Annotated in this window: 107 protein-coding genes and 1 tRNA gene (1 of these 108 cut by a window edge); 41 read left to right on the top strand and 67 right to left on the bottom strand. The window is 70.1% G+C overall.

Annotated elements, in window-relative coordinates:
• Both M1105_RS10255 and metA read left to right on the top strand, forming a co-directional pair.
• Positions 1-862 carry the 3' portion of an ATPase gene (locus M1105_RS10255; RefSeq protein WP_249580273.1) on the top strand. Its footprint begins 2 nt before the window's first position, so 862 of the gene's 864 nt are visible here — the last part of the coding sequence; the start codon is cut by the window's left edge — 1 of its three bases falls inside, at position 1; its stop codon occupies positions 860-862.
• Between the two features lie 93 nt (positions 863-955).
• Positions 956-1885, top strand: coding sequence for a homoserine O-acetyltransferase MetA (metA, locus tag M1105_RS10250; RefSeq protein WP_249580272.1), 930 nt, complete (start codon positions 956-958; stop codon positions 1883-1885).
• Positions 1886-2044: 159 nt separating this feature from the next.
• On the opposite strand, the gene M1105_RS10245 is transcribed toward metA, so the two are convergent.
• Together M1105_RS10245 and M1105_RS10240 are read right to left on the bottom strand one after the other, a co-directional pair.
• Entirely contained in the window at positions 2045-3103 is a 1059-nt protein-coding gene (locus M1105_RS10245; protein WP_249580271.1) for an adenylate/guanylate cyclase domain-containing protein, read from the bottom strand.
• Positions 3100-3468: a truncated hemoglobin gene (locus M1105_RS10240; RefSeq protein ID WP_249580270.1), complete on the bottom strand. Its 369-nt coding sequence runs from the start codon at positions 3466-3468 to the stop codon at positions 3100-3102. The genes M1105_RS10245 and M1105_RS10240 overlap by 4 nt, the downstream gene beginning before the upstream one ends.
• Before the next feature lie 148 nt (positions 3469-3616).
• On the opposite strand from M1105_RS10240, the gene M1105_RS10235 reads away from it, so the two are divergent.
• From M1105_RS10235 to M1105_RS10220, 4 genes are all read left to right on the top strand, one after another.
• Positions 3617-4576, top strand: coding sequence for an alpha/beta fold hydrolase (locus tag M1105_RS10235; RefSeq protein WP_249580269.1), 960 nt, complete (start codon positions 3617-3619; stop codon positions 4574-4576).
• Between the two features lie 71 nt (positions 4577-4647).
• On the top strand, positions 4648-5541 hold the full coding sequence (gene ppk2 / locus M1105_RS10230) for a polyphosphate kinase 2 (RefSeq protein ID WP_249580268.1): 894 nt from the start codon (positions 4648-4650) through the stop codon (positions 5539-5541).
• A 71-nt stretch (positions 5542-5612) separates the two neighbouring features.
• A complete protein-coding gene (locus M1105_RS10225; RefSeq protein WP_249580267.1) occupies positions 5613-6062 on the top strand; it encodes an RDD family protein in 450 nt (149 codons plus the stop codon).
• A 150-nt stretch (positions 6063-6212) separates the two neighbouring features.
• Positions 6213-7013, top strand: a complete 801-nt coding sequence (locus M1105_RS10220; protein ID WP_249580266.1) for an arginyltransferase — start codon at positions 6213-6215, stop codon at positions 7011-7013.
• A gap of 61 nt (positions 7014-7074) precedes the next feature.
• Here the strand turns inward: M1105_RS10220 and M1105_RS10215 are convergent, their stop codons facing one another.
• Positions 7075-7680: a PDC sensor domain-containing protein gene (locus M1105_RS10215; protein WP_249580265.1), complete on the bottom strand. Its 606-nt coding sequence runs from the start codon at positions 7678-7680 to the stop codon at positions 7075-7077.
• A 365-nt stretch (positions 7681-8045) separates the two neighbouring features.
• Here M1105_RS10215 and M1105_RS10210 point away from each other — a divergent pair, with 365 nt between their 5' ends.
• Positions 8046-9200: a GGDEF domain-containing protein gene (locus tag M1105_RS10210; protein ID WP_249580264.1), complete on the top strand. Its 1155-nt coding sequence runs from the start codon at positions 8046-8048 to the stop codon at positions 9198-9200.
• 25 nt (positions 9201-9225) lie between these two features.
• Here M1105_RS10210 and M1105_RS10205 read toward each other — a convergent pair whose 3' ends face one another.
• Positions 9226-10020 (bottom strand): DUF6314 family protein, encoded by a 795-nt coding sequence (locus M1105_RS10205; RefSeq protein WP_249580263.1) that lies wholly within the window; start codon positions 10018-10020, stop codon positions 9226-9228.
• Positions 10021-10077: 57 nt separating this feature from the next.
• On the opposite strand from M1105_RS10205, the gene purB reads away from it, so the two are divergent.
• Positions 10078-11382 carry an adenylosuccinate lyase gene (gene purB / locus M1105_RS10200; protein ID WP_249580262.1) on the top strand — a complete coding sequence of 435 codons (1305 nt, stop codon included), beginning with the start codon at positions 10078-10080 and terminating at the stop codon, positions 11380-11382.
• A 75-nt stretch (positions 11383-11457) separates the two neighbouring features.
• Positions 11458-12006 carry a glutathione peroxidase gene (locus M1105_RS10195; protein ID WP_249580261.1) on the top strand — a complete coding sequence of 183 codons (549 nt, stop codon included), beginning with the start codon at positions 11458-11460 and terminating at the stop codon, positions 12004-12006.
• Between the two features lie 6 nt (positions 12007-12012).
• Here the strand turns inward: M1105_RS10195 and M1105_RS10190 are convergent, their stop codons facing one another.
• The 4 genes from M1105_RS10190 to M1105_RS10175 form a co-directional block, all read right to left on the bottom strand.
• Positions 12013-13524: a cryptochrome/photolyase family protein gene (locus tag M1105_RS10190; RefSeq protein WP_249580260.1), complete on the bottom strand. Its 1512-nt coding sequence runs from the start codon at positions 13522-13524 to the stop codon at positions 12013-12015.
• A complete protein-coding gene (locus M1105_RS10185) occupies positions 13521-13670 on the bottom strand; it encodes a DUF2256 domain-containing protein (RefSeq protein ID WP_249580259.1) in 150 nt (49 codons plus the stop codon). The genes M1105_RS10190 and M1105_RS10185 overlap by 4 nt, the downstream gene beginning before the upstream one ends.
• 22 nt (positions 13671-13692) lie before the next feature.
• The gene (locus M1105_RS10180; RefSeq protein ID WP_249580258.1) at positions 13693-15201 is read right to left on the bottom strand and encodes a cryptochrome/deoxyribodipyrimidine photo-lyase family protein; all 1509 of its coding nucleotides are present in this window, start codon (positions 15199-15201) and stop codon (positions 13693-13695) included.
• An 80-nt stretch (positions 15202-15281) separates the two neighbouring features.
• Positions 15282-15611, bottom strand: a complete 330-nt coding sequence (locus M1105_RS10175) for a DUF1476 domain-containing protein (protein WP_249580257.1) — start codon at positions 15609-15611, stop codon at positions 15282-15284.
• Positions 15612-15805: 194 nt separating this feature from the next.
• Between M1105_RS10175 and purC the strand changes: the two genes are divergently transcribed.
• The 9 genes from purC (at position 15806) to M1105_RS10130 (ending at position 22579) form a co-directional block, all read left to right on the top strand.
• Complete coding sequence (purC, locus tag M1105_RS10170; RefSeq protein WP_249580256.1) at positions 15806-16567, top strand: phosphoribosylaminoimidazolesuccinocarboxamide synthase; 762 nt, start codon at positions 15806-15808, stop codon at positions 16565-16567.
• Positions 16567-17088 carry a DUF3592 domain-containing protein gene (locus M1105_RS10165; protein WP_249580255.1) on the top strand — a complete coding sequence of 174 codons (522 nt, stop codon included), beginning with the start codon at positions 16567-16569 and terminating at the stop codon, positions 17086-17088. Before purC ends, M1105_RS10165 begins: the two co-directional genes overlap by 1 nt.
• A complete protein-coding gene (locus M1105_RS10160; protein ID WP_249580254.1) occupies positions 17085-17492 on the top strand; it encodes a DUF3592 domain-containing protein in 408 nt (135 codons plus the stop codon). Before M1105_RS10165 ends, M1105_RS10160 begins: the two co-directional genes overlap by 4 nt.
• Positions 17493-17574: 82 nt before the next feature.
• Entirely contained in the window at positions 17575-18258 is a 684-nt protein-coding gene (locus tag M1105_RS10155; protein WP_249580253.1) for a ceramidase domain-containing protein, read from the top strand.
• Between the two features lie 88 nt (positions 18259-18346).
• Entirely contained in the window at positions 18347-18589 is a 243-nt protein-coding gene (purS, locus tag M1105_RS10150) for a phosphoribosylformylglycinamidine synthase subunit PurS (RefSeq protein WP_249580252.1), read from the top strand.
• A 131-nt stretch (positions 18590-18720) separates the two neighbouring features.
• The gene (gene purQ, locus M1105_RS10145; RefSeq protein WP_249580251.1) at positions 18721-19422 is read left to right on the top strand and encodes a phosphoribosylformylglycinamidine synthase subunit PurQ; all 702 of its coding nucleotides are present in this window, start codon (positions 18721-18723) and stop codon (positions 19420-19422) included.
• Positions 19422-19826 (top strand): hypothetical protein, encoded by a 405-nt coding sequence (locus M1105_RS10140; RefSeq protein ID WP_249580250.1) that lies wholly within the window; start codon positions 19422-19424, stop codon positions 19824-19826. The genes purQ and M1105_RS10140 overlap by 1 nt, the downstream gene beginning before the upstream one ends.
• 38 nt (positions 19827-19864) lie before the next feature.
• Entirely contained in the window at positions 19865-22048 is a 2184-nt protein-coding gene (purL, locus tag M1105_RS10135) for a phosphoribosylformylglycinamidine synthase subunit PurL (protein ID WP_249580249.1), read from the top strand.
• A 69-nt stretch (positions 22049-22117) separates the two neighbouring features.
• Positions 22118-22579 (top strand): cupin domain-containing protein, encoded by a 462-nt coding sequence (locus M1105_RS10130; RefSeq protein ID WP_249580248.1) that lies wholly within the window; start codon positions 22118-22120, stop codon positions 22577-22579.
• 3 nt (positions 22580-22582) lie between these two features.
• On the opposite strand, the gene M1105_RS10125 is transcribed toward M1105_RS10130, so the two are convergent.
• The 7 genes from M1105_RS10125 to M1105_RS10095 form a co-directional block, all read right to left on the bottom strand.
• Complete coding sequence (locus M1105_RS10125; protein WP_249580247.1) at positions 22583-23146, bottom strand: RSP_2648 family PIN domain-containing protein; 564 nt, start codon at positions 23144-23146, stop codon at positions 22583-22585.
• The gene (locus M1105_RS10120) at positions 23139-24332 is read right to left on the bottom strand and encodes an RSP_2647 family RNA methyltransferase (RefSeq protein WP_249580246.1); all 1194 of its coding nucleotides are present in this window, start codon (positions 24330-24332) and stop codon (positions 23139-23141) included. Before M1105_RS10120 ends, M1105_RS10125 begins: the two co-directional genes overlap by 8 nt.
• A 463-nt stretch (positions 24333-24795) precedes the next feature.
• Positions 24796-24981 (bottom strand): RSP_7527 family protein, encoded by a 186-nt coding sequence (locus tag M1105_RS10115; protein WP_249580245.1) that lies wholly within the window; start codon positions 24979-24981, stop codon positions 24796-24798.
• 203 nt (positions 24982-25184) lie between these two features.
• Positions 25185-25772, bottom strand: coding sequence for a sarcosine oxidase subunit gamma (locus M1105_RS10110; RefSeq protein ID WP_249580244.1), 588 nt, complete (start codon positions 25770-25772; stop codon positions 25185-25187).
• The gene (locus tag M1105_RS10105; protein ID WP_249580243.1) at positions 25765-28809 is read right to left on the bottom strand and encodes a sarcosine oxidase subunit alpha family protein; all 3045 of its coding nucleotides are present in this window, start codon (positions 28807-28809) and stop codon (positions 25765-25767) included. Before M1105_RS10105 ends, M1105_RS10110 begins: the two co-directional genes overlap by 8 nt.
• 3 nt (positions 28810-28812) lie before the next feature.
• Positions 28813-29130 carry a sarcosine oxidase subunit delta gene (locus M1105_RS10100; RefSeq protein WP_249580242.1) on the bottom strand — a complete coding sequence of 106 codons (318 nt, stop codon included), beginning with the start codon at positions 29128-29130 and terminating at the stop codon, positions 28813-28815.
• A gap of 155 nt (positions 29131-29285) precedes the next feature.
• Positions 29286-29705: a hypothetical protein gene (locus M1105_RS10095; protein ID WP_249580241.1), complete on the bottom strand. Its 420-nt coding sequence runs from the start codon at positions 29703-29705 to the stop codon at positions 29286-29288.
• Positions 29706-29969: 264 nt separating this feature from the next.
• On the opposite strand from M1105_RS10095, the gene M1105_RS10090 reads away from it, so the two are divergent.
• Positions 29970-30197, top strand: coding sequence for a hypothetical protein (locus M1105_RS10090; protein WP_249580240.1), 228 nt, complete (start codon positions 29970-29972; stop codon positions 30195-30197).
• 75 nt (positions 30198-30272) lie between these two features.
• Here M1105_RS10090 and M1105_RS10085 read toward each other — a convergent pair whose 3' ends face one another.
• Positions 30273-30455 carry a hypothetical protein gene (locus M1105_RS10085; protein WP_249580239.1) on the bottom strand — a complete coding sequence of 61 codons (183 nt, stop codon included), beginning with the start codon at positions 30453-30455 and terminating at the stop codon, positions 30273-30275.
• Positions 30456-30564: 109 nt separating this feature from the next.
• A complete protein-coding gene (locus M1105_RS10080) occupies positions 30565-31818 on the bottom strand; it encodes a sarcosine oxidase subunit beta family protein (protein ID WP_249580238.1) in 1254 nt (417 codons plus the stop codon).
• Between the two features lie 207 nt (positions 31819-32025).
• Here M1105_RS10080 and ccmI point away from each other — a divergent pair, with 207 nt between their 5' ends.
• From ccmI to M1105_RS10060, 4 genes are all read left to right on the top strand, one after another.
• On the top strand, positions 32026-33249 hold the full coding sequence (gene ccmI, locus M1105_RS10075) for a c-type cytochrome biogenesis protein CcmI (protein ID WP_249580237.1): 1224 nt from the start codon (positions 32026-32028) through the stop codon (positions 33247-33249).
• A 74-nt stretch (positions 33250-33323) separates the two neighbouring features.
• On the top strand, positions 33324-33749 hold the full coding sequence (gene ruvX, locus M1105_RS10070; protein ID WP_249580483.1) for a Holliday junction resolvase RuvX: 426 nt from the start codon (positions 33324-33326) through the stop codon (positions 33747-33749).
• Positions 33746-33979, top strand: coding sequence for a DUF1289 domain-containing protein (locus tag M1105_RS10065; RefSeq protein WP_249580236.1), 234 nt, complete (start codon positions 33746-33748; stop codon positions 33977-33979). The genes ruvX and M1105_RS10065 overlap by 4 nt, the downstream gene beginning before the upstream one ends.
• A gap of 164 nt (positions 33980-34143) precedes the next feature.
• Positions 34144-34881 carry a retropepsin-like aspartic protease family protein gene (locus M1105_RS10060; protein ID WP_249580235.1) on the top strand — a complete coding sequence of 246 codons (738 nt, stop codon included), beginning with the start codon at positions 34144-34146 and terminating at the stop codon, positions 34879-34881.
• Between the two features lie 15 nt (positions 34882-34896).
• On the opposite strand, the gene M1105_RS10055 is transcribed toward M1105_RS10060, so the two are convergent.
• From M1105_RS10055 to M1105_RS10045, 3 genes are all read right to left on the bottom strand, one after another.
• Positions 34897-35706 carry a hypothetical protein gene (locus M1105_RS10055; protein WP_249580234.1) on the bottom strand — a complete coding sequence of 270 codons (810 nt, stop codon included), beginning with the start codon at positions 35704-35706 and terminating at the stop codon, positions 34897-34899.
• Entirely contained in the window at positions 35703-36716 is a 1014-nt protein-coding gene (gene dusA, locus M1105_RS10050; RefSeq protein WP_249580233.1) for a tRNA dihydrouridine(20/20a) synthase DusA, read from the bottom strand. The genes M1105_RS10055 and dusA overlap by 4 nt, the downstream gene beginning before the upstream one ends.
• A 129-nt stretch (positions 36717-36845) precedes the next feature.
• On the bottom strand, positions 36846-37655 hold the full coding sequence (locus M1105_RS10045; protein ID WP_249580232.1) for a M15 family metallopeptidase: 810 nt from the start codon (positions 37653-37655) through the stop codon (positions 36846-36848).
• 222 nt (positions 37656-37877) lie between these two features.
• On the opposite strand from M1105_RS10045, the gene M1105_RS10040 reads away from it, so the two are divergent.
• The 5 genes from M1105_RS10040 to M1105_RS10020 all read left to right on the top strand — a co-directional run bounded on the left by M1105_RS10040 (position 37878) and on the right by M1105_RS10020 (position 50559).
• Positions 37878-38588 (top strand): OmpA family protein, encoded by a 711-nt coding sequence (locus M1105_RS10040; RefSeq protein WP_249580231.1) that lies wholly within the window; start codon positions 37878-37880, stop codon positions 38586-38588.
• A gap of 69 nt (positions 38589-38657) precedes the next feature.
• Positions 38658-40400, top strand: coding sequence for a ShlB/FhaC/HecB family hemolysin secretion/activation protein (locus M1105_RS10035; protein ID WP_249580230.1), 1743 nt, complete (start codon positions 38658-38660; stop codon positions 40398-40400).
• 23 nt (positions 40401-40423) lie between these two features.
• On the top strand, positions 40424-45742 hold the full coding sequence (locus tag M1105_RS10030) for a filamentous hemagglutinin N-terminal domain-containing protein (protein ID WP_249580229.1): 5319 nt from the start codon (positions 40424-40426) through the stop codon (positions 45740-45742).
• Positions 45739-48267, top strand: coding sequence for a CHAT domain-containing protein (locus tag M1105_RS10025; RefSeq protein WP_249580228.1), 2529 nt, complete (start codon positions 45739-45741; stop codon positions 48265-48267). Before M1105_RS10030 ends, M1105_RS10025 begins: the two co-directional genes overlap by 4 nt.
• A gap of 96 nt (positions 48268-48363) precedes the next feature.
• Positions 48364-50559, top strand: a complete 2196-nt coding sequence (locus M1105_RS10020) for a serine/threonine-protein kinase (protein WP_249580227.1) — start codon at positions 48364-48366, stop codon at positions 50557-50559.
• A gap of 21 nt (positions 50560-50580) precedes the next feature.
• Here M1105_RS10020 and M1105_RS10015 read toward each other — a convergent pair whose 3' ends face one another.
• The 24 genes from M1105_RS10015 to tssA form a co-directional block, all read right to left on the bottom strand.
• Complete coding sequence (locus M1105_RS10015) at positions 50581-51609, bottom strand: hypothetical protein (RefSeq protein ID WP_249580226.1); 1029 nt, start codon at positions 51607-51609, stop codon at positions 50581-50583.
• A gap of 26 nt (positions 51610-51635) precedes the next feature.
• Positions 51636-52367 (bottom strand): PP2C family protein-serine/threonine phosphatase, encoded by a 732-nt coding sequence (locus M1105_RS10010; protein ID WP_249580225.1) that lies wholly within the window; start codon positions 52365-52367, stop codon positions 51636-51638.
• Positions 52364-53062 carry a type VI secretion system-associated protein TagF gene (gene tagF, locus M1105_RS10005; RefSeq protein WP_249580224.1) on the bottom strand — a complete coding sequence of 233 codons (699 nt, stop codon included), beginning with the start codon at positions 53060-53062 and terminating at the stop codon, positions 52364-52366. Before tagF ends, M1105_RS10010 begins: the two co-directional genes overlap by 4 nt.
• A gap of 18 nt (positions 53063-53080) precedes the next feature.
• A complete protein-coding gene (gene tssM / locus M1105_RS10000) occupies positions 53081-56680 on the bottom strand; it encodes a type VI secretion system membrane subunit TssM (RefSeq protein ID WP_249580223.1) in 3600 nt (1199 codons plus the stop codon).
• Positions 56681-56684: 4 nt separating this feature from the next.
• Positions 56685-58034: a type IVB secretion system protein IcmH/DotU gene (gene icmH, locus M1105_RS09995; protein ID WP_249580222.1), complete on the bottom strand. Its 1350-nt coding sequence runs from the start codon at positions 58032-58034 to the stop codon at positions 56685-56687.
• Positions 58035-58053: 19 nt separating this feature from the next.
• A complete protein-coding gene (gene tssK / locus M1105_RS09990; protein WP_249580221.1) occupies positions 58054-59394 on the bottom strand; it encodes a type VI secretion system baseplate subunit TssK in 1341 nt (446 codons plus the stop codon).
• 34 nt (positions 59395-59428) lie between these two features.
• A complete protein-coding gene (gene tssJ / locus M1105_RS09985; protein WP_249580220.1) occupies positions 59429-59869 on the bottom strand; it encodes a type VI secretion system lipoprotein TssJ in 441 nt (146 codons plus the stop codon).
• A 14-nt stretch (positions 59870-59883) separates the two neighbouring features.
• Positions 59884-61455 carry a type VI secretion system-associated FHA domain protein TagH gene (gene tagH, locus M1105_RS09980; protein ID WP_249580219.1) on the bottom strand — a complete coding sequence of 524 codons (1572 nt, stop codon included), beginning with the start codon at positions 61453-61455 and terminating at the stop codon, positions 59884-59886.
• Positions 61456-61465: 10 nt separating this feature from the next.
• The gene (locus M1105_RS09975) at positions 61466-61765 is read right to left on the bottom strand and encodes a PAAR domain-containing protein (protein WP_249580218.1); all 300 of its coding nucleotides are present in this window, start codon (positions 61763-61765) and stop codon (positions 61466-61468) included.
• A 49-nt stretch (positions 61766-61814) separates the two neighbouring features.
• Positions 61815-62444, bottom strand: coding sequence for a DUF6931 family protein (locus M1105_RS09970; RefSeq protein ID WP_249580217.1), 630 nt, complete (start codon positions 62442-62444; stop codon positions 61815-61817).
• Positions 62445-62457: 13 nt separating this feature from the next.
• Entirely contained in the window at positions 62458-64605 is a 2148-nt protein-coding gene (locus M1105_RS09965) for a type VI secretion system Vgr family protein (RefSeq protein ID WP_249580216.1), read from the bottom strand.
• Positions 64606-64654: 49 nt separating this feature from the next.
• Entirely contained in the window at positions 64655-64960 is a 306-nt protein-coding gene (locus M1105_RS09960) for a hypothetical protein (protein ID WP_249580215.1), read from the bottom strand.
• Positions 64960-66855 (bottom strand): type VI secretion system contractile sheath domain-containing protein, encoded by a 1896-nt coding sequence (locus M1105_RS09955; protein ID WP_249580214.1) that lies wholly within the window; start codon positions 66853-66855, stop codon positions 64960-64962. The genes M1105_RS09960 and M1105_RS09955 overlap by 1 nt, the downstream gene beginning before the upstream one ends.
• Before the next feature lie 54 nt (positions 66856-66909).
• Positions 66910-67755, bottom strand: coding sequence for an ion transporter (locus M1105_RS09950; protein WP_249580213.1), 846 nt, complete (start codon positions 67753-67755; stop codon positions 66910-66912).
• A gap of 60 nt (positions 67756-67815) precedes the next feature.
• Positions 67816-68763: a hypothetical protein gene (locus M1105_RS09945; protein ID WP_249580212.1), complete on the bottom strand. Its 948-nt coding sequence runs from the start codon at positions 68761-68763 to the stop codon at positions 67816-67818.
• Positions 68764-68827: 64 nt separating this feature from the next.
• Complete coding sequence (gene tssH, locus M1105_RS09940; protein ID WP_249580211.1) at positions 68828-71545, bottom strand: type VI secretion system ATPase TssH; 2718 nt, start codon at positions 71543-71545, stop codon at positions 68828-68830.
• A gap of 53 nt (positions 71546-71598) precedes the next feature.
• On the bottom strand, positions 71599-72621 hold the full coding sequence (tssG, locus tag M1105_RS09935) for a type VI secretion system baseplate subunit TssG (RefSeq protein WP_249580210.1): 1023 nt from the start codon (positions 72619-72621) through the stop codon (positions 71599-71601).
• Positions 72585-74465, bottom strand: a complete 1881-nt coding sequence (tssF, locus tag M1105_RS09930; protein WP_249580209.1) for a type VI secretion system baseplate subunit TssF — start codon at positions 74463-74465, stop codon at positions 72585-72587. Before tssF ends, tssG begins: the two co-directional genes overlap by 37 nt.
• A 9-nt stretch (positions 74466-74474) precedes the next feature.
• Positions 74475-74972 (bottom strand): type VI secretion system baseplate subunit TssE, encoded by a 498-nt coding sequence (gene tssE, locus M1105_RS09925; protein ID WP_249580208.1) that lies wholly within the window; start codon positions 74970-74972, stop codon positions 74475-74477.
• Positions 74965-75801: a type VI secretion system accessory protein TagJ gene (locus tag M1105_RS09920; protein ID WP_249580207.1), complete on the bottom strand. Its 837-nt coding sequence runs from the start codon at positions 75799-75801 to the stop codon at positions 74965-74967. The genes tssE and M1105_RS09920 overlap by 8 nt, the downstream gene beginning before the upstream one ends.
• 92 nt (positions 75802-75893) lie before the next feature.
• Positions 75894-76427 carry an Hcp family type VI secretion system effector gene (locus M1105_RS09915; RefSeq protein ID WP_249580206.1) on the bottom strand — a complete coding sequence of 178 codons (534 nt, stop codon included), beginning with the start codon at positions 76425-76427 and terminating at the stop codon, positions 75894-75896.
• Positions 76428-76508: 81 nt separating this feature from the next.
• A complete protein-coding gene (gene tssC / locus M1105_RS09910; RefSeq protein WP_249580205.1) occupies positions 76509-78005 on the bottom strand; it encodes a type VI secretion system contractile sheath large subunit in 1497 nt (498 codons plus the stop codon).
• A 3-nt stretch (positions 78006-78008) separates the two neighbouring features.
• Positions 78009-78521: a type VI secretion system contractile sheath small subunit gene (gene tssB, locus M1105_RS09905; protein WP_249580204.1), complete on the bottom strand. Its 513-nt coding sequence runs from the start codon at positions 78519-78521 to the stop codon at positions 78009-78011.
• An 85-nt stretch (positions 78522-78606) separates the two neighbouring features.
• Positions 78607-79662: a type VI secretion system protein TssA gene (gene tssA, locus M1105_RS09900; protein ID WP_249580203.1), complete on the bottom strand. Its 1056-nt coding sequence runs from the start codon at positions 79660-79662 to the stop codon at positions 78607-78609.
• 452 nt (positions 79663-80114) lie between these two features.
• Here tssA and uraH point away from each other — a divergent pair, with 452 nt between their 5' ends.
• The 6 genes from uraH (at position 80115) to M1105_RS09870 (ending at position 87501) form a co-directional block, all read left to right on the top strand.
• Positions 80115-80447: a hydroxyisourate hydrolase gene (gene uraH / locus M1105_RS09895; RefSeq protein WP_249580202.1), complete on the top strand. Its 333-nt coding sequence runs from the start codon at positions 80115-80117 to the stop codon at positions 80445-80447.
• 4 nt (positions 80448-80451) lie between these two features.
• Positions 80452-81897 (top strand): xanthine dehydrogenase small subunit, encoded by a 1446-nt coding sequence (gene xdhA / locus M1105_RS09890; RefSeq protein ID WP_249580201.1) that lies wholly within the window; start codon positions 80452-80454, stop codon positions 81895-81897.
• Complete coding sequence (gene xdhB / locus M1105_RS09885) at positions 81897-84260, top strand: xanthine dehydrogenase molybdopterin binding subunit (protein ID WP_249580200.1); 2364 nt, start codon at positions 81897-81899, stop codon at positions 84258-84260. The genes xdhA and xdhB overlap by 1 nt, the downstream gene beginning before the upstream one ends.
• Positions 84253-85122, top strand: coding sequence for a xanthine dehydrogenase accessory protein XdhC (xdhC, locus tag M1105_RS09880; protein ID WP_249580199.1), 870 nt, complete (start codon positions 84253-84255; stop codon positions 85120-85122). Before xdhB ends, xdhC begins: the two co-directional genes overlap by 8 nt.
• On the top strand, positions 85119-86423 hold the full coding sequence (gene guaD / locus M1105_RS09875) for a guanine deaminase (protein ID WP_249580198.1): 1305 nt from the start codon (positions 85119-85121) through the stop codon (positions 86421-86423). Before xdhC ends, guaD begins: the two co-directional genes overlap by 4 nt.
• 91 nt (positions 86424-86514) lie before the next feature.
• A complete protein-coding gene (locus tag M1105_RS09870) occupies positions 86515-87501 on the top strand; it encodes a 2OG-Fe(II) oxygenase family protein (protein WP_249580197.1) in 987 nt (328 codons plus the stop codon).
• A 7-nt stretch (positions 87502-87508) separates the two neighbouring features.
• On the opposite strand, the gene M1105_RS09865 is transcribed toward M1105_RS09870, so the two are convergent.
• From M1105_RS09865 to M1105_RS09855, 3 genes are all read right to left on the bottom strand, one after another.
• The gene (locus tag M1105_RS09865) at positions 87509-87967 is read right to left on the bottom strand and encodes a cytochrome c-type biogenesis protein (protein WP_249580196.1); all 459 of its coding nucleotides are present in this window, start codon (positions 87965-87967) and stop codon (positions 87509-87511) included.
• Between the two features lie 5 nt (positions 87968-87972).
• Positions 87973-90021 carry a heme lyase CcmF/NrfE family subunit gene (locus M1105_RS09860; RefSeq protein ID WP_249580195.1) on the bottom strand — a complete coding sequence of 683 codons (2049 nt, stop codon included), beginning with the start codon at positions 90019-90021 and terminating at the stop codon, positions 87973-87975.
• 88 nt (positions 90022-90109) lie between these two features.
• On the bottom strand, positions 90110-90550 hold the full coding sequence (locus M1105_RS09855) for a MarR family winged helix-turn-helix transcriptional regulator (protein ID WP_249580194.1): 441 nt from the start codon (positions 90548-90550) through the stop codon (positions 90110-90112).
• 108 nt (positions 90551-90658) lie between these two features.
• Between M1105_RS09855 and M1105_RS09850 the strand changes: the two genes are divergently transcribed.
• Both M1105_RS09850 and M1105_RS09845 read left to right on the top strand, forming a co-directional pair.
• Complete coding sequence (locus tag M1105_RS09850; protein WP_249580193.1) at positions 90659-91735, top strand: WD40/YVTN/BNR-like repeat-containing protein; 1077 nt, start codon at positions 90659-90661, stop codon at positions 91733-91735.
• Between the two features lie 38 nt (positions 91736-91773).
• Positions 91774-92034, top strand: coding sequence for a MoaD/ThiS family protein (locus M1105_RS09845; RefSeq protein WP_249580192.1), 261 nt, complete (start codon positions 91774-91776; stop codon positions 92032-92034).
• Between the two features lie 200 nt (positions 92035-92234).
• On the opposite strand, the gene M1105_RS09840 is transcribed toward M1105_RS09845, so the two are convergent.
• The 5 genes from M1105_RS09840 to M1105_RS09820 form a co-directional block, all read right to left on the bottom strand.
• Positions 92235-93110 carry a PhzF family phenazine biosynthesis protein gene (locus M1105_RS09840; RefSeq protein WP_249580191.1) on the bottom strand — a complete coding sequence of 292 codons (876 nt, stop codon included), beginning with the start codon at positions 93108-93110 and terminating at the stop codon, positions 92235-92237.
• A 110-nt stretch (positions 93111-93220) separates the two neighbouring features.
• Positions 93221-93691: a cytochrome c maturation protein CcmE gene (gene ccmE, locus M1105_RS09835; RefSeq protein ID WP_249580190.1), complete on the bottom strand. Its 471-nt coding sequence runs from the start codon at positions 93689-93691 to the stop codon at positions 93221-93223.
• Between the two features lie 3 nt (positions 93692-93694).
• Positions 93695-94531, bottom strand: a complete 837-nt coding sequence (locus M1105_RS09830) for a YihY/virulence factor BrkB family protein (RefSeq protein WP_249580189.1) — start codon at positions 94529-94531, stop codon at positions 93695-93697.
• Between the two features lie 200 nt (positions 94532-94731).
• Positions 94732-95556, bottom strand: a complete 825-nt coding sequence (locus M1105_RS09825) for a glutamate racemase (RefSeq protein ID WP_249580188.1) — start codon at positions 95554-95556, stop codon at positions 94732-94734.
• A 4-nt stretch (positions 95557-95560) separates the two neighbouring features.
• Positions 95561-96421: a lysophospholipid acyltransferase family protein gene (locus M1105_RS09820; protein ID WP_249580187.1), complete on the bottom strand. Its 861-nt coding sequence runs from the start codon at positions 96419-96421 to the stop codon at positions 95561-95563.
• A 169-nt stretch (positions 96422-96590) separates the two neighbouring features.
• On the opposite strand from M1105_RS09820, the gene M1105_RS09815 reads away from it, so the two are divergent.
• The gene (locus M1105_RS09815) at positions 96591-97088 is read left to right on the top strand and encodes a TspO/MBR family protein (RefSeq protein ID WP_249580186.1); all 498 of its coding nucleotides are present in this window, start codon (positions 96591-96593) and stop codon (positions 97086-97088) included.
• A 62-nt stretch (positions 97089-97150) separates the two neighbouring features.
• On the opposite strand, the gene rpsI is transcribed toward M1105_RS09815, so the two are convergent.
• The 3 genes from rpsI to M1105_RS09800 all read right to left on the bottom strand — a co-directional run bounded on the left by rpsI (position 97151) and on the right by M1105_RS09800 (position 98740).
• Entirely contained in the window at positions 97151-97639 is a 489-nt protein-coding gene (rpsI, locus tag M1105_RS09810; protein ID WP_249580185.1) for a 30S ribosomal protein S9, read from the bottom strand.
• 2 nt (positions 97640-97641) lie between these two features.
• The gene (gene rplM / locus M1105_RS09805; RefSeq protein ID WP_249580184.1) at positions 97642-98106 is read right to left on the bottom strand and encodes a 50S ribosomal protein L13; all 465 of its coding nucleotides are present in this window, start codon (positions 98104-98106) and stop codon (positions 97642-97644) included.
• Between the two features lie 199 nt (positions 98107-98305).
• Entirely contained in the window at positions 98306-98740 is a 435-nt protein-coding gene (locus tag M1105_RS09800; RefSeq protein ID WP_249580183.1) for a PaaI family thioesterase, read from the bottom strand.
• A gap of 80 nt (positions 98741-98820) precedes the next feature.
• Here M1105_RS09800 and M1105_RS09795 point away from each other — a divergent pair, with 80 nt between their 5' ends.
• Positions 98821-99609, top strand: coding sequence for an enoyl-CoA hydratase (locus M1105_RS09795; protein ID WP_249580182.1), 789 nt, complete (start codon positions 98821-98823; stop codon positions 99607-99609).
• Positions 99610-99613: 4 nt separating this feature from the next.
• On the opposite strand, the gene M1105_RS09790 is transcribed toward M1105_RS09795, so the two are convergent.
• From M1105_RS09790 to M1105_RS09780, 3 genes are read right to left on the bottom strand one after another with little or no spacing between them, the layout of a single operon-like run.
• Positions 99614-100735: a COX15/CtaA family protein gene (locus tag M1105_RS09790; protein WP_249580181.1), complete on the bottom strand. Its 1122-nt coding sequence runs from the start codon at positions 100733-100735 to the stop codon at positions 99614-99616.
• A 35-nt stretch (positions 100736-100770) separates the two neighbouring features.
• On the bottom strand, positions 100771-101595 hold the full coding sequence (locus M1105_RS09785; protein ID WP_249580180.1) for an RNA methyltransferase: 825 nt from the start codon (positions 101593-101595) through the stop codon (positions 100771-100773).
• Between the two features lie 10 nt (positions 101596-101605).
• Positions 101606-102502 (bottom strand): class I SAM-dependent methyltransferase, encoded by an 897-nt coding sequence (locus tag M1105_RS09780; protein ID WP_249580179.1) that lies wholly within the window; start codon positions 102500-102502, stop codon positions 101606-101608.
• Between the two features lie 117 nt (positions 102503-102619).
• Between M1105_RS09780 and M1105_RS09775 the strand changes: the two genes are divergently transcribed.
• A complete protein-coding gene (locus M1105_RS09775; protein WP_249580178.1) occupies positions 102620-103834 on the top strand; it encodes an NADP-dependent isocitrate dehydrogenase in 1215 nt (404 codons plus the stop codon).
• 121 nt (positions 103835-103955) lie between these two features.
• Here the strand turns inward: M1105_RS09775 and M1105_RS09770 are convergent, their stop codons facing one another.
• Both M1105_RS09770 and M1105_RS09765 read right to left on the bottom strand, forming a co-directional pair.
• On the bottom strand, positions 103956-104753 hold the full coding sequence (locus M1105_RS09770; protein WP_249580177.1) for a class II glutamine amidotransferase: 798 nt from the start codon (positions 104751-104753) through the stop codon (positions 103956-103958).
• A 68-nt stretch (positions 104754-104821) separates the two neighbouring features.
• Positions 104822-105046 (bottom strand): DUF6356 family protein, encoded by a 225-nt coding sequence (locus M1105_RS09765; RefSeq protein ID WP_249580176.1) that lies wholly within the window; start codon positions 105044-105046, stop codon positions 104822-104824.
• 120 nt (positions 105047-105166) lie between these two features.
• Between M1105_RS09765 and M1105_RS09760 the strand changes: the two genes are divergently transcribed.
• Positions 105167-105628, top strand: a complete 462-nt coding sequence (locus M1105_RS09760; RefSeq protein ID WP_249580175.1) for an Lrp/AsnC family transcriptional regulator — start codon at positions 105167-105169, stop codon at positions 105626-105628.
• A gap of 25 nt (positions 105629-105653) precedes the next feature.
• Here the strand turns inward: M1105_RS09760 and M1105_RS09755 are convergent, their stop codons facing one another.
• Positions 105654-106538, bottom strand: coding sequence for a sulfurtransferase (locus tag M1105_RS09755; RefSeq protein ID WP_249580174.1), 885 nt, complete (start codon positions 106536-106538; stop codon positions 105654-105656).
• A gap of 225 nt (positions 106539-106763) precedes the next feature.
• Here M1105_RS09755 and M1105_RS09750 point away from each other — a divergent pair, with 225 nt between their 5' ends.
• Positions 106764-108806 carry an ASKHA domain-containing protein gene (locus tag M1105_RS09750; RefSeq protein ID WP_249580173.1) on the top strand — a complete coding sequence of 681 codons (2043 nt, stop codon included), beginning with the start codon at positions 106764-106766 and terminating at the stop codon, positions 108804-108806.
• Between the two features lie 167 nt (positions 108807-108973).
• Here the strand turns inward: M1105_RS09750 and M1105_RS09745 are convergent, their stop codons facing one another.
• The 6 genes from M1105_RS09745 to M1105_RS09720 all read right to left on the bottom strand — a co-directional run.
• Positions 108974-109669, bottom strand: a complete 696-nt coding sequence (locus M1105_RS09745) for an ATP12 family chaperone protein (RefSeq protein ID WP_249580172.1) — start codon at positions 109667-109669, stop codon at positions 108974-108976.
• Complete coding sequence (locus M1105_RS09740) at positions 109666-110352, bottom strand: HAD-IA family hydrolase (protein ID WP_249580171.1); 687 nt, start codon at positions 110350-110352, stop codon at positions 109666-109668. The genes M1105_RS09745 and M1105_RS09740 overlap by 4 nt, the downstream gene beginning before the upstream one ends.
• Positions 110353-110679: 327 nt before the next feature.
• Positions 110680-110753: transfer RNA gene (locus M1105_RS09735), tRNA-Gly, on the bottom strand.
• 132 nt (positions 110754-110885) lie between these two features.
• Positions 110886-111071 (bottom strand): hypothetical protein, encoded by a 186-nt coding sequence (locus M1105_RS09730; protein WP_249580170.1) that lies wholly within the window; start codon positions 111069-111071, stop codon positions 110886-110888.
• A gap of 232 nt (positions 111072-111303) precedes the next feature.
• Positions 111304-112422 (bottom strand): tyrosine-type recombinase/integrase, encoded by a 1119-nt coding sequence (locus tag M1105_RS09725; protein WP_249580169.1) that lies wholly within the window; start codon positions 112420-112422, stop codon positions 111304-111306.
• 279 nt (positions 112423-112701) lie between these two features.
• A partial coding sequence (locus M1105_RS09720) for an integrase core domain-containing protein (protein WP_249580482.1) occupies positions 112702-112873 on the bottom strand: 172 nt, incomplete at its 5' end.

The following is a 112873-nucleotide window of genomic DNA, read 5'->3' as shown; positions in this document are numbered from 1 at the left end:
GATCTACCAAACGGCCGAGGAATACCTGAGCGCGCCGCAGAAGGCGGTGGCGCTGTTCGGCATGTCGGGCCTCGGCAAGACCCGCATCGCGGCGATGCTGCGGGCCGAGGCCGACTGGTTCCACTACTCGATCGATTTCCGCATCGGCACGCGCTACATGGGCGAGCACATCGTCGACAACTTCAAGCGCGAGGCGATGCGCAACCCATTCCTGCGCCAGCTCCTGCGCTCGGATTCGATCTATATCGCCTCGAACATCTCGTTCGAGAACCTCGCGCCGCTCTCGACCTATCTCGGCAAGCCGGGCGACCCTGACAAGGGCGGCATCCCCTTCGAGGAATATGTCCGCCGCCAGCGCCAGCACCGCGACGCCGAGATCGCGGCCCTGATGGACACGGCCCGCTTCATCGAGAAGGCGCGCGACATCTATGGCTATGCCCATTTCATGTGCGATACGGGCGGCTCGATCTGCGAGGTGGTGGACCCGGACGACCCCGCCGACCCGGTGCTGCGCGCGCTGTCGGATGCCGTCCTGATGGTGCAGATCCGCGGCACCGAGGCGCTGGAGGACGAGCTGGTGCGCCGCTTCGAGAAGGCGCCGAAGCCGATGTACTACCCCGAGGACTTCCTGCGCGCGGCCTGGGCGCGATATCTCGCCGAGCAGGGCGTCGAGGAATGCGCGGTCGACCCAGACCACTTCATCGCCTGGGGCTTCCGCAGGCTGCTGGCGCACCGCATCCCGCGCTATGCCGCGATCGCGCGCAACTGGGGCATCACCGTCGAGGCGGCCGAGATCGCGGGTGTCGCGACCCCCGCGGATTTCGACCGGCTGATCGCCGCGGCGCTGGACCGGCGGGGCTGAGCCGCCCGCCGCCCGCGCCCGCATGGTTGCGCGCGGCCCTCGCTTGCCCCTATGTATCGCCTCCCGACGCCTCATCGAGACGGACCTGCGCCGATGCCCATCAAGATCCCCGCCGAGCTGCCCGCCCACGACGTGCTGCGTGCCGAGGGCGTGATGGTGATGTCCGAGGAGACGGCGGCGCGGCAGGACATCCGCCCGCTGCAGATCGCACTCCTGAACCTGATGCCTAACAAGGCGCGGACCGAGACGCAGTTCGCGCGCCTGATCGGGGCCACGCCCCTGCAGATCGAGCTGACGCTGGTGCGGATGTCCGAGCACCGCTCGAAGAACACCGCACCCGAGCACATGGAGGCGTTCTACCAGCCCTTCCCCGAGGTCGAGGCGCGCAAGTTCGACGGACTGATCGTCACCGGCGCGCCGATCGAGCTTCTGGACTTCGAGAGGGTGACCTACTGGGCCGAGCTCACGCGCATCTTCGACTGGACCCAGACCAACGTGCACTCAACCTTCGCGATCTGCTGGGGGGCGCAGGCGATGCTGCACCACTTCCACGGGGTCCGGAAGCACGCGCTGGCGAAGAAGGCCTTCGGCTGCTTCCGCCATCGCAACCGGGCGCCGGCCTCGCCCTATCTGCGCGGCTTCTCGGACGACTTCATCATCCCGGTGAGCCGCTGGACCGAGATCCGCGAGGCGGAACTGCCCGGCGACGCGGGGCTTTCGGTGCTGATGAGCGCGCCCGAGACCGGGCCCTGCCTGATCGAGGACCCGGCGCACCGCGCGCTCTACATGTTCAACCACATCGAGTACGACACGACCTCGCTCAAGGAGGAGTACGACCGCGACGTGGCCAAGGGCGAGCCGATCGAGGTGCCGGTGAACTACTACCCCGGCAACGACCCGAGCCGCCCGCCCGAGAACCGCTGGCGCAGCCACGCGCACCTGCTGTTCGGGAACTGGATCAACGAGGTCTATCAGACCACGCCCTACGACCTCGGCGCGATCGGGACGGACGAGGCGGGTTGATCGGGGTTCGTGCCGATCCGAAGATCGGTGATGGCGCCCTCTCGGCGTGGCGGCTCCCGGCTGTCCCGCCCCCGCCTTCGACAGCATGGACGAGGCCCCGGCTCGAAGGCCGGGGCAGCGGGTGCCACCGGGGAGGGTTCCGCTCGGAACAGGCGGCTCTCAGGCCGGGACGCCGCGCCGCGCGGTCTCGTTGCCGGGTGCCACGCGCATCAGGCGCATCTCGCCGATGCCGCGGATCTCGTGCAGGCCCAGATCGGTGAGGTGGAAGTCGTCGATCAGCGCCGCCTTCATCTCGTCGGGCGCCACGATCGCCATGGGGTTCGCGAAGGCCTGCAGGCGGGCGGCCATGTTCACCGCCGGGCCGAACACGTCGTAGACGTATTTCTGGATGCCGACGACCGAGCCCACCGCCGCCCCGGTGCCGAGGCCGATGCGCGCCTGCCACTTGTGCGGGTGGCTCTGGTTGCGGCGCTCGAGGTAGCGGATGAAGCGGATCGCGCATTGCGTGACGGCGCGGGCGTGGTCGGGCGTGGGCTCGGGCATCCCTGCAACCGCCATGTAGGCGTCGCCGATGGTCTTGATGCGCTCGCAGCCATACTGCTCCGAGATCCGGTCGAAGGCGGTGAACACGTCGTTGAGCTCGTGCAGCGTCACGGTGGGATCGGTCTGCGCCGCGAAGGCAGTGAAGCCGACGAAGTCGAGCATCAGCACCGAGACCGAGGGATAGAGCTGGGGCGTGACCACGCCAAAGCTCTTGAACTCCTCGTAGACCGAGCGGGGCATGATGTTCAGAAGCAGCCGCTCGACGCGCTCCTTCTCGCGCTCCAACTCGCGGGTGTTGCGCTCGACCATGCTGGAATAGCTGTCGATCATCGACTCGAGCTCGCGGATGCGGGTGACGTTCTGGCACTCGATCACGAGGAGCCGCTCGCCATCGGCCTCGGCGGGCGAGACGGCGAGCGCGATGGAGAGGCTGCGGCGGCGCGGCTTGATCGAAATCTCGGCGTCATAGCGCCCGGCCGTGGCGATGGCCTCGCGCAGCACCTCCGCGTCGAGGCCCGGCAGCGCGTCGGCGACCGTGGCGTCCGGGGCAGGCTCGCCGAACCACTCGGCGAAGGCGCCATTGTGGAAGATGACCGCGAGATCGCGCTCGCGCAGAATGGCGACGCCCACGCCGATCGCGCGCAGCAAGCGCTCGTTGATGGCCGCGATCGTCATCCCCTGCCCTTGCCGATGATGGGGGCGCGGCGGGCCTCGATCTCGGCGATCACCATCTGGATGTCGGGCGGCGCGAAGCCGTGCTCGGCCAGCGCCTCGGCGAGCAGCGCGGCCATCTCGTCGTAGTCGGCGTGGCTGAGTTCCAGCGGCGCGTGCACCTGCCGCAGGCGCTCGTCCGAATAGCTGGCGGGGCCCCCGAGGATCGCCGAGATGAACTTGGTCTGGTGGTCGATCAGCCGCTTCATGTCGACCGCCTCGAAATAGTCGCCGATCTGGTCGGACTCGAGCGCCTTGTCGTAGAAGGTCATCACCACCCGGCTGACGGTGCGGAAGCCGCCGTATTTCTCGTAGAGCGTTTTCGACATGCCGCTCCCCTGCGACCTCGCCAGCCCGGCGATTGCCCTTACGAGAATAATCGACCCATGGCGCGAAAGCCAAGCGCGTTCCCGGCGCGGGCCTTGCGCGGCGGGCGCGACGCCCTAGGTCGAGGGCGGGCAGTCAGGGAGACCGGGCTTGAGACGACGCGATTTCCTGGCCGGCGCAGGCGCGGCGTCGCTGGCCGCGGGCTGCGCCGCCCCCTTCCCGACCGAGGACGCCGAGCGCGATTTTCCGCCGATCGGGATGTTCGTCGAGGTCGAGGGGCTGCGCATCCATGCCTGGGAGGCCGGGCCGCCGGGCGGCGTGCCCGCGGTGCTGGTGCATGGCGCGAGCGGCAACCTGCGGGACTGGACCTTCTCGATCGCGCCGCACATCGCCGCAGGGCGGCGCGTGATCGCCTTCGACCGCCCCGGCTTCGGGCATTCCGACAGGCCCGAAGGCGCGGACGCCGCCGACCCGGCGGTGCAGGCCGCGATCCTGCGCGCGGCGGCGGCGAAGTTGGGGGCCGGGCGCCCGGTGGTGGTCGGCCACAGCTGGGGCGCGGCGCTCGCGCTCGCCTGGGCGCTGGACGCGCCGGACCGGACGGCGGGTGTCGTCTCGGTCTCGGGCGTCACGATGCCCTATTCGGGGATGGCGCGGGTGTTCGAGGCGCTGGGGATTTCGGGCGCGATCACCTGGGCCTACACCGAGTACATGAAGTCGGTGGCCGAGGATGACGGCATCGACCGCTTCATCGACCGCGTCTTCCGCCCGCAGCAGCCACCCGAGGGCTACGCGGCCTATGTCGGTGGGCCGCTCGCACTGCGCGAGGCGACGCTCGCGGCGAATTCGGACGACATCTCGGGCCTGAACGCTGCGCTGCGCCGGATGGCGCCGCGCTATCCCGGCCTGCGCCTGCCGGTCGAGATCATTCATGGCGCCGAGGACTTCATCGACCCCGAGCGCCACGCGCGCGGATTGGCCGAGGTGCTGCCCGAGGTCCGGCTGACGATCCTCGAGGGCGTGGGCCACATGGCCCACCACGCCGCGCCCGGAACCCTCGCCACGGCCATCGCGCGCGCGGCGGGCGAGGCCGAGGGCAAGACCGCCGCCTGAGCCGTCTCGACGCCCGCGCCGGGCCGCCCTAGTCTGGCCGGCGGACCGACCGGTGCGGAGGAGGCGAGCGGATGAGCGGGGGCGTGTTCGGCAAGCCGTTCGACGGCGCCATTTCGGCCTATTACGCCAAGGGCTTCCCGAAGGCGCTGCGGCAGCGCATCGAGGACGCGAAGAAGGGCGAGATCCTGGCCGAGACCTACCCGCACGAGCGCCGGCTCGACCACGAGACCTACGACGCCGAGACGGCCGCGCTGCAGATCGAGCTGGTGAAGCTCCAGGCATGGGCCAAGGCCACGGGCACGCGCGTCGCTCTGGTCTTCGAGGGGCGCGATGCGGCCGGCAAGGGGGGCTCGATCAAGCGCTTCACCGAGAACCTCAACCCGCGCGGCGCGCGCGTGGTGGCGCTTGCCAAGCCCTCCGACGTCGAGCGCGGCCAGTGGTATTTCCAGCGCTACATCCAGCACCTGCCCGGCCCCGGCGAGATCGTGTTCTTCGACCGGAGCTGGTACAACCGCGCGGTGGTCGAGCGGGTGTTCGGCTTCTCGACCGATGCCGAGCGCGAGCTGTTCTTCGAGCAGGTCAACGAGTTCGAGCACATGCTGGTCAAGGACGGCGTACGGCTCTTCAAGATCTGGCTGACGGTGAGCCGCGCCGAGCAGATGCGCCGAATGCTGGCGCGCGAGGCCGACCCGCTGAAGCAGTGGAAACTGTCGTCGATCGACGTCGATGGACTACGCCGCTGGGACGACTATTCGGTCGCGATCGCGGACATGTTCCGCAGGACCCACAGCGCGCACGCGCCCTGGCGGGTGGTGCGCGCCGACGACAAGCGGCGCGCGCGCATCGCGACCCAGCGCATCGTGCTGAGCGCGATCGACTACGCGCATCGCGACCGCAAGGTGGCCTGCCCGCCCGATTCGCTGATCGTCGACGGCCCGCAGATCATGCCGGCCGGCGAGACCTGACCGCCGCAGCTTGACGCCGGCGGCGGGCGGCGCCACATCAGGCGCCCGGCCGCCAGACGCGAGGTGCCCCGATGGGCCTGCCCGACCCCGACCGCGACCCGCAGTTCTACGACGGCGTGCCTCTGCGCCGGCTGGTCGCCTTCGTGATCGACGCGCTGGTGACGCTGCTCCTGATGGCGACGGTCGGGCTGGTCGGCCTGCTGATGGGGTTCGTGACGATGGGGCTCGGCTGGCTCCTGATCGTGCCGGCCTTCGCGCTGGTGGGCTTCATCTACCGCTTCACCATGCTGCGCGAGCGCTCGGCCACGCTGGGGATGCTGGCGGCGGGGATCGAGTTGCGCGGCCCCGACGGCGAGCGGCTGGACGGGCCGCTCGCGGCGGTGCACACGCTCGCCTATTTCGCAACGCTCTACATCCCGCTCGCGATGCTCATCGGCGTCGCGCTCATGGCGTTCAACCCGCGCCGCCAGCTGCTGCACGACCTGCCGTTGGGCACCGCGATGATCAACCGGCCGGAGTGAGGGGCGCGCGCCCGCCCGGTTGCGCGGCCTTAACGAAACTGCGAGGCTTTTCCTCGAGAGTGGGCAACTCCGCCAGTGACTCGCCATTTTTCGGTGATAACCTGACAGGCGGAGGAGAGGCTCGGACCAGGGAATCCGGATCACGCAGCGATGTCGCACCACGAAAGCGCGCTCAAGGCACAGTTCTACCTGACCGCCCCGCAGCCCTGCGCGTATCTAAGCGGACGCGAGGAGCGCAAGGTCTTTACCACGCTGCAGGGTGCCAACGCGGTCGCGGTCAACAACGCGCTGTCGCTGAGGGGATTTCGACGCTCGCAGTCGGTGATCTACCGCCCCGCCTGCGTCGGCTGCTCGGCCTGCATGTCGATCCGCATTCCGGTCGATGCGTTCCGCCCCTCGCGCGCGCAGCGCCGGACGATGGAGCGCAACGCCGATCTCGAGCGGCGGACCTGCGAGGCCTGGGCGACCGAGACGCAGTTCCGCCTGTTCCGCCGCTACCTCGACAGCCGCCACGCCGATGGCGGCATGGCCGACATGGACGCCTTCGACTACGCCTCGATGGTCGACGAGACCCCGGTGAACTCGACTGTGGTCGAATACAGCCTCGCCGACCCCGAGAACGGCGCCCCGCGGCTGGTGGCGGCCTGCCTGTCGGACGTGCTCGCCGACGGGCTGTCGATGGTCTACTCGTTCTTCGATCCCGACGAGAGCGGCCGCAGCCCCGGCAGCCACATGATCCTCGACCATATCCGGCTCGCGGGCGAGATGGGGCTGCCCTTCGTCTATCTCGGCTACTGGGTCGCCCAGAGCCCGAAGATGCATTACAAGATCGGCTATCGGCCCTTCGAACTTTGCGACGGGACCAACTGGCGGCGCTTCGCGGATGTCGAGGAATTCCGCAGGTGGCGCGCCACGCGCTTTACCGCCCCGCGCGACCCTCTGGTCGAATGAGCGCCGCGCGGCTGGCGCGGCGGATCCTTTTGCCGGATGCCGCGATGCCGGGCGGGCCGCATCACTGACTGGGACGCTGCGCCTTGAGCATTTCGAGGTCGATGCCGAAGGTGACCGCGCCGATCGGCTCGCCGTTCTCGGGATCGGTGACGGTCATGCTGACCTGCGTCTGGTATTTCTGGGTGCTGGCGTCGAGCTCGATCTCGCTGACATGGACCGCGCCGGGGCCCTTGAGGAAGGTTTCCTGATACTTGGCCTCATCGCCCTGGTAGAAGTCCGAGGTCGGGTCGCTGATCGCGACGTTGAGGCCGTATCGGTCCATGAGGATGATCTCGGTGATCACGCCCTTCGCCAGTTCCCGCCGGTCGCGCACGATGACCGAGGCCTGCCGGTCGAGCAGGTCGAAGATCATCGGCCCGCCGCCTGATTCATTGACCTCGGCGATCCATGTCTCGTCGAGGAACTTGATCTTGCCGGGGCGGATGCCCTTGTAGGTCTCGTTCTGCTCGCGGATCGCATAGATGATGACGGGATCGCTGATCCAGCTCTGCAGGTCGCCCTCGGCGACGCGTTTGACGTCCTCGGCGAAGTCGGGAACGCTCTGCGCAGCGGCACCCGAGGCCCCGTGAAGAAGCAGCGCGAGCGCGGCGGCGGTCGAGATTTTCATGATCGGCTCCAGCCAGAAGCTTGCGGGACGGCCCGGCGCCGCACCCGTCGGGGTCGGCTTCGGCGGCGGCGAGATGGCTGCTGCCCGCCCGGCGCGTCCGGGCGTGGCCGCCGCTTGTCCGCGTGCGACGAAGGGCTTTTCCGCTCCCGCTGACATCGGCACTTCCCCAGCATTTCCCTCGGAGCGGATCCTACGCATGTTGGGAATATCTGTCGACAGTTTGGTCTGTTTCGGGCAACGCGAGGGCGTGATCGGGGCAACCGCCGGCAAGGCCCGCGGGCCTCGGGCGGCAGGCGTCCAGCCTGGTCATCCTTCGTAAAGGAATCCCCGCTAGCGTCGCACGGCACTCAGTTCGGGATTTCCGCATGACGAACGCCTTACAGCTCTCGCGCCGGATGGTCCGCGGCTTCGCCGCGGCGCTCGCGCTGCTCGGCGGGCTGCAGGTGGCGGGCTACGGGCTCGGCGCGGCGCTGCTGGCCGAGGAACGCGCCCGAATCGAGGAACGCCACGCGCGGGAGGCCGAGCGTGCCCTCGTCGCGCGGGTGGCACTTGCCGGGATCGAGGTCGCGCGTGGGGGCGACGCGGCCGCGCGGGAGGCGTTGCGCGAAGCGGCCGAGGCACTGTCCGCGGCAGCGGCGCTCGAGGGGGCGGGGGCGCCGGGGCTCGCCGAACTTGCGCGGATGGCGCGCGCGCTCGCCACGGGGGACGCGATGCCAGCCGATCGGCTGCGCGCCGATGCCCTCGCGTTGGGCCGGGAGCTCGATGCCGCCGCGGCGCGCGCCGAAGGGGCGGCACGGGACGCGGCGCGGGCCGCCTCGGCGGTACGCCTCACAGGGCTTCTCTGCGGGATCGGGGGGCTCGTCGTCGTGGCGCTCGCGATCATGCGTCCGATGCTGGGCGAGGTCACGCGGGTGACGCGCACGCTCGAGCAGACGCAGGAGAAGCTCGCGCATTCGGCCCTGCACGACCATCTCACCGAATTGCCCAACCGACGCTATGTCGAGGAACATCTGCGCCGCTCGCTGGCTGCCGCCGGGCGCACTGGCCAGATGGTGGCCGTGCTCCAGATCGACCTCGACGGATTCAAGCAGATCAACGACCGCTTCGGGCATGCCGTCGGCGACGCCGCGCTCGCCTCGGTCGCGCGGCGCATGCAGAAGGCGATCCGGCGGTCGGATTTCCTCGGCCGCACGGGCGGGGACGAATTCGTCGTGATCGCCGCAGAGGGGCGCAACCCGCGGGGACTCGAGCATCTCGCCGAGCGCCTGATCCAGACGGTGGGCGAGCCGATCGAGATCGACGCGCAGCGCTGCGCGATCGGCGCCTCGGTGGGGATCGCGCTGACCCCGCCGCTCGACGCGGATTCCGAGCGGCTGCTGAGCCATGCCGACGCCGCGCTCTATGCCGCCAAGGCCCAGGGGCGAGGCCTGTTCCGGTTCCACCCAGACGCGCAGGTCTATCTGGACGTGCACTACCCGGTTAGGCTCGCCTCGGCGGTCACGGGCCGTCGCGCGGGCTGAGGCGGACCGGCGCACCGCGTGCCGCTCAGCCCCCGGTGATGCGGCAATAGCGCGTGGTCATGGTGTAATCCTTGCGCGGCCCCGAGACCCGCCAGAGGCTGGTCCAGACATCTGGCATGAAGCTGTAGTCGACCTCGTAGCGGTCCTCGCCGCACAGATGCAGGGCCTGAGCTTCCGCCGGATGGAAGCTGTGGAACGGCCGCCCGTCGTCATGGGCGACGTGGATCGCGCCCCGCGGCCCGAACCTCCAGAAGGTCACCCGCCCGGCGGCAAAGTCCCTGCCGCCGAAGCGCAGCACGCCGCTCTCTCGGCAGGCCAGATCACCGGGTCCTCCCGGCGCGCATGCGGCCTGCGGTCCGGCACCCGTGCCGGGCTCGGCCGCACCCCGCGGGTCGCGAGGCGCGGTGCCCGAGGGCGCCGCGGGGGCAAGCTCTGCCGAAGCGGCGGCGTCGCGGGCGGCAGGCCCTGCGCCGCCCCCGAACAGCGCGTCGTCGCGCGACGCAGCGACGCCCGCGTCATGCCCGGAGTCATGGCCGACCGCCGCGGCAGGATCTTGGGCGGCCGCGCCCTGCCCCGAGGGCGCGTCGCGCTGCCCCTGCCCCTGCGGCGCCGCGGCCTGCTCCGATGCGGGGGACGCGTCCGCTTTCACCAGCCGCGCGGCTCCGGAGGGCGCATCGGAAGCCGGCAGCGCCGCGACTTCGAACACGGCCTCGCCCCAGAATTCACCGAAGACGCCGGCGGCGCGGTCGTCGATCAGACGGACCATCTGCCAGCGTCCCAGAAAATACGCGGCCGTCGCCAGTTCGGTTGCCACCGTCATGCCCGTCTGCTACCCCACGCCGCGCATTCCCCGCAACGCCGCCGAGGACCGCCGCCGATGATCCCGCGCTATTCCCGCCCCGAGATGGCCTCCATCTGGGAGCCCGCGACCCGCTTCCGCATCTGGTTCGAGATCGAGGCCCATGCCTGTGACGCGCAGGCCGCCCTTGGCGTCATCCCGAAATCGGCGGCCGAGGCGGTCTGGAAGGCGAGGGACGTGGAATTCGACGTGGCGCGCATCGACGAGATCGAGCGCGAGGTCAAGCATGATGTGATCGCGTTCCTCACGCATCTGGCGGAATTCGTGGGCCCCGAGGCCCGCTTCGTCCATCAGGGCATGACCTCGTCGGACGTGCTCGACACCTGCTTCAACGTTCAGCTCGTGCGCGCGGCCGACATCCTGATCGCCGACCTCGACGCGCTGCTCGCGGCCCTCAGGCGCCGGGCCTTCGAGCACAGGGACACGGTCTGCATCGGCCGCAGCCATGGCATCCATGCCGAACCGGTGACCTTCGGGCTGAAGATGGCGCAGGCTTACGCCGAGATGGCGCGCAACCGCTCGCGGCTGGTGGCGGCGCGGGCCGAGGTCGCGACCTGCGCGATCTCGGGCGCGGTGGGGACGTTTGCCAACATCGACCCGGCGGTCGAGGAGCATGTCGCCAAGGCCATGGGGCTGACCCCCGAGCCGGTCTCGACGCAGGTCATCCCGCGCGACCGGCATGCGATGTTCTTCGCGACGCTGGGCGTCATCGCCTCGTCGATCGAGCGCATCGCCATCGAGATCCGCCACCTCCAGCGTACCGAAGTGCTGGAGGCCGAGGAGTATTTCAGCCCCGGCCAGAAGGGCTCGTCGGCAATGCCGCACAAGCGCAACCCGGTGTTGACCGAGAATCTGACGGGCCTAGCCCGCATGGTGCGCGCCTATGCGCTGCCCGCGATGGAGAACGTGGCGCTGTGGCACGAGCGCGACATCTCGCATTCCTCGGTCGAGCGGATGATCGGGCCGGATGCGACGGTCACGCTCGACTTCGCGCTGGCGCGGCTCACAGGCGTCATCGACAAGCTGCTGGTCTACCCGCAGAACATGGAGCGAAATCTGAACCAGTTCCGCGGGCTGGTGCATTCGCAACGGGTGCTGCTGGCGCTGACGCAGAAGGGCGTGAGCCGCGAGGATGCCTATCGGCTGGTGCAGCGCAACGCCATGAAGGTCTGGGAGCACGGCGCCGACTTCATGGCCGAACTCAAGGCGGATCCCGAGGTGCGCGCCGCGCTGAGCGAGGCCGAGATCGAGGAGAAGTTCGACCTCGGCTACCACACCAAGCATGTCGACACGATCTTCGCGCGCGTCTTCGGCGCGGGCTGAGCCACGGGCGGCGGCCTTGCAGAGGGGCCCGGGCGCGATATCTCAAGGCGGGATCACGGCCGCCGGAGGATCAACATGCTTACCCGCCGCACCCTCATCGCCGCGCTCGCGCTGAGCCCGGTGACGCTGCACGCAGGCGAGATGCGCGCGCATGACTTCAGCTTCCCCGGCATCGAGGGCGGCGAGATCCGCCTCGCCGACTTCGCCGGGCGCCCGGTCCTGGTGGTCAACACCGCCTCGCGCTGCGGCTTCACCTACCAGTATGACGGGCTGCAGGCGCTCTACGACCGCTATCGCGACCGGGGCCTCGTGGTGCTGGGCGTGCCCTCGGACGATTTCGGCGGGCAGGAACTGGCGACCGAGGCCGAGGTCAAGGAATTCTGCGAGGTCAATTTCGGGCTCGACTTCCCGATGACCGCGATCACCACGGTCAAGGGCACGGGGGCGCATCCCTTCTACGCATGGGCGCGCGCCACTCTGGGGGCCGAAAAGGCGCCGGGCTGGAACTTTCACAAGTATCTCGTCGCTCCCGACGGGTCGCTCGTCGATGCCTTTCCGACCCGCGTCGAGCCGGGCGATCCGCGCCTGACCGCGGCCATAGAGGCGCTGCTGCCACAGGGCTGAGCCGCGTCAGCCGAGCCGCGCGCGCAGGCTATCGGCCGCCGCGCGGATCGCGGCGAGTTCGGCACCGTTCTTGCGCCCAAGATTCGCCATCTGCATCGTCATCCGCCGGTTGCGGCGGAATCGGCCCTCGTGGCGCGCGAGGAAGTCCCAGTAGAGCGTGGTGAAGGGGCAGGCGCGCGGGCCAGTGGCGTCGCGCGGATCGTAGCGGCAGCCCCGGCAGCAGTCGGACATCCGCGAGATGTAGGCGCCCGAGGCGGCATAGGGCTTGGTCCCAACGATGCCGCCATCGCCATGCTGGCTCATGCCCAGCACGTTGGGCAGGCTGACCCAGTCGACCGCGTCGAGATAGAGCGCCATGTGCCAGTCATGCACCCGCAAGGGATGCGCGCCCCACAGCATTGCGAAGAGCCCCATCACCATCAGCCGCTGGATGTGGTGGGCGTACCCTTCCTCCAGCACAGCGCCCAGCCCATCGGCGAGGCAGGCCATGTCGGTCCGGGCCGTCCAGAAGAAGCCGGGAAGATCCGCCTCGGCCCCAAGCGCGTTGAGCCGGGCATAGGCGGGCATCCGCGTCCAGTAGATGCCACGCACGAATTCCCGCCAGCCGAGGATCTGGCGCACGAAGCCCTCGACCGCGTTGAGCGGCGCGCGCCCGTCGGCCCAGGCCTCGATGGCGGCGGCACAGACCTCGCGCGAGTCGAGGAGCTTGAGGTTGAGCGCGACCGACAGGCGCGAATGCCACAGCGTTCGCTGCCCCGTGGCGATCGCGTCCTGATGATCGCCAAAGCCCGGCAGGCGGTGGTCGATGAAGTCGCGAAGATGCGCGAGCGCGTCGGCGCGCGTCACCGGCTCGGCAAAACCCGCGGTCGAGCCGGGGGCGCCGGGGAACTCACGCTCGATCATGCGCATCACCTCGCGGGTGATCGCGTCGGGCTCGGCCGTGGGCCGCGGGGGCACGAGGCCCGGCCCCTCGCGGCCGAAGGGCTTGCGGTTCTCGGCATCGAGGTTCCAGCGCCCGCCCGCCGGTGCGTCGCCCTCCATCAGCCAGCCGGTGCGCCGGCGCATGGCGCGGTAGAAATCCTCCATGACGAAGCGCCGTCGGCCGGCGGCGAGCTGCTCGAACTCGGCCGGCGTGCTGAGGAAATGGCGGTCGTCATGGACGACGAGACCGGGAAAGCGCGCTCTCAGCCCCGCCAGCACGCGCCAGTCGCCGGGCTGGGTGACATGGAGGGATTCGGTTGCGTGACGCGCCGCCCCCTCGGCCAGCGTCGCCGCGGGCGCCTCGCCGTCGAGGGCATGGTAATGGACCGTCAGGCCGCGCCCGCGCAGTTCGGCCGCGAAGTGGCGCATGGCCGCGAAGAACAGCACCAGCCGTTTCTTGTGCTGCGGAAGGTAGGACGCCTCCTCGCGTGCCTCCGTCATCACGATGGCATCGCGCGCGGGATCGAGCCCGTCGAGCACGGCCGCCCGGTGGTCGAGCTGGTCGCCGAGGATCAGGATCAGGCGGCGATATGTCACCGGCGCGCCCTCCGCCCCCGGCAGCGGTCCGAGCAGTGGCGCACCTGCTCCCAGACCTTCGCCCATTTGCGCCGCCGGGCGAAGGGCCGCCCGCAGGTCGCGCAGGTCTTCACGGGCAGGTCGGCCTTGCGGCGCATCCGGGGCATGGCGGTCTCGCTGCGGCGGGGCTCAGAAATCGAAGCTCGTCTGCGGTCCCGGCTTGCGCGCGCGGTCGGGGCGCGGGCGGGCGGGGCGCCGCGAGGCGTGGCGAGCCAGCACGGCGCGCTTCGCCTCGGCAAAGCCCTCGGCGCGGCGGCGGGCGTAGACCCGCTCACGCGCCGCGCGGGCGGCAGCCACGTGATCGACGATGGGCGCCGGGTAGTCGTGCCCAATGCGGCAGCCGAGTTCCTCCTGCCGGGTGGGGCTCATCTTCCACGGCTCGTGGATCAGCGCGGCGGGGAGGTGCGCGAGTTCCGGCAGCCACCGGCGCAGGAACAACCCCTCGGGGTCCTGGTCGAACGACTGCTTGACCGGGTTGTAGACGCGGAGTGTGTTGATGCCGGTGGTGCCCGACTGCATCTGGCACTGGCTCCAATGGATGCCGGGCTCGAAATCGGTGAAGAGCCGCGCGAGCCCCGGTCCGAAGCGCCGCCAGTCGAGCCACAGGTGATAGGCGGCGACCGAGACCACCATGGCGCGCATCCGGAAGTTCAGCCACCCCGTAGCGGCCAGCGCGCGCATCGAGGCATCGACCATCGGCAGCCCGGTGCGCCCGTCGAGCCAGGCCCGAAGGCGCGCCTCGTCGTGATCGGGCTCGCGCAGGCCCTCGTAGAGCGGGTGCATGCAGCGGGTCTCGATGGCGGGCTCGTCCTCGAGCTTCTGCATGAAATGGCAGCGCCAGTGCAGCCGCGCGGTGAAACTGTCGATCGACGCGCGCAGCGCCGGGTCGGCGCCGGGCCGGGCCGCGCGCGCCGCCTGCCACGCCGCGCGCGACGAGATCGTGCCCCAGGCCAGATGCGGGCTGAGCCGCGAGCAGGCGTCGTAGGCGGTGACGGGCGAGGACATCTCGCGCCGATACTGCCGCCCGCGCCCGGCAAGGAAGCTTTCCAGCAACGCGCGGGCGTCCGACGGGCTCGCGGGCGTGGGGGCGCAGGGGTCGGGCGCGAGGCTAAGATCTGCCTCGGACGGCAGGCGGCCGGGGTCGATGCCATGCGGCGGCAGGGCGCGGGGCGCGGGGCCGAGAGGCTGGGCCATCGTGGCATCCCAGCGCGCGGCCCAGCCGTCGCGGCTGCGCAGCCGGCGGATCACGCCGCCCGACGGCAGCTCGCGCCAGCGGATGCCATGCGCGCGGGCCCAGCCCGCGACCCGACGGTCGCGGGCGTAGGTGAAGGCGTCGCCGGTTTCCTGATGCGACCAGAGCGTGAAGGGGCCAAGCTGGTCCCGCAGCGCCTCGAGCACCTCGACGGCATCGCCGCATCGGATCACGAGCGGCGCGCCGGTCGCGGCAAGCTCGGCCGCCAGCGCCTCGAGCGCTCCCGCGACGAAGCGCCACTGCCGAGCCGAAGCAACGGGCTCGCGCCACAATCCGGGCTCGACGATGTAGAGCGGGATCACAGGGCCCTCGCGCGCCGCATCGTTCAGCGGCGCGTGGTCGTCCACCCGCAGGTCGCGCTTGAACCAGACGATGCCTGTCGCCATGCGCCCTCCCTCCGGCCCCGCGAGATGGGACGGGAGGGCGTGGCGTCAAGCCGGCCCCGGACCGGGGCCGGGGTGCAACGTCAGTCGCCCGCCTCGGACATCACCTGCGATTTGGCCTCGGCGCGCAGGTCGGACATGCGCTTGCGAAGCTCGGCCTCGGTGATCGCGATGCCCTTGGCGTCGAAATCCGCCTTGACCTTGCGGTAGACGTCCTCGTCGCCCGCTTCCTTGAGATCCGCGATCACCACGGCCTTGGCATATGCGGCCGCCTCGTCGCCCGAGAGGCCCATCTTCTCGGCCGCCCACAGGCCTAGCAGCCGGTTGCGCCTGGCCTCGGCCTTGAACTGCATCTCGGCGTCGTGGGCATACTTGTTCTCGAACGCGCTCTCGCGCTCATCGAAGGTGGTCATGGATCAGCTCTTCCTTCCCTGCGCCACGGATTCGGGCATCGCGAACTCAATGTCGATATAGGGAATCCCCTGCCCCCGAGGCAATGCGGCACTGGCACCCTTGTGGAAGGCGCCCCGCGCGCATATAGAAACGCGGCGCGCGCCGGAGGGAGCCTCCGGGGCGCGATCCGTCTTTGCGAGATTTGGAGAGACTCATGGCGCGGCGCAGGATGGTCTACGAAGGCAAGGCCAAGATCCTCTACGAGGGGCCCGAGCCGGGAACGCTCATCCAGTACTTCAAGGACGACGCCACCGCGTTCAACGCGCAGAAGCATGACGTGATCGACGGCAAGGGGGTGCTGAACAACCGCATCTCCGAGCACATCATGACGGCGCTCACCTCGATCGGCGTGCCGAACCATTTCATCCGCCGCATCAACATGCGCGAGCAACTGATCCGCGCCTGCGAGATCGTGCCGCTGGAGGTGGTGGTCAGGAACGTCGCCGCCGGCTCGCTGTCGAAGCGCCTCGGGATCGAGGAGGGCACGCCCCTGCCCCGCCCGATCATCGAGTTCTACTACAAGGACGACGCGCTGGGCGACCCGATGGTGACCGAGGAGCACATCATCGCCTTCAACTGGGCCAGCCAGCAGGACATCGACGACATCATCTCGCTGGCGCTGAGGGTCAACGACTTCCTCTCGGGCCTGTTCACCGGCGTCGGCATCCGGCTGGTGGACTTCAAGATCGAGTGCGGGCGGATCTGGGACGGCGATTTCCAGCGGATCATCGTCGCCGACGAGATCAGCCCGGACAGCTGCCGGCTGTGGGACATCAAGACCGGCCAGAAGCTCGACAAGGACGTGTTCCGCCGGGACCTGGGCTCGCTCGCGGACGCCTACACCGAAGTGGCGCGGCGGCTCGGCATCCTGCCGGAAGGCGGGAACGGCAAGAAGGGCCCCAAGCTCGTCCACTGATGGCAACACAGCCGACACCGCCGCCCTACCAGCCCGAGTTTCCCCTGTGGATGCGGGCGGTGGCGCTGCTCGTGCCGGTCGGCTTCCTAGCCCTCGGCCTCGCGCTCGCGATCGAGACATGGGGCTTTCTTGCCGACAGCAGCCGGACGATCGGCGAGATCGTCTCGATCCGGCTGGAGGAGAGCACCCGGCGCAACCGCGACGGCTTCAGCGAGACCGTGATCACCGAATGGCCGACCGTGCGCTATGCCGGGCCGGATGGAGCATGGCGCGATAGCGAGGTCACCATCGCCCTGGGCTTCGGCGAGCGCGCCATGGGCGAGCGAGTCTGGGTGCGCTATGACAATGAGGCGGCTGACCGGGTGCGGCTCGACCGCGGCTTCTGGGACCACTGGCTGGGACCAATGGCGTTCACCGCCGTGGGCGGGCTCTTCACCTTCGGGCTGATTTGGCTGTTCCGCCATCTCGAGCGGGTGGGGCGCGCGCGCTATCGTCTCGAACACGGCACCGACCCCGAATGAGCGGGCTGATCGCGCGCTTCGGCGAGGGGCCGGTGGCGGCCGCGCTTCTGGCGCTGGCGCTGGTGGCGGCGCTGCAGCCGGTTCTCGCCTGGTTCGCCCGCGCGCGCTGGCCGAAGGTCGGGGCGCGGGTGACCGACATCCCCACGCGGCGCTCGCTCGCCTCGGGCAAGTGGTCGGTCGAGGTCGTCTTCACCGCGCCCGACGGCCGCGAGGTGACGACCCGTGTTCCGGTCAACATCGCCCGCCGCCCCCTCAAGCGCGGCGACCGGATCGAGATCATGCACCACCCGCGCACGCACACGCGCACGGCGCTCACGCGGCTCGAGGGAGCGAGCGCGGGGTTCGGCCTAGCCGGGCTCTGCCTGATCGGCGCGCTGGCGCTGCTGCACGGCGGCGCGGGCTGAGGCGGCGGGCGCAAGCGCGCCTTGGCATCGGCGCGCAAGGCCCCATATCGGCGACAGGGAACGGGCGGCTCGGGACGGACGGATGCACCCTCTTCTGCGGCGGATCGACGGCTACTGCGAGCGGGTCGGCGATGCCTTCTGGGCAGAGCCGCTGAACGCGCTGACCAACATCGCCTTCATCCTGGCCGGGATTGCCGCCATCGCGATGGCGCGGCGGATGGACCGGCTCGACGGGCCGGTGATGTTCCTGACGGCCAATGCTATCATCGTCGGCATCGGCTCGTTCCTGTTCCACACCTTCGCCACCGTCTGGGCGGCGATGGCGGATACCGGGCCGATCCTGATCTTCATCCTCGCCTATTTCACCATCGCGATGCGCGCTTACGTGGGCCTCGGCTGGGGGCGGTCGGCGCTGGTGATGCTGGGCTTCCTGGTCGCGATGTTCGCGGTTTCGGCGGTCCTGCGCGAGGTGCTGATGCCGGTGATCGGCCGCAGCGTGAGCTACCTGCCCGCGCTGATGGCGCTGGGCGGCATCGGGCTTTGGCTGCATCTTCGCGGCCATGCGGCGGGCTCGGGGCTGATGCTGGGGGCGGGCGTGTTCGCGGTCTCGCTCACCTTCCGGACGCTGGACGGTCCGGTCTGTGGGGCCTGGCCGGTGGGCACGCATTTCGTTTGGCACCTCATGAACGGGCTGTTGCTGTGGCTGCTGATCGCCACACTGATCCGGTACGGGCGCGAGCCGCTGAGGCGCCTGCAGCCGGCCTGAGTGTCGCGGGCGCGAAGGCGGCCTTGCCCCGCTTTGCCCGCGCTTGTATGGAGGGGCCCAACAGCCCGACCCGCGAGAGGTGCGCCCGATGAAAGCCCGCGTCTTCGTCACGCTCAAGACCGGCGTCCTCGACCCGCAGGGCGAGGCGATCCGCCACGCGCTGGGCACGCTGGGCTTCGAGGGCGTCGAGAGCGTCCGCCAGGGCAAGGTCATCGAGATCGAGTTGAGCGGCACCGACCGCGCGGCGGCCGAGGCCGAGCTGGCGCGGATGGCCGAGAAGCTGCTGGCGAACACGGTGATCGAGAACTACCGCGTCGAGCTGGTGGGATGACGTGAGGGGCGAGGCCGCAAAGCGCCATGCCCGCGCGCGGAACTGGCTGATCGCCAAGATCGCCGCCGCCTTCCTGATCCCGCCGCTCGCCGCCGCAGTCTACGTCATCTTCGCGATGTGAGGGGGTTGCCATGAAGTCCGCCGTCATCGTCTTCCCCGGCTCGAACTGCGACCGCGACATGGCCGTCGCGCTCGGCGCCGCCGCGGGCCGCCCCGCGCAGATGGTCTGGCACAAGGACGCGGCCCTGCCCCCCGGGCTCGACGTGGTGGCGCTGCCGGGTGGGTTTTCCTTCGGCGACTACCTGCGCTGCGGGGCGATTGCCGCGCGCTCGCCGATCATGCGGGCGGTGGTGGACTTCGCCCATCGCGGCGGCATCGTGCTGGGGGTCTGCAACGGCTTTCAGATCCTGATCGAGGCAGGGCTGCTGCCCGGTGCCTTGATGCGCAACCAGACGCTGAAATTCGTCTGCCGCGACGTGATGCTGTCGGTCGAGACACTCGACAGTCCCTTCACCTCGGCCTACGGCAACCAGCGGCTTATCCGCGTGCCGGTCGCGCATCACGACGGCGCCTATGTCGCCGACGCGGCATTGGTGGCGCGGCTCGAGGCCGAGGATCGCATCGCCTTCCGCTATGCCGACGCCGCAGGGCGCGCGACGCTCGAGGCCAATCCCAACGGTGCGGTCGGCAACATCGCGGGGGTGCTGTCGGAAAACCGCCGGGTGCTGGGCATGATGCCGCATCCCGAACGGCTGGCCGACCCGCGCCTTGGTGGTACCGACGGTGCGCCCCTGTTCCGCAGCCTCGTCGAGGCGGTCTCGGTGGCTGCCTGATGCGCCGCACGGCCCCTGCCCTCATGCTGGCGCTCGCGGCCTGCGCGCCCAGCAGGCCTCCCGAGGCGTATGGCTATCGCCAGCCCGATGCGCCGGCCGAGCCGTTCCGCGCCGTGGTGCTCGAGGCAGATTATGCCGCCGTCCGCACGGGCCTCGAACAGGTCGGCGCGGTCTGCTGGCTCGACGCCGAGCTTCAGGCCGCGAACATGCTGGTGGACCGCCAGACCGGCGATGTCAGCTTCTTCACCGACGCCGGCAAGCTGATGACCGCCGACATCGTGCCAGTGCGCGCCAATGTCACCGAGGTGCGCCTGATCGGCGCCGCCGTCGAGGCGCCCGGCCGTTACGAGCGCATGAAGTCGAGCCTCACGCGCTCGGTCGCCGCCGGCGCCGCCGCCTGCTGAACCCATCCGAAGTCCCCCGAGATCCGCCAAGGCCCGCCATGACAGAGCCCGAAGTCAACCAGTCGCTCGCTGCCGATCACGGGCTGAAGCCGGACGAATACCAGCGCATCCTCGACCTCCTGGGCCGGACGCCGAGCTTCACCGAGCTCGGCATCTTCTCGGCCATGTGGAACGAGCACTGCTCGTACAAGTCCTCGAAGAAATGGCTGCGCACCCTGCCGACCAAGGGGCCGCAGGTGATCTGCGGGCCGGGCGAGAACGCGGGCGTCGTCGACATCGGCGACGGGCAGGCGGTGGTCTTCAAGATGGAGAGCCACAACCACCCCAGCTACATCGAGCCGCACCAGGGTGCGGCCACCGGCGTGGGCGGCATCCTGCGCGACGTCTTCACCATGGGCGCCCGCCCCATCGCCGCGATGAACGCGCTCAGCTTCGGCGAGATCGAGCACCCCAGGACCCGCCGCCTTGTGGCCGGCGTGGTCGAGGGGATCGGCGCCTACGGCAACTGCTTCGGCGTGCCCACCGTGGGCGGCGAGGTGCGCTTCCATCCGGCCTACAACGGCAACTGCCTCGTCAACGCCTTCGCCGCGGGGCTGGCGAACGCGGACAAGATCTTCTACTCGGCGGCCTCGGGCGTCGGCATGCCGGTCGTCTATCTCGGCGCCAAGACCGGGCGCGACGGGGTGGGCGGGGCCACCATGGCGAGCGCGGAGTTCGGCGAGGACGCCGAGGAGAAGCGCCCCACCGTGCAGGTGGGCGACCCCTTCACCGAGAAGCGGCTCCTGGAGGCCTGCCTCGAGCTGATGGCCTCGGGCGCGGTCATCTCGATCCAGGACATGGGTGCGGCGGGGCTCACCTGCTCGGCGGTCGAGATGGGCGACAAGGGCGACCTCGGCATCGAGCTCGACCTCGACGCCGTGCCCTGCCGCGAGCAGGCGATGACCGCTTACGAGATGATGCTGTCCGAGAGCCAGGAGCGGATGCTCATGGTGCTCCGGCCCGAGAAGGAGGCCGAGGCGAGGGCGATCTTCGAGAAGTGGGACCTCGACTTCGCCATCGTCGGCCACACGATCCCCGAGGATCGCTTCCTCGTCCGCCACGGCGGGGCGGTGAAGGCCGACCTGCCGCTCAAGGCGCTGTCCGGCTCGGCCCCGGAATACGACCGCCCCTGGGTCGAGAGCCCCCCTGCCCCGGCGCTCGCCCCCGTGCCCGACATGGACCCGGCCGAGGCGCTGGAGCGGCTCGTCGGCTCGCCCAATCTCTGCTCGCGCGCCTGGGTCTGGCAGCAATACGACCATATGGTGCTGGCCGACACGGTGGTGCGCCCGGGCTCGGACGCCGCAGTGGTGCGGGTGCACGGCATGGCCAAGGCGCTCGCTTTCACCTCGGACGTGACGCCGCGCTACTGCAAGGCCAACCCCTTCGAGGGCGGCAAGCAGGCGGTGGCGGAAGCCTTCCGCAACCTCAGCGCCACCGGGGCACGGCCCTTGGCGGTGACCGACAACCTCAATTTCGGCAACCCCGAGAAGCCCGCGATCATGGGCCAGTTCGTGGGCTGCATCAAAGGCATCGGGGCGGCCTGCGAGGCGCTCGACATGCCGGTCGTCTCGGGGAATGTCAGCCTCTACAACGAGACCAACGGCGAGGCGATCCTGCCCACCCCCTCGATCGGCGCGGTCGGCCTGCTGGCTTCGCTCGATGAGATCATCCCGATGGCGCCCGGCGAGGGCGAGGCGCTGGTGCTGATCGGGCATTCGGAGGGCCATCTGGGCCAGTCGGCGCTGATCTGGGAGCTTTGGCGCCGGTCTGACGGCGACGCGCCGCATGTCGACCTGCGGGCCGAACGCAAGGCGGGCGAGCTGGTGCGCGCGCTGAAGGCCGAGGGGCTGATCACCGCGGCCCATGACCTTTCCGACGGCGGCCTCGCCGTCGCGGCGGCCGAAATGGCGCTGGCCGCGGGCACCGGCGTCGCCGTCGAGGCGGCCGAGGGCTTCGCGCCGCTCGCCTGGTTCTTTGGCGAAGATCAGGGGCGCTACCTGCTCGCGGCGCCCGAGGCGGCGGTCGAGCGCATCCTGGCCGATGCGATCGCCGCGGGCGTGTCCGCGCGGCGCGTCGGGCGCACGGGGGGTGACATGGTCCGGCTCGGCGCCTCGGCGGTCGCGCTCGCGCGCCTGCGCGAGGTGCACGAGACCGGCTTTGCACGGCTGATGGGAGAGGCCTGAGCCGCCTCGCGCGACACATGCGGGTGTTATAGACTGCCCTCCGCGCATCCCGCGCAGATGGAGGCCCGCATGGCGCTGCCCTTCCACCGACCGCATGCGGCCGTCGCGCCGATGGACCTGTTCGGCGCGCGCATCGCGATCCTGCTGCCGGCCGAGGCCGCGGGCGGCGCGCTCTCGATGTTCGAGGACAGCGGGATGCCGGGCTACGGCCCGCCGCTGCATGTCCATCACGACGCGGACGAGATCTTTCATGTGCTGGCGGGACGGTATCGCTTCTTCTGCGGCGGGCGCACGCTCGACGCCGGGGTGGGCGACACGGTGCTGGTGCCGCGTGGCGCGCGCCACACCTTCCTCAACACCGGCGACGGGCGGGGGCGGCTTCTGGTCACGATGCGCCCCGGCGGGTTCGAGCGGTTCTTCACCGAGGTGTTCGAGGCGGGGCTCGACGCCGCCGAGGACATGGGCCGCATCACCGCGATCGGCGAGCGCCACCAGATCGAGTTCCTCGGACCCAACCCGCTGGCGGGCTGAGCCTCAGGCGATCGATTCCCACGCCTTGCCGAGCCGCGAGAGCCCGGCGCGCTTTAGCGCATTGCGCTCGGCCCGCGGGCCGGTGGCGGCGAGCGGGCCGAAGGCGCGACGGATCACGGGCGCCATGCGCCCCGGCTCGCGCGACAGCAGCTCCCAGAAGAAGCCGTCCGGGTGGCGCGCCTCGATGCCGAGTGGCGCGAGCCGGCGGCCCGGGAAGTCCCGCAGGTTCAGCGTGAGGATCAGCCGCGCCCCCGCGGCGGCGGCACCGGCAACGACATGGGCATCGGCCCGGTCGGGCAGGTCGATGGCGGCCTCGACCGCGGGATCGGGAGCGACCTCGGCGTGAGGAAAGGCCGCGCGCATGGCTGCGGACTCGGCCTCGACCGCGGCCTCGGCGGCAAGCCCCCCGTCGCGCGCGGCGGCAAGGCGCCACTCGCCCAGCACGCGCGCGCTCCAGGCCGGATCGTAGAGCCCGGCGCGCGCGGCCCCGAGCGCGATGGCGCGCAGGAGCTGCGGGTAAAGCACGCAGGCATCGAGAAAGACCGGCGCGGGGCGGGCCTCAGTCAAGCCGGTAGACCATGGCCTTGAGATACGAGGTTTCGGGCAGCGCGACATGGCTGGGGTGGTCGGGCCCCGCGCGCCCGGAATTGACCAGTTGCGCGGTGCGGCCCGCGCGGCCGATGCCCTTCGCGTTGGCTCGGTGGAAGCTCTCGGGATCGGCCGCGTGGCTGCACGAGCAGAGCACCAGCCACCCACCCGGCGCGACCAACCCGGCGCCAAGGCGCGCGAGCCGCTCGTAGGCCCGCAGACCCTGCGGCAGCGCGTCCTTTGACGGCGCGAAGGCGGGCGGGTCGCAGACCACGAGGTCGAAGCGCGAGCCCTCCCCCGCCAAGGCCTCCATCGCCGCGAAAGCGTCTGCGCGGCGGGTGGCGAAACGCTCCGCCACGCCGGTCAGCCGCGCGCCGCCCTCGGCCAGCTCCAGCGCCGGGGCGGAGCTGTCGATGCCGAGCGCGCTCTCCGCCCCCGCCGCCAGCGCCGCCAGCGCGAAGCCGCCGACATGGGTGAAAACATCGAGCACCCGCCCGCCCCGCGCCAGACCCGCGGCGAAGGCATGGTTCGGGCGTTGGTCGTAGAAAAGCCCCGTCTTCTGCCCGCCGGTGAGGTCGGCAAGGTACGTGGCGCCATTCATCGTGACCGGGATCGGCCCGTCGAGGCTGCCATGCGTGACCTCGAGCCGTTCGTCCAGACCCTCGAGCCGCCGAACACGCGCGGTGGCGTTCACCACCACCATGGTGCAGCCGGTGACCGCCATCAGCGCGGCCTCGAGATCCGGCAGCAGCGGCTCGAGCCAGGCGGCATTGGGCTGGATCACCGCCGCCTCGCCGAAGCGGTCGATCACGAGGCCGGGCAGGCCGTCGCCCTCGGCATGGACGAGTCGGTAGAACGGGGCGTCGAACAGCCGCGCCCGCAGCGCCAGCGCATGGCCAAGGCGCGCGGCGAACCAGTCGCGCCCCACTTCGACCTCGGTGTCGCAGTCGATCAGGCGCGCGGCGATCTTGCTCTCGGGGTTGAAGGCGGCAAGGCCCAGCGCCGTCTCGCCCTCGACGAGGCGCACCAGCGTGCCGGGCGCAAGCCCCTTGGTGCGCCGGTCCATCGCGATCTCGTCGGCGAAGGCCCAGGGCGCGCCCTCGGCCAGCCGGCGGCCCTTGCCGGGGCGCAGCTTTACGGTCGGGCGGGGGGCGGTGTCGGTCATCTCGGGCGCTCCGGCGGGGTCTGGCTGCCGCCGTCGGGCAGCAGGTGCTGGTTGCCGCCGGCCGGCGGCGGGGCCATCGGTAAAGCGCCGCGCGGAAAAAGCAAAGGGGTCGCCTCATGGCGACCCCTCCGTGAGCTTCGAGCGTGTTCGGCCGGAACGGGCCTGCCCTCACGACTCAGACGGGGAAAGGAGGCTGCTCCGAACCCAGGCCGAATCGTGCATTCCGATCCGAAAGCTCCGTAGGCCCACTCGACATCGGATCACCTCCTTTCAAAAGTTGCGCCAGTGAGGGAAGCATGCCGCAGAGTGATGCCCCTCGCAACATTTTCTTGTGGGTTCACCCCACGGGTTGTGGGGCGCCGCAATCGCGCCACAATTTCACGCGCGGGGGGCGCAAATGGCAAGGGGCAGGACCTTTCCAGGCCCTGCCCCTCTCCTGCCTCGACCGTTTCGGGCGACGCGCTCAGGCGTGGCGCGCCCGTGCGACAGGCGCCTGCGGCGCAGTCCGCTGCCCGGCGATGCGTGCCCAGACGGCACGGCCCAGGTCGCGCAGCGCCTCGGCGCGCAGCTTGCGCGAGCGCGCGACGATGCGCGCGATTTCGTCCGCCGAGGGGACACGGGCGGTCATGTAGGAGGTCGGTTCGGTCATCTTTCTGCTCTGCGCGCCGGGGACGCGGTGCCCGCCGGGGATGCGCAGCCTCTGTTGTTTCGCATGCGCACAACGTAGGGAGACAAGCCGCGGAATTGACTGCATGATTTTGCATAGCGGCTTTTCGCAGATGCGAAGAAGCCTTGAGACGGAAAAGGCGGCGCCCTGCGGACGCCGCCCCGGGTTCAAGCCGCTCGGGCGTCTCAGAAGTGGCCGACCTCGGAGCCCGAGGCGGATGCCTGCGCCAGCCAGTCGGCGAGATGATGGGCGAGCGAGCGGAAGCAGACGACCTCCCACTCCTCGGCCTCGAGCCGCCAGATGCCGACCGCGATGCCGCCCAGATGCGTGCGACGCGCCGTGCTCACGGGGAAGGCCGCCTCGCGCAGATCGACAGGCGAGCCCTTGGCCAGCACCTCGGGCACAGTGGCGCCACTCAGCCGGAACACGACGCGGGCGTCCGAGAGGTCGAGCGCCATGGCGTGCTGGCCGGAAAGGGCCGCCTCGGCCGCCGCCAGCGCCTCGGGCGCGCGTCCGATCGCGGTGATCAGCAGCAGCTCGTCGGGCGACATCCAGACGGCGCGACCCTCGGCCCCGCTCTCGACCCGCAACGGCGCGGGGACGGGGGCGCCAGTCACGGCGCGCACCGCCTCGGCCATCGCGGGCGAGGCGAGGTCGCCGCGCAGGGCGATCATGCCGGTCAGCCCCGCCTCGCGGATTCGGATCATGTGGCCGCGCTCGATGACCCGGCCCGCGACGCCCGTGGCGGCGCTCACCCCTTGCGTGTCAGACATTCTGCCGCGCCCCTTCCTTGTCGTAGAAGACCGGGTCGACCACCTGCGCGGTCATCACCTTGCCGCCCGCAAGCGGGAAGTTCAGCGTCTCGCCCATCCGGTCGCGCCCCCCCTCGATCAGCGCCATGGCGATCGAGCGGCCGAGCGTGGGCGACATGTAGGTCGAGGTGACATGGCCGATGGTCTTCATCTTCTGGCTCGCCGCCTTGACATCGGCCACCGCGTGGGCCCCGTCGGGCAGGCGCTCGGCCGGGTTCTCGGTGAGCAGCCCCACCAGTTGCTTGCGGTCGGGACGCGTGAGGTCCGAGCGCTCCTGCGCGCGCTTGCCGATGAAGTCGGCCTTCTTCTTCGACACGGCCCAGGACAGGCCGAGGTCCTGCGGCGTCACGGTGCCGTCGGTCTCGTCGCCGATCATGATGAAGCCCTTCTCGGCCCGCATCACGTGCAGCGCCTCGGTGCCATAGGGCATCACGCCCAAGGGGCCGCCGGCCTCCAGCAGCGCCTGCCACAGCGCGAGGCCGTGGCGGGCGGGGGTGGCGATCTCGTAGCTGAGCTCGCCCGAGAAGCTGATGCGATAGACCCGCACCGGCATCCCGGCAATCCGCCCCTCGGTGAAGGCCATGAACGGGAGCGCCTCGGCCGAGAGGTCGATGTCCGACCCCGCGACCTCCAGCAGCTTGCGCGCGTTCGGGCCCGCGGCGACGATCTGCGCCCACTGCTCGGTCACGTTGGCGGTGAAGACCTTGAAGTCCCACCACTCGGTCTGGAGCCATTCCTCGAGATGCCCGTGCACCCGGTCGGCGCCGCCCGTAGTGGTATGCAGGAGGAAGCTGTCCTCCGACAGCCGCGCCACCACCCCGTCGTCGAACAGGAAGCCGTTCTCGTTGCACATCAGCCCATAGCGGCAACGCCCGACCGGCAGCGAGGACATCACGTTCGTGTAGACCAGATCGAGGAACTTGCCCGCGTCCGGCCCCGTGACCACGATCTTGCCCAGCGTCGAGGCGTCGAGCATCCCAACCGACTGGCGAGCGTTGGTGACCTCGCGCGCCACCGCGGCGTGGCGGTCCTCGCCCGCACGGCGGAAGCAGTAGGGGCGGCGCCAGTCGCCCACCGGCTCGAAATCGGCGCCGTGGGTGGCGTGCCACTCGTGCATCGGGCTCTGACGCACGGGCTTGAAAAGCGGCCCCTTGGCGGGGCCGGTGATCGCTCCGAACGAGATCGGCGTGTAGGGCGGACGGAAGGTCGTGGTGCCCACCTGCTCGATCGGCAGGCCCAACTGGTCGGCGAGGATCGCGAGCCCAGCGATGTTCGAGGTCTTGCCCTGGTCGGTCGCCATGCCGAGCGTGGTGTAGCGCTTGGTGTGCTCGACGCTCTCGTAGCCCTCGCGCGCGGCCAGCATCACGTCGGCCGCGGTCACGTCGTTCTGGAAATCGACGAAATGCTTCGAGCCATGGGCATACTTGCCGACCGAGGGCGTGAACCAGTGGGCGCGCAGCGCCGCCTCGGCCGGCTCCTCGACCTTGGGCGCTTTCGGCTTGCGGGGCTTGGCGCCGGCGGCGCCCGCCGCCTCGGCCCCCGCGCGCAGCGCGTCGGCGAGGCAGGCGGCGGTGGTCATCTCGCCATTCGCCGCGCCCGCGCAGAGCGTATTGACCGCCCCGTCTGCGCCGAGCGGCGCGCCACGATCGGGCGCCGGGCGGAACATGGCCTGCGCCTCGTCCCAGCGCAGCTTGCCGCCGCAATGGCTGTAGAGATGGACGACCGGCGACCAGCCGCCCGACATGGCGAGCGTTTCCGCCACGACCGTCTCGAGCGCGCCGCCCACCTGCCCCGAGGCGGTCAGACGGCCGATCTTGACCGACTCGAGCCGCTGCCCGCCCTCGGCCTTCACCACGCCCATGCCCTCGCGCACCGCGATGCCGAGGCCGCGGACATGCTCGGGCAGCGCGCCGTCGGCGCGGGGGCGGACATCGACCACCGCCTTCACCTTCGCGCCCGCCTCGTGCAGCGCGATGGCGGTGCGGTAGGCGTCGTCGTTGTTGGCGAACACCACCGCCGTGCGGCCGGGGCAGACCCCCCAGAGGCGGATGTAGTCGCGCACGGCCCCCGCCAGCATTACGCCGGGCAGGTCGTTGTTGGCGAAGGTGAGCGGACGCTCCAGCGCGCCGGTCGCGACGATGGTGCGCCCGGCGCGCACCTTCCACAGCCTGTGGCGCGGCGCGCCGGCGCGGCCTGGCGCATGATCGGCCACCCGCTCGTAGATGAGCGCGAAGCCGTGGTCGTAGAGGCCGGCCGCCATGGCGCGCGTGCGCATCCTGACATTCGGCATGGCCGCGAGGGCGCGGGCCTCGGCCTCGGCCCAGTCGGCGGCGGGCTCGCCCGCAATCGTCGTGTCGGTCTCCGACAGCGCCCGGCCGCCCCACTGGGCGGTCTGCTCGACCAGCATCACCTCTGCGCCGGCCTCAGCAGCAGCGCGCGCGGCCGACAGGCCCGCGATCCCGCCGCCGATCACCAGCACGTCGCAGAAGGCGTGGAAATGCTCGTAGCTGTCGGGGTCTGCTTCGGTCGGCGCGCGGCCGAGCCCCGCGGCGCGGCGGATGACGGGCTCGTAGACATGCTTCCACGCGACGCGCGGGAACAGGAAGGTCTTGTAATAGAACCCGGCCGGGAAGACCGGCATCACCGAGGCGACAGCCGCGTTCACCGCGCCCACGTCCCATTTCAGCGAGGGCCAGCGGTTCTGGCTCTCGGCCGCAAGGCCCTCGAACAGCTCGGTCGTGGTCGCGCGCTGGTTCGCCTCGAAGCGCGGGCCGGTCCCGAGACCTACCAACGCATTCGGCTCCTCGGCCCCGCTCGCGAGGATGCCGCGCGGGCGGTGGTACTTGAAGGAACGCCCGACCATGACGTGGTCGTTCGCCAGAAGCGCCGAGGCCAGCGTGTCGCCCGCAAAGCCCTCGGCGGGCTTGCCGTCGAAGGTGAAGGTGACGGCGCGGGTGCGGTCGATCAGCCGGCCGCCGGCGGCGAGGCGATATGCCATGGCTCAGACCTCCCAGCCCGGACGGCGCGCCCGGATCGAGTCGAGGATATCGGCTGGCGGCTCGCTCACCTGTGCGGAATAGGTGCCGAACACCTCCATCGTGACGGTGCAGCGCGCGGCGTGAAACCACTTGCCACAGCCATAGGCGTGGCGCCAGCGCTCGAAATGCACGCCCCTGGGATTCTTGCGCTCGAACAGGTAGCCGGTGAACTCGTCATCCGACGAGCCCGGGCCGAAGCGCTTGAGATGCGCCTCGCCGCCGGGGGCGAGCTCGGTCTCGGCACAGTCGGCGCCGCAGTTGGGGCAGGTCAGGATCAGCATCTCGGGCGTTCCCTCGCAGGGGCGGGGTTGTCGGGAATTGCCGGTCTTCCTCGCATGAAGCGGGGCCGGCCTCATCGCCGGACCCGTCACAACTGGGTCCGGAAGCGACAGCACCGTGCCCGGGCCGCGGACGGATCGCCGCAGGGTGGCGCGGCTCAGCCGTGGATGAGGCCGATGAACAATTCGCCGAAGCCCCATTGCAGGGTTCCGAAGATCGAGAACACCATCTCGACGCGGTAGGTGTCGAGCCCGCGCTCGGCGCTTTTCGCGGCCATCAGGTCATCGAAGCTCTCGTCGAGGATGCGTTCCATCTCGTCGAGACTGTGCTGCGGCGGGCCGAACTGCTGATGGCCGGGCCGCAGGCGCCGGACATAGCGCCAGATGAAGCGGAGCTGCACCTCGACCTGGTTGTCCCAGAGCCGCCTCAGTTCCGTCGCGCGATAGCGTTCGGTGAGGAACACCGCGAAGCCGAGGCACAGCAGCAACGCCCCCATCGCGGAGAAGAGCTCGGGCCAGCCGTGGATCAGCGCGGCCGCGGTCACGCCCGCCCAGCTAAGCAGGATCAAGATCGCCAAGGCGCGGCCCGGGCCAGGAAGGTCGAACGACATGGGAGGGAGACTGCGCGCTTGAGCCCGCGCGCGCAATTGGCGCGAGCGTCGCAGCGGCCCGGCCGCGCCGGTTCCCGAACGCGGCTCGATGCGTGGCAGGTTGGACGGCAGGGCACAGCCGCGCCGCGCGCCATGACGGGGTTCCGCAGGCCTGCGATCTGTGGCAGCGTGACACTGTGGGGTGGACGCGCGTGGGGAACGGCGCGCCGCCCGGGAGCACGGGGACACGACATGGCCCAGTTCAAGCAGGCGCCCGGCGTCGAGGCGGCGGCATCCGGCGAGATGTTCCAGCTTCACGCGAATCAGGTCGCCATCGAGCATCCGCCCTCAGGGTTGTTCACGCTCGAGCAGTGGTTCATCATCGCCATGACCGGCATGGCGATCTCGGCGCTGATGCTGCTTGCGGGCTTCGTGCTCGCCTGGCGACGGCGCCGACGGCGGGCCGCGGGCCGGCGCTGACGCGGGGCCAGCCCCTCACTGCCCGGGGGGGCAGGAGTCACTGACCCGAAGAGCGCGCGGCCTCTGCCCCGCCGGCTATCCGCGCGAGGTGAGATTGCCCGCAACGCGGGCGACGGCGGTCAGTGCGGCAAGCAGCAGCACGGCGGCTGCGGCCTCGGCGCTTGGCGACCAGTCCATGGCCCGCAACGTTTCCACCGCTCCGACAACATCGCCGAGGCTGACACGATCGGCGCCAGGCGCCGGAAGAAAGACGGCCATACGAACACACCTGTCTGTCGCACACGAAGCATCGGCCCGTGATACGGAACAGATGTGAACATTTACTTTATTTGCTCACCACGACCCGCACCGCGGGCGCCGGGCACCGTCAGTGCGCCACCGCCGCGGCGACGCTCTCGTCGATCATCCGGCCCGCGCGGAAGCGATCCAACCCGAACGGGCCGGCCACCGCATCGGGCTCGCCCCTCGCCACCGTCGCCGCGGTGCACCAACCCGAGCCCGGGATCGCCTTGAAGCCGCCCGTGCCCCAGCCGCAGTTGATGAAGATGCCCTCGACCGGGGTCTTGCCGATGATGGGCGAGCGGTCGCCGGTCATGTCGACGATGCCGCCCCACTGGCGCAGCATCTTGAGCCGCGAGATGATCGGGAAGGTCTCGCACAGCGCGCGGACCGTCTCCTCGATGTGCTGGAAGCTGCCGCGCTGGGTGTAGGCGTTGTAGCCGTCGGTGCCGCCGCCGATCACCATCTCGCCCTTGTCGGACTGGCTCATGTAGCCATGCACGGTGTTGGCCATCACCACGATGTCCATGCAGGGCTTGATCGGCTCGGACACCAGCGCCTGAAGCGGCATCGACTCGATGGGCAGGCGGAAGCCCGCCATCTCGGCCAGCACGCCCGAATGGCCGGCGACCACGATGCAGAGCTTGTCGCAGGTGATCGGCCCCTTCGAGGTCTGCACGCCCGAGACGCGCCCGCCGGGGCCGTTCCTGTCGATCGCCGTGACCTCGCAGCGCTGGATGATGTCGACGCCAAGATCCGAGGCCGCGCGGGCATAGCCCCAGGCGACCGCGTCGTGCCTCGCGGTGCCGCCGCGCGGCTGCCAGAGGCCGCCCAGCACCGGGTAGCGCGGCCCCTCGATGTTGAGGATCGGGCAGATCTCCTTGACCCGGGCGGGACTCACCATCTCGGTCTGGATGCCGGCAAGCCGGTTGGCATGCGCCGTGCGCTGCATGGCGCGGAACTCGTGCTCGGTCTGGCACAGCATCATGACGCCACGCGGGCTGAACATGACGTTGAAGTTGAGCTGCTGGCTGAGGTCCTCGTAGAGCCCGCGCGCCAGCTCGTAGATCGCGGCCGAGGGGTCCTGCAGGTAGTTCGACCGGATGATCGTGGTGTTGCGCCCGGTGTTGCCGCCGCCGAGCCACCCCTTCTCCAGCACCGCCACGTTGGTGATGCCGTGGTTCTTGGCAAGGTAATAGGCCGTCGCCAGGCCATGGCCGCCGCCGCCGATCACGATCACCTCGTAATGGCGCTTCGGCTCGGGGTTGCCCCACGCGCGCTCCCAGCCGGTGTGGAAGCGGGCAGCCTCGCGGGCGACGGCGAAGGCGGAATAGCGTCTCATGGCGGCGCGGCTCCCATGGCGGGTCGGTTGGCCCTGAGTAGCGCGGCGGGCCGCCCGGCGTGCGGGAGAATCCGTCACCTCGATGCCACCCCGCGACATTCGGGGGCGGCGGGCTGCTTGTCGCAGGGCGCCCGCGCATTGCGCGATCGCGGTTGCGGCGGGCGCGCGGCGGGCTTAGGTGGAAGCGGGCTGGAAGAGATCTCACGCATGACCCTGTTCCTGATCGTCGCCGGCGCGCTCGCGGTCCTTGCTGCCGCGGCCATCGCATTGCCCTTGCTGCGGGGCGGCACGCAGGCCGAAAGCCGCGACGCGGCGGATGCGCGCGTGTTCCGCGATCAGCTCGACGAGCTCGACCGCGATCTTGCGCGCGGGGTGATCTCGCAGGCCGAGGCCGAGGGCGCGCGCGCCGAAGTCTCGCGCCGGCTGCTGCGCGCGGCCGAGCGCGCCCGGCGCAGCGCGGGCGGGGCGCCGGCGCCACGCGCGGTCACCGGGCTGGTCGCCGGGATCACGCTGCTCGCGGCCCCGCTCGTGGCCGCGGGCGTCTACCTTTCGGTGGGCGCGCCGGGATTGCCCGACCTGCCGCTGGCAGACCGCGGCCCGGCCGGGACGCAGGCGATGCGGCCGAGCCAGGCGCAGGCCGAGGCGCAGGTGCCGCCGCCCGGCCCCGAGGTCGCATCCGCCTTCCCCGAGGAATACCTCTCGATGATCGCCCGGCTCGAGGAGATCGTGGCCGAGCGCCCGCGCGACCCCGAGGGCAACCGGCTGCTTGCCAATGCCTACATGCAGCTGCAGCGCCATGCCGAGGCCTGGAAGGTCATCGCCCGCCTGATCGAGATCCAGGGCTCCGCCGCCTCGGCCGACCTCTACGGCCGGCAGGCCGAGGCGATGGCGCTGGCCGCGGACGGCTATGTCTCGCCCGAGGCCGAGGCCGTGATCGCCGAGGCCCTGGCGCGCGACCCCGCGCAGCCGATGGCGCGCTACTATGCCGGCCTCGCCATGCTGCAGTCGGGCCAGCTCGAGGGCGCGATCGCGGCCTGGCGCGCAATGCTGGACGAGGCCCCCGCCGGCGCCGAGTGGCGGGACTTCGTGGCCGAGATGCTGGCCGAGGCCGAACGCATCCGCGACGGCGGGGCAGCACCCTCGCCGGCGACGACGCCGGGACCCGGCGCCGCCGACATGGCCGAGGCCGGGCAGATGTCGGCCGAGGAGCGCGCCGCGATGATCGAGGGCATGGTCGGACGCCTCGAGGAGCGCCTCGCGGCTGAGGGCGGCGAGCCCGAGGAGTTCCTGCGCCTGATCAATGCCTATCGGGTGCTGGGCCGCGAGGAGGATGCGCGGCGCGCCTACGAGATGAGTCAGCAGAAGCTCGAGGGCTCGGAAGCCTCGTTCATCCGCGAGCAGGCGCTGGTCATGGGCCTGATCGCGGAATGACCGATGCCCCCCGCCCGCCGCGCGCCCCGATCCACGAGGACGTGACCGAACTCGACGCGACACGCGGACCGCTCATGGGGCTCGACCTCGGCACCCGGACCATCGGGGTCGCGGTCTCGGACGGGCTGCGGATGAGCGCGACGCCGGTGCTGACGATCGCGCGCAAGAAGTTCACGGCCGATGCCGAGGCCCTTGGCACGCTGATCGCGGCGCGGGGCATCGCCGGGATCGTGCTCGGCCTGCCACGGAACATGGATGGCAGCGAAGGACCGCGGGCCCAGTCGACGCGCGCCTTTGCCCGGAACCTTTCCGCGCTCGTGGCCGTGCCGATCGCGTTCTGGGACGAGCGGCTTTCGACGGTCGCCGTCGAGCGCACACTGATCGCGGCGGATTCCTCGCGAAAACGTCGCGCCGAGGTGATCGACAAGCTTGCCGCCGCCTATATCCTGCAAGGCGCGCTGGACCGCCTGGCCGCGCATCGCAGCCGCGGGGAGCCATGACGGACCACATCTGGAAGCGCGACGAGATCGAGAGCCCCTGCGTCAAGATCTGCGTCATCCACCCGCAGACGCGACTCTGCGTCGGCTGCAGCCGCAGCATCGACGAGATTTCGGCCTGGTCGCGCATGACGCCCGACGCGCGCCGCGTCGTGATGGCCGAGCTGCCCTCGCGCAACCCCGCGCCGGCCGGCAGGCGCGGCGGGCGCGCCGCGCGCCAGGCCGGGGGCTGACCCGCTTTCGCCATATCGCCGCCACGCTTGCCTGACACGATCTTGAACGGAAGGCAGGACGGGACTAGCGTACACTTCGTCGAGGTTGCGTAGCGTTGAGGTGAGAGCACGCGCACGACATCGGACAACGACGTGCTCCCGAGCAGAGTTGGGGCGGCAAGCGAATGGTTTTCTGGCCGATCCTGTTGATCTTCGTCATCTCGGCGGCCGCACTTCTGTCGTGGGCCGGGTATCCGCTCGACCTGAGGGACGAGGACGCGCTGATGCGCGTCGTCTATTCGCTGATCCTTGCGTCCGGCGTCGTCGTCGCTGCGGCGGGGCGCATGATCATGCATCAGGGCTGGCGCACCGTGCATTACGGCCTCGTCTGGTCCTGCGTCTTCGCGGGGATGCTGATCGCCTACTCGTTCCGCGGCGACATCCAGACTGAACTCGCGAAGGCCCGGGGCGTGCCGCTGCAGTCCATCGCGCTGAGCCAGGCAGGGATCGAGACCGAGCTGCGGCGCGGCTGGGACGGGCACTATCGGGCCGACGCCATCGTGAACGGCGTCGGCATGCGCCTGATGGTCGACACCGGCGCGACGATGGTGCTGATCCCTTACGAGCAGGCCTCGGCCATCGGCATCGACACCGGCGCGCTCGACTTCTCGATCCCGGTGATGACCGCGAACGGACGCTCGACGGTGGCGCCGATCCGGATCGCCTCGATCGGCGTGGGGCAGATCATGGTGCGCGATGTCCCGGCGGCGGTGGCCCAGCCGGGCCGGCTGCAGACGGGCCTCCTCGGCATGAGCTTTCTCGACCAGCTGGGCGAGACCAGCTTCCAGGGCGACCGCCTCTTCCTGCGCCAGGGGGTTCCGGCGAATTCGCCCCTGTTCAAGAAGCCGCCGGTCGACGGCTAGGCACGCATCGCCCCGTCACGGCCGCTCCAGCCACCACTCCGGCGACGCTCCCGGAAAGGGGTCGGGGCGAAAATAGGCGATGGGTCTGGGCGCCTCTCCACCGTCCGCGCCCCACGGCGCGACGCCATGCAGGGCCAGCCGGTGGATCAGGTAGCATTCGCCGGGCGCCGCATGCACCGCCACGCGGCGGCAGCTGTCGAAGATCCGTGCCCGGGCGGCGACATAGGCGTCGGTAATGTCCTCGCGCAGCCAGTCGCAGGGGGCAACCGGGGCGAGGCGCGCTCGCAGAGCCGCGCGCACGATCTCGTGCGAGCCCTCCCAGACCACGAGCGGCGAGGCGCCCGGCGGCGTCGCGGTGAGCGGGATGCCAAGGATGAAGCCGTGCAGCTCGCCCAGCTGCCGCCGGCGCGAAGCGTCGCGGGCGAGGCCGTCGACATGCGCTGCGTCGCGCTTGCGGCGATACGCGAAAGCGGCCTCGCTCTCGCCCTCGGACGGCGCCGCCGGGTAGCCCGGCAGGTAGACCGAGATCTGCGCGGGGTCCCAGGCGAAGCCGCCGAGGCCCAGCACGTCCGCAATGACGTCGAGGACGGGCCCGGCCAGCGGCGGCACCCCCTCTGCCGGCACCGCGCCGGTCGCGTCGTTGGGAAAGACGTTCACGCCCGCAAACCAGGTGCCGCCGCACCGCATCCAGCGGGCGCGCAACCGCGGGTCGGCCAGCAGGCGGTCCGCGACCGGGCGCGCCGCCGCAACCCATGCCGCCATCGCGGGATCGGGTGGCAGCACGGCCCAGCCTCGGGCGAGGACGTCGCGCGCGCGAGCGGTCATTCGGCGGCGGCGCGGCCGGGCTCGACGGCGGCCAGGGCGGCCTCGATCACCTCGAGCCCCGCCCCCGGGCGCACCGCCCCGGTCGATAGGATCCGTCGCCACGCCCGCGCGCCAGGCCGCCCCGCGAAGGCGCCGAGCATGTGGCGCACGATCTGGTTGAGCCGGACGCCGCGCACCAGCGCATCCTCGATGTAGGGATACATGTCCCGTACAGCCGCCTCGGGCGTGACGGGCTCGCAGGCGCAGCCGGTCACGATCTCGTCGGCCCGCCCGAGGATCGCCGCCGGGTCGTGGTAGGCAGCGCGCCCGATCATCACCCCATCGAAGCGGTCGAGATGCGCCCGCGCCTCGGCCAGCGTGGCGATGCCGCCATTCAGGCTGACACTGAGATCCGGCCGCGCCGCCCGCACCCACGCGACAAGATCGTAGTCGAGCGGCGGTACGTCGCGGTTCTCCTTCGGGCTCAGGCCCTCGAGCCATGCCTTGCGGGCGTGGACGATGAAACGCCGCACCCCCGCCGCAGCCACCCGGTCGACGAACGCGGGCAGCGCTTCGGCCGGGTCCTGATCGTCGACGCCAATGCGACATTTCACGGTGATCTCGGGCCCGCCCTCGCCCGCCGCCCCGATCATGGCAGCGACGCAGTCCGCGACCAGCCCCGGCTCGCGCATCAGGCAGGCGCCGAAGCGGCCCGACTGCACCCGATCCGAGGGGCAGCCGACATTGAGGTTGATCTCGGCAAAGCCGCGCCCGCGCGCCATCGCGACGGCGCGCGCCAGCATGTCGGGATCCGAGCCGCCGAGTTGCAGCGCCAGCGGATGCTCGGCCGCATCGTGGTCGAGCAGCCAGTCCGCCTCGCCGATCACCAGGCCCGAGGCGGTCACCATCTCGGTGTAGAGCAGCGCATGCCGCGAGAACTGCCGGTGGAACATCCGGCAATGGCGGTCGGTCCAGTCCATCATCGGCGCCACGGACAGCCGCGCTGCCTCGGGGGTCGCGTCTCGGCGCATTCGCAAGTCTCCTTCGGGCACGGCGGGGGTCTCTCCGCATCCGCGTGGACATATAGTGCAGGTTAAGGGTCCGAAACCAGCCGCCAGCGGGACGGCGGGCGGTCGCAGCCTTGCGGGGACGGGAGGCGCTCAGATCAGGCCGAGCCGGCTCCACTGCTCGAGCTTCTCGCGGCTCACCTCGAAATGCATCGAGTCCTCGCGCCCGAACGCGGCGCCCCAGATCCAGCCCTCCTTCTTGAAGAAGTCCGCGAGCAGCGTGAGGCCGAGCTGCGTCTTGCCGTCGCCCAGGGTGTCGAGATAGCCGTCGATGTTGATGTCGACCGCAAGCCCGTAGGCATGTGCCGACGCAGCCTCGGCCGCGCCCCGGATGGTGCGCACGCAGAGCGAGCCCGCGCTCTTGATCCGGGCGTAGAGCTCGGGCTCGTAGAACTGGACATTGGCAAAGATCTGCCTGAGCGAGATCAGCGCCGGCTGGATCAGATGCGCCTTGATCGGCCCCACGTCCTCAAGCGCCAGCAGCGCGGTGAGCTTGGGGTTCGTCGCCGGCTGGCAGTCGTCGCCAAGATCGTCGCGCGGCTTGCCGAACATCTCCTCGAGGAAGGCGGGCGTCGCCGGCGTCAGGCCGTCGTTCGAGTTGCGCCGGTTGGCGATGAGCACGACCTGCGCGAAGGCGTCGCGCAGCGAGTCCGAGACCTCGGCGTTCGGCGCCGCCGCCAGCCCCTGGTCGACCGGGTCGAGCGCGCGCGCCGTCCGCGAATCAAGCCCGTCGACCCGCTCGGCAAGGCGCTTCAGATCGCCCTTCATCTCGTCGATCTCGGCCCGCAGCCGAACGATTTCGGGCTCGGCTGCCGGCTCGCCGAACAGCGCGCCGGAAAGGTGCCAGACCAGCGGTGCGAGCAGGATCGCCAGCGCGATGAGGATACTTGGAAGATAGCGCATGCCGAACGCCCCCGAGATACGCGAAAACCCGCGATCCGCACGAGAATAAGGCCTGCTTCGCCGTCGGGCCACGGAAAATCGGGCCCCCGCGCCCGCGCGTGCCGCGCGCCGCATCGGCCCGCACTTCCCGCAATCTTTCTGGACCCGCGCGCAAGCCCCCGTTACATATACAACTTAAAGTGATTACGCTGTGAGACTTCATTCCATGGGAAGGAGCCCGAGATGCGGAACATCCATGTCACAGGGCCTGCCTTGGCCGCGATCCTCGTCGCCTTGTCGCTGCCTCTGGCCGTTCCCGCCTTCGCTCAGAGCCTGCCCTCGGATCAGCAGATCCTGCAGAAGCAGCGCGAGCTTCTGATGCAGAAGCGGCGCGAGCAGGAAAAGACCCGCACGCTGCTCGAGATCAACCCGCAGACCGGCACGACCGAGGCGGCACCGACCGCCAAGGGCGACTCGACGGTGCTCTCTGCCACGCCGTCGGCCTCGGGCCAGAAAACCGCGACCGCCTCGGCCGGCCAGTCGCGCAAGGAAGCCGCGACCGAGCCCGTGCCGCTCGAGCTCGCGCAGGAGGACCAGCTCTTCCGCCCGATCAAGTTCGCCTATGACTCGTCCTATCTCGACGACGAGGCACGCGAGATCCTCAGCGGCCTGTGCTCGACACTTAGGGCCGACCTGCAGCTGAACCCGGGATCCAGCTATTTCGTGATCGGCCACACCGATGCGGCGGGCTCGGCCGAGTACAACCAGCGCCTGTCGCAGCGCCGCGCCGAGGCGACCAAGGAGTTCCTCGTCCGCAACTGCGACATCGCCACCGCCCAGATCGAGGCCGTGGGCATGGGCAAGGAGCGGCTGCTGGCGAGCGCCGATCCGCGCGCCGCGGCGCAGCGCCGGGTGGAGATCCAGGTCAAGCTCGAGGGCGAAGGCGGGAGCTGACGGAGACAGACGATCCAGTCCCGCACGGCCGAGGGCGCCGCGCGGGGCACCGCTGACGGGGGAAAGCGCGTGCCGACCGCAAAGAATGCCTTGATGCTGCCCGTGCGGGCGGCCGTGACGCTTCCGATGCTGCTTGCCGCCGGACTGGCCGCGGCGCAGACGCCCACCCAGGGGCTGCGCGACATTGAGAGCCAGATCGAGGAAGCGGGCCCGCGCCCCGGCCCCGCGCGCGTCGAGGTGCCGCGCGCCTCGATCGTGGCGCCCCAGGGCGCCGACGGGATCACGCTCGACATCGTCGAGATCGCGCTGGTGGGCCGGGACGGCGCGCCGGTTGCCGACGACAGGCGCCTGCCGCTCGACCCGATCCGCGCCCGCCTCGCCGCGCAGGCGGGGCAGCGCATGACGCTCGCCCAGGTCTACGCGACCGCGCGCGAGATCGAGGTCGGCCTCAAGGCCGATGGCTTCGTGTTCACGCGCGTGCTGGTCCCGCGCCAGGAACTGGACCAGGCCGCAGCGCGGGTGCAGATCGTGCTCCTCGGCGTCTCGGTCGAGAAGGTGGTGATCGAAGAGCCGGCCGATGCCGTGGGGCCGGTGAGCGAGCTGATCGCCAAGCTGGCCGCGCCGCTCGAGGGCCTGTCGAACCCGCGCATCCAGGACCTCGAGCGCGCCTCGCTGCTGGCGACCGATCTGCCCGGCATCACGCGGGCAACCTTCGTGCCGGGGCCGGGCTCGACGCCCGACACCATCGTGCTCTCGCTCAATGTCGAGCGCGACGTGTGGAACGCCGTCGGCCTCGTCACCCACCACGACAGCCCCGTGATCGGGCCCGGCGTGATTGGCGGGATCGGCTATCTCAACAGCTACACCTCCTTCGCGGCTTCGACCGAGCTGGCTTATTTCAACTCGTGGAGCTTCGACGGCTTCCCGGATTTCGACGAGCGCAACACGGTCCAGCTTACCCAGCGCGGCTTCCTCGACTGGGGCACCGAGCTCTGGGCGAGCGCGCTCTACAGCCACACCAAGCCAGGCGACTTCCTCGAGCCGCTTGACCTCAGCGGTGACCAGTACGAGTTCCGCCTCGGCGCCGAGCACCCGGTGCTCCGCAGCCGCGACCTCTCGCTCTGGGTAAACGGCGGCTTCGACTGGATCGACTCGACGGTCGATTTCTCGGGCAACGTCGCCACGCTGACGGACGACTCGCTGCGCGTGATCCACCTTGGCGCGCGCGCGGGCATGGCGGACGCCTGGGGGGCGACCTCGGCCGACATCACGCTGCGCAAGGGCCTCGACATCCTCGGCGCGAGCGAGGAGGGCGACACCAACCTCAGCCGGTTCGACGGCACGGGCGACTTCTTCCTCCTGCGCGGCGAGATCGCGCGCGAGCAGCCGATCTGGCGCGAGGTCAGCGGGCATGTGCGGATCGCGGGACAATGGTCGCCCGACACCGTGCTCGCGAACGAGGGGTTCGCGCTGGGCGGCGCGCGGTATCTCAAGGCCTATGACCCGTCCGAAGCGCTGGGCGACAGCGGCTTCGCCGCCTATGGCGAGCTGCGCTACACCGACCAGGTGACCTTCCGCGGCGTCGATTTCGGCTACGAGTTCTATGGCTTCGCCGACTACGGCATCGTGTTCCAGACCGATTTGCCCGGCGACAACTCGACCGATCTAGCCTCGTCGGGCGGCGGGGTACGGTTCCAGCTTCCGGCCGGTCCGCGCTTCGAGATCGAGATGGCGGTGCCGCTGGCCGAGCCGCTGCTGCGGACCGGCGAGCGTGACCTGCGGGTGTTCGGCTCGCTCGTGTGGTTCCTGTGATGCGTGGCGGGGGGAGGGGCGCGATGAGCACCCGGACAATGACGGCGAAAGCCAGCATCAGCCGCCGGCGTGCCCGGCGCTTCATGTCGAGCACGGCCTGTGCGCTTGCGCTCGCGGCCGTCGCGCACCCCGCGCAAGCGGGGCCCGAAGGCGGCGTGGTGGTCGGCGGCAGCGCGAGCATCAGCCGCGCGGGCAGCGTCACCGACATCAGCCAGAGCACCCAGCGCGCCATCATCGACTGGCGCAGCTTCGACGTGGGCGCCACCGAGACGGTGAACTTCCAGCAGCCCTCGGCCAGCGCGGTGACCCTCAACCGCGTGCGGGCGGGCGGCGCCTCGGACATCCAGGGCGCGATCAACGCGCCCGGCAATGTCTGGATCGTCAACCCCAACGGCGTCGTGATCGGCGAGAGCGCCCGCATCGACGTGGGCGGCTTCATCGCCACGACGGCCGACATCGGCAACGACGCCTTCATGGCCGGCCGGGACCGCTTCGACACGCCGGGCAATCCGGACGCGACGGTGGTGAACCGCGGCCAGATCACCTTCGGCGAGGCGGGGCTGGTGGGCCTCGTGGGCCCGCGGGCGCGCAACGAGGGCGTGATCGTCGGCAGCGTGGGGCGCGTGGTGATCGCGGGCACCGACGCCTTCGCGATCGATCTTGCGGGCGACGGCATTCTCGCCCTGCCGACCGGCGAGGCGACGCAGCTCGCGGCTGTCAACACCGGCACCATCCGCAATGACGGCGGGCTCGTGCTGATCGACGCGGCGACCGCGGAAGGGGTGCTCGAATCCACCGTCTCGGCCGGCGGCGTCATCGAGGCCACGACCGTGTCCGGCTCGGAAGGGCGGATCGTGCTGTCTGGCGGCGACACGGTCGAGATCTCCGGCCGGCTCGACGCCACGGGCGGCGAGGACCTGACCGGCGGAAAGATCACCGCGACCGGCGACCGGACCCGCGTGACCGGGACCGCCGAGATCGACGCCTCGGGCGCGGCGGGCGGTGGCGACATCCGCATAGGCGGCGACGTGAAGGGCGGGGGCGACCTGCGCCAGGCGCGCGTCACGGTCGTCGAGGAAGGCGCCACGATCCGCGCCGACGCCATCACCTCGGGCGACGGCGGCACCGCGGTGATCTGGTCCCAGAACGCGACCGGCTTCTTCGGCAGCCTCAGCGTGCGCGGCGGCGCCGAGGGCGGCGACGGCGGCTTCGCCGAGGTCTCGGGCGGCTATCTCAGGATCGAGGGCGGGGTCGACCTGGCGGCGCCAAAGGGCGAGGCGGGCGAGTTGCTGCTCGATCCCGAGATCATCAACGTCTCGAGTACCGCGACGATCTCGCAGGGCGCGCCGGGCTTCGACATCCTGTTCGACGACCTGGCCCTCGACGGCGACGGGCTGACGACGACGATCACCCCCGACTTCATCACCAGCGTGAACGGCACGCTGACGCTGCAGGCGAACAGCGAAGTCAACATCCTCAGCGATGTCGATAACACCGCCACGGGCAACACGCTAGCACTGACGATCGAGGCGGGACGCGAGATCTTCATCGGCGCCAACCTGATCATCGACGGCTCGATCACGCTCGACTCAGGCGTCGATTTCGGAACGCCGCCGCTAGCGGGGTATGGCAACGGCATCATCGTGGGCTATGCGGCGGTCAGTGCGACCGGCGATCTGACGATGCGCTCGGGCGCGGGGCAGTCGATCATTCTCGACTATTTCGCCAGCGCCAGCGCGGGCGGTCTGCTGGACTTCCAGATGGCGCCGGGCACGACGCTTTTCCTCAACTACGGGTCCAGCCTGACCTCGGGCGCCGGGCTGGTTCTGCCGCAGACCGAGGTCGGCGGCTATGCCAGCATCACCGCCAATGGCGGCGACGTCACGCAGGAGGCCGGCACCTCGATCCGCGAGGGCTACAGCGAGGGCAGCTACTCGGCGACGCTGGCCGTCAACGCCGGCAGCTATGACATCCTCCTGCCGTCGGCCAACAACAATTTCTCCGAGTTCCGGGCGACCGGCAGGAACATCGTCCTCGGGCACACCAACGAGGGCTCGTTCACGCCAGACCTCACGATCCGAGGGCTCTTTGCCAGCGGCGATGTCGATGTGACGACCGACGGGCCGATAGTGTTCGCGGACGTCGATTTCTCGGTCTTCGGTGACCGCGACGTGGACATCCTCGGCAATGCCGTCTTCAGCGCCCAGGGCGCGATCACCGACGCGTTCGACGTGTCCATGGCCGTCGGAGGCAACGCCAGCTTCCGCGCGACAGATGACCAAGGCGATGCCGACCCGCTGAACGACACATTCGCCAACGTCCTGCTGGGCGACTCGTCCAACAGCTTTGGCGGAACGCTGCAGATCGTCGGCGGCACCGTCGAGTTCCGCGCCGGATCGTCACTCGATGTCGTCGACAGCTATGCGCAGACAGAATTCGAGGTGGAATCGACCGGTGGCGACCTCGTGGTCTCGCGCCTCGTTGTCGGTGCCTTCGACACGAGCGGGCCAGGCGGTGTCACCGTGTCCGGGCCGGGTACGGCCACGCTCCTCGCGGGCCAGGGCAGCGTGACCGCGACAGACATTGTCGCCGACGACCTGCTGATCGGCGGGCCGCGAGCGGAGGTGGGCTTTGCCGAGGTCGGCGGAGACGTGACGCTCGACCGCTTCGACGCCCGGCTGTTGACGATCTACGGCACAGTCGCAGGCGGCAGCGTCGCGCTTGCGAACGGCTCGACCGACACTCTGACATTCTCGGGCGGCTATTCCTATGCGTCCTATGAGGTCCTTCCGTTTGCGACCGACAACCTCAGCCTGACCAGCGTCGATATCATCGGCGCCGATCCGCTCACCTTCTCCGCGGGGTCGATCCGGGACGGTGGCACGCTCACGCTGAACGGCGTGCGGACCTCGACGCTCACTGCCGATGTCCCAAACCTCGCGCTCGGCTTCATCGACACCAATTCGATGTTCGTGAACGTGCCCGGCGATATCTACAAGCTGCCGAACAGCGCGCTCGATGCTGGCATGGGCGGGACTGTGACCATCGCCGCGCCGGAGCTTCCCGCCGGGAGCGGCGCCCTCGCGGATCGTGACGTCAACACCGGCGAGCCGTTCACCTATCTGGCGCGCATCGGCTATGCCGAATTGAACCTCCAACTCGATCAGGCGGGGAACATCCTGCTCCCGCGTGGCGTCACCAGCAGCGGCGTCTATCACAACGACTTCGAGCGCAGCCCGCTAATCGGCGCTGTCGAGACGCTCGCGCTCGAGGACGCCAACGATCTCTACGTCATCACCGGCTACGGCGCGCCTCGCGCGATCGGCACGGTCGGGGACGTGCTGCTTCGGGCGAACTCGGACGGGATCGGCGACGACGGCGACCTCACGCTGTTCCTCGAGACGAACAGCACATTCGACCGCGCGACGCTGATAGGCGACAGGCTGCGAATCGAGACCTATGACGAGGGCCGCCTCGGCAGCATCGAATTGTTCGGCGACAACGCCAACCTGCAGATGTCGACCGAGATCAACATCGTGAACAGCAGGCTTTCGGAGTATCTCTTCGTCCGGCGCAACGGCGACGGAACGGAAGGTATCGCAATAACCGATACCGCGACCGGGGATTACCTGCGTGTCCAGATGTCCGGACTTCCTAGCCCCGCCGCCGCGGGGCCGATCGTGGCGCTTGCGCTGCCTCCCGGCGACAACGTCGAACTCACGCGTGTTGCAGTCGGCGGCGATCTCATCGTCAACGGAACCGAGAATGTCGGCCTGACCGACGTGCAGGTTGGCGGGTCTGGCGACCTGCGCGGGCAGAACATCTATCTTGAGCGCGCCGTCTTCGGTGGCGATCTCGACACCCTGACGGACGGCAGCGCAGGGCCACTCGTCCAGCTCCGGATCCTCGATACGTCGGTCGGCGGCGCGCTCTCGGCAGATGCTCTCGATGCAATCAGCGCCGAGAGGCTGCGCGTGGGCGGCGGTGCGACGCTCGCAGCCGGGAATGTCATCGGGTTCACCGACTTCGTAATTGGCGGGATCGCGAGCCTCACCGCCCCGGTGGTCACGCTTACGCGCGGCAACCTCGTCGGGGGGCTTTCGCTCGTGGACGGCACGGCGCTGGCGATGACCGATGTCTCGGTCCTCGCCGATTTCGACACCGGGCTCACCTCGTCGCTCGACCTCTCGCGCGTGCTGGTGGTGGGCGCGCTAACGGCCTCCTCGACAGGGGCACTTTCGATCGACAACCTCTCGACCACCGCGGGCGCGAGCTTCGCGGGCACGAGCTACGACCTCGCCTTCATCGACATCAACGGTGCGGCGACGTTCGCCGATTCCGCTGGCCTCACGATGAGCGATGCGGTGTTCCGCGGTGCGCTCGACCTCGGCACGCAGGGCACTGTCGGCGGCCAGCGCCTGTTCATCGCCGGCCCGCTCGGGGGCAGCGCGAGCGGGGATCTGTCGCTCACCGACCTGCAGGTCGGGGGCTCGACCAGCCTCGCCGCGGGCGGAACGCTGTCGCTCGCGCGCTTCGCCATCGGCGACTACAGCCTCTCGGCCGGGGCGTTCCTCGTCCTGTCCGACGGGCGCGCGGGCAACACGACACCCGGGGGCATGACCCCGAGCGAGGTCAGCATCACCAACCTCGTCGCCGGCTCGGTCGATGTCGCGGCCTTTGGCGACGTCTCGCTCTCGGGCGTGCAGACCGCCGGCCTGCTCGCCGCAACGTCGTCGGGCGGGAACATCTTCGTGAATGACGTCTTCGCGGGAACGCTCGTGCTCGACGCGCTATCCGGCGACATAGTGCCGTTGAGCGGTCCGGGCTTCAGGGATTTCACAATCCGGGGCGCGGGCGAACTGGTGCTGCCGGGAGCGATCGCCGGGCTCGCCGACATCGAGGGGCCGGGAGCAGGCGGAAGCGTCGTCATCGGCAAGGACATCTCGGCAGCGCTGGGCGACCCGCCGGGCGGGGTAATCACCGCAACCGTCGACCCGGTTGCGGGCGCCGCCGGCGCGCCGGGGCTGCCCGCCCTGGGCGTCCGCCCCGCACTGCCGGACGTGACCTTCCTCGCGCCGACGACCACCGGCTGCACGATCTCGACCCTCGAGGACTGCACCGATGACGAGATCATCGTCGTCCTGATCGGCCCCTTCATCGGCGACATCATGGGCAATGGCGTGCTCGAGGACGAGGTGCGGCTGGTCCTGCCCTATTTCGCGCTCGAGCGGCCGCTGTTCGAACTGCCGCCGATCGACTTCGCCACGCTCTACTCGGCGACCGGCAACGAGAACCTCTGGCAGCGTGGCGCGCGTGGCGCCGAAGAGGAAGCGACGCAATGACCGCCTGGTTCCGACCCCGCCTCGCGGGAATGCTCACCGCCTCCGGCATTGCGCTCGCGCTCGCGGGCTGCGCGGTCGACGAGGACGGCGCGGTGGTGCAGGGCTCGCCCGAGCTCTGCGCCGAGATCGAGGGGCGTGCGAACGAAGCGTTCCGCCGCAACTTCCTCACCGAATACGACCGCGCCGAGCGTGCCTGGACCGACATCCTGGCGATCTACGACCAGCGCGCCGACGAGGTGGCGGCCTGCGAGGACATCCCGCCCCGGTCGATCGTTCTGGCCAATCTCGGCCTCGTCTATTCGAACCAGCGCAATTTCACCGCGGCGCTGGGCATGCTGGACGCGAGCGCCGCGACAGGCGGCGAAGCGGTGGCCTCGCGCACCAAGATCTACCGCGCACTCCATGACCTGAACCGCTCGGCTGTGGGCGCGGGCACGCTGGAGCAGGCCGAGCTTGCGTCCGTTTCGGCTGGCGAAAGCCAGGGCCTCGCGCTGCTTGAGCGCGACCTCAGCTCGTCGGTGCTGCAACTGTCGCGCGAGGCGCAGCGCCAGCTCATCGAGGAATCGGTCAACCTCGCCGCGCTTGCCTTCGCCTACATGTCGCGCGGACGCATCGACAACGCCATGGTCGCGGTCGACGCGGCACTGGCGCGCGTGGCCCCGATCGACGGCGCGGCGTCGAGCTACGTGCCGCGGTTCCTAGTGACCAAGGCCGAGGTCCAGCTTGCGGGCGGCCAGACCGACGCAGCGCTGTCCACCGTGCGCGAGGCGATCCGGACCTACGGCGCAGACATGCGCCGCTCGGCGCTGATGGCGCGGGCGGAGGTCGTGCAGGGCCGCATCCTGGCCGCGATGGGGCGCGAGGACGACGCGCTTGCCGCCTTCAAGCGCGGCTTCGGCATCCTCAAGGGCGTGCCCGTGCGGATCTCCTACGACCTGCTCTGGCCGTATGTCGAACTGGTGCAGAAGGTGATCGCCGAGAAGCCGGCGCGGCGCGAGGAGCTGACGGGCGATCTCTTCGTCGCGGCGCAGGTGGTGCGCAGCCAGACAACCGCGTCGTCGGTCTCGCTGGCCGCCGCAAGCCTCGCCGAGGGCACGAGCCCGCTGGCCGAGGCCGTGCGCGAGCTCAACCGGGCCTCGGAGGAGCTCGCCCTCATCGTCGCGCAGAAGCTGATGGTCGAGGGCCGAGGCTCGCTGTCGAGCCCCGGGCTGGTGGCCGAGGTGACGCGGCGCTTCGAGGCCGCGAACGAACGCGAGCAGGCGGCGCTCGAGCGCGTGCTCTCGCTCGACCCCGAATATCTCGAACGCATCAGCGGCTCGGCCTCGATCGCCGCATTGCAGGAGGTGCTGGGCACCGACGAGGGCTATGTGCAGATCGTGCTGGGCGAGCCCGAAAGCCTCGTCTTCGTGATCCGCAAGGACGCCTTCCGGATGTTTACGGTCTCGTCGCTCTCGGCCGCCGAGACCACCGCCATCGTGGCCCAGCTGAGGGACATCCTGCGGACCCAGTTCATCTACACGCCCAACGAGTCGCACCGCATCTACGAGGCCTTCCTCGCCCCCGCCGAACCCGAACTCGCGGGGGCTGGGAAGCTCGTCTTCTCGCTCTCCGACGCGCTGACGGCGCTGCCGATGGAGATCCTCGCCACCCGGCGCAGCGAGATCCCGGATCTGGCTCGGCTCGAGGACTTCACCGATGTCGCGTGGCTGGGCGCCGCCTACGAGGTGAGCTACGTCCCGGCGCCGCGCAACCTCATCGACCTGCGCAGGGCCGCGGCGGCGCGCGAGGCCGATGGGCGCCGGATCGTCGCCTTCGGTGATTTCCAGCCGGGAGCGGACGTCCAGGAGATCCTGACCCAGTCCTTCCTGCCCGAGGAATGCCTGCCCATCGCCCAGGCGATCGCGCAGCTTCCCCCGCTCGAGGGCACGAGGACCGAGGTCGCGACCGTCGGCCAGATATTCGGCGCCGAGTCGAGCGAGATCATCGAGGGCCAGGCCTTCAACGAGCGGCGCATCGCCGAGGCCTCGGAAGCCGGAGAGCTGCGCGAGTACGGCGTCCTGCATTTTGCCACCCACGGCATCCTGCCGATGGGCGACTGCATCCGCCGTCCGGCGCTGTCGGTGTCGGCCGCGGGGGTCGAGGGCAGCGACGGGCTGCTGACCGACGTCGAGATCCGGCGCCTTTCGCTCGACGCCGACCTCGTGGTGCTGTCGGCCTGCGACACGGCGGGCTCGGCGGGCGGCGACTTCAACGCGGCGGGGGGCGAGGCGCTCTCGGGGCTTGCGCGCGCCTTCTTCGACGCGGGCAGCCGGGCGATCCTCGCGACGCACTGGCCTGTCAGCGACGCCACGACCGCGCGGATCGTGCGCGACTTCTACACCGGGCTTCGTGCCGGCAAGTCGATGACGGCGGCGCTGCGCGAAGCGCAGGAGGCGCTGCGGCGCAACCCCGCGACCTCGGACCCGGTGTTCTGGGGGGCCTTCGTCATGATCGGCGATGCGCAGCGCGATCTTGCGATCCGCTGATCTGCCGGCACGCGGGCCGGGTCTGGCCCGCTTGCCCCGGGGGCGCCGGACGGCGCAAGGTGTGACGGCGCGGCAGGTCGCGAGGGGAGACGAGGAATGACGAACCCGAAGAAGGGCATGCTCGCGCCCGGCGTTGTCCTCAACTACACCTACGAGATCGTCGACCTGGTCGGCGAGGGCGGCACGGGCGAGGTCTATCTCGCGCGCAACAAGGCGACGGGGCGCGAGGTGGCGATCAAGCTGCTCAAGCGCGAATTCGCGGCCGACCCGACCCTGGTCGAGCTGATGCAGCGCGAGGCCAACGCGCTGCACGAGATCATGCACCCCGCCGTCGTGCGCTATTACGAGCTTCTGCGCACCGAGATGGAAGGCGGGATCACCTTCCTCGTCATGGAGTTCATCCGCGGCGAGAGCCTGGGCGAGCGCCTGAGGCGCGGCCCCGTGCCGCCCGAGGAAATCCTTCAGATCGCCCGGCGCGTGATCGACGGGCTCGAGGTCGCGCATGGCCACAAGGTGCTGCACCGCGACCTCACGCCCGCCAACGTCATCCTGCGCGACGGCGATCCCGCCAAGGCCACGCTGATCGACTTCGGCATCGCCAAGGACCTCGCGCAGACCAAGCATTCGGTGATCGGTGGGGGGTTCGCCGGAACCTACCAGTATGCCTCGCCGGAACAGATCGACGGCCGGCCGCTGGATCCGCGCTCGGACTTCTACAGCCTCGGCGCCACGCTGCTCGCCGCCTGCGAGGGGCGCAGCGCGGGCGAGGGCAAGACGCTCGAGCAGATCATCGGCGGCAAGACCCGGACGCCCGAGACCGAGCACCTGCCCGGCGTGCTGCGCCCGCTGATCCAAGCGCTGCTCCAGCCGAACCCGGACGACCGGCCGAGGACGGCGGCGGATGTGCGCCTGCTGATCGACGGCATGGGCCAGGTCGACGACCTCGACGCGCTGATCGGCGGTGCGGGCGCGGGCGAGAAGACCGTGATCCGCCCGGCCGGGCGCCCGGCCCCGGCGGCGCAGACAACGTCGGGCGGAAGCCCGGCGCGGGGAGGCGCCGAGGCCGCGCCGCCCGCCAAGAAGAAGGGAGGCGCCTTCGCCCTCATCGCCGGCATAGCCGTGGTCGCGGGCCTCGGCGCCGGCGGCTATTTCCTCCTGCCCGGCCTGATGGAGGAGCCTCTGCCGGTGGCCTCGCCCTACCAGCTCGACCTAAAGGTCGAGGACGGCACCGCGTCGGTCGCGGGTAACGCCCCGTCCGAGGAGGAGGCCGTGGCGCTGCGCAGCGGACTGTCGCAGGCGCTCGACGGAAAGTCGGTCGACGGCACGCTCACGCCAGCCACCGGGATGCCGACGCAGGACTGGACCGCGGCGGTGACCGAACTCGCCGCGGCCGCCAAGCTGTTGGAGAACTGGTCGCTCAGCGTCGCCGACACCAACGTCGTCCTGCGCGGTACCGCGCCCGACCGCGTGGTCTATTCGCTGGTCGAGGAGCAGAGCGCGGCCGTCGCGAATGCCCGGGCGCTCTCGCTCGACCTGCAGGTCGCGCTCGCACCCCAGCCGCTCGCACATGCGGCGATGAACGCGGCGGTCGCGGGCTTCACCAAATGCGGCCCGCTGCGCTTCCAGGGCCCCGACCCGCTGCCGCCTGGCACGCCGGTCCTGGTCTCGGGCCCCGTCGCATCGCAGGCCGATGCCGATGCGATCCGCGGCGCGCTGGGCGATCTCGACGGCGCGCGGGCGATCGAGGCGGACCTGACGATCACCAGCGAGCTGGTCTGCAAGGTCGAGCGCCTGCTGCCGCGCGGCAACGCCCCGCAACTCAGCTTCGCCTTCAGCTACGGCCAGAAGGAGGGGGCGCCGACCGCCGGATACTTCGTCTCGGGCGACAACCCGGTGATCGACGTGAGGGTCGATCAGAGCTACGCGGACGCGTATCTCTACGTCTTCTACGTCGATGGCAACACCGGCAAGGTGATCCATCTCCTGCCCTACAAGGATCGCCCCGAGAACCGTGTGGACAAGGCGGGGACGCGGGACGGCGACCACTACGCGGTGCGCGTGCTCTTCCCTGCCAAGGATGTCGCGGTCGGGCGCCGGGGCTTCCTCGTGGGGCCGCCCTATGGGACGAATATCTTCGTCGCGGTCGCAAGCCCCCGCGCCTTCCTCGACCAGATGCTGCCGCGCAACGATGCGGCCGAGCTTTTCCTCGAGGACCTCGTGGCCTCGCTGAGCCGGGCGGAAACCACCGAATACATCGTCTCGCGTGAGTTCTTCACGACGCGCGAGAACTGAGCGCGCCGCGCGACGGCCGGGTCACGAGTTGCACGCCCCGCAGGGGCCGAGCGGGGGAAAGGCCGCCGTCGCGTGCAGCGTCGCGTTGAGCGCGAGCATGGCGTTCAGGAAAGGCGCGATCGCAAGCTTCGGCGGCGCATAGGCCGCCATGCCGGTAGCCCAGCTCTGCCCGGCCACATGCTCGCCCAGCTTGACCGCTTCGAGCGGCGGCAGGGCGGCAAGCTTCTCGTTGAGCGCGAGCGAGGACACCGGCATCGGCACCGGGAAGGTCGCCCAGGTCTTCATCATCGCATCCACCCGGCCCATGGTGCTGGGCGACAGCGGATCGTCGCCGAACGCCTCCTCGATCTTGGCAAGCGACTCGAGCACCATGGCAAGCTTGAGCACCATCGGCAGCGGCACCGCCATGCTGGGCGGCGAGACCCGCGAGAGGTTCGCAAGCCGGTTGTTCAGCGCCTGCATCGCGCCGGTGTCGCCAAGCGGCGGCGTGTTCAGTGTCTCGCTCAGCTTGGCGACGGGCGGCAGCCCCGCCAGAAGGCGCGCCTTCGCAAGCTGCGGCGGCGTCAGGGCAAAGCGCGTGTCCGAGGTCGCGGGCGGCGGGGGGATATCCCCCGCTGTCGCCGTCATCGGGTCGAGCCCCATCGCGTTGAGATCGAGGCACAGCCGCGCCGCGATCGCGTAATTCAGCAGCGGCTGCATCTTCAGCGAGGCTAGGGGTGCGAGGCGCGGCCAGACATTGCGCTGGAAGCTCTGCGCCGCCTGCTCGAGTTCCGCCTCCAGCGCCGGCACGTCATCGAGCGAGAAGTTGCCCGCCGCCATGCCCAGCGTCACCGCCATCTGCGCGAGCGGACCGCCGCCCAGATTGACGGAGGGCGCCGCGATCGGCGCCACGGCCGCGCGCATTTCCAGATCCGGGCGGTCGGCCGGCCCGAGATTGGGGATCGCCGCCGCCATCCGCATCTGAAGGGGCGTCGGTGGCAACGCCATCACGGCCGAGGGCGTGAAGCGCTGGCGCACCGACTCGGCCGCCATGTGGCAGAAGCACGCCATTCCTCACACCTCCGCCGCCCGGCCGGTCAGGCCGCGTCCACCACGATCACGGAAACATTGTCGGCGCCGCCCCCGTCGAGCGCGAGTTGCAGCAGCGCATCTGCCACCGTCTCGATCGGGGTCGCGGCCAGCACCTCGGCGATCATCGCCTCGTCGGCATAGCGGCTCAGCCCGTCCGAGCAGAGCAGGAACCGGTCCCCCGGCAACACGTCGCCGCGGCGCTTGTCGATGTCGATCTCGTCGCCCACGCCCACCGCGCGGGTGATGGCGCTGGCCTGCGGATGGCGCTCGGCCTCGGCCCATGTCAGCCGTCCCGCCTCGACGAGTTCCGCCACCACCGAATGATCGTGGCTCAGCATCGTGACGTGGCCGCCGCGGCAGCGGTAGAGCCGGCTGTCCCCGGCCCAGAGGCAGGCGAAATGCTCGCCCGCCAGGATCAGCACCACGACCGTCGCGCCGATGGTGACGCCGCCGCGGCGCTCGGCCTCGGCCACGATGGTCCGGTGCGCCGCCTGGATGGCGTCGCGCGCCGCCCGCATCAGCTCGCCTGGCGGCAAGTCGGGCGGCAGGGTCGCCAGCGCCTCGGTCACGGTCTGGCTGGCGAAGTCACCGCCGTCATGCCCCCCCATGCCGTCCGAAACCGCCCAGAGGCCAAGCTCGGGCAGCGCGATCAGCGAGTCCTCGTTCACGCGGCGCACATTGCCCACATGGGTGCGTGCGCTGTAGCGCACCGTGCCCGCAGCCGGTGGAAGGATCATGTCCGCAGCCCCCCTGTCGTCGTGGCCTCTGCCCCCCCCGCCCACACGGGTGCGTCGAGATCGACCAGCCCGCGCAGCGCCTCGGCCCCCGCCGGCAGGCCGGGCGAGACCATCGCGCGGACGCCCTCCGCAAGTTCCGAGGCCCAGAGCGTGGTCGACGCCCCCTCGGCCCCCGCGGCCCCCGCCGCAAGGAGCGCCCCGAGCGAGCCCCGCGCGGCGCTGAGCCATGCCGCCCCGCAGGCGCGCAGCACCCGGATCGGCGCAGGCGCGGGCCCCAGCCGCAGGGCCTCGAGCCGCCGCTCCAGCCCTTCGCGCGAGGCGTCCTCCTCGAGCATCGCAAGGGCCGCGTCCTCGAGCGCGGCAAAGACCCCCTCGGCCGCGCAGTAAGCCTCCCAGGCCGAGCCCGTCTCCGCCTCGGCCGCCAGCGTCAGCGGGAACTGTCGGCCCACCCGGTCGACGCTGGGCATCACCACCCCGGCGACGGCGGCGCCGCCGCAGAGCCCCTTCGGCAGCGCGAAGCGCCAGATCGGGGCCGAGAAATAGGCGTCCTGCCAGCCCGCCCCCAGCGTCTCGCGCCCGCTGAGCAGCAGTTCCTGAAGCCAGCGGTCCCAGGGCTCGACGAAGGCGGGCGAGAGGCCCCGGCGCAGGAAGTCGCCCTGCGCCGGGATCTTGCCGTAGTATCCGAAGCCCCCCAACCGCCCCCCCCCGACGCGTCAGAGCGACTTGGGGCAGCGGAAGCTGCGCAGCGCTGGCAGCGAGAACGGGTTGAGCGCCGATCCCGCCCTCAGCTGGAACACCGCGATCCGCCCACCGATGTTGAAGATCAGCCGGCTGCGGTCGGAGACGTTGGTTCGCCGCATCTCGGCCGCGTCCAGCAGCCGGAACCATGCCCACGGACCCTCGCGGCTCATGGTGTTCTCGATCCCGGCGTTCTCGGGCACGAAGGCCACGCGCGTGCGCCCGCCCGCCTTGCCCGGCCAGGTCAGCGGCGTGACCTGCGGGGGGCCGTGCGCATAGCTCAGCTCCTGCCCCTCGATCTCGACCACCACCTGCTCGGCGTTGGGGTCGAGCGCCACGGGCGTGAGGTCGAAGGTGATCGACGGCATCCCCGGCGCGAGGAAGAAGCTGTCGCGGATCTCGGCCGCCGCCTGGAACTGCGCCAGAACCGAGGCCGAGATGCCGAGATCGGTGTTGTTCACCCGCTTCCAGCGCCACGGGTCGGACGCGGTGTCGACGAAGGTGATCAGGTTCTCGTTGAAGAAGCTGTCGATCAGCCCGTTCGGGCCGAACAGCCGCGCGAAATCCTGCAGCGTCACATCGGCGGTGGCGGCGCGGTCGAAGGGATAGCGCCCATTCAGCGCCTTCTCGCAGAACGGGTAGACCTTGGCCTGCCACTGGGCGTTGAGCCCCGAGCGCGCGCCGCCCACCGCGATGCCGGACGAGCCCGAAGCCACCTGGTTGGCCCATCGCTGCATCGGCCCCTCGACGCGGCCCGTCGCCGCCTGCAGTCGCGCCGCGGCCCCGCCTTCGACGCCCGCCTGGTTCAGCACGCTGGCGCCGCTGGTCTGGCCCAGCGACATGCGGTTCAACTCGCGATAGACCTCGGTCATCATCTCGATGAGCTGGTCGAGCTCGGAGGGCGCCCCCTCGGCCCCGTCGACGAGGGCGTGGAGCCAGGCGAAGCGCTCCTCGACATAGGCGCCGGGCTTGGCTGGCGCCTGCCCCGCCACGGTGGGCGTGGCCGAGCCGATCGCCTCGAACAGCGCCTGCGTGCGCGAATCGAGGGCCGAGAATGCCTCGTCGGCGGCGAAGCCGGTCGCGCTCTCGGTCGCGTTCGACAGGTCGATGCTGCCCCGCTTGGGCTGGGTCAGCTTGGTCTCGTCGGACACGGCCTCGAGGATGTTGTGGATCGGCGAGGTCGGCCCGGACAGGACATTGGTGACATCGACGGCGTGGCCGAGGCTCTCCATCGGCACAATATCGATGTCCGCGAGCAGCGCGTCATACTTGGCCACGTAGTCGTTGTAGTAGAGATCGAGCACGTCTCGGCTGAGGCGCGCGAGCGCCGCGGGCGTCGTCTCGGTCTGGCCGCGCGGGCCCAGCACCCAGCTCTCGCTCTGGATGCGGGCGGCCACCTCCAGCGCCTCGGGCAGGAACACCTGGCGGAACCCGTCATAGGTCCAGATCCCCTCGACCCCCTCGCTGAGCGGCGATCCCGACGAGCGCACCAGGACGCGCGAGGTCGCGGGGCCGCCCACCTCGGTCAGTCGGAACTGCGGCAGGGCGCGGGCGCGCGGGCTCTGGGTGATCGAGTTGTAGATGCGCTGCGCCAGCGGCGTCTCGGACAAAAGGCCCTGGATCTGCTCGACCAGTGGGCCGTTGAGCGCGATCTCGCGCATCGGCTGGGACAGCAGCGCCTCGAGATGGCCCTCGAGATCGGCCCGCATCCGGTCCTGGCCGGGGAAGCCGAGCTGCCAGTCGATAGACATCCACTTGCGCACGAGCCCCTGATCCATCGGACCCTGGAGACCCAGCATCATGTAGACCTTGAGCGCCTCGTAGAGCAGGTCGGTGTTGTTCATGTTGGCCTGCATCTGCTGTTCCAGCCGGAACAGCAGGCGCGGCAGCAGGAGCTGGTTGAGCGCGCCGCGATAGGTCTGCGCGGCCTCGGTCCCGACGGCGCCGCCCTGGTAGAGGCCCCAGGTCAGCTCGGTCGGCGGCTCGGGGTCGCCCTGCGCAGGATTGCCGGGCATGTCGCGCAGGATGTTGAGCGCGGGCACGACACGCGGGATGTCTGCGTCCGCGATCGGGCTGCCGGGAATGCCGGCCACCAGCTCGCGGTACTCGCCGACCTTGCCCGAGGCGTTCGCGATCAGCTCGCGGTTGCCGAGGAAGCTCATGGTCCAGAGCGTGCCGAAGGCGCCGACCACCAGCACCGCCGCCGCGACCGCGCCGCGCAGCACCCAGCGATAGCGCCGCTCGACCCGGTCGTCGGCCGAGACGAGCCCCGCCTCGCGGAAGATCACCCCGTTGAGGAGCCGCGTCAGGAAGAAGCTGCGCCCCGTCCCCTGCCCCGAGCCGATCGCCTGGCGGCCGATCCCGAAGGTGCGGGCCATGCCCATCATCAGCCGGTCGATCGGCGTGCCTTCCTGGGTGCCCGAGGTGAAGTAGACGCCGCGCAGAAGCTGGCGGTCCTCGAAACGGCTGTCCTGGAAGACGTCCGACAGGAATTCCTCGGCCACGCCCCTGAGCGAGGCCACCTGCGCCGGGAAGCCCGCGATCAGGCTGCGGCGCTGGTAGTCGGTCTCGGCCTGCATCCGCTCGAGGCCGCGGTTGTTGAGCTGGGAGAGCAGCGCGTCGAGCTCGGCGCCGAAGCCCTCGACGGCCGAGCCCTCGGTCCTCCCCTTCTCGTAGGGCAGCGTGAAGCCCCAGACCTGCTCGCGGTCCTCCTTGCCGAGATTGTCGAAGAACTCGGCGAACCCCGCGATCAGGTCGGCCTTGGTGAACAGGATGTAGACGGGGAAGCGCACGCCCAGCTTCTGGCGCAGCTCGTGCAGGCGGGTGCGAACCGCGCGGGCGTGGCCCTTGCGCGTCTGCTCGTCCTGCAGCGAGAGGTCCGAGAGGCTGATCGCCACCAGCGCGCCGTTGATCGGCTGGCGGGGACGCTGGCCCTTGAGCATCTCGAGAAAGCCGCCCCAGGCGCGGCTGTCGGCGTCGGCGTCGCTGTCCTGCGTGGTGTAGCGCCCGGCAGTGTCGAGCAGGACGGCCTCGTTGGTGAACCACCAGTCGCAGTTGCGCGTGCCGCCCACGCCGCCGATCGCGCCCTTGCCCAGCCGCTCGGACAGCGGGAACTGCAACCCCGAATTGACGATCGCGGTGGTCTTGCCGGCGCCGGGCGGCCCGATGATGATGTACCAGGGAAGCTGGTAGAGATGCTTGCGCCCGAAGCGCCCGCCCAGCTTCGACTTGCGCAGCAGATTCAGCGCCTCGCGCATCCGCCCCTGCATCTCGCGCAATTCGGCCTGCACGGCGGCGTCGCCCGCATCCTCCTTCCCCGCCGCGCTGACGATCGACTCGGTCATCACCTTGTCGCGCCTGCGGCGGCGCCACAGGCTGATGCCGATGACCAGCGCCGTGAACAGCCCGAAGACGCCGATCACGACAAGCCGGTTCATCACGCTGTCGAGCGGCCGCAGATCGCCCCAGGCGAGCGCCGACCCGAAGAACCAGACGCAGATGCTGGTGATCAGGAAGACGATGGTCACGACGCCGATCGTCGACATGAACACCGGCCGGAAGAATTTCATCAGCATGGGCTCAGCCCGCCTTCACAAGAATGACTTCGATCCGCCGGTTCTTGGCCCGGCCCTCGGGCGTCGCGTTGGGCGCGATCGGCTCCTTCTCGGCGCGGCCCTCGGCGCTGAGCCGGTCGTCCAGTTCCAGCCGCTCGGCGATCTTGTGCATGACCGCCTCGGCGCGCGCGAGCGAGAGGTGGAGGTTCGACGGAAAGCGCGCCGTGCGGATCGGGACGTTGTCGGAATGGCCCGCGACGATGATCTTGCCGGGCTCCTCGTTCAGCGCCTCGGCCACGCGGTCGACGATCGGACGAAACTTCGGCTCGAGCACGTCCGAGCCCGAGCCGAACATCCCCTCGCCCGCGATGCGCACCGTCAGCGTGTTGGCGTCCTCGAACACCGTGACCAGCCCCTCGTTGATCTCGGGCTCGAGGAACTTGCGGATCTTCTCGATCCGCTCGACCGCGGCGGGCGGCGGCGGCGGCGGGGGGGGCGGCGGCGCCGCGCGGGCAAGCTCGATCGGCCCGCGCAGGTCGAGCGCCGAGAGCTGGCCCTGCAGCCGCTCGGTGTCGCCGCTCAGCGCGAAGGCAAAGCCGAAATAGGTCAGGCACAGCACCAGCAGCGTGACGCCGCTGATCAGCCAGACCGGCGCCAGCGCCGAGATCGGGCGATGCGCGACATCGACCCCCTTCCAGCGCGGCGAGAGGTCATGCTCGATCGGGCCGCGATGCGAGCGGATCAGCCGCGCCAGCCCGTCGCGGATGGCGATGTGCTTCTCGGTGCCGCGCGGCTCGACCCGGAGCCGTCCCTCGAAGCCGAGGCTGAGGCACATGTAGAGGAATTCCAGCAGGTCGCGGTTGGTCCCCGGCTCCTGCTCGAGTCGCGCGAGCAGGTCGTAGAAGCGCTCGCCGCCATGGGTCTCCTTGTGGAAGGTTCCGACCATCGAGCTTTGCGCCCAGACCCCGGTGCCGCCCCAGGGCGTGTTGAGCACGACATCGTCGACCGTCGCGCAGATCGCGTAGCGTGCGACCTTGACCGTCTGCGCGGGCACGCCGGCCTGCAGCGCGCGGCTCTCAAAGGCGCGGATCTCGGCGATAACGCTCTCGCGCAGCGCCTCGGGATTGGCGTGCTGGGCGCGGTTGCGGATGCGCCCGACCAGCGAGAACAGCGTCGAGGCGGCGGCGTTCAGCGGGTTGAGCCCGGTCGCGGCCTGCCCCAACGGCAGAGCGCCACCGGCGGCCTGCTGGGGCGGGGCCGAAGGCGCCGCGGCCGGCGCAGGCTGCGGCGCGGCCGGCCTGCGCCCGCCGGGATTCGGGCGGATCACCGTCTTCTCGGTGTCGCTCGGCTCGGCAAAGGGATCGTCGCGGCTCATCTCGTTCCTCCCGGGCCTCTCAGCCCTGCCGAATCGCCCAGAGCTCCATCACGAGCCCCGGGAACTCGCCCGCCACATGCACCGCCAGACCACCCGAGGTGGTCATCTGCTTCCAGTACGGGCTGTCGCGGTCGAGCTCGAAATAGACATAGCCAGAATGATAGGGGATCTGGCGCGGCGCCACCGGCAGGGGCCTCAGCCCGATCCCCGGCAGGGCCGAGTTGACGAGCTGCCGTATCCCCTCGACCGGCCCCAGCTTGGCCTGCGTCGGGAAATGGCGGCGCACGCTCTCGGCCGCGACGTCGGCCTTGCAGGCCATGACAAAGGTCGCGCCCGTCAGCAGCCGCTTGTCCGGGATGATGCCGACGCTGACGCCATACTTGCGCGCCTCGAGCGGGATGGCGACGGCGCTCTGCTCGAGCACCGCGCTCAGATACTGCCTGAGCGCCCGCATCACCGGCTGGAACACCGCCGTGAGGTCGTCGTGGCGGTAGACCGGGAACTCGGCCGCACGCTTCTCGGGCGTCATGAAGGTCGCAAGCTCGCCCGCCAGCTCGGTGCAGGCCCCGTAGATCGCGCAGGGATGCGCGTTCTCGATCGACAAGAGGTGCCGGATGCGCGGCAGCGCCCGGTTGACCGAGATGAGCAGCAGGAAGTCGGAAATTTCCGCCACCCCCTTCGCCGCGCCCGACTGCGACAGCCGGCCGGCCAGCGCCTCGGCCCGGTGGCTCAGCATGCCTTCGAGCTCGCGCAGGAAGCCGTGCAGCGTGGGCGCGGCCCGGGCGTCGAGGCAGGAGGGGATGAACGCGCGGTCCAGCACGACCTCGCCGTCGGGCCGCACCTCCATGATGCGCGCGATCGGGATCACCAGCTGGTCCGAGAGGTCATCTAGATCGAGCGCGAAGCTCAGCCGCATCTTGCCCACCGCCACGGTGACCGGGCGGCGGTCGGATCCCATGCTGTCGGTGATCTCGATCTCGGACGGCATGAAGCGCGACGCCGACTTCTCGGCGCCGCTCAGGTCCACCTCGACCGCGCCGTGGCGCCGGGTGGGCATGGCGAGGTAGACGACGCAGTTCTTCGCCTGCGCCGGCGCGTCGAGCGCGGGCGGATGCTCCTCGGCCTGCGGCGCACGGAAGGGGGCGCCATCCGGCGTGAGCCCCGCCACCGACTTGACCGCGATCTTGCCGAGCTTGAGGAGCTCGTCGTCGAGCGTGAGCTCGCTCACACCCCAAGCATAGGGTGCGAGGCCACGGGCGACATGCGCGACCAGGGCCTCGACATAGCGGTCGTGCTGCTGGAAGTGGTGGGGCTGCAGGAACAGCCCCTCGCTCCAGATGACTTTGCTCTCCCAGGACACGCTCACGCTCTCCCGTATGGCGGCTCTCGGCCCGTCATTGTCCAAGCGTCACGGTCTGCCCATCGAGGGTGACCGCCACGTCGTTCGCGGCATTGGGCGCCAGCGGCTTCGACACCCGCCAGCCGGGCTGGCCGATATCGCGGAAGGCCGCGATCACGCCGACCGCCGCCGGCGGCGCGGGGAAGGACTTCGCATCCTCGACCGTCTTGCCGGGCGCGAGCAGGTATTCGTCCACCGCCACGAGGTCCTGCCCCAGCGTCGCCTCGGGCGTGTCGAACAGCGCGAAGAAGTCGCCTGCCTCGAACTTCGCCGTCGACGCGAGGTAGTAGACCTTAACCTTGGCGGGCGCGCCGCCGTTCATCGTCTCGCCCCCGGTGATCGTCAGCGCCACGGTGGTCGGCGGCGGCGGCGAGGCGCAGGCGGCGACGAACCCGGCCAGGGCCAGCGCGGCAACTGTGCGAAACGCGGATCTCATCCTCTTTTCCCCCCTCAGAGCTTGCGAAGCTGGTTCTCGTAGGCGCGTGCGAACTCCTTGCCGAACATCGACTGGAAGTCGTCCTCGGCCTGCCGCGCGATCTCGGAATACATTCTCTCGTAGGCTTCCCAGTAGCGCGCCTTGCGCCCGCCCAGCAGGTTGCCGAGGCCCGAGCCGGGGTCGATCTTCTCGGTGAGCTGCTCCGGGCTCAGGCGCCGCAGCAGGTCCTTGAGCGCGGCCTCCATGCCGGTCATCATCGCGACCTCGTGCGCCTTGATGTCGTTGAGCGCCTCGCGCGCGGCCGATTGGGCCTCCTGGTAGCCGGGGACGGCCGGGCGGATCATCGCCTCGACCGCCTGCTCGGGGCTGATCGAGAACTTGAGCGGGTTGTTCCCGCCCGCCCGGATCATGGTCTGGTTCATCCGGAATTCGCCCTTGATCGAGGCGCGCGTCATCAGCACCTCGCGCATGCCCTCGACCATGGCGCGGAACACGGCGCCCATGCGCGCCATGACCTCGACCAGTTCCTCGTCGGGGATGTTCAACCGCTCGGCGCCGGCGGCGCGCAGGAAGGCGTGGACCGCCTCCGAGCCGGCGCCGCTGGCGGCCGGACCGGGCGGTGCCGCAGGCGGCGGCGCCTCGGCACGCGCGGGCGGCACCGGGGCGGGCGTGGGCGCGGGCGCAGGCGGCACCGGCGCCGCGGCGTCGCGCGGCGGCGGAGCGGCCGCCGGAGCGCTCGGCTCGGGCACCGGCGCGAAGGGCTCGTCGAACGGATCGTCGGGGATCATGGGGGCGCCCGGCCGAGCAGCCGGCGGGGGCGCCGCGGGCGCATCCGGCTGCGCACTGCCGGCGAATTCCTCGTCCCAGTCGTCGGGGATCAGGCCCTGGCTTGCCGCGGGCGGCGCGAAATGATCCTGGGCCGACGGCAGGTGGTCGCCCTCGCTCGCCCCGCCCTGGCGCAGCGGATCGGCGTCCTCGGCGCGGAAGAAGGGGTCCTGATCCTCGGGCAGCGGCGCGGCCGGCTCGAGCGGGTCCTCGGGGATGACGGCGCGCTCCCAGGCCGGCCGGGGCGCGGCTCCGGGGGACACGGGCGCGGCGGGCCCCGATCCGAGGAGGTCGTCCAGGAAATCCCCGCCATCGGTCCCGGCCGGGTCGTCCAGCGTGCCGACGAAGTCGTCCCGCACCCGCGCATCCGCGGCGCGGCCGGGCGAGACCCGCTCCTCGCCCAGCGGTGGCGGGATCGAAGCGAAGGGGTCGGCGGCGGCCATGGCCTGCTGGATCTCGACCACCAGTTCGTATGCGCCCAGGGTGATGACGTCGCCGTCGTTGAGCGGCGCGGGCGCCTCGCCGATCCGCTCGGGCGCATAGTTCAGGAAGGTGCCGTTGGTGCTGATGTCGATCAGGACATAATCGCCGCCACGGTCCTCGATCACGCAGTGGCGCTTCGAGATCGTGCGGTCGGGGTCCGGCAGGGCAAGATCGTTCTCCTCGCCGCGCCCGATGGTGAGCGCGCCGCCCAGCATCTCGATGCGGTCGCGCCCGCCCGGCAGGCTGCCGGAACTCTGGAATCGCAGGCGAAGTGTCACGCGCAGCCCCTCATCCGCCAACCAGAACCGTCGGCGCGCCGGCGACGATCGAGCCGCCATGCGCGCATGTATCGCCCAGCCGCGCCTGCGGCATCGAGCCCGTGAGCACCGTGCCCGACCCCTTGGCCACGGTGTCCGGCGGCCCCACGCATACCGCCATCGCGGTCGCCCGCGCGGCCGGCATCGAGCAGATCAGCACCGTCGGGCACGGCGTCACGATCGGGCCCCCGACATGGGGCACCGGCACCGGCGCCGGGGTCTGCATCGGGCAGGCATGCATGTCGAGGACGCGTGCCGCTGGCATGGTCATCGGCGCCTCCTATCCATCTGCGATCGCTCGGGAAGACATGGCCGCTCCATCATGCCCCGCCACGCGCCGCCGCGCCAGACGTGGCATCCTTGGCCTCGACCCGGCCGCTCCCGCCGCGCGCGATGTCGAGCCCGCGCGCAACGAGCAGCCGGCCCTGCGCCTCGCTGTTCTCGCCATCGGCATAGAGCGACTTGAGGACCATCCCATAGACCGCGTTGCCGACCACGCCAGGCGGCGCCGCGAAGTCCGACAATTGGTCGGGGCCGAGCGTGCCGTCGGCAAAGGTCGCGGCCATGGCGCAGAACACGGTGTCGTCGTCGAGAGCCGCCCCCTCCATCGCCGCGCGCGCCTTGCGCCGCGTCTCGTCGCCCGGCTTGAACACCCAGGCCTCGGCCGTGGCCAGCGGCGCGGGCGGTTCGGCCGCATCGGGGGGCAACAGGTCGCGCGCCGCGAGGCAAGCCCACCAGGTCGCCTCGCGCGCCGGCAGTGCGTGGGCGATGAGCTGCAGGATGTCGAGCACGGCCCCCTTGGCGTCGAGCTCGGCCAGAACCTCGGACACGCCCGCCTTCGGGCCCGCCCCGAGCGGCGTGCGCAGCTTGACGCGCGCCCGTCCGAGGATCGCGGCCACCGGCTCGGCGGGAAATTTCTTCAGTCCTTCGAAACGGCTGGGCTCGCCCATTTCCCGTCTGCCTTCAGTTGATCATGGTGGTGGAGCCCTTGACGATCAGGACGCCGCCGGATTTCACCTCGGTCATTCCCGAGCCTTCGAGCTTGGCCGTTCCGCTGGACACGATCTTGGCTTCGCCGCTGGCGGTGAGCTCGATGGTGGGCGAATTTATGCTCACCTTCGAGGACGTGATCTCGACCGTCGAGCTGCCGCAGACCAGCTTGATCATGGACGTCGCGGTGATCTCGAGATTCGAGCCCACGCTGATCGTGTAGTTCGAACCGATATCGTCGGTCTTGTCGGTGGCGATCGTCACCGTCTCGTTGTTGCCGACATCGACCGTCTGGTCGTTGCCGACGCTGAGCGTGCGGTTGTTCCCGATCGTCAACGAATGGTCGTTGCCGATGCTCTCGGTCGCGTTGTTCTGGATCGTCTGGGTGAGGTCGCCGTCGCTCGCATGCTCGACACCGATCGTGATCTCGGCGTTGTTCTTAATGATCTGCTTGTAGTCCCTCTCGGACTGGAAGCGGACGAACTCGGCATCCTTGGTGTCGTCGAACACGAGCTCGTGGTAGGTGCTCGCGGCTCCGTTTTGGCTCGACCGCGACATCAGCCCGACGAGGTTCTTGTTGGCTGTGAGCGGCGAGCTCAGGCTGACACCGTCATCGTCCTGCGACGACAGGGTCGGCGCAGCCCCGTCGGCGCCGCCGAAGGGCGGATAGGTCTTGGCGTTGTTGTAGAGCATGCCGACGATCAGGGGACGGTCGGGATCGCCCTCCTCGAACATCACCACCACTTCCTGCCCGACGCGCGGGATCCACTGCATGCCCCAGCCGGCGCCGGTCCAGGGCTCGGCCTTGCGGACCCAGCAGGACGAGTTCTCCTTGCGGTCGGCGTCCTTGCCCTCGCGGTCCCAGTGGAACTGGATCTTCACCCGGCCATAGACGTCCGTATAGATCTCATTGTTATCGGGGCCGACGACGATCGCGGTCTGGATGCCCGGGATCACCGGCCTCGGCGTCACGACCGGGGCGCGGTAGACCGCCGACGAGGGCATCGCGTCGAAGACGCAGGTGTAGTCGTCGCGATTCTCGCGGAAGTCGAAGCGCAGCCCCCGTCCGACCATGGCCTTGTCGATCTCGGTCAGGTCGTAGTCCGCCTCGATCTGCAGCATGTGGCGGGCCGAGACGATCAGGTATTCCTGGTTCTCCGCTTCGCGCGGGTGATTGGTCAGCGTGAAGCGCCGGCCGGTCGCCAGCGTGCGATGGTTTCCGGCGCCCCGGCTCAGCAGGTGCTGCGCCGCCAGCGCCTCCATCCGCACCCGCGTGCGCGCGTCGCCCAACTCGGTGTCGGCGTATCGTCCCGGGTGGTCGTAGAGCTCGAACTGGTTGTAGCTGTTTGTGCCCTTCGCGTCCTGCTTCGTCACCTTCAGGTCCGCGCCCGGAGTGACGAAGTTGAAGTCATTGAGCGTGACCTTGCCGCGCGTCAGCATCTCGCGCCCCGACCACTCGTAGATGTGGTCGGCGCGCTTCCGGGCCACATCCTCCTTGAAGTGGAACTCGACCTCGCTGCGGACATCGAGCGAGGTAAGCTGCCCCGCGTCGCCCACCAGCAGCAGCGTGGCGACGCCTTCGGCATGGTTGAAGCAATAGTAGAGCCCCTCCTCCTCCATGAGCCGGCAGATGAAGTCCCAGTCGGACTCGCGATACTGGACGCAGAACTTGCGCACCGTTGCGCCGGCGCCCGCGCTCTTGTCCTCGTAGTCCGCGAAGCCCCGCTCGTTCAGGATCTGCTTGATGATGTCGATGGCCGAGATGTCCTGAAAGATCCGGCTTCCCTGCTGGCGCGTCAGCAACCACGGCCAGGACCTCAGCTCGGCGCGATAAAGCGCCAGCCCCTGATACTCGCCGACGAACTCGGCCTCGATGCAATGCCCGACGAAGTGGCGCCAGCTCTCGTCCTCCACCTCGACCGAGACCGTGATCGGCCGTCCCACGACATCCTCGAGGCTGGTCGTGTGGTTCGTGGACAGGTACTCGACCGCGATCTCGGTGATGCGGCTCAGCCCCTCGTCGACCTGGGCGCGCAGGATCTGCATCTCGCCCGAGGGAAGCGGGCCGGTCATCTTGATCTTCCGGCCCTCGAACTGGACGTTGGTTGTCGTCGAAGTCACGGCTCGGTCCTCGTTTGCGGCGACACGCGCGGGCTGCGCGCGGGCGAATTCACTCGGGCGGGGTGATCTCGAGCAGATGCCGCTGCTTGCGCAGTCGCTCGACGATCAGCGGGTTGATGCCCCAGAGCTCGCCAAGCGGAACGCAATCGGGCAGGTGAAGCTTGAACTCGATCTCGGTCTCGAACTTCAGGCAGCGGACCGGGGTCGGATAGGGCTTCTGGCCCGACAGCATGGCGCCAAGATACTCCTCGCCCTCCAGAAGCCAGAAGTTGTTCCTGACCTGGACGATGACGATCACGTCCTCGGGCTCGTCTCCGGGACCATCGTCAGGCGGTGGTCGTTCGGTGTCGCGCATTACAGGCCCTCCAGCAGCGCGGCCAGTTCGGGATCCATCTCGTCGTCGCCGCCGTCGTCGGCGGGCGCGTCGTCGCCGAAGCCGGCGAGCAGCGCGTCGAGATCGTCATCGCCGCCCGAGTCGCCGCCGCCCACATCGGCGAGAAGCGCGTCGAGGTCGTCGTCGCCCCCGCCCGCGTCATCGTCCCCCATGCCCGACAGCAGATCGTCGAGATCCTCGTCGCCGTCCGCGGCCGCCGCCGCAGCGCCCGCCCCTGCCGCGGCCGCCGCCGCCGCGGGCCTCGGCGCGCCCTTTGCGCTCAGGCCGATGCTCGTCTCCATCCGGACGCGCCCGCGCATCCCCTCGCCGGTCCATCCGCCATCGCCCCAGGGGCCGGCAAGCTCGGACCGCCCCAGCGACTGGAACGAGCCGAGGCGCACCTCGTTGCGTCCCTTCATCGACAGCACCGGCATGAAGCCGCGCTCGACCACCTCGGCGGCGGTGCGCGTGGTCAGCAGCCGCTCGGTGCAGGGCAGCGCCACCTGGTCGCCATGCGCGTCCGTCATGTAGTGGAAGGGCATGTCGCCGATCGACATGACCTGCCCGAGGCTCATCTTCGCTCCGCCCTGCCGCGCCGTCTCGGCCAGCAGGATAGCGGCCAGCACGACCGGGTTCGCCCACAGCATGCCCTTCAGCCCGTCGCGCAGGGTGAACTCCTCGAAGTCGAATGGATCGACCGGATCTGTCTTCTTGCCGTAGGGCAGCCTCAGCAGGAAGCGCGGCACGGCGACGCCGATGTAGCGCGCCTCGGGCATGTCCCGCAGTTCGCTCCAGGCCTCCTTGACCAAGTGGTGGCGATCCTCGGGTTTCGTGTCGAGGCTGCCGGCCGCGATCGAGGCGACGAAGGGCGCGCCGATATGGGCGGCGATCCGCGCCATCCGCGCCAGCAACTCGGCATGGGGCGGCGTCTCCTCGAGCGTGTAGAGCGCGAAGATCGCCGAGAGCGGCCCCTCGCGCGCGTCGAGCCGCGGCGCCTCGGCCAGCATCTCGAACAGCCCGCATTCCGACAGCTCGTCCTGCGCCGAGAGGTCCGCCGCCCATTCCTCGGCCGAGACGTCGTAGAGCACGATCTCGAGCCCGCCGCCCGTCTCGATCCGCCGCGCCATCAGGTCGAGCGAGCGCCAGGTCGACTCGACCGCCTGGAAATCCGGGTGATGCAGGACACGCCGCATCGCGTCCGACAGGGCCGCGTCCACGGCCGCGATCATCGACTCGGCGCGCGGGTCGGGGGCCGCGACCACATGGGGTGCCACGATGCGCTGGATCAGCTCGTCGGCATCCGTGGCCTCGACCGCCGCCCCCCGCGCGTCGCCGATCAGGCGCTTGAAATCGCTGAGCTTGCGGTCGGCCGGCACGGCGCTGCCCTTCGCTCGGCGGCGCGGCATGGGAAGGACGTTGCCGAACTCCTCGCCCCAGGACTTCATGTCCGCGATCACCCGGTCGATGCCGCTGCCCGATTTCAACCGGCGGCGCAGGTTCGCAAGCTCCGAGAAGATCTCGACATTGCCGTAGAGCTCGTCCGGGTGCAGGTCGTCGATGCCGCCCAGCTCGACCTCGACCGCGCCGCCATCGGCGCCGATCGGCAGTGTCAGGGTGGTGCGGAAGCGCTCGATCACCGCGTCGGAATTGTCGATATCGAAGCGGATCGGCTTGCGGCCGCCCAGCTCCGCGCCGATCTCCAGCTCGCCGCGGCTGGCGCGTCCGCTGAAGTCGCCGAGGATCGCGATGCGGAACTTCTTGCGCGCCTCCGCGCCACCCTCCGGCGCCGGCGCATTCAGCGTGCCGGACGAGAAGCCGCCATCGTCCGACGGCGCCAGGCAGCGCGTGGGCAGATCGAATCCGAAGCCAAGACCCATCACTTCATCCTCCGGAAAGGGCGCCCCAGGCGCCGTTCAACGGTTCACGCAGGCTCATGGCGCGCCGCCCCCGCGCTCGGCGCGGATCGCCCTGATCTCGTCGTGCAGGGCCGCGATCTGGGTCGAGAGCGCGGCGTTCTCCTCCTGGAGCACGACGCGCATCTTATCGAGTTCAGCCTCGGCCTCGGCCTCGACGGCGGCCTGCATGGTGTTGACCAGAAGACCGACGAACAGGTTCAGCACGGCGAAGGTCGTGCACATGATGAACGGAATGAACAGCACCCAGGCGTTGGGGAACTTCTCCATCACCGGGCGCACGATGCCCATCGACCAGCTCTCGAGCGTCATGATCTGGAAGAGCGAGTAGAGCGACTCGCCCAGCGTCCCGAACCACTGCGGGAACTCCTTGCCGAACAGGATCGTCGCGATCACGGCGAAGACGTAATAGACGATCATCAGCATGACGACCACGCTGCCCATGCCCGGCAGCGCGTCGAACAGCGCCTGCACGACCGCCCGCATCTGCGGCACGGCCGACAGGAGCCGCGTCACCCGCAGCACCCTGAGCGCGCGCAGCGCCGTGAGGTCCGGCGTCCGCGGCGCCATCGAGATCATCACGATCACGAGGTCGAAGATGTTCCAGGCCGAGCGGAAGAAGCCCATCCCGTAGGCGATCATCTTGGCCGAGATCTCGATCACGAAGATCATCACCACGATTGCGTCGATCGTCTCGAGCAGCCCGCCGAACTGTGCCGAGATGCGCTGCGAGGTCCCGAGCCCAAGTGTGATCGCGTTCAGCACGATCACCGCGAGAATGGCGTTGCGCACGTTGTCGCGCTCGAGGAAGCGGCGCATCCGCGCGCGCGCACCGTCGATCGCGGGGGCCGTCTCAGCGGGCATCTCGTTCCTCCGTCGGGTCGGGGCGCGCATGGCGGCCCCGCTCTGCTCTCGGCTGCATGGTCACTTGAGGGCCTGCTGCACCTTGGCGAAGCTTTTCTGGAGCTTCGCCAGCATGTTCTTCATCTTGTCCGCGCTGCTGGTGAAGCGCGACGTCGCGCCCAGGTCGGCCGCGAGCTTCCGCGCCTTCATCTGGTCGAGCTTGTCGCCACGGATCGCGTTCATCGCGTCGATCAACTCGCCCGAATAGGTGTGGATCGCGTCGATCATCGCCTCGCACACCCCGTTCGCGTCCTCGATCTCCTTGCCGAAGGCCACGAGCTCGGGCCCGGCGGCATCGTTCTTGACGATCTTGCGGGCGGTCTTCTGAAGCAGGATGATCGCGGCCTCGGCAGCGTCCCGGCCCTTGTCGAACTCGGTGATCGCCACATCCAGCGCGCGGTCGGCGGCATCCATCGCCTTGTCGCGCGCGGCGTCGTCGTCCCCCGCCCGGCCAAGGCTGCGCGACAGCGCGTCGAGGGCGGCCTGCGCCTTGTCGCCGGGACCCGTGAACAGTTTCTTGAAGTCGACCGAGGCCATCGCCTTCATCGCCTTCTTGCCCTCGCGCAGGCCCTTGGCGTTGTCGCCCTTGTCCTCCTCGATCTCCTCGAGCGCGAGCGAGACCTTCTTCTCGATCTCCTTGCCGAACTTCTCGTAGAGCTTGAGCACTTTTGGCTGCGCCTCGATCTCGCCCTTCAGCCCGTCGGCGGACGCGTCCTTGATGATGTCCCCGATCTTGACGTCCAGCAGCTTGAGTTCGTAGCGCACCAGCGAGACCAGCGCCTTCCTCAGGATCTTCTCGTTCCACTTGCGCGGGTCGAGCTTGACCGTCTCGCTGGCCGTGTAGTTCTTCATCTTGCCGCGAAGGAAGCGGTTCTTCTCGCACCACGCGCGGTTGTCCCTCGACATCTCGGCAAAGGGCGAGACGTCGAGAACGGCATTCATTTTCGTCTTCTTGACCGCGATCGCCACGTGGTCGTCCTCCTCTTGCCGTCGCGTCGGGCGGCCGTCCGGCCGCCCGCAGCACCGGCGCGGATCAGTCGAAGGCGTAGGTGAAGTCGCCGTCGGCCACGCCGACCTGCACCTTCGAGATCGCGCCCCCCTCCATCAGCCGCCGCAGGAACTCGGCCGAGATCGCCGGAAGCATCGAGTTGGTCAGGATCGCGTCGATCATGCGGCCCCCGCTTTCCAGCTCCTGGCAGCGCGAGACGATCGTCTCGACCACCGCGTCGTCGTATTCGAACGGGACGCCGTGGCTCTCCCTCACCCGCTTCTGGATGCGGCCAAGCTGCAGCTTCGTGATCTCGGCGATCATCGTCGGGCTCAGCGGATAGTAGGGGATGGTGACGATTCTGCCCAACAGCGCGGCGGGAAAGACCTTGAGCAGCGGCTCGCGCAGCGCCTTGGCGATGCCCTCGGGGTCGGGCATCAGCTCGGGGTCGGCGCAGAGGTCCATGATCATCTCGGAGCCCACGTTCGAGGTCAGCAGGATCAGCGTGTTGCGGAAATCGATCATCCGCCCCTCGCCGTCCTCCATCCGGCCCTTGTCGAACACCTGGAAGAAGATCTCGTGCACGTCAGGGTGCGCCTTCTCGACCTCGTCGAGCAGCACCACCGAATAGGGCTTGCGACGCACCGCCTCGGTGAGAATCCCGCCCTCGCCATAGCCGACATAGCCCGGGGGCGAGCCCTTGAGCGTCGAGACGGTGTGCGCCTCCTGGAACTCGGACATGTTGATGGTGATGACGTTCTGCTCGCCGCCATAGAGCACTTCGGCGAGCGCCAGCGCCGTCTCGGTTTTGCCGACGCCCGAGGTGCCCGCGAGCATGAAGACGCCGATCGGCTTCGAGGGGTTGTCGAGCCCCGCCCGGCTGGTCTGCACGCGCCTGGCGATCATCTCCATCGCGTGGTCCTGCCCGATCACGCGCTTGGCGAGATGCGTCGAGAGGTTGAGGACGGTGTTGATCTCGTCCTTCATCATCCGGCCCACGGGGATGCCGGTCCAGTCGCCCACCACCGAGGCCACCGCCTGGCGGTCGACGATCGGCAGGATCAGCGGGTTCTCGCCCTGCAACGCTTCGAGCTCGGCCTGCCTGGCCTTGAGCTCGGCCAGAAGCGCCACCCGCTCCTCGGCGGTGAGGGGCGGCTTCGCGGTCTCACCGGTCGGGACTTCCGCCGCCTTCGGCCCCTCGACCGCGCCGCCGCCCTCGCGCAGCTTGGCGCGGATGTCGAGGATCTCCTTGACCACGGCCCGCTCCGCCTCCCACCGCTCGGTCAGGCCCGCGAGCCGCGCTTCCTCCTGCTCCAGCGCGTGGCTCACGGCGGCGCGGCGCTCGGTGACCTCGTAGCCCGCGGTCTCGTCGCGCGCGATGATCTCGAGCTCGGTCGTAAGCGCCTCGATCCGCTTGCGGCTGTCGTCGACCTCGGCGGGCACGGCATGCTGGCTGATCGCCACGCGCGCGCATGCGGTGTCGAGCACCGACACCGACTTGTCGGGCAGCTGCCGCGCCGGGATGTAGCGCGCCGAGAGCCGCACGGCCGCCTCGAGCCCCTCGTCGAGGATCTGCACCTTGTGGTGCTTTTCCAGCATCGAGGCGATGCCGCGCATCATCAGGATCGCCTTGGTCTCGTCGGGCTCGTCGACCTGCACCACCTGGAAGCGGCGGGTCAGGGCGGGGTCCTTCTCGATGTGCTTCTTGTATTCCGCCCAGGTGGTCGCGCCGATCGTGCGCAGCGTGCCGCGCGCGAGCGCAGGCTTGAGCAGGTTGGCGGCGTCGCCGGTGCCCGCGGCGCCCCCGGCGCCGACCAGCGTGTGGGTCTCGTCGATGAACATGATGATCGGCACGGGGCTCGCCTGCACCTCGTCGATCACCGCGCGCAGACGGTTCTCGAACTCGCCCTTCATCGAGGCGCCGGCCTGCAACAGCCCCACATCGAGCGACAGGAGCCGCGCGTCGTGAAGGCTGGGCGGCACATCGCCGCGCGCGATCCTCAGCGCGAAGCCCTCGACCACCGCGGTCTTGCCCACCCCCGCCTCGCCGGTCAGGATCGGGTTGTTCTGGCGGCGGCGCATGAGCACATCGACGACCTGCCGGATCTCCTCGTCGCGCCCGACGATGGGATCGATCTCGCCCGCCCGCGCCTTCTCGGTTAGGTCGGTGCAGAACTGGTTGAGCGCCTCCTGCTTGCCCATCTGGGCGGGCGACATGGCGCCCGAGGCCTCGCCCGGCACGGCGCCGCCGCCGACCTGGGATCCATCCTGCGCCCGCAGCGCGTCCTCGGGCGAGCCGCCCACGATCTTGCCGAAATTCTCGGTCAGCTCGTCGTTCTTGATCTTGGCGAACTCGCCCGAGATCGCCTCGAGCGCGCGCCGCAGGCTCGGCGTCTTGATCATGCCGAGGATCAGGTGCCCGGTGCGCACCTGGCTGGAATTGTAGAGGAGCGAGGCATAGACCCAGGCCCGCTCGACCGCCTCCTCGAGATGCGACGAGAGGTCCGAGATCGAGGTCGCGCCCCGCGGCAGCGCGTCCAGCGCGCGCACCATGTCGGCCGCCACCTTGCCGGGATCAAGCTGGAAGTGCCGCACGATCCGGTGGAGATCGCTGTCCTGTCCCTGCAGGATCTGGTGCAGCCAGTGCACCAGCTCGACATAAGGATTGCCCCGCATCTTGCAGAAGACGGTCGCGCCCTCGATCGCCTGGTAGCCGAGCTTGTTGAGCTTGCCGAAGAGGGCGACGCGGCTGATCTCGGTCATGGTCATCTCTCACGTTTTGGCGGAGCCCGAGGCCGGGCCCGGCGATTGCAGGACTAGAAGGCGTGCCGCGAGGGCGGCAGAAGGCGAAGATCGTCGGCATCGCGGCCCGGCGCGCGCTCGCCGAGCCAGGTCGTCCAGCCCAGTCGGCCCTGATGGCCCAGGCGCATCCGGGGCACCTCGTCCGCCTTGAGGACCAGGTTGGCTTCCCATTCCAGGGTGTCGCCGAGGTAGTTGCGCACGATGGCGGCGAGGCGCTTGAGGCTCTGCCCGCCCGGCAGCAGGCGGCTGTAGGCGTCGAAACCGACCGGGCCGAGGCGGATGCGGAACTTCGACTGCCGGGACCAGACGCGCGCGCCGAGGCTGGTGCCCCGCCCCAGCGGCGCCTCGCCCAGCCGCCAGCGGTCATGCGGCTCGAGATGCAGCCAGGTGCCGACGAAGCCCTCGATCCGCGCGGGCGCCGCGAAGAAGGCCGAGACGATGGCGAGCAGCCCCTCGGCGTTCTTCGGGCCCTGCCCCAGCAGCGCCGCGAAATGCAGCTTGGCAAGGTCGGGCATGGCGTCCCGATCCTCCATGCCGCGTCCCATCCGGCCCGAGATCGCCGCGACCTTTGCGGCGAAGGGGTCGTCGTCCGGCCGGTCGAAGGACGGCGCCGGCTCGCCGGCCGCCCAGGCACGGTAGAGCAGGCTCGTCATGCGATGGTGGAACAGGTTGGCGAAGGCCACCAGCGTGTGGTCGTGCACGTTGCGCTGCCGGTCGCGGGCGTATTCGGTCAGGTGCAGCGGCAAGGGCCCGTTCGGCCCGAACAGGCCGAAGAAACGGTTCACCAGCCGCCCCGGCGCGTCCCCCGCGGGTGGCGCGAAGGCCGAGATCGTCGAGGGCGGGAAGGCCAGCTCCGCCTCCTGCCCGATGCGCACGGGATCCTGCGCCGGGCGGCGCGAGCGCCCCAGCCGCGGACGGTCCGGGAAGGCCGCCTCGATCAGGCGCAGGGCCTGAAAGATGTGATGGGACTGCGGGTCCGAGCCGAGCGCCGCGAGGCGACTCAGATCAGGCGCCGCTGCCCGCTCATCGCCGGCCATCGCGCGATCTCCCCCCGTTGCTGCGACTCGATGACGGTCTCGGTGAAGCTGTTCAGCGTCACGTATTTCGCGAAGAAGCGTTGCAGCACGGCGCCCATGAGGTAAACGCCCGTGCCCTCGAAGAAGCTCTCGTCGAAGCCCACCCGGACCTCGAGGCCCCGCACCGCCGTCGAGAGCACCTCGTCCGACAGGCGCCGCACGATCGGCCGGCTCGCGACCGAGACCACGCCCTCGAGCTGTTTCTCGATCGAGCGGTCGCCGAGTGGCGCATAGAGCCCCAGAAGCTCGCGCAGCGCCTCGGCGCCGGTTCCGCGGTCGGCGTCCGCGATCGACAGGTAGTTGAGGCTCAGATGGCTCACCAGGCGCCAGGCGCTGTCGCCCTGCCCCAGGCTGGGCCGCGGCCGGCTGGGCGAGACGAGGATGCCGATCCCGCTGACCGGGCCGCCATCGGGCAGGTGGAACTCGCTCTCGCCGCCGCCCAGCGACAGCAGCATCGGCAGGTCGCGGTTGGTGCACATCGCCGTGACTGCAAGCTGCTCGAGATCGCCCGGATAGGGCGCCTGCGCCCGGTCCACCAGCGTGAGATACACGTCCGAGCCGAGATACGAGGTCCGCACGCCCTTCAGCCGCTGCTTCTCGGACCGCTGCCGCATCCGCCGCCGCAGCGTGTAGTAGGCCGGATGGCGCTCGCCCGCGGCGGTGAGGTCGCTCGCGCTGTAGAAGGGCCGGAAGGCCACGTCGTCGGCGCCCTCGCCGCTGATGCCGGTCACGCTGGTGATCGAGTGGATTTCGAAATCCATCGGCGCCGTGCGGTCGGGAACGACATGGTGGTCGATCTCGCGCCCGCGCACCATCACCCGGTCGCAGCGCTTGGGAAACAGGTTGACCGACGGCGCCGCGAACAGCTCGAAGCTGGCCGTGCCCAAGGCGCCCTTCAGCTCCGGGTGGCCCTGTTCAAGCAGGATGTAGAGATCGAGGTCCGCCCCTTCGGCGCGCCGCACCGCGCGGCCGAGGCCCGAGAGCTCGAAGAAGAAGAAGCGCTCCGGCATCGCGAAATATTCCTGCAGCAGCCGGTAGCCGTCGAAGGACTGCGCCGGCGTCGGCAGCAGGGCCTCGTCGCGCCCGAAGCCTCGGGGGCGCACGCCGGCCCCCGGCAGCATCTCGACCCAGTCGGCGCGCCGGTCGGTCGAGCGTCCGGCCAGCCCCACCGCGTCGTTCGACAGCGCCTCGTAGAGCTTCCACGGCTCGCCAGCCGACCCCGACAGGAAGAGCGTGAGCCGGTCGAGCGGCAGGGCCGCGATCTTCTCGCCCCCGAAGCGGCGCAGCCGCAGCCGGATCGCGGCGCGCGCGGAATTGCCCTTCGCCACCCCTGCCGCCACCAGCTCGCCCCGGCCATCGACATACTCGACCTCGGAGACCTCGATCGGCCAGAGCGTGATGTCCTGCGAGGTGCGGAAGATGCAGGGCGTCTGCTCGCCCTGCCGCAGGCGGCTGCGCAGCACGGTGCCGCGGGGAAGCGTGAAGCCGTCCTTCAGCCCTCCCTGCGCGGGGTCGGGCCGGAAGCGCGTGATCATCATCGCGGGCGTGGGCGCGAGATAGTGCGGATAGACGATCTCGAGCAGGTTCTGCGTGAACACCGGGAACTGCAGGTCGAGCTCGAGCTGCACGCGCGCGGCAAGGAAGGCGAAGCCCTCGAGCAGGCGCTCGACGTAAGGGTCGGCGACCTCCAGCCCCTCCATGCCCAGGCGCGCGGCGATCTTGGGATAGGCCTCGGCGAACTCGGCCCCCATCTCGCGGATGAAGGCGAGTTCCTCGTCGTAGCGCTTGAGCAGGCGGGTATCCATCGGCTCCCCTCAGCCCTGGCGGGAGACCGTGACTTCGCCGGTCGTGACATCGAGCGCCGTCCGCAGGTAGAGCTCGAGCGGGAGCGGCTGCGCCCAGACATCGCCGTGGATGTCGAACGAGATCACGGCGCCCTGCCCGACCTTCTCCTGATGCACTTCGACGCTCAGCGTGCCCGGCAGGATGCGCGGCTCGAACACCTCGATCGCGCGCCGGATCGCCTGGCGGATCTCGACCGCGCGCTGGGCATTCGACACCTTGCCGGTGACGTCCGGCAAGCCGTAGTTGACGGTCGAGGCCGCGACCTCGCGAAAGGTCTTCAGGTCGTGCGCGCTCTCGAGATTGCCGGTGTTCAGCAGCCAGGCGAGGTCGCGCTGGATGATCTCGCGCAGCCGCCGGATGTCGATCACGCGCGCGTCGCGCGCCTCCTGCTTCTCGCCGGGGGCGTCGTCGGTGAGCCGGTCGAGCAGCGACGGCTGGAGCTTCTCGGACAGCGTCTTGTCAACCATCTGCGCCCTCGCCCGCGGCGTCCGTTGCGGCGCTCTCGGGCGCGTCCCCGATGACGAGTTCGCGAAGGTCCATCAGTGCGGTGTCGCCCGCATCGGTCGCCAGGAGCCGCCCGCCGAGGCCGACATAGGTCTCGGCGCCCGCGTCCTCCCAGGTGGTCATGCGGGCAAGCCTCAGCGCGTCGTCGGTGGTTGCTGTGGTGCCCGGATAGCGCGTCGGGATCAGCGCCACCGCGTCGCCGCCATTCGACCAGACGACATGCGCGGGCGTCCAGACGCGGTCGCGCAGGTCGGTGGGCGGGTCGATCTCCAGCTTGTGGATCGCGCCGAACGGCGCCCAGAAATAGCGCCCGTTCACGATGATCTCGAGCACCGGGCCCAGCCGCATGTCGGCGTCCGCGATCCACTCGAAGGGCGTGCCGTTGATCGTGCCGGGGATCGCCGGAGCCACGTCGAAGGCGCGGGCGCGCAGGTCTGCCGCCTCGGCGGGCCTGCCCGCCGCCAGCACCTTCAGCGCCTCCATCTGGAGCGCGAGCCACTCGGGGGGCTCGCCGAACACGAGGGGCGATTTCTCGCCCGAAAAGACCTTCTCGCGGTAGACCTCGCAGATGATCGCCTCGCGATAGGTCTGCGCCATCGCCAGCGCCGACTTGTCGAGCTCGGCGCACAGCTTGAGCTGCGTGACCGCGCGCTTCCAGTCGCCCGTGACGGTGAGAAGCTGGAACAGGAAGATCCTCAGCTTCGCGTCCGACGGCGCCTTGCGCACCGCGTCCTGCAGAGCGGCAAGCGCGCCCGACAGATCACCCTGTTTCAGCAGCTCTTCCGCGTGCATACGCCACCCCTTGCCGCCGCGGCCCGGAAGGGGCCGCGTTCATCGCGAGGAAACGCCGGGCGGGGCGGCCTCGCACCCGCCCGGCGGAACGCTCAGACCACGTAGTCGGCCTTGTTCTTGACGCGGCTCCACTTGGCCTCGCCCATGCCGCCCGAGGCCTTGGTCATCTTGCCGTCCTTGCCCTGGGTGAAATACTCGATCTTGATCGCGCCATACTGGAAGATGACCTCCTCCTCGCAGACGTCGTCGCCGTCCGAGCCGGACCAGGAAATGTCCTGCACCATCACCAGCTTGAAGTGGAACTTCATGAAGGTCGCGCCCGACGCCGTCGTCGAGCCGCCCGAGCGCCTCAGCTCGATGATCGCCTCGTCGAAGTGGTTGCCGGTGCACAGCGTCGCGAACAGCCCGCAGGATCCGGTGTCGGTCTTCTTGGTGACGGTGAATTCCTTGAAGGTCGCCTTGCCGGCGCCGCCGCCGGCCGAGATCGAGCCGATGTTGATGTTGTTCTCGGCACCGAACGAGAACGAGATCAGCTCGAACGCCTTATGCGCCGACATCGCGTCGTCCTGGGTCTCGCCCTGCACGAGCGACTGGCCGGGGAAGTAGAGGAATGCGTCGAAGGACATGGTCTGGGTTCCTTTTCAACGGTTTGAACGCTGGTGATGGAAAAACGCGGGCCGGCGCGGCGGGCGCCCCGGCCCCGAGGGTCAGCCCCCCTTCTGGGACGGCAGCTTCGAGACGAGGCGCAGCGACACCGACAGGCCCTCGAGCTGGTAGTGGGGACGCAGGAAGAACTTCGAGCTGTAATAGCCGGGGTTGCCCTCGACCTCCTCGACGACGACTTCGGCGGCGGCCAGCGGGTGGCGGGCCTTCACCTCCTCGGGCGACGTGTCTGCGTTGAAGTCGACGTAGTTGTTGATCCAGTTCTGCAGCCACTCCTGCATGTCGGCGCGCTCCTTGAACGAGCCGACCTTGTCGCGGACGATGCACTTGAGGTAGTGCGCGAAGCGGCAGGTCGCGAACAGATACGGCAGCCGCGCCGCGAGGTTGGCGTTCGCCGTCGCGTCCGGGTCGTCGTATTCCGCCGGCTTCTGCAGCGACTGCGCGCCGATGAAGGCTGCCATGTCCGAGTTCTTGCGGTGGATCAGCGGCATCATGCCGTTCTTCGCAAGCTCGGCCTCGCGCCGGTCCGAGATCGCGATCTCGGTCGGGCACTTCATGTCGACGCCACCGTCATCGGTCGGGAAGGTGTGCGTCGGCAGCCCGTCCACCGTGCCGCCCGACTCGACGCCGCGGATGCGGGTGCACCAGCCATAGGACTTGAACGAGCGGGTGATGTTGCGCGCCATGCCGTAGGCCGCGTTCACCCAGCAGTACTTCTCCGAGCCCGCGCCCTCGGTGTCCTCCTCGAAGGCGAACTCCTCGACCGGGTCGGTCTTGGCTCCATACGGGTAGCGGCCGAGGAAGCGCGGCATGGCGAGGCCCAGATAGCGGCTGTCCTCGCTCTCGCGCAGGCTCCGCCACGGCGCGTATTCCGGGGTCTGGAAGATCTTGGTCAGGTCGCGCGGGTTGGCGAGCTCGGCCCAGCTGTCCATCTGGAACAGCGTGGGCGCGGCCCCGGTGATGAACGGCGCGTGCGCCGCGGCCGCGACCTTCGCCATCTCGCCCAGCAGCTCGACGTCCGGCGGGCTGTGGTCGAAGTGGTAGTCGCCCACCAGGCAGCCATAGGGCTCGCCGCCGAACTGGCCGTATTCCTCCTCGTAGAGCTTCTTGAACAGCGGCGACTGGTCCCAGGCCGTGCCCTTGAACTTCTTGAGCGTCTTCGAGAGGTCCTTCTTCGAGATGTTGAGGACGCGGATCTTCAGCATCTCGTCGGTTTCGGTGTTGTTCACCAGGAAATGCAGGCCACGCCAGGCGCTCTCGAGCTTCTGGAAGTCCTCGTGGTGCAGGATGTGGTTGATCTGCTCGGTCAGCTTCTTGTCGATCTGGGCGATGATGCCCTCGATCGAGCGCAGCGCGTCGTCCGAGATGATCGCGGTGTTCTCCAGCGCCTGCTGGGCCAGGGTCTTTACCGCCTCCTCGACCGCGGATTTCGCCTGGTCGGATTTCGGCCGGAACTCCTTCTGCAGGAGGCTCGCGAAGTCGGATTCGGCGAACGCGGTCGCGCCTTCGGCGGCAGCGGCCTGGGTTTCGGTCTCGGCCATCTCTTACTCCTCGGTCTTGTCTTCGGGCGCGGGCGCGGAGGCTAGCGCCTTGAGAAGCGTGGGATCCTGCATGACCTTGGCGATCAGGTTCTCGGCCCCGGTCTTGCCGTCCATGTAGGTCATCAGGTTCGACAGCTGCGTGCGCGCCTCCAGCAGCTTGCGCAGCGGCTCGACCTTCTTCGCGATCGCCGCGGGCGAGAAGTCGTCCATGCTCTCGAAGGTAATGTCGACCGACAGGTTGCCCTCGCCGGTCAGCGTGTTGGGCACCGAGAACGCCGCACGCGGCTTCATCGACTTGAGCCGGTCGTCGAAGTTGTCGACGTCGATCTCGAGGAACTTGCGGTCGGCCACCGGCGGCAGCGGCGTCTCCGACTTGCCGCTCAGGTCCGACATGACGCCCATGACGAAGGGCAACTGCACCTTCTTTTCGGCGCCATAAAGCTCGACGTCGTATTCGATCTGCACGCGCGGCGCGCGGTTGCGCGCAATGAATTTCTGACTGCTGTTGGACGCCATCTTTCCGCTCCTCTCCCACTTGGGACCGCTCGGCGGGGCGCAGCCCCCGCGGTCGCGGCACGCCTCACGGCCCTGCCGGGGCTCGTCAGTACTCGTTCTCTATGCCGCCGATCGTCATCACCTGGTCGAGGCCTCCCGAGGCGATGTCCTTCACGATCGTCATGAAGTCGGCCGAGACCAGCCGCCGCGCGCGATTGAGCAGCAGCGGCACCGGGCTCGACGGCTCGTTGCGTGCGTAATAGTCGTTGATCCGGTCGATCATGGCGATGACGTCCTCGGGGCTGTTGATCGCGCCCCCGCCGGCACGCGCGCCGCCCCCGGCGGGCCCGCCGCGCCCGGTCGCCGCCGGCGCGTCCTCGCCGTCACCCATCGCGGCCTCGTCGTCCGCCCCGTCGCCCGCGGCAGCGCCGGCATAAGTCTGCATCCGCTTGCGGATGTCGAAGGCCATCTTCTCGAGCGGCGTCATGTCGGGCCCCATCGCGCCGACCCGGTCGTCGAAGATCGCCCCGATCGCCTTGACGTGCTCGAGGATCTTGCCCGCCGCCTCGGCCAGTGCCGCCAGCGTGTCGGGGTCGGTGTCCTGGAAGACCGCCGAGACATAGGCGGTGTCGGGCACGCGCTCCATGTCCGAGGGGGGCGAGATCTCGCCCTCGGCCACCTGGATGTCGCGCAGGCTGACGCGCCCCAGCCCGCGGCTCATGGCCAGCGGCGCAAGCCGCAGGGCGCGCAGCACGCCGCCCTGGTCGGTCAGCCCCAGCACGGCGTTGACCCGCATGGTGGGGTCGTCGTCGTCCTCGGGGTCGAGCTGGGGATGCACGCTGTCCCAGTAGGTTTCGAGGCAGCCACGCACATAGCGCAGCACTTCCTCGAAGCCGGTCAGCCCCTCGGTGCGCAGCGCGGCATTCGCCAGGATCACGGCTGCGCGCAGGTCGCGGCTGCGGTCGAGCACCGCCACCGCCTTCTCGATCACGTCGGCATAATCGGGCTCCTCGGCCTCGATGACCGCGTCGCCCATCTGGCGCTCCTCGCCCGGCTGGGCGGCGAGCTCCATCGCGGCGAAATCGGGATCGTATTGCAGATCCTCGCCGCTCGGCGCGTCGGAATCGAATTCGCGAAGCAATGCCTCGACGTCGATCATCATCACCCCCCTCGCCGCTTGGCCGGGTGCGAAATACCACCCTGACCTTGCGTCACCGCGCGAACCCGCTCGACGCCCGGCTGCCAGCGACGCTAACCTTACTCGGCGGATTTCTCCACAAAATAAAATGTTGGTGAATGCAGATTCCCGAACATTTTCGAGCACAAGACCATATCCCCGTCGACAGGATGGAACGCCGGGCGTGGCCTCGGCGCCGCGCGGGCGACGGCGAAAAGGCGTTCTGCAACATGCTAAGGCCCGGTCTGCGCCCGATCAGATGTCGGCGCGGCGCGCCGGATGGGGGACGACACCGCGGTCATGTCCGGCCCAGGTGATGGGACCCGCCAAACTCGCGCGGGCGTGATCGGTGGGGGGGCTGCGACGCGCGTCGAATTTTCTTGAAACCCGCCCCCCGCCCGGCTGCTAGACTGGCATCCGGGCAAGGGGAGAACGGCATGGGCCGGCTGACGACGCATGTGCTCGACACCGCGATGGGGCGCCCGGCGGCGGGCGTGAAGATCACGCTCTGCCGGATCGGGCCCGACGGGCGCGTGGCGCTGGCCGCGGCGGTCACCAACGCCGATGGCCGCACGGATGCGCCGCTGCTGGAGGGCGGGGCGCTCGCGCCGGGGCTCTACGAGTTGAGCTTCGCGGTCGGCGCATATTTCGGCGCCGCCTGCTTCTATGACGAGGTGCCGATCCGCTTCCGCATCGAGGATGGGGGCGGGCATTACCACGTGCCCCTGCTGATCGCGCCCTTCGGCTACTCGACCTATCGCGGGAGCTGAGGCAATGCCGGGCGCCATCCGCTTCATCCTCAACGGCGCGATGCAGTCGGTGGCCGACGCCGCACCCACGACCACGCTGCTCGACTGGCTGCGCGCGCAGGGTCTCACCGGCACCAAGGAGGGCTGCGCCGAGGGCGACTGCGGCGCCTGCACCGTGGGATTGCGCGAGATCGGCCCGGACGGGCGCCTCGCAACCCGGCCGGTCTGCGCCTGCATCCAACTCCTGCCCATGGTTCACGGCCGCGAGGTCGTCACCGTCGAGCGCCTCGCCGCCCCCGATGGCCGCCTGCACCCGGTCCAGCTGGCGATGGCCGAGGGGCACGGCGCGCAATGCGGCTTCTGCACGCCCGGCATCGTCATGAGCCTGTGGTGCGCCTGGCACACCGAAGGGCCGCCCTCGCCCGAGCGCGCCGACGCGCTGCTCGCGGGCAACCTGTGCCGCTGCACCGGCTACGGCCCCATCGTCGCGGCCGCCCGCGCCGCGCACGACCTGCCGCGCCCGGATTGGGACAACGCCGACGCGGCTGCAGCGCCCGCGCGGCTCGGGGCCCTGTCTGCGGGGCCGCTCGATTACGCGGCCCAGGGCCGCCGCTTCCTCGCGCCCGACACGCTCGACGCGCTTGCCGCGCTTGCGGCGCGGCACCCCGAGGCCACGATCCTGTCCGGCGCCACCGATGTCGGCCTGTGGGTGACCAAGCGCGACTTCGACCCAGCGACGATCGTCTGGACCGGGCGCGTCGCCGCGCTGCGCGAGATCCGCGAGGAGCCGGGCGCGCTCGTCCTCGGCGCGGGCGCGACCTATGCCGAGGCGCATGTCCGCCTCGCCGCGCTCTGGCCCGACCTCGGGCGCCTGATCGCGCGCATTGGCGGCGCGCAGGTTCGCGCCATGGGCACGATCGGCGGCAATATCGCCAACGGCTCGCCCATCGGCGACATGCCGCCCGCGCTGATCGCGCTGGGCGCGCGGCTGATCCTTCGCCGGGGCGACGGGCAGCGCGAGATCGCGCTGGAAGATTTCTTCCTCGACTACGGCAAACAGGACCGTGCGCCGGGTGAGATCGTCGAGGCGGTGCGCGTGCCGACTGGCGGCCCCGCGCTTTCCTGCCACAAGGTCTCGAAGCGTTTCGACCAGGACATCACCGCGGTGCTCGGCTGCTTCGTCATCGGGATCGAAGGCGGCCGCGTTACCCACGCACGCCTCGCCTATGGCGGCATGGCGGGCATCCCGAAACGCGCGCGCGCCGCCGAGACCGCGCTGCTGGGCCAGCCCTACACTCGCGAGACGGTCGAGGCCGCGATAGCCGCCCTCGCCCGCGACTTCACCCCCCTCACCGACATGCGGGCGAGCGCCGCCTATCGCCTGAAGGTCGCGCAGAACCTGCTGATGCGCGACTTCCTCGAGCGCACCCGGCCGGACCTCGCCACCCGCCTCGCGCCGGAGCCCGTCTGATGGACGCCCCCGACCCCTCCCCCGCGGTCCGCGACGGCGTCCACACGCCGCGCCGCCATGACTCGGCGGAAAAGCACGTCGCGGGCAGCGCACTCTACGCCGACGACGTGGCCGAGGCGCCGGGCACGCTGCACGGCGCCTTCGGGCTCGCCACCATCGCGCGGGGGCGCGTCACCGCGCTCGACCTCGCCCCGGTCCACGCGGCCCCCGGCGTGGTGGCGGTGCTGACCGCCGACGACGTGCCGGGGCTGAACGACACCGGCCCCGTGGTCCATGACGAGGTGTTCCTTGCGGCCTCCGAAGCCACCCAATCCGGCGAGGTGAATTTCCACGGCCAGCCGCTGTTCCTGGTCGCGGCCGAGACCCGCCACGCCGCCCGCCGCGCCGCCCGCCTCGCCCGCGTGAAATATGCCGAGGAGCCGCCGATCCTGACCGTCGACGAGGCCATGGCCGCAGGCTCGCGCGTGGCCGAGCCCTACCGTATGGCCCGCCCCGACGCACAGGGCCGCGACGCGGACGCAGCCATCGCCGCAGCGCCGCGCCGCCTCGCTGGCCGCCTTGCGATCGGCGGGCAGGAGCATTTCTACCTCGAGGGCCAGGTCGCGCTCGCCACGCCGGGCGAGGATGCCGACCTGCACATCCTGACCTCGAACCAGCACCCCTCGGAATGCCAGCTCGTCGTCGCCCACGTCCTCGGCCTGCCCGCGCACGCCATCACCGTCGAGGTGCGCCGCATGGGCGGCGGGTTCGGCGGCAAGGAGACGCAAGGCAACCAGACCGCCGCAGCCGCCGCCCTGATCGCCCACCGCACGCGGCGCCCGGCGAAGGTCCGACTCGACCGCGACGACGACATGGTGACGACCGGCAAGCGGCACGACTTCGTCATCGACTGGGAGGCCGGCTTCGACGACACCGGGGGCCTGCACGGCATCCGCTTCACCCAGATGGCGCGCTGCGGCTGGTCGCTGGACCTTTCCAACGCCATCTGCGACCGGGCGATGTTCCACGCCGACAACTGCTATCACCTGCCGGCGGTCGAGATCGTCTCGCACCGGCTCAGGACCAACACGGCATCCGCCACCGCCTTCCGCGGCTTCGGTGGCCCGCAGGGCATGGTCGGCATCGAGCGAGTGATGGACGAGATCGCCTTTGCGCTCGGCCGCGACCCGCTGGAGGTGCGGCGCGCCAACTTCTACGACCCGCCGGGCCGCCCGCGCGGGCGCAGCACGACCCCCTATCACATGGAGGTCGAGGACTGCGTGATCGCCGAGATCGTGGACGATCTCGCCGCCCGCGCGGGTTACGAAGGTCGCCGCGCCGAAATCCGCGAAGCCAATGCCGCAAGCCCGATCATCAAGCGCGGCATTGCGCTCACGCCCGTCAAGTTCGGGATTTCCTTCACCACCACCTTCCTCAACCAGGCGGGTGCGCTGGTGCACACCTACCAGGACGGCTCGGTCATGCTGAACCATGGCGGGACCGAGATGGGCCAGGGTCTGTTCGTCAAGGTGGCCCAGGTCGCGGCCTCCGAACTCGGCCTCGACCTCGAGCGCGTGAAGATTACCGCCACCCGCACGGACAAGGTGCCGAACACCTCGGCCACCGCGGCCTCGTCGGGCTCGGACATGAACGGCATGGCGGTCAAGGACGCCTGCGGCAAGCTGAAGGCGCGCCTCGCCTCCTTCGCCGCGCGCCATTGGGTCGTGGCCGAACATGCGATCGACTTCCTCCCTGGCGCGATCCGCGCGGGCGGCGAGGTGGTGGCGTGGGAGACGTTGATCCGCGAGGCTTATCTCGCCCGCGTGCCGCTGTCGGCCACCGGCTTCTACGCGACGCCCAAGATCCACTGGGACCGCGTCAATGCCCGCGGCCGCCCGTTCTACTACTTCGCCTATGGCGCGGCGGTGACCGAGGCCGCCATCGACACCCTGACGGGCGAGAGCCGAATCCTGCGCGCCGACATCCTGCACGATGTCGGCCGCTCGCTGAACCCCGCGATCGACCTCGGCCAGATCGAGGGCGGCTATGTGCAGGGCGTGGGCTGGCTCACCTCGGAGGAACTGTGGTGGGACGGCTCGGGCCGCCTGCGCACCCACGCGCCATCGACCTACAAGATCCCCGCCTGCTCGGACCGCCCGCGCGTTCTGAACATGGCGCTGTGGGAGAAGGGGATGAACCGCGAGTTGACCATCCGCCGCTCGAAGGCCGTGGGAGAGCCGCCGCTCATGCTTGCGATCTCGGCGCTGCATGCGCTGTCGGATGCCGTGGCGGCGGCGGGGGACTACCGCGCCTATCCCGCGCTCGACGCCCCCGCGACACCCGAGCGCATCCTCGCCGCCGTCGAGCGGGTGCGCCATGGCTGACATGGGCCGGGCCACCCTCGCCGCTGCGCTCCGCGAGGACGGCAGGGGCGTGCTCGTCCTGATCGCCTCCGCCCGCGGATCAACTCCGCGCGAGGCGGGGGCCGCGATGCTCGTGACGCCATCGCGCACCCTCGGCACCATCGGCGGCGGGGCCGCCGAGCACCGCGCCATCGCGGCCGCGCGCGAGATGCTGGGCCAGCCGCCCGGCGCGCGGGCCGAGATCGCGCTTTCGCTCGGCCCCGCGCTCGACCAGTGCTGCGGCGGGCGTCTTTCGCTCGCACTTGCCCGGCTCGATGCGGCGGACGCAGGCCGCCTCGACGCGCCCACCCCGTTTGTGCTCTGGCCGGGCGGCCCGGAACTCGCGGCTCCCGGGCGCGCGCGTCAGGTCGTGGTCTACGGCGCGGGCCATGTCGGGCAGGCACTGGTCGCGGCGCTTTCCCCCCTGCCGTTCCGGCTCGTCTGGATCGAGACCCGCCCCAGCACGTTCCCCGACCCCGTACCGCCCGGCATCGAGACCCGCCTCACGCCGCTGCCCGAGGCCGAAGCCGCGACCGCCGACGCGGACGCCTTCCACCTGGTGCTCACCCACTCCCATGCCGTCGATCTGGAAATCGTCGAGGCGGTGCTGAGGCGCGGCGAATTCGGGCATCTGGGCCTCATCGGCTCGACCACCAAGCGCGCGACCTTCGCGCGACGCCTCGCCGAGCACGGCCTGCCACCCGCCGCCATCGCGCGGCTTGCCTGCCCGATTGGCCTGCCGGGTCTCTCGGACAAGCGCCCCGCCGTGATCGCGGCCTCGGTGGCCGCCGACCTTCTGCTCCGCGACCGCGCCGCGGCCCTGCGGCTTGCGAGGGGCGCATGACCCGCATCCTGCGCGGGCCGGTCCTGCGCTTTCGCGCCGACCCCTTCGCAGAGGGGGCCGAGGCCGCGCTCGGCTGGCTCGACGACGGCGCGGTGGCCATCGAAGGCGGGCGGATTGCCGCGGTGGGCGAGGCCACCGAAGTGATCGCCACCCATCCCGGCGCGGAAGTCACCACCTCCGGCGGCCACGTGATCGCGCCCGGCTTCGTCGATTGCCACCTGCACTACCCGCAGACCGGGATCATCGCGTCCTGGGGCGCGCAGCTTCTCGACTGGCTGAACACCTATACTTTCCCCGAGGAAGCGCGCTTCTCCGACCCCGCCCATGCCGCGACGGTGGCGCGCGCCTTCTTCGACCTCACGCTCGCTCACGGCATCACCACGACCGCGAGCTACTGCACCATCCATCCGGCGTCGGTGGACGCCTATTTCAGCGAGGCCCAAGCGCGCGGCCTGCGCGTCGTCGGCGGGCGGACCATGATGGACCGCAATGCGCCCGACGCGCTGCGCGACACCGCGCAGGCCGCTTACGAAGAGTCGCGGGCGCTGATCGCCCTCTGGCACGGGCAGGGCCGCGCGACCTACGCCATCACGCCACGCTTTGCCCCCACCTCGACGCCCGCGCAGCTCGAAGCCGCGGGCGCGCTGTGGGCCGAGCACCCGGACTGCCTGATGCAAACGCATCTGAGCGAGAACCACGCGGAAATCGACTGGGTGGCGCGGCTGTTCCCCGAGGCCGCCGACTATCTCGGCGTCTATCAGCGCTTCGGCCTCGCCGGCCCCGGCGCGGTGTTCGGCCATGCGATCCACCTGACGGCGCGCGAGCGCGCGGCGCTGGCCGGGACCGGGGCGGGCGTCGCGCATTGCCCGACCTCGAACCATTTCCTCGGGTCGGGCGAATGCGACGTGGCGGGGCTGAAGGAACTCGGCATCCCGGTGGGGCTGGCGACCGACGTGGGTGGCGGCTCGTCCTTCTCGATGTTCGACACCATGAAGGCGGCCTACGAGATCGGCCAGCGCCGGGGCGTGGCGCTCTCGCCCGTCCACCTCTGGTGGCTAGCGACCGAGGGCGCGGCACGCACGCTGCGCCTCGGCGCGCATGTCGGCAACCTCGAGGCCGGGCGCGAGGCCGACCTGATCCTGATCGACCCTGCCTCCACCCCCATCCTTGCTGCCCGCACAGCACGAGCGACGACCCCGTCGGAACTGATGTTCGCGCTCATCGTGCTGGCCGACGACCGCGCCGTGGGGCAGGTCTGGTCGGCGGGCCGCCCCGTCAACCCCCGCGCGCCTGTCAGATAACCGACGCCGCCTGTCGCAAACCCGGGCGACCAGGGCGCCCGGCCTGCCCCAGCATGATCGCGGTTCAGCCATCCCCGCCCGGAGGCCCGCGATGACCGAGATCCCCCGCATCCCTGCCCGCCCGCTGATCGCCCCCGCCTCGGACGCCGAATGGCGCGAGACCGTGGCCGCCATCACCGGGGCCGCGACCCGCTCGGGTTTCATGACGCTCGGGGACGTTGGCGATGCGCTCTGCCTGCCCGCCGACATGCATGCGCGCCTGTTGCGCTTCTTCACGCTGCCGGACGACGCCAAGCTCGCCCTCGCGCGCCAGAAATTCGTGCCCGGCAACCGCAACGTCTATCGCGGCCTCTTCCCGGTGCAGAAGGGCGAGACCACCTGCAAGGAGGGGATCGACATCGGCCCTGACCTGATCGACCCGGCCCGCGCGGGCGACGGCGCCGACCCGCTGACCGAGCCCACGCCGCTGCCGCCGGAAGCCGCGCTCCCCGGCTGGCGCGCCGATGCGATCGCGTATTACGGAGCGATGGAACGTCTCGGCAGCGCGCTCTGCCGGGCGCTCACGGAAGGGCTCGGCGCCCCTGCGGGCGCGCTCGAGCCCTTGTTCGATCGCGGCATCTCGACGCTGAGGCTCATCCGCTACCCCGAGCGCACGCCCGACACTCTGCCCGCCGACCTCGCCACCGTGCGGGTCGAGGGCGAGACCCGCATGGTCGTCGGCGCCCCCCATTGCGATAGCGGCTTCGTCACGCTGCTCTGGCAGGACCCGACCGGCGGGCTGCAGGCGCGCGGCCCCGATGGCGGCTGGCTCGACGTGCCGCCCATTCCAGGCGGGCTCGCGGTCAATTTCGGGCGGATGCTGTCCGACTGGTCGGGCGGCCACGTGAAGGCGACCGAGCACCGCGTGCTGGGCGGCCTGAAGGAGCGTTGCTCGATTCCCTTCTTCTTCGAGCCCGCGGTCGATGCCCGCATCGTGCCCCTCGGGGGCGCCGAGCCCTTCGTCTATGGCGACAAGTTGTGGGAATGGTCGTCGAAGTTCGTCGAATTCCGGGGCGTCCAGCGCCACCGCGCCGCCTGAACCCGCCTCAGCCGTCTTTCAGCACCCGCTCCAGCGCCGCGCGCTCCTCGGCGCTCAGGGGCGCGTCGGCGGGCCGGGCCTGCGGCGCGCGGCGGCGCAGGTAGATCAGCGCGACGGCCCCGCCCAGGATCAAGAGCACCGGCCCCGCCAGCCAGATCACCAGGTTGAACCCCCCGAAGGTGGGCTTGAGCAGCACGAACTCGCCATAGCGGTCGACGAGGTATTGCTTGACCGCCGCGTCGCTGTCGCCCGACGCGACCCGCTCGCGCACCAGGATCCGCAGGTCACGCGCAAGTTCAGCGTTCGAGTCGTCGATCGACTCGTTCTGGCAGACGAGGCAGCGGATCTCCTTCGAGATCTCGCGCGCCCGCGCCTCCAGCGCCGGATCGGCCAGCATCTCGTCGGGCTGCACCGCGTGTGCGGGCAGCGCCACCAGCATCAGCACCACCGCGAGGACCAGCCGCATCGCGCTCACTCCGCCGGCACGGCGGGGCCGGCAGGCCGCGCCTTCGCAGCCGCGCCGACGCGATAGCGCCGGTCGCTGAGGCTCACGATGCCGCCCAGCCCCATGATGACCGCGCCCAGCCAGATCCACGCCGCAAGGGGCTTCACATAGGCCCGCACCGCCCAGGCGTCGCCCTGCGTCTGCTTGTCGCCCAGCACCACATAGACATCGCGCAACAGGGTCGAGTCGATCGCGGCCTCGGTCGTCGGCATCCGTTGCACCGGGTAGAGGCGCTTCTCGGCGCACAGCATCGCCAGCTCACGCCCGTCCCGCATCAGCCGGAAGCGGCCGAGATCGGTGGTGAAGTTGCGCCCCTCGCCCCCCTTCAGCACGCTCTCCTGCCCGGCGCCGCAGGCGGGCACCTCGAAGGGCGCGCCCAGCGGCAGGCTCGCCACCCCCTCGAACACCAACTCGTAGCCGCCCAGCGGGATCACGTCGCCGGGGCGCGCGAGGCGGATGTCCTCGCGCTCCCACGCCGTGATCGCGGCGATGCCGCAGACCGTCACCGCCAGCCCCGAATGCGCCAGCCACTTCCCCCAGTCGGCCCTCGGCAGCCGCGCGAGCCTGCGGAACCCGTCAAGCCCGGTGCGCGGCCAGCCCGCCCGCTCGATGATCTCGACCACCGAGCCCAGCACCATCCACGCGCCCAGCGCGAGCCCCACGGGGGCCAGATGCGCATCGCCCGACTGCATCCCCCAGACGATGCCGCCCACCGCCAATGCCGCTGCCGACGCCCACCAGAGCCGCGTGACCACCTGCCCGAAATCCGCGCGCTTCCATGCCATGATCGATCCCAGCGGCATGGCGAGGAACAGCATCACCATGAAGGGCGTGAAGGCGAGGTTGAAGAACGGCGCGCCGACCGAGATCTTGGCCCCGTCCACGAACTCGCGCACCAGCGGCGCCAGCGTCCCGGTGAACACCACCCCGCAGGCCACAGCCAGCATCAGGTTGTTGTAGATCAGCGCCCCCTCGCGGCTGAACGGGCGGAACACGCCTTCGGCCTTCATCGTGGGCGCGCGCCAGGCGAACAGCGTGAGGCTGCCCACGATCGCCACGGCCAGGATCGCGAGGATGAACACCCCGCGCTCGGGGTCGACCGCGAAGGCATGGACCGAGGTCAGCACCCCCGAGCGCACGATGAAGGTGCCGATCAGCGACAGCGAAAAGGCGATGATCGCCAGCAGGATGGTCCAGGTCTTGAGCGCCGAGCGCTTCTCGACCACGATGGCCGAGTGCAACAACGCTGCCGCCACCAGCCACGGCATGAAGGACGCGTTCTCTACCGGGTCCCAGAACCACCAGCCGCCCCAGCCAAGCTCGTAATAGGCCCAGTAGGACCCGAGCGCGATGCCCAGCGTCAGCGCGATCCAGGCGGCCAGCGTCCAGGGTCTGACCCAGCGCGCCCAGGCGGCATCGACCCGCCCCTCGATCAGGGCGGCGATGGCGAAGGAGAACGACATCGAGAGCCCGACATAGCCGAGATAGAGGAACGGCGGGTGGAACGCCAACCCCGGGTCCTGCAGCAGCGGATTTAGGTCGTTGCCGTCGAAGGGCGGCGGCACCAGCCGCTCGAAGGGGTTCGAAGTGAACAGGATGAAGGCGAAGAACGCAGCCCCGATCATCGCCTGAACGCTCAGCGCGCGCGCCTTCAGTCCCAGCGGCAGGTCGCGCCCGAAGGCGGCCACCATCGCGCCGAACAGCGTCAGGATCAGCATCCACAGGAGCATCGAGCCCTCGTGGTTCCCCCACGTCCCGGAGACCTTGTAGAGCAGCGGCTTCAGCGAATGCGAGTTGGTCGCCACCAGCCGGACCGAGAAGTCCGACACCACGAAGGCATGCGTGAGCGCGGCAAAGGCGATGCCCGTCAGCAGGAACTGCGCCAGCGCCGCTGGCGCGGCGGTGCGCATCCAGTCGCTCCAGCCGCGGGCGGCGCCCACCAGCGGGATGGTCATCTGGAAAAGCGCGACGGCAAAGGCGAGCGTCAGCGCGAAATGTCCGATCTCGACGATCATCGGTCCGTCCTCGTGGCCCTGTCCGGGTGTATATACCACCCGCCGCCCCGGCAAGGGGCGGGCGGCGCAGCGCCGCAGGCACGCGCCCTCACGAAAGCGCGCGCAGCGTGGCCCTCACCCCCTCCGGGTCGGCGGGGGCCAGCCCCGCGTCGATCTCGGCGTGGAGCGCGCGCCAGACCGGCATCGCCGCGACCAGCGCGTCGATCCCGGCGTCGGTCAGCCGCAGCCGCCGGCCCCTCCGGTCGCGCTCGTCCGGCTCGATGCGCACCAGCCCGCGCCGCTCCAGCGGCTTAAGCGCCGCAGTCAGCGTGGTGCGATCCATCGCCAGCAGCGCCGCGACGTCGCCCAGCCGCGGCGGGGCCGGGCGGTTGAGCGACATCAGCACCGAGAACTGCCCGTTGGTCAGCCCGAAGGGCTTCAGCGCCAGGTCGAAGCGCCGCGCCACCGCGCGCGCAGCGCGTTGCAGATGCAGGCAGAGGCAGCCATCCCGCACCTCGTGCGTTACGCTCAGGGGTAGGTCGTCACGCATCACCACGCCTCAATTATGTTGATATCAACGTAACAGGCAAGGACCATCCCCGTCCAGCGGCGCCGAGTCGCACCCTCAACCGGACCAGAAGCTGCAAGGGGGCCAGCCATGACGGATGCCATTCGTTTGCTTGTAGGGACCAAGAAAGGTCTGTTCTTCCTCGATTCGGACTCCGGGCGCGACGGCTGGCGCCTGTCCGGGCCGCACTGCGCCACCTGGCCGATCAACCATGCCGTTGCCGACCCCGTGACCGGGGCGATCCATGCGGGCGGCGGCAATGAATGGTTCGGCCCCGCCGTCTGGACCTCGCGCGATGGCGGCGCAAGCTGGAGCCATTCGAGCGCGGGGCTCGCCTACGAGGAGGGCGCCGACCCGGTGAAATCGGTCTGGAGCCTGATGGCCCGCGACGGGCGCGTCCATGCGGGCGTCGAGCCCGCGGGCCTCTTCGTCAGCGAGGATGGGGCCCAAAGCTTCGCTCCCCTCGATGCCCTGCGCCACCACCCGACGCGCGAGCGCTGGATGCCGGGGGCGGCGGGGCTGATCCTGCACCATATCGTCGGCCACCCGGAGGATCCCGCGCGGCTCTGGGTCGCGATCTCCGCGGCGGGCGTGTTCGCGACCGAGGATGGAGGGCGCACATGGGCGCCGCGCAACGACGGCACCCGGCAGGACTACGCGCCCGAGGAGCACCGCTATGCCGAGGTCGGACAATGCGTCCACTCGCTGACCATGGCGGCGGGGATGCCGGACCGGCTCTACCAGCAGAACCACTGCGGCATGTATCGCAGCGACGACGCCGGGCGGAACTGGCAGAGCATCGAGGCGGGCTTGCCCTCGACCTTCGGCTTTCCCGCGGTCGCCCATCCCTCGGATCCCGACACCCTGTTCCTGTTCCCGCTCAACGGCGACCAGAAGGGCCGCTTCGCCCCGGACGGGAAGGTCGCGGTCTGGCGCACCCGTGACGGCGGCGCAACATGGCAGGCGCTGCGCGAGGGCCTGCCGCAGCAGGACGCCTATGTCACCGTGCTGCGTCAGGGGATGGCGACCGATGGCGGCGCACCCGCGGGGCTCTATTTCGGCACCACCTCGGGCGAGGTCTATGCGAGCCGCGACGAGGGCGAGAGCTGGCAGTGCGTCGCCCGCCACCTGCCGATGATCTCGTCGGTCGAGGCGATGCGGCCATGACGGCGGCGCCGCACGCCGCCCGGGAGCCCGTTCCCCGCGTGCGCGTGCTTCTGCCGCGCGCGCTGGTCGATCTCTTCCCCGGTGCTGCGACCGTGACCGAGGTCGAGGCCGTCACCGTCGACGCGGCCCTTGATGCGCTCGACCGCCGCTGGCCGGGGATGCGCGCGCGCCTTGCCGACACGCGCCCGGCGATCCGCAAGCACATCAACGTCTTCATCGACGGCGAGCGCGCGACGCTGAGAACCCGGCTCAAGCCGGGCGACGAGGTCTGCATCCTCACCGCCATCAGCGGCGGATGACGCCAATTTCCTTGAGTTCGACTCATTCCGTCCCGACCGTGCCGCGCGCCCCGGGCTTGACCCGGGGCCTCGCATCGTAAGCGGTGCGGTGCGAAGCCCCGGCTCGGGGGCCGGGGCAGCGGCGGTCCCGACGAATGTGTCCGCTCGATGCAGGCTGGATTGAGACGCGGCCGGGTAGGGCGCCGGCGGCGTACCCGCGCTCAGAAATGAGCGGTGCCCTCGATCAGCACGACACCCGTCCCGCCGACCTTGACCCCCGTGATCGCGTCCGCCGGCCCCAGCACCTCGACCCGCGCGCTGCCGGGGCGCTCCATCAGGTGCCCCTGCTCGGCGGTGAAGCGCGGGCGCGAGATCAGCCCGTGGCGCCACAGATAGGCCGCCATGCAGCCGGTGGCCGAGCCGGTGAAGGGGTCCTCCTCGGGCTCGGGCGGGGTCAGCATCAGCCGCGCCGCCGTGTCGCCCGCTTCGGTGAAGCCCTGCGTCACGCACAGGAACGGCTCCCAGAAATCGACCGCCCCGCGCAACGCCTTCAGCGCCGGAATGTCGAGCCGCGCACGCCCCAGCGCCCCGAGATCACGCAACACGGTGACGCAGAAGTTCGGGCCGCCGGTCGAGACCGTCTGCGGCGTCCCCACCACGTCCCGCGCATCGAGCCCGAACAGCGCCGCTATCGTTCCCGGTTCATGGGCCTGCCCGAACACCGGGGCGTATTGCGTCATGGTGAACTGGGGCAGCGAACCACCACGGTCGACCTCGATATGCACGACGCCCGCGGCCACCTCGAGCGTGAAACGCTTGCGATCCCCGATCAGCCCGGCGCGCTCCAGCGCCGCGCAGGTCGCGATGGTCGGATGCCCCGCCATCTTTATCGGCCCGCTCGCGAGGTAATACCGCGCGCCGAAATCGGCCCTGTCCGAGACCACGACGAAGCTGCATTCCGACAGGCGTGCCTCGCGCGTGAAGGCGATGCGCGCGGCCTCGGCGAGGTCATCCGCCTCGAACACCACGGCACAGGGGTTGCCGCCCATCGGGCGGTCGGTGAAGGCATCGACCCAATAGGCCGGACGGGTTCGCATCGCTTGGCCTCGCACATCGGGAACATCGGGCGAGCAGGTTTGCCGCCCGCGGACCGTCACGGCAAACGATGAATCTTGGTGCGATGCATCACGTCCGGGAATGACGCCCGTCAGCTTCCGCTGCCGCCGGCCGCACCGGCGGCGGGTTCGCCATCCTGCCAGTGGCCTTGCTCCTTCAGCGCGTCGGCCACCTCCTTCGGCATGTAGTTCTCGTCGTGCTTGGCCAGCACCTCGACGGCCTCGAAGCGGCCGCCGCGCAGGTAACCCTCGGCCACCACGCCCTGCCCCTCGCGGAACAGGTCGGGCAGGACGCCCGTGTAGGCCACCGTCAGGGTGCCATTGCCGTCGGTGACGTCGAAGCTCACCGTCTCGCCCTCGCCCCGCCTGAGCGACCCCTCGGCCACCAGCCCGCCCACGCGCAGAAGCTGGTCGGGGCTGCGCCCCTCGGCCATCAGCTCGGTCGGCGAGAAGAAGAACACGATCGTGTCGCGGAACGCGAAGGACACCAGCCCCGCCGCGCCCGCCAGCAGCACGGCGCCGAAGATCAGCATCTGGATGCGCCGGGTTTTTCTGGTCGCCATGTCTCAGTCCTCCGGGTCGGGCGCGCGCAGGCGGGCGGAGTTCGCCACCGCGTTCACCTCGGCCCCGAGAATAAGGGCTACACCGCCGATATAGAAGAACAGCAGCGTCACAACGACGCCCCCCAGCGTGCCGTAGGTGACCGAGAAGTTGGGCGCGAGCGCGAGATACTGCGAGAAGGCCGCGCCCGCCAGCACCAGCGCCAGAACGGTCGCCGCGATCCCCGGCCACAGCCGGAAGCCGCGCATCCGCCGCGAGGGCAGCACACGGTGCACCTTCCACAAGAACAGCGACAGCACCGCCGTCGAGACCGCGTAGCGCGCCACATCCGCCGATGTCGGGATCACCAGCCCCATCCGGCTCTCGAGCAGGCGGAAGACCAGCGGCGCCAGCACGACCAGCGCGCCCAGCAGGATTAAGGTCACCATCGCCGAAAGCACGATGCCGACGGCGAAGGCGCGGTTCAGCGTGAAATGCCGCCGGATATCACCCTCGTAGGCCCTGTCGAGCGCGACCCGCACGGCTTCGACCCCGTTCGACGCGGCCCAGATCGAGCCCAGCGCCGCGATCGTCAGAACCCCGCCGCGCCGCTGGCCGATCACCTCGAGCACCACCGGCTTGAGCGTCAGCGCCACGTGCTCGGGCAGCGCCTCGAACATGGCGTCGAGCGCCGCAGTCGTGCCCTCGGGCCCCACGAAGAAGCCCGCGAGCGCGGTCGCGAAGATCAGGAATGGCAACAGCGAGAGCATCACCGAGAAAGCGATGTTCCCCGCCAGCACGCTGCCCTCGTGGCTGGAGTAACGCCAGGCCACGGCCGCCACGAAGCGTGCGGCCCCGCCCATCGGCGCGACGATCCGCCTCACGGCCGTAACGGCGTAGCCGCCGGCCCGGAGCCGGTTCCGCCGCTCGCCGCCTTGGCCGCCTGTCGCAACGGGCCGGGCATCGCCAATCCTTCTCAACCGCGGCATTCCGCAGCGTCATTCCGCGCGCGGTCTACGTCAATGGACCAGTCGGTGCAACAATCGCCCCCCTCGCCAGTCCCTCACGCCGCGCGGAACGCGAGGTCGGTCCCGGCAAAGCGCCGAGCCCCCGCGGCGACACGGACGGGATCGCCGCTCGTCAGCGCGATGACGCCACCCGGCCCGTCCGTCGAGGCAAGGCGCGGATGGCGGCGCAGATAGTCGGCAAGGCTCTCGGCCACGATCTCGGGCTGCGACAGGATGCGGGTGCGTGGTGGCAGCGCCGCGCGGAAATCGGGCTCGACCAGCGGATAATGCGTACAGCCAAGGATCGCCGCCTCGGGCGCGCCACCGGCCATCAGGCGGTCCACGCAAGCGCCGACGATGCGGCGCGCCCCCTCAGCGTCGCCGCCTTCGATGGCGTCCACGAGGCCCGGGCAGGCGATCTCGCGCACCGCGAGACCCGTTGCGCGAAGCCCGAGCTCGCGGGTGAAGGCGCCGCTTCGCACCGTCGCGGGCGTGCCGAAGAACGCCACGTCGCGGATGCGCGCCGGAAGGGGCGGCCCGGCGTAACCCCAGGGGCGGCCCGTCACCGCCTCGATCATCGGCACGAACACGCCGAGGACGCGCGAGCCCGGCGCGGCAGCCGGCAGCCAGCTTTCCTGCAGGGTTCTCAGCGCCACGGCCGACGCGGTGTTGCAGGCGAGGATCACGAGATCGCATCCCCGGGCGAACAGCCGCTCGATCCCGGCACGGGTCAGCGCGATGATCTCGGGGTCGCTGCGGGTCCCGTAGGGCGCGTTGGCATTGTCGCCGAAATAGACGAAGCGCTCGCCCGGAAGCCGCCGGCGGAGCGCGCCAAGCACCGTGAGCCCGCCGAGGCCCGAGTCGAACACCCCGATAGGCACCGCGTCACCCCAGATAGAGCCCGTGCGAGAAGTCCTTTTCGGGCGAGGGGTCGAGCGCATAGGTCGCGCGCCTCAGATGGTCCATCAGCGCCCGCGCATCGCCCCTGAGCGCGGCGATCCCGGCCCGTGGCAGCGGCTTTCCCACATGCACGCGGATTGGCCCGCCCACGCGGCTGCCGAACTCGTTGATCAGGAGCGCCACCCGAAGCGTCGGATTCAGGTGGCTCGCGATCTGGAAGAGCCGGCTGTTCTGCCCCTCGAAGAAGACCGGGACAACGGCCGCGTCCGATCTCGCGATCATCTTGGCCGTGAAGGTCTTCCAGTGCGGGTCGAGTGGCCGCGAGAAGGGCGTGGCCGCCGTCGAGACCGTGCCGCCCGGAAAGATCCCGATCGCGCCGCCCTGTGCCAGGTAGTCGAGCGCCACCCGCCGCGTTTCGAGGTTGACGCGCTGCGCCTCCCTGGTCGCGCCGAAGTCGATCGGCAGGATGACCCGCTCGAGATCCTTCGCCCGGCGGAACACCACGTGCGCGATGATGCGGAAGTCGCCACCCCGCGCCGTGGACAGGATGTTTCCCAGCGCGAGGCCGTCGAGAATGCCGTAGGGATGGTTCGCCACCACCACCAGCGGCCCCTCGCGCGGGATGTTGCCGAGGCCAGTGGCCTCGACGCCAATACCATAGCGCTCGCGCATCACCTCCCAGAAGTCGCGGCCCGCCGCGACCTCGTGCTCGTAGCCCAGCGCCATGCGCAGCAGCCGGGGCCGGCCGGTGATGTTCTCGATCGAGCGGATCACGGCCCGCCCCGCCCGCGTCTGCGCCGCGAAGGAATAGCTGATCTCGCGCGGCGCCGCGCCGGTGGTCTGCATCGCCTGATCTCCGGCTGGCCGATGACGGCGCAAAAATACGGGGCGCGGGGGCGAATCGCAATCGGCGGCGCTGGCCGCGTCCCGATGACCGATTGAAAGGGCTGGCCCGCGCACCACCTGATGAAGAGCCACCGGCCAGCCCGGCCGGGCCCACCGACGGGGAGACGCCATGGATCTCGGGACCGCCTTCGCCCTCGCCGTCTTCGTCGGCGCGAATGTCGCGACCGCGGCGTCGGGGGCATTCTTCAGGCCCGGCGCATGGTATGAAGAGCTCAACCATCCCTCGTTCCGCCCGCCGAACTGGCTGTTCGGGCCGGTCTGGACGGTGCTCTACTGCATGATCGCAGCGGCAGGTTTCCTGGTCTGGCGTGCGGCCGGCTGGAGCGGCGGCGCAATGCCGCTTGCCGTCTATTTCGGGCATCTCGTGCTGAATTTCGCCTGGAGCGCGCTGTTCTTCGGCGCGCGCCGCCCGGACTGGGCGTTCTTCGAGGTGATCGCCCTGTGGCTGTCGATCATTGCCACGATCGCGGTCTTCGCGCCCGTCAGCGTGACCGCGGCCTGGCTGCTCGTGCCCTATCTCGCCTGGGTCAGCTTCGCGGCGTATCTCAACTGGACGCTCTGGCGCCTCAACCCACAGGTCATTCCAGGCGCAGGCGCCCGAGGCTGAGTGGCGCGCAACGAAAAAGGGGCCCCGGCGGGGCCCCTTCCCGATTCGGTCGCAAGGGCGCGTCAGCGCTTCGAGAACTGGAAGCTGCGGCGGGCCTTGGCGCGGCCGTACTTCTTGCGCTCGACCACGCGCGCGTCGCGGGTCAGGAAGCCCGCGGCCTTCAGCGCCGGGCGCAGCTCGGGGTCCCACAGCGTCAGCGCCTTGGAAATCCCGTGCTTCACCGCGCCCGCCTGACCCGACAGGCCGCCGCCCTTGACGGTGGCCATCACGTCGAAGCGGCCCGCGACATTGGCGATGCGGAAGGGCTGGCCGATGACCATCTGCAGCACGGGACGGGCGAAGTACTCGCTCACGTCCTTGCCATTGACGACGACCTTGCCCGAGCCCGGCTTCACCCAGACGCGGGCGACCGCGTCCTTTCGCTTGCCGGTGGCGTAGGAGCGGTTCAGCGCATCGCGCACAGGCTCGCGCTTGACCGCGGCCTCGACCTCGGCGGCACCGCCCGCGACGGCGTCCTTCAGCGCATCCAGCGACTTGATCTCTTCAGCCATGCTCAGGCGCTCCGCGTGTTCTTGGGGTTCATCGCGCGCACGTCCACGACCTCGGGGGTCTGGGCCTCGTGCGGGTGCGTGGCGCCCGCATAGACGCGCAGGTTGGTGAGCTGCTTGCGGGTCAGCGGCCCGCCGGGCATCATCCGCTCGACCGCCTTCATGAGCACGCGCTCGGGGAAGCGGCCCTCGAGGATCTGGCTCGCCGTGCGGCTCTTGATCCCGCCGGGATAGCCGGTGTGCCAGTAGTAGGTCTTGTCCCGGCGCTTGTTGCCGGTCATCTGCACCTTGTCGGCGTTCACGACGATCACGTTGTCGCCCATGTCCATATGGGGCGTGAAGGTCGCCTTGTGCTTGCCGCGCAGGCGCATGGCGATGATCGAGGCGAGCCGGCCCAGCACGACGCCCTCGGCGTCGATCAGCACCCACTTCTTCTCGATATCGGCCGGTTTCGCAGAAAAGGTCTTCATAGCCGTTCCGATCCCGTCCTCGGGCCTTGCGCGACAGCCGCGCCCTACCCGCTGAAACTGACTAGGCCGGGGGCAAGGCTCCCGGCCGGGTGCGCGGGGTATGCCGCGGGGCGCGCGCCGTGTCAAGACCGTCCGCACCGATGACGGCGGGATTTCCCAAGCAAAAACATGGAGGTTCTGTGTGAGGTATTCAGATACCTCAAACGATATCGCGCGGCGGGATCGAATAGGTCAGCGTCGCATGAGCCACCGGCCCGCCCTGCCCCGCCTGCGTGATCGTGGCATCGCCAACCACCAGCACGCGGCCCAGCTTGAGGATGCGCGCCTCGCAGATCATGTCGGCCACCACGGGCTTGCGCAGGAAGTTGATCGCGGCATTGGTCGTGACCGTCAGCGCCGCGGGCCCGATCTGCGCGAGCGTCGCGACATAGAAGGCGCAGTCCGCGAGCGTGAACATCGCGGGCCCCGAGACTGTGCCGCCCGGCCGCAGGTGCCGCTCGGCCACCGGCATCCGCAGCCGCGCGGTCAGCGGCCCGACATCCTCGATGATCATCTCGCCGCGGATCTGCGGAAAGACCTCGTCGAGGAAGGCGGTCAGTTCCGCCGGGCTCATCTTCACGCCGCTCGTCGCCATCGCCGCCCCTCCCGCGCTTGCCTCGGCTCGCGCGCCCATGTCATGGAGAAGCCATGCCGATGGCAAGGGGAGGACGCGCGATGGCCGACATTCTTCTGCGCGAGGACTCGGGCGGGATCGCCACGCTGACGCTCAACCGCCCTGAGGCGCTCAACGCGCTGTCCGAGGAGCTGATGGCAGCGCTCCAGTCGGCGCTCGACGCGATCGCTGCGGACCGCCGCGTGAAGGCGGTGATCCTGAAGGGCGCGGGGCGCGCTTTCTGCGCCGGGCACGACCTGCGCCAGATGCAGGCGGCGCGGCAGACGCCCGATGGCGGGGGGTCCTATTACCAGGCGCTGTTCGCGCAATGCTCGCGGCTGATGACCTCGATCCCGCGCCTGCCCCAGCCAGTGATCGCACAGGTGCACGGGATCGCGACGGCCGCCGGCTGCCAGCTCGTCGCCTCCTGCGACCTCGCGGTCGCGGCCTCGGACACGCGCTTTGGCGTCAACGGCGTCAACATCGGGCTGTTCTGCTCGACGCCCATGGTCGCGCTCAGCCGCAACATCGGCCGCAAGAAGGCGTTCGAGCTCCTGACCACAGGCGAGTTCCTGAGCGCGCCCGAGGCCGAGGCGCATGGCCTGATCAACCGCGCCGTCGCCCCCGAAGCCCTGGCCGCCGAGACGCGCCAACTGGCCGAGACCATCGCGGGCAAGCTCTCCACCGCCATCCGCCACGGCAAGCGCGCCTTCTACGAGCAGGCCGAGATGCCGCTCGACCAGGCCTATGCCCACACCGCCCGCGTGATCGCCGAGAACATGCTCGAGCCCGAGACCGCCGAGGGCGTGCAGGCCTTCATCGAGAAGCGCAGCCCGAACTGGGAGGACTGACGCCTCAGCGCCCCCGCGCGATCCGCTCCTCGGCGGGGAAGGACAGCGCGAATTTCGCGCGCATCAGCAGGAACACCACGACCAGCGCTCCCGCCTGATGGAAGATCGCGATATGGGCGGGCGAGGCGTGCATCACCGTCACGATGCCGACGACCACCTGCGCCAGCACCGCGCCCGCGACCCAGAGCCCGCGCGCCCTGATCCCGGCATGGCCGCGCCGCGCCAGCCCCACCGCCGCCGCGATGGCCCAGGCCAGCACCAGATAGCCCAGCATCCGGTGGACGAACTGCACCAGCGCCGGGTTCTCGAAGAAGTTGCGCCACAGCGGCACGAGATCGAAGCTCTCGGACGGCAGGAACTGGCCCTGCATCAGCGGCCAGTCGACATAGCCGCGCCCCGCGTCGATGCCCGCGACCAGCGCGCCCACCAGGATCTGCGCGAAGACCAGCGCCATGAGGCTGCCGGCCCAGCCCATGCCACCCACCCGGCGGCGACGCGCCTTCAGCGCCTCGACCTCGTCGAGCCGAATGCGCATCGCCAGCCAAACCAGCAGCATGAAGATCACGAAGGCGAGCCCAAGGTGCAGCGCAAGCCGGTAGGACGCGACATCGAGCCGCCCGGTCAGCCCCGAGGCGACCATCCACCAGCCAACCGCCCCCTGCACGCCGCCCAGCAGCCCCGGCAGGATCAGCCTACCCAGCCAGCCACGCGGCACGGCGCGCGCGATCAGGAACCCGGCCAGCCCCACCGCCCAGACCAGCCCGATGACACGCCCGAGGAAGCGATGCCCCCATTCCCACCAGAAGATCGGCTTGAAGTCCTCGAGCGTCATCCAGTGGTTCTGGACCTGGAACTCGGTGGTGGTCTGGTAGGCCTCGAAGGCCGCGATCCAGTCGGCCTCGCTGAGCGGCGGCAGCGCGCCCATGACCGGATCCCAGACCGTGATCGACAGGCCCGAGTCGGTCAGCCGCGTCAGCCCCCCCACCAGCACCATCACGGCCACCAGCGCCGCCAGCAGCCACAGCCACACGGCGATCGCGCCGCGCGCCTCGCGGCTGCGGGCCCGGGCCGCCGGGGCCGGGGCCTTTCCGCCCGTCACGTCCTCGAAAATCGCGCGCTTCGACATCGCCGTCCCCGCTGGTGCCCAGGTCGGGCGAAGACTTATTCCCCGTCGTTCCCCCGGACAAGCGGCACGGGGCCGCGCCCCCCGGCCTCGCCCCGCGCCCGCCGCTGGCGCTGGCGCTTGGGCCCCTCGACCAGAGTGCGGATCACGCCCCACAGCGTCCGGACATCCTGATCGGTCAGGTTCGCGCGGTGGAACATGTTGCGCAGGCTCGCCTCGAGATGCGGGCGCTTCTCCTCGGGGAAGAAGAAATGCGCCTCATCGAGTTCCGCCATCAGGTGATCCATCAGCCGCGCGATGGCGCCGGCTTCCGCGGGCTCGGGCCGGTCGCCGACCACCCGCTCGGGCGGTGTGGCATCGGCGAGGCGGCGCAGCTCGTAGGACATCAGGAGCACGCATTGCCCGAGATTGAGCGACGGGAAGGTCGGGTTCACCGGCACCGACACGATGGCCGAGGCGAGCGCGATATCCTCGTTCAGAAGCCCCGACCGCTCGGGCCCGTAGAGGATGCCCACCCGCTGCCCCGCCGCCATCAGCCCCTGCATCTCGCGCGCCGCCGCCTCGGGCGTCAGCACCCGCTTCGTCAGTTCCCGCGTCCGCGCGGTGGTGGCATAGACGGTGTGCAGGTCGGCAATCGCGGCGGTGGTGTCGGGATAGATCTGCGCCTCGTCCAGCAGGCCCCCCGCCCCCGAGGCCGTGGCCACGGCCTTCGGATTGGGCCAGCCATCGCGCGGCGCCACCAGCCGCATCCGCCGCCAGCCGAAATTCCACAAGGCGCGCGCCGCAGCGCCCACGTTCTCGCCCATCTGCGGCTCGACCAGGATGGTGAAGGGGCCCAGGGCGGCCTGTCTCGGGTCGGTCATCTTTGCCCCCTCACTGCGCCGCCCGCACCAGCCAAAGCGAGGACTCGCGCGCGCCGTCCGGCAGCGGCAGTTCTGCGATGCCCGGCGCCTCGGCCGCACCCATCCGCGTGAGCGCGTAGTGCGAGGCCCAGATCGGCCGATACGCCCCGCCCGCGAGCCAACCGGCGAGGCCCAACTGCTCGGTATAGCCCCGCCAGGCCCAGTCGGCGGGATAAGGGTCGGGCAGGAAGATGTCGTGCAGATGCACCAGCACGCCGGGCGCCAGCCGCGGCAGGATGCGGTTGAGGATCATGTCCACATCCGTCCCCGGCCACAGAAGATGCGAGCTGTCGAAGAACGCGATGTCGCCGGGCTCGAGCGCGTCGAACAGGGGCAGATGCCGCGACGCCAGCACCTCGCGCCGCCAGTCGACCTCGAGCCCGTGCAGCGTCGCGCGCGGCGCGGGGTCGATACAGGTGATCCGCCCGCCCTGCCCGGCATCCTCCAGCGCCTGCGCGAGGAACCGCGTGGAATGGCCCGAGCCCACCTCGACCACGCGCCCCGCGCCGGACCCGGCCGCGATCACATAGGCCGCCGCTCCGTCCAGCCGCGGGAACCACGACTGGTCCCACCGCGGCCGCGGCGCGGGGCCTCGGAAGGCCGCAAGCGTCGCCGCCTCCTCGCCGATCACCCCGAGCACGCTTTCGATCTCGTCCCAGGCCGCGCCGATGATCGCCTCGAGCTCCGGGTACCCCTCCGGCGCCTCGACATCCGCGGCATAGCGGTAGGGGCTGAAGAACCCGCGCGGCCGTCCGGCAAGCGTAGTCAGCCCCATCGAAACACGCCGCCACCGCGCGCGCAGCGGCAGCCTGGCACCGCCTTTCGGGGTCTCGGGCCCCTCCGGGCGGGTCTCATCGATTCTTGCCATGCCGAAAGTTTGCCTTAAGGGCCATTAAGTCGCGTTGCCTGTCCCCGCCCCTCTCGCTACTGTCCGCCGCGATTCCGCGCAAGCGGACCCGTCGCGCAGCCCGTGGAGGACAGAGATATGTCGAAAATCAAGGTCGAGAACCCCGTCGTCGAACTCGACGGAGACGAGATGACCCGGATCATCTGGGATTTCATCAAGCAGAAGCTGATCCTCCCCTATCTCGACATCAAGCTGGAGTACTACGATCTCGGCATCGAGTATCGTGACCAGACCAACGACCAGGTCACCGTCGACGCCGCGAACGCCATCCGCAAGCACGGCGTGGGGGTCAAGTGCGCGACCATCACGCCCGACGAGCAGCGCGTCGAGGAATTCGGCCTCAAGAAGATGTGGCGCTCGCCCAACGGCACGATCCGCAACATCCTGGGCGGCGTGATCTTCCGCGAACCGATCATCTGCCGCAACGTGCCGCGCCTGGTGCCGGGCTGGACCCAGCCGATCATCGTCGGGCGCCATGCCTTCGGCGACCAGTACCGCGCGACCGATTTCCGCTTCCCCGGCAAGGGCAAGCTCACCATCCGCTTCGTGGGCGAGGACGGCCAGACCATCGAGCACGAGGTGTTCGACGCGCCGGGCTCGGGCGTCGCGATGGCGATGTACAACCTAGACGAGTCGATCATCGACTTCGCGCGCGCCTCGATGAACTACGGGCTGTCGCGCGGCTACCCGGTCTATCTCTCGACCAAGAACACCATCCTCAAGGCCTATGACGGCCGCTTCAAGGACCTGTTCCAGAAGGTCTACGAGGAGGAGTTCGAGGCCGAGTTCAAGAAGAAGGGCATCATCTACGAGCACCGGCTGATCGATGACATGGTGGCCTCGGCGCTCAAGTGGTCGGGCGGCTATGTCTGGGCCTGCAAGAACTACGACGGTGACGTGCAGTCCGACACGGTGGCGCAGGGCTTCGGCTCGCTGGGGCTGATGACCTCGGTCCTGATGACGCCGGACGGCAAGACCGTCGAGGCCGAGGCCGCGCACGGCACGGTGACGCGCCACTACCGCGAGCACCAGAAGGGCAAGGAGACCTCGACCAACTCGATCGCCTCGATCTTCGCCTGGACCCGCGGCCTCAAGCACCGCGCCAAGCTCGACGACAACGCGGCGCTGGCCAACTTCGCCGAGACGCTGGAGCGCGTCTGCGTCGAGACGGTCGAGGCGGGCGACATGACCAAAGACCTCGCGCTGCTGGTGGGTCCGGACCAGAAGTGGCTTACCACCACCGGGTTCCTGGACCGGATCGACCAGAACCTGAACCGGGCGCTGAAGGGCTGAGGCCCGGTTATCGAAGGCACCCGGCGATTGGGGGGGGCGCAGGTCGCGCCCCCTTTTTACTTTCCGCCAGCGGCCAAGCGTGGCTTCCGTCGCCAAGCCCCCACACTCGCGAAGCCGCCCGTCACGCCGCCGAGGCTGCCGTCTCCATCGGCGCGAAGGGCCTGAGCCGCACGCCCTCGGCCGTGATTTCGGCGAAGTGGCCGGGCGGGATCGCCTCCCAGTCGCCCTCGTCGGCGTCGAGCGGCTCGGAGACCACCGCCCGACCGCGGCGCGAGCGCGAGAAGCGGTGGTAGAGCGTGGGCGCCTCGTCGTCCGAGGCGTAGCGCACGGCGAAAAGCCGCTCACCGTCCGAGAAGGCGGCCGTGAGGCGCATGAAGGGCGCGACCCCGGCCTCGCGCGCCAGCCCCTCGAGCCGGGCGGTCGCGCGCAGCATCGCGCCGTAGGGGTCGGCCTCCATCCCCTCGGCCAGCGCCAGCAGGAACAGCGCCTCGGAGTCGGTCGCACCCTTCCGGCATTCGTAGAGCTCGTCCGGGATCAGCATGTCGATGCGCCGGCGCAGGCGGTCATAGCCGCCCATCTGGCCGTTGTGCATGAAGCTCCAGCGCCCGCAGGCGAAGGGATGGCAGTTGTTGCGGCTGGTCGCCGTGCCGGTCGAGGCACGAACATGGGCAAGGAACAGCCCCGAGCGCACCTGCTGCGCGAGGCTTTTCAGGTTCGGGTCGGACCAAGCGGGGAGGACGTCGCGGAACAGCCCCGGCTCGGGCCGCTCGCCATACCACGCGACGCCGAAGCCGTCGCCGTTCGTGCCCGATTTGCACTCGCGCGCGGCCAGCGACTGGACCGTGAGCGACCGCCCCGGCGCGCTCACGATGTCCTCAAGGAAGATCGGCTCGCCGATATAGGCGGCCCAGCGGCACATGGTGGCCTGCTCCTTCTGCCTCGCAACGCGGCGCGGCCTCTTGCGGGCTGCGTCCGCGGCGCCGCCCCTCAGTGGGGCGCGACGCCCCGATTATGCGTCCGCGCGTAGAGTTTCGCAACGATCCGGCTTGCGGTGCGCTCGAACATGAAGGGCAGGATGGCGTGGATCAGCGCCGCAGCCCCCGCCGCGAACAGGAGACCCGAGAAGCGCGCCGCGAAGGCGAGGTGCTGGACGTAGGACTCATCGACCGAGCGCGGGTGGTTGAGGAACAGGTCGCGGGCGGTGGTGATCATGGCTTGCTCTCCCTTAGGAACGGATGCTCGCGAAGATATGCCGCAGGCGGCGCAGGAAATGTTCCCGAATTGCGCGGCGATCCGGCAAGATGATGGGAGGATTTCCCACGAGAGGCTGGAATGACGGAACTCGACGACATCGACCGCCGGATCCTGCGGGAGCTTCAGCGCGACGCGGCGCTTGCGGTCGAGGAGGTGGGCGCCCGCGTGGGCCTGTCGCGGAACGCCTGCTGGCGGCGCATCCGGCGGCTCGAGGAGGAGGGGGTGATCCGCGCCCGGGTGGCGTTGGTGGACCCCGAGGCGCTGGGGCTGGGGCTGACGGTGTTCGTCGCGGTCAGGACCGACCGGCACGACCCCGAATGGCTCGATGCGTTCTGCCGCGCGGTGCGCGACATGCCCGAGATCCAGGGCGTCTACCGCACGTCGGGCGATCTCGACTACCTGCTCAAGGCCCGCGTCGCGGATGTGCGCGCCTATGACCGGCTCTATCAGCGGCTGATCCGGCGGATCGCGCTCACGGACATCTCGGCCAGTTTCGTGATGGAGGAGATCAAGGAGACAACGGAGCTGCCGACGATGTGACGGCAGCCCGGCCCGCGATCCCCGGTCAGCCGCCGGTCGAGACCTGGCTGGCGCGGGTGAAGTCGACCATCGACTCGGGGTAGAGCTTCACGCCCTCGATCCCGGCGAGCTCGCTCAGCGCGAACCAGTTCGTGGCGGCCCAGTGGCCGGTGTTGCAGAAGCTCACGACCGTGCGGCCGGGCGTCCAGCCCGCAGCCTCGGCACGGGCGCGAATCGCCTGAGGGTCGGCGTTCAGCACTCCCGGCGCCGTGAACAGCGTGTCGTGGTCGAGATTGAGCGCTCCCGCCAGCGTGCCCGCCCAGGTCGCGAGCTTGTGCTTCGTCTTGCCGGTGAAGAAATCCTCGGGCCGCGCATCGATCAGGATCGCATCGGCGGACCCGTCGAGCACCGCCTCGACCCCCGCACGGTCGATGGTCCAGTCGGGCGCGAGCGTGAAGTTGGCGTCCGAGGGGATGTTCGACCACTCGGCGCTCGAGAGGCCGCGCCCGTCCCGCGTCCAGGCGGCAAGGCCGCCGTTGAGGATCGCCACGCGCTCGACCCCCGCCGATTTCAGCGTCCAGTAGACGCGCGCCGCAGCCCCGAAATCGAGCGAGTCGCGCCCGGCATTGGTGACGATCACCGGGGTCGCCGGCTCGATCCCCGCCTCGCGCAGAAGCGCGGACACCTTGGCGTCGTCGATCAGCGCGCCCGGGTTGTCCTCGGGGCCGCGCCAGGCGTGGTAGGGCAGGTTTACCGCGGTCTCGAGATGCCCCGCGGCGTAGTCCTTGACCGAGCGGATATCGATCACGACCGCCTCATCCTCGATCAGCGCCTCGGCCTCGGCGGGGGTGACGAGGGGCGTCCAGGTATCGGCCGTGGCGGGCGCGCCGAATGCCAGTGCCGCTGCCAGCAGGATCGCGAAACGGGTCATCAGATCACTCCTCAAGCTCGGGGTTCGAGGAACAAATGGATCCTTAAATGTAATTCGTCAAGTTTCCATTATTATAGTGTACATTATCGCCTCCCCAAAACGACGCATCCGGCGCGGCGAATGACGCAGCCGCGCGGCTCCCTTGCGCAAAAGGCGCTACATCTGCATGAGGGCGCGGTGCTGGGCGCAGGCCGCCGTGCCCGGGCAGGAGCAGGAGAGAGACCGATGAGCGACACGCCGCGTGACCCACTCGTGGTGTTCACCCCCTCGGGCAAGCGCGGGCGCTTCCCGGTCGGCACGCCGATCCTGACGGCGGCGCGGCAGTTGGGGGTCGATCTCGATTCGGTCTGCGGCGGGCGGGGAATCTGCTCGAAGTGCCAGATCACACCAATGTATGGCGACTTCCCCAAGCATGGCGTGGCCTCGGCGCCGGATGCGCTGAGCCCATGGAACGCGGTCGAGGAGCGCTACAAGTCGAAGCGCGGACTGATCGAGGGGCGCAGGCTGGGCTGCCAGGCCACCGTGCAGGGCGACGTGGTGATCGACGTGCCGCCCGAGAGCCAAGTCCACAAGCAGGTCGTGCGCAAGCGCGTCGAGGCGCGCGAGATCGTCATGGACCCCGCCACGCGGCTCCACTACGTCGAGGTGACCGAGCCCGACATGCACAACCCGCGCGGCGATCTGGAGCGTCTATTGGACGCGCTGCGCGACCAATGGGGGCTGGAGGGGCTGGTCTGCGACCTGCGCACGCTGCAGGGCCTGCAGCCAGTGCTGCGGCAGGGCAACTGGCGCGTCACCGTCGCGGTGCATCAGGGGCGCAGGCGTTCGAACGGGCGGATCATCCAGGCCTGGCCGGGATATTTCGAGGGCTCGATCTACGGCATCGCGGTGGATGTGGGCTCGACCACCATCGCCTGCCATCTGTGCGACCTGCAATCGGGCGAGGTGCTGGCCTCGGCGGGTCTGATGAACCCGCAGATCCGGTTCGGCGAGGACCTGATGAGCCGGGTCTCGTATTCGATGATGAACCCGGGCGGACACACCGAGATGACGGCCGCCGTGCGCGAGGCGCTGAACACGCTGATCGGACAGGTTGCCGACGAGGCGGGCGTCGGGCGCAGCCAGATCGTCGAGGGCGTGCTGGTCGGCAACCCGGTGATGCACCACCTGCTGCTGGGCATCGACCCGGTGGAGCTGGGCGGCGCACCCTTCGCGCTGGCGACGTCCGACGCCATGACGCTTTGGGCGAGCGAGTTGGGGCTTTCGATGCACCCGAGCGGGCGGCTTTACATCCTGCCCTGCATCGCGGGGCATGTGGGCGCCGACGCCGCGGCGGTCGCGCTGTCGGAAAGCCCGCACGCGCAGGACGAGCTGATGCTGGTCGTGGACGTGGGCACGAATGCCGAGATCCTGCTGGGCAACCGCGAGAAGGTGCTGGCCTGCTCCTCGCCCACCGGGCCCGCCTTCGAGGGGGCGCAGATCTCGTCGGGCCAGCGCGCGGCGCCGGGCGCCATCGAGCGCGTGCGGATCGACCCCGAAACCTGCGAGCCGCGCTTCCGGGTGATCGGCTGCGAGCTGTGGTCGGACGATCTGGGCTTCGTCGAGGCGGCCGGGCCCACGGGCGTGACCGGCATCTGCGGCTCAGGGATCATCGAGGTGATCGCCGAGATGCGGATCGCCGGCATCATCGACGAGGACGGCGCCATCGGCTCGGCCGAGGCCGTGGGCACGCCCCGGCTGGTGCAGGAGGGGCGGACCTGGTCCTACGTGCTGTGGGACGGCCGCGCCGCGGGGGGGCCGCTGATCACCGTGACGCAGGGCGACGTGCGGGCGATCCAGCTGGCCAAGGCCGCGCTCTATGCCGGTGCGCGGCTGCTGATGGACCAGATGGGCGTCGATGCGGTTGACCGCGTGGTGCTGGCCGGCGCCTTCGGCGCGCATATCTCGCCCCTGCACGCGATGGTGCTGGGCATGATCCCGGACTGCCCGCTCGAGAAGGTGTCGTCGGCCGGCAATGCCGCCGGGACCGGCGCGCGCATCGCGCTTCTGAACGCCGGCGCGCGGCGCGAGATCGAGGCCGTGGTCCGCCGCATCGAGAAGGTCGAAACCGCCGTCGAGCCGCGCTTCCAGGAGCATTTCGTGAGCGCCATGGCGCTGCCGCACAAGACGGCGCCCTTCCCGCATCTCGGCACGCTGGTCAGCCTGCCCGCGGTGCGCTTCGAGCAGGGCGGAGAGGACGGCGGGCGCAGGCGCAGGCGGGCACGGTGATTGACGCCTGCACGACCCGGGGCCCATCGTGGAGCACTGCGCGGCCCCGGTCCCGAGCCGTGACCTCGCTGGACATTTGCCCCGCCTGATACGTCGTCGTCCAGGGTTCGAGCGTCGGTCAGCGGGACATCAGGTGCCGGCAATCCGACGCGGCACGAGCCCCGGCCTCAGCCTCTGATGAGGTCGAGAAGCCGCGCGGCGGCCAGGAAATCGGCTTCGCGTAGCCGCGAGGTCGCGGCTGCCTCCTCGTCCTCTCCCCATTCGCGGATGTTCCAGTCCTCGTCGATCCGGCTCGCGCGCCACGCCTCGGGCGCGGTAAGGCGGCCCTCGCTGACCGCGAGGCCGAGCACGAGGCTGCCCGAGATGGTGACGAGGTCGTGGAGCGCGGTGAGTTCCCACGCATCATGCGCCTCGACCGCGCGGGCCAGCGCCGCCAGTGCCGCGTCGGATTGTGGCACATGCATCACGCCCACCGCCACGCCGAGCCGCGCGCCGAAGCGGGCCGCGGCCCAGTCCAGCAGCGGGTCCCAGGCCGCGGCCTGCCCGGCCGCAAGCTCGGGCGGGAAGGGCGCGCGGTAGCACAGAAGGTCACTCCCACCGAAGGCCGCAAGGCTTGCCGCCACCGCGGCCCGCGCGGCGATCACGCGGTCGATGGTGGAATTGGCGGCGCGCGTCACCGGCATGGTGGCGGGCTTCACCTCGGGGCCCTGCGCGTCCCACTCAGCCGCCATCGCCTCGGCCATCGCCCGCGTGGGCACGACGATGGGCGCCTTCGCGGGCGTGCGGAGTGGGCGGGCATCCAGCACGACGCCGAAGCCCTGCTCCAGCTCGACCGCGCGGGCCTCCTTCCAGAACCGCTTCATGCCGCGGTCACCGCCTCGAGGGCTGCGTCGAGCGCAGCGAAGTCGTCGACGATCACCTCGGCCCCGGCGGCGGCAAGGCGCTCGCGCGCATGATAGCCCCAGGCCACCCCCACGGCGCGCGCACCGGCGGCACGGGCCATCGCGATGTCGAACTCGGTGTCGCCCACCATCACGGCGCGGCGCGCCTCGACCCCCGTGGCGGCAAGGCAGTTCAGCACCATCCCCGGATGCGGCTTCGAGGGCGCGTCGTCCGCCGTCTGCGTGCCGACGAAGAAGCGCCTGAGCCCGTGGCTGTCGAGCATGTGGTCGAGGCCGCGCCGCGCCTTGCCCGTGGCGATCGACAGCAGCCACCCCGCGCGGTCTAGCCGCTCGATCGCGTCGCGCGCGCCGGGGTAGAACGGAGCGCCCGCCTCGCCTCCGGTCTGGCGGCGCAGTTCGACGAAGCTTTCCTTGTAGTGATGCACGAGGCCATCGACCACTGTGGCCGTGGCGCCGGGGACCAGCGCCATCATGGCCTGCGGGAGCGAGAGGCCGACGATCCCGAGCGTCGCCTCGCGCGCCGGCGCCGGCAGCCCCGTTATCGCGAAGGCACGGTCCATCGCGGCGACGATGAAGTTCTGGCTGTCGATCAGGGTGCCATCGACATCGAAGATCACGAGCTTGAGGGGGGCGTCGGCGGGCATTGGGCTTCGGTGGCTAAAAGGGACGGAGGTGGCTGGCGGCACTACTCCGGCAAGGGGCGCGAGACGTTCTGCGGGGATCTGCCCCGCGGCAGAGGCACCCGCAGCACCAAGCCGGGCGCCCGCTCATGCTTCATGTTCGACTGCGGGCCTGCACCGCAAATCCGCCGGGAACCTGCCGGCGGGCATGTCTTGGAGCGGGCGGCGGGAATCGAACCCGCGCGTTCAGCTTGGAAGTCTCGTGGGCACATGCCCATTTCATCCAGTCTTCCAGCGCGTTGCCCCACGCTCTCATTCAGTTTTGTCGGCAGTTTGTCGGCTCAGTTTTTCTGGAGCGGGCGGCGGGAATCGAACCCGCGCGTTCAGCTTGGAAGGCTGACAGGCTACCATTACATCACGCCCGCGACGCGCCAGCGGTGGTATATCGCTTGACTGGACCCGTCAAGATTGCCTCGGGCGGGCCGTGACCCAGCGCTCTCCGCAGCGTGCGTCACGGCCGTGCCGCGCCCGAGGTGGCGGGCCCACGTAGAAGCACTTTACTGATCCGTCCGCCTCGGCTTTCGGTTCCCGAGCGCCAGCGCAACCGCCATCAGGATCAGTCCGGCCTCGAGCAGGAAAGTGGCGGAGAAGGCCCGGCCCACGACCTGAGGCGTCGCCTGCGAGATCTGCTCGGCGCCCGCGGCGATGGAGAACACCGCCCCCGCCAGTGACGCGCCGATCATGAAGCCCAGGTTTCACGACAGGCCGAGCAAGTGAAAGACCGCTTCGAGCGGATTTTCCGAAGATATGCGAATTGGCGAGAGCCTCGTGCGGCGCAATCTAACCAAGATCGCACCGCCCCGTGTGGTGCTTGAGCACGGAGCGACGCACGAGGCTCGACCTGCTCTTGAAATGCGCCAACCGCATCATGGCAACCGAGGGAGCCGTTGCCGGCATCATGTATTGCGGCGTGGTTCAGGATCCGCCTGTCGCACTCAAGAGATGGTTCTCGCATCGCCCTACTTCGACACGCCGCCTGATCTCTTCACAGGCGGTCTGCATCGCCGGGCGCAGCGCGTCCAGCGATGGCTTGGCGTATCGTTGGCCCGTGATCGAGAGCGGCGTGTGGTTGAGCAGCCGGCCAACGATCTCCTCGAGGATGCCGGCCTCCATCGCCACGGTCGCGAAGGTGCGCCGGTGCGCGTGCGGCGACCAGGCGAGCGGCTGCGGCGAGGTCAGGTACCCCTTGGGGGACTTCGGAGAGGGGAAGACCCACCGGCTGCTGAGCCCACGCAACGGCTCGAGGATCTCGTGGTGGATCTCGACGACCGGCAGGTCGAAGCTCCGACCGTTCTTGGTCATCGGCAGGTGGATGCGGTCAGGATGGACGTGCTTCCACTCGAGCGTCAGCGCCTCGGTCTTACGAAGGCCGGTGAAGAGCAGGAGCCGGTAATAGGCCGCGTGGATCGGGTTCGGCAGGGCATCGGCCGCCCTGCCCCATGCCCCGAGGTCCTCGATGGTTCGGCCGTCCGGGCGCTCCTCGTACCACTCGATCGCCATCGTCGGGCACTCCGACAGATCTTGGGTGCGCCGGGCGTGGTTCCACACCGCGCGGAAGCGGCGGAAGGCATGGTTCGCCGAGGACGGGACCGTCGCCATCTCGGCATGCCGGGCCACGACCATCGCCTTGGTGATCTCGTCGAGCGGCAGCCTGAGCCAGTCCTTCAGGTGCTTGCGGAACTGGCCCTCGATGTCGTGCTTGTGCTCGTCCGAGCGCAGCTTCGGCCGGGAGAGGTAGGCCTCCATCGCCACCCCAAGCGTAGGGGCGCCGGCCTGGATGACCTTGCCCGCGCCCCGCGACATGTCGAGCGCGAGGCCCATGGCGGTCTGCCTTGCCGCGTCGGCCGAGATCGTGGGGTAGCGCCCGATCAGGATGCGCTTGGTCTGGCCGCCCACGTCCTTCTGGAAGTACCAGGTCTTCGAGCGCTTGCCGACGAAGAGGACGAGGCCCTTGATCTCGGTGTCCCAGTGCTTGGCCGTGCCGGCCGTGGCGAAAGGGGTTTTCCGGGCGAAGGTTTCGGTGAGCTTGGGCATGGGGAATTCTGTCGGAATTTTGTCGGCGAAAGAAGGAAAGACCAGGACACCTGATAGATGATCATGAATGAAATTATTCATTAAAATGAAAATCTTGGCAACACCAGAAAAGCCTGTGAATATTAGCTTATCAGCTTGGAAGGCTGACAGGCTACCATTGCATCACGCCCGCAATCGTTCGGTGTCCTATCGCTCCCCCTCCGGTTGGTGAAGGTTGAGAGGCGGAGCGCGGGCCTGCGACGCGCTGAGTGGCCCAGATTGGTCGGTCCAAGTTGATTGTTAGTGCATGGCAGGCGCTCGGTCGATTGAAGTGATGCCCTCCGGCGCTGGCGGCCGGTATGCGAGAGTGCTATGCGGCCGGACGGTGTTGTAGTGGCGGCGCCATTGTTCGATCAGGATCTGGGCCTCGCGGAGCGAGTAGAAGATCTCGCCGTTGAGGAACTCGTCGCGG

Source organism: Thermohalobaculum sediminis, from assembly GCF_023487995.1.
GTDB lineage: Bacteria > Pseudomonadota > Alphaproteobacteria > Rhodobacterales > Rhodobacteraceae > Thermohalobaculum > Thermohalobaculum sediminis.
This window is presented reverse-complemented; position numbering and strand designations above follow the sequence as displayed.

Coding starts and splice junctions, on each gene's coding strand:
- M1105_RS09855 (WP_249580194.1), bottom strand. CDS start 90,550: ATGCGTGACGACCTACCCCTGAGCGTAACGCACGAGGTGCGGGATGGC.
- M1105_RS09860 (WP_249580195.1), bottom strand. CDS start 90,021: ATGATCGTCGAGATCGGACATTTCGCGCTGACGCTCGCCTTTGCCGTC.
- M1105_RS10100 (WP_249580242.1), bottom strand. CDS start 29,130: ATGCTGATCCTGACCTGCCCCAACTGCGGCGCCGACTGTGCCGAGACC.
- M1105_RS09725 (WP_249580169.1), bottom strand. CDS start 112,422: ATGCCCAAGCTCACCGAAACCTTCGCCCGGAAAACCCCTTTCGCCACG.
- tssC (WP_249580205.1), bottom strand. CDS start 78,005: ATGGCCGAGACCGAAACCCAGGCCGCTGCCGCCGAAGGCGCGACCGCG.
- M1105_RS10015 (WP_249580226.1), bottom strand. CDS start 51,609: ATGGCGTGCTTCTGCCACATGGCGGCCGAGTCGGTGCGCCAGCGCTTC.
- xdhC (WP_249580199.1), top strand. CDS start 84,253: ATGGCTGACATGGGCCGGGCCACCCTCGCCGCTGCGCTCCGCGAGGAC.
- M1105_RS09950 (WP_249580213.1), bottom strand. CDS start 67,755: ATGCCCGCTGAGACGGCCCCCGCGATCGACGGTGCGCGCGCGCGGATG.
- M1105_RS09745 (WP_249580172.1), bottom strand. CDS start 109,669: ATGAAGCGGTTCTGGAAGGAGGCCCGCGCGGTCGAGCTGGAGCAGGGC.
- ruvX (WP_249580483.1), top strand. CDS start 33,324: ATGGGGCTCGACCTCGGCACCCGGACCATCGGGGTCGCGGTCTCGGAC.
- icmH (WP_249580222.1), bottom strand. CDS start 58,034: ATGAGCCGCGACGATCCCTTTGCCGAGCCGAGCGACACCGAGAAGACG.
- M1105_RS10025 (WP_249580228.1), top strand. CDS start 45,739: ATGACCGCCTGGTTCCGACCCCGCCTCGCGGGAATGCTCACCGCCTCC.
- M1105_RS09915 (WP_249580206.1), bottom strand. CDS start 76,427: ATGTCCTTCGACGCATTCCTCTACTTCCCCGGCCAGTCGCTCGTGCAG.
- M1105_RS10055 (WP_249580234.1), bottom strand. CDS start 35,706: ATGACCGCTCGCGCGCGCGACGTCCTCGCCCGAGGCTGGGCCGTGCTG.
- M1105_RS09785 (WP_249580180.1), bottom strand. CDS start 101,595: ATGACCGACCCGAGACAGGCCGCCCTGGGCCCCTTCACCATCCTGGTC.
- M1105_RS10155 (WP_249580253.1), top strand. CDS start 17,575: ATGCACCCTCTTCTGCGGCGGATCGACGGCTACTGCGAGCGGGTCGGC.
- M1105_RS10105 (WP_249580243.1), bottom strand. CDS start 28,809: ATGGCATATCGCCTCGCCGCCGGCGGCCGGCTGATCGACCGCACCCGC.
- purC (WP_249580256.1), top strand. CDS start 15,806: ATGGCGCGGCGCAGGATGGTCTACGAAGGCAAGGCCAAGATCCTCTAC.
- purS (WP_249580252.1), top strand. CDS start 18,347: ATGAAAGCCCGCGTCTTCGTCACGCTCAAGACCGGCGTCCTCGACCCG.
- M1105_RS10165 (WP_249580255.1), top strand. CDS start 16,567: ATGGCAACACAGCCGACACCGCCGCCCTACCAGCCCGAGTTTCCCCTG.
- M1105_RS09975 (WP_249580218.1), bottom strand. CDS start 61,765: ATGACCATGCCAGCGGCACGCGTCCTCGACATGCATGCCTGCCCGATG.
- uraH (WP_249580202.1), top strand. CDS start 80,115: ATGGGCCGGCTGACGACGCATGTGCTCGACACCGCGATGGGGCGCCCG.
- M1105_RS10130 (WP_249580248.1), top strand. CDS start 22,118: ATGGCGCTGCCCTTCCACCGACCGCATGCGGCCGTCGCGCCGATGGAC.
- M1105_RS10140 (WP_249580250.1), top strand. CDS start 19,422: ATGCGCCGCACGGCCCCTGCCCTCATGCTGGCGCTCGCGGCCTGCGCG.
- M1105_RS10225 (WP_249580267.1), top strand. CDS start 5,613: ATGGGCCTGCCCGACCCCGACCGCGACCCGCAGTTCTACGACGGCGTG.
- M1105_RS10245 (WP_249580271.1), bottom strand. CDS start 3,103: ATGACGATCGCGGCCATCAACGAGCGCTTGCTGCGCGCGATCGGCGTG.
- xdhA (WP_249580201.1), top strand. CDS start 80,452: ATGCCGGGCGCCATCCGCTTCATCCTCAACGGCGCGATGCAGTCGGTG.
- M1105_RS09850 (WP_249580193.1), top strand. CDS start 90,659: ATGACGGATGCCATTCGTTTGCTTGTAGGGACCAAGAAAGGTCTGTTC.
- xdhB (WP_249580200.1), top strand. CDS start 81,897: ATGGACGCCCCCGACCCCTCCCCCGCGGTCCGCGACGGCGTCCACACG.
- M1105_RS09830 (WP_249580189.1), bottom strand. CDS start 94,531: ATGGGCGGGGCCGCACGCTTCGTGGCGGCCGTGGCCTGGCGTTACTCC.
- M1105_RS10030 (WP_249580229.1), top strand. CDS start 40,424: ATGAGCACCCGGACAATGACGGCGAAAGCCAGCATCAGCCGCCGGCGT.
- M1105_RS09815 (WP_249580186.1), top strand. CDS start 96,591: ATGGATCTCGGGACCGCCTTCGCCCTCGCCGTCTTCGTCGGCGCGAAT.
- M1105_RS09730 (WP_249580170.1), bottom strand. CDS start 111,071: ATGATCGGCGCGTCACTGGCGGGGGCGGTGTTCTCCATCGCCGCGGGC.
- M1105_RS09770 (WP_249580177.1), bottom strand. CDS start 104,753: ATGTGCCGCTGGGCCGCCTATATCGGCGAGCCGATCTTCCTTGAGGAC.
- M1105_RS10060 (WP_249580235.1), top strand. CDS start 34,144: ATGGTTTTCTGGCCGATCCTGTTGATCTTCGTCATCTCGGCGGCCGCA.
- M1105_RS10010 (WP_249580225.1), bottom strand. CDS start 52,367: ATGATCCTTCCACCGGCTGCGGGCACGGTGCGCTACAGCGCACGCACC.
- M1105_RS10045 (WP_249580232.1), bottom strand. CDS start 37,655: ATGCGCTATCTTCCAAGTATCCTCATCGCGCTGGCGATCCTGCTCGCA.
- ppk2 (WP_249580268.1), top strand. CDS start 4,648: ATGAGCGGGGGCGTGTTCGGCAAGCCGTTCGACGGCGCCATTTCGGCC.
- M1105_RS10020 (WP_249580227.1), top strand. CDS start 48,364: ATGACGAACCCGAAGAAGGGCATGCTCGCGCCCGGCGTTGTCCTCAAC.
- M1105_RS09970 (WP_249580217.1), bottom strand. CDS start 62,444: ATGGGCGAGCCCAGCCGTTTCGAAGGACTGAAGAAATTTCCCGCCGAG.
- tssF (WP_249580209.1), bottom strand. CDS start 74,465: ATGGATACCCGCCTGCTCAAGCGCTACGACGAGGAACTCGCCTTCATC.
- M1105_RS09920 (WP_249580207.1), bottom strand. CDS start 75,801: ATGCACGCGGAAGAGCTGCTGAAACAGGGTGATCTGTCGGGCGCGCTT.
- purL (WP_249580249.1), top strand. CDS start 19,865: ATGACAGAGCCCGAAGTCAACCAGTCGCTCGCTGCCGATCACGGGCTG.
- tssM (WP_249580223.1), bottom strand. CDS start 56,680: ATGCTGATGAAATTCTTCCGGCCGGTGTTCATGTCGACGATCGGCGTC.
- M1105_RS09800 (WP_249580183.1), bottom strand. CDS start 98,740: ATGGCGACGAGCGGCGTGAAGATGAGCCCGGCGGAACTGACCGCCTTC.
- tssH (WP_249580211.1), bottom strand. CDS start 71,545: ATGACCGAGATCAGCCGCGTCGCCCTCTTCGGCAAGCTCAACAAGCTC.
- M1105_RS10240 (WP_249580270.1), bottom strand. CDS start 3,468: ATGTCGAAAACGCTCTACGAGAAATACGGCGGCTTCCGCACCGTCAGC.
- M1105_RS09820 (WP_249580187.1), bottom strand. CDS start 96,421: ATGCAGACCACCGGCGCGGCGCCGCGCGAGATCAGCTATTCCTTCGCG.
- ccmE (WP_249580190.1), bottom strand. CDS start 93,691: ATGGCGACCAGAAAAACCCGGCGCATCCAGATGCTGATCTTCGGCGCC.
- M1105_RS10065 (WP_249580236.1), top strand. CDS start 33,746: ATGACGGACCACATCTGGAAGCGCGACGAGATCGAGAGCCCCTGCGTC.
- tssJ (WP_249580220.1), bottom strand. CDS start 59,869: ATGAGATCCGCGTTTCGCACAGTTGCCGCGCTGGCCCTGGCCGGGTTC.
- M1105_RS09840 (WP_249580191.1), bottom strand. CDS start 93,110: ATGCGAACCCGTCCGGCCTATTGGGTCGATGCCTTCACCGACCGCCCG.
- M1105_RS09865 (WP_249580196.1), bottom strand. CDS start 87,967: ATGCGGCTGGTCCTCGCGGTGGTGCTGATGCTGGTGGCGCTGCCCGCA.
- M1105_RS10080 (WP_249580238.1), bottom strand. CDS start 31,818: ATGAGACGCTATTCCGCCTTCGCCGTCGCCCGCGAGGCTGCCCGCTTC.
- M1105_RS09765 (WP_249580176.1), bottom strand. CDS start 105,046: ATGATCACCACCGCCCGCGACCTGTTCCTCAACCACCCGCGCTCGGTC.
- purQ (WP_249580251.1), top strand. CDS start 18,721: ATGAAGTCCGCCGTCATCGTCTTCCCCGGCTCGAACTGCGACCGCGAC.
- M1105_RS10115 (WP_249580245.1), bottom strand. CDS start 24,981: ATGACCGAACCGACCTCCTACATGACCGCCCGTGTCCCCTCGGCGGAC.
- M1105_RS09760 (WP_249580175.1), top strand. CDS start 105,167: ATGACGGAACTCGACGACATCGACCGCCGGATCCTGCGGGAGCTTCAG.
- guaD (WP_249580198.1), top strand. CDS start 85,119: ATGACCCGCATCCTGCGCGGGCCGGTCCTGCGCTTTCGCGCCGACCCC.
- M1105_RS10185 (WP_249580259.1), bottom strand. CDS start 13,670: ATGCCCCGGATGCGCCGCAAGGCCGACCTGCCCGTGAAGACCTGCGCG.
- tssE (WP_249580208.1), bottom strand. CDS start 74,972: ATGGTTGACAAGACGCTGTCCGAGAAGCTCCAGCCGTCGCTGCTCGAC.
- M1105_RS10210 (WP_249580264.1), top strand. CDS start 8,046: ATGACGAACGCCTTACAGCTCTCGCGCCGGATGGTCCGCGGCTTCGCC.
- M1105_RS09740 (WP_249580171.1), bottom strand. CDS start 110,352: ATGCCCGCCGACGCCCCCCTCAAGCTCGTGATCTTCGATGTCGATGGC.
- dusA (WP_249580233.1), bottom strand. CDS start 36,716: ATGCGCCGAGACGCGACCCCCGAGGCAGCGCGGCTGTCCGTGGCGCCG.
- M1105_RS09790 (WP_249580181.1), bottom strand. CDS start 100,735: ATGTCGAAGCGCGCGATTTTCGAGGACGTGACGGGCGGAAAGGCCCCG.
- M1105_RS10180 (WP_249580258.1), bottom strand. CDS start 15,201: ATGGCGACAGGCATCGTCTGGTTCAAGCGCGACCTGCGGGTGGACGAC.
- tssB (WP_249580204.1), bottom strand. CDS start 78,521: ATGGCGTCCAACAGCAGTCAGAAATTCATTGCGCGCAACCGCGCGCCG.
- M1105_RS10160 (WP_249580254.1), top strand. CDS start 17,085: ATGAGCGGGCTGATCGCGCGCTTCGGCGAGGGGCCGGTGGCGGCCGCG.
- purB (WP_249580262.1), top strand. CDS start 10,078: ATGATCCCGCGCTATTCCCGCCCCGAGATGGCCTCCATCTGGGAGCCC.
- tssG (WP_249580210.1), bottom strand. CDS start 72,621: ATGGCCGGCGATGAGCGGGCAGCGGCGCCTGATCTGAGTCGCCTCGCG.
- M1105_RS09750 (WP_249580173.1), top strand. CDS start 106,764: ATGAGCGACACGCCGCGTGACCCACTCGTGGTGTTCACCCCCTCGGGC.
- M1105_RS10195 (WP_249580261.1), top strand. CDS start 11,458: ATGCTTACCCGCCGCACCCTCATCGCCGCGCTCGCGCTGAGCCCGGTG.
- M1105_RS10175 (WP_249580257.1), bottom strand. CDS start 15,611: ATGACCACCTTCGATGAGCGCGAGAGCGCGTTCGAGAACAAGTATGCC.
- rplM (WP_249580184.1), bottom strand. CDS start 98,106: ATGAAGACCTTTTCTGCGAAACCGGCCGATATCGAGAAGAAGTGGGTG.
- M1105_RS10090 (WP_249580240.1), top strand. CDS start 29,970: ATGGCCCAGTTCAAGCAGGCGCCCGGCGTCGAGGCGGCGGCATCCGGC.
- metA (WP_249580272.1), top strand. CDS start 956: ATGCCCATCAAGATCCCCGCCGAGCTGCCCGCCCACGACGTGCTGCGT.
- M1105_RS09795 (WP_249580182.1), top strand. CDS start 98,821: ATGGCCGACATTCTTCTGCGCGAGGACTCGGGCGGGATCGCCACGCTG.
- M1105_RS10205 (WP_249580263.1), bottom strand. CDS start 10,020: ATGACGGTGGCAACCGAACTGGCGACGGCCGCGTATTTTCTGGGACGC.
- ccmI (WP_249580237.1), top strand. CDS start 32,026: ATGACCCTGTTCCTGATCGTCGCCGGCGCGCTCGCGGTCCTTGCTGCC.
- M1105_RS09870 (WP_249580197.1), top strand. CDS start 86,515: ATGACCGAGATCCCCCGCATCCCTGCCCGCCCGCTGATCGCCCCCGCC.
- M1105_RS09955 (WP_249580214.1), bottom strand. CDS start 66,855: ATGGGTCTTGGCTTCGGATTCGATCTGCCCACGCGCTGCCTGGCGCCG.
- tssA (WP_249580203.1), bottom strand. CDS start 79,662: ATGATGATCGACGTCGAGGCATTGCTTCGCGAATTCGATTCCGACGCG.
- M1105_RS09775 (WP_249580178.1), top strand. CDS start 102,620: ATGTCGAAAATCAAGGTCGAGAACCCCGTCGTCGAACTCGACGGAGAC.
- M1105_RS10040 (WP_249580231.1), top strand. CDS start 37,878: ATGCGGAACATCCATGTCACAGGGCCTGCCTTGGCCGCGATCCTCGTC.
- M1105_RS09960 (WP_249580215.1), bottom strand. CDS start 64,960: ATGCGCGACACCGAACGACCACCGCCTGACGATGGTCCCGGAGACGAG.
- M1105_RS09780 (WP_249580179.1), bottom strand. CDS start 102,502: ATGGCAAGAATCGATGAGACCCGCCCGGAGGGGCCCGAGACCCCGAAA.
- M1105_RS10220 (WP_249580266.1), top strand. CDS start 6,213: ATGTCGCACCACGAAAGCGCGCTCAAGGCACAGTTCTACCTGACCGCC.
- M1105_RS10215 (WP_249580265.1), bottom strand. CDS start 7,680: ATGAAAATCTCGACCGCCGCCGCGCTCGCGCTGCTTCTTCACGGGGCC.
- M1105_RS10120 (WP_249580246.1), bottom strand. CDS start 24,332: ATGACCGACACCGCCCCCCGCCCGACCGTAAAGCTGCGCCCCGGCAAG.
- M1105_RS09755 (WP_249580174.1), bottom strand. CDS start 106,538: ATGACCCGTTTCGCGATCCTGCTGGCAGCGGCACTGGCATTCGGCGCG.
- M1105_RS10085 (WP_249580239.1), bottom strand. CDS start 30,455: ATGGCCGTCTTTCTTCCGGCGCCTGGCGCCGATCGTGTCAGCCTCGGC.
- rpsI (WP_249580185.1), bottom strand. CDS start 97,639: ATGGCTGAAGAGATCAAGTCGCTGGATGCGCTGAAGGACGCCGTCGCG.
- M1105_RS10110 (WP_249580244.1), bottom strand. CDS start 25,772: ATGTCTGACACGCAAGGGGTGAGCGCCGCCACGGGCGTCGCGGGCCGG.